The organism is Terriglobus albidus (genome assembly GCF_008000815.1).
GTDB classification, from domain to species: Bacteria; Acidobacteriota; Terriglobia; order Terriglobales; family Acidobacteriaceae; genus Terriglobus; species Terriglobus albidus_A.
On the sequence record NZ_CP042806.1, the window covers coordinates 4494001 to 4608783 of the forward strand.

107 protein-coding genes, 1 tRNA gene and 1 riboswitch (1 of these 109 only partly in view) are annotated in these 114783 nt (G+C 58.7%); of the genes, 55 read left to right on the top strand and 53 right to left on the bottom strand.

The window, feature by feature from the left end:
- The 6 genes from truB to FTW19_RS17880 all read right to left on the bottom strand — a co-directional run.
- A protein-coding gene (gene truB, locus FTW19_RS17855; RefSeq protein ID WP_147648910.1) for a tRNA pseudouridine(55) synthase TruB crosses the window boundary here: on the bottom strand, positions 1-37 show its 5' portion. It extends 839 nt beyond the left edge of the window; only the first 37 of its 876 coding nucleotides appear in the window; its start codon is at positions 35-37; its stop codon lies off the left edge, out of view.
- A gap of 4 nt (positions 38-41) precedes the next feature.
- Positions 42-632, bottom strand: a complete 591-nt coding sequence (gene folE, locus FTW19_RS17860; RefSeq protein ID WP_147648912.1) for a GTP cyclohydrolase I FolE — start codon at positions 630-632, stop codon at positions 42-44.
- Between the two features lie 9 nt (positions 633-641).
- The gene (locus FTW19_RS17865) at positions 642-1046 is read right to left on the bottom strand and encodes a 6-carboxytetrahydropterin synthase (RefSeq protein WP_147648914.1); all 405 of its coding nucleotides are present in this window, start codon (positions 1044-1046) and stop codon (positions 642-644) included.
- Positions 1043-1453 carry a 6-pyruvoyl trahydropterin synthase family protein gene (locus FTW19_RS17870; protein WP_147648916.1) on the bottom strand — a complete coding sequence of 137 codons (411 nt, stop codon included), beginning with the start codon at positions 1451-1453 and terminating at the stop codon, positions 1043-1045. Before FTW19_RS17870 ends, FTW19_RS17865 begins: the two co-directional genes overlap by 4 nt.
- Before the next feature lie 43 nt (positions 1454-1496).
- The gene (locus tag FTW19_RS17875) at positions 1497-2804 is read right to left on the bottom strand and encodes an enolase C-terminal domain-like protein (RefSeq protein ID WP_147648918.1); all 1308 of its coding nucleotides are present in this window, start codon (positions 2802-2804) and stop codon (positions 1497-1499) included.
- A 324-nt stretch (positions 2805-3128) separates the two neighbouring features.
- Entirely contained in the window at positions 3129-4163 is a 1035-nt protein-coding gene (locus FTW19_RS17880) for a glycosyltransferase (RefSeq protein ID WP_147648930.1), read from the bottom strand.
- 420 nt (positions 4164-4583) lie between these two features.
- On the opposite strand from FTW19_RS17880, the gene FTW19_RS17885 reads away from it, so the two are divergent.
- The 4 genes from FTW19_RS17885 to FTW19_RS17900 all read left to right on the top strand — a co-directional run bounded on the left by FTW19_RS17885 (position 4584) and on the right by FTW19_RS17900 (position 7466).
- Positions 4584-5066, top strand: coding sequence for a TlpA family protein disulfide reductase (locus FTW19_RS17885; protein ID WP_147648932.1), 483 nt, complete (start codon positions 4584-4586; stop codon positions 5064-5066).
- Between the two features lie 67 nt (positions 5067-5133).
- Entirely contained in the window at positions 5134-5418 is a 285-nt protein-coding gene (locus FTW19_RS17890; protein ID WP_147648934.1) for a hypothetical protein, read from the top strand.
- A gap of 192 nt (positions 5419-5610) precedes the next feature.
- A tRNA-Arg gene (locus tag FTW19_RS17895) sits at positions 5611-5687 on the top strand.
- Between the two features lie 72 nt (positions 5688-5759).
- Positions 5760-7466: an alpha-amylase family protein gene (locus FTW19_RS17900; RefSeq protein WP_147648936.1), complete on the top strand. Its 1707-nt coding sequence runs from the start codon at positions 5760-5762 to the stop codon at positions 7464-7466.
- On the opposite strand, the gene FTW19_RS17905 is transcribed toward FTW19_RS17900, so the two are convergent.
- The 5 genes from FTW19_RS17905 to FTW19_RS17925 all read right to left on the bottom strand — a co-directional run bounded on the left by FTW19_RS17905 (position 7447) and on the right by FTW19_RS17925 (position 13500).
- A complete protein-coding gene (locus FTW19_RS17905; RefSeq protein ID WP_147648938.1) occupies positions 7447-9567 on the bottom strand; it encodes an amylo-alpha-1,6-glucosidase in 2121 nt (706 codons plus the stop codon). The two genes, FTW19_RS17900 and FTW19_RS17905, sit on opposite strands and share 20 nt — an antisense overlap.
- Positions 9568-9634: 67 nt before the next feature.
- Entirely contained in the window at positions 9635-11557 is a 1923-nt protein-coding gene (gene feoB / locus FTW19_RS17910; protein WP_147648940.1) for a ferrous iron transporter B, read from the bottom strand.
- Positions 11554-11790 (bottom strand): FeoA family protein, encoded by a 237-nt coding sequence (locus FTW19_RS17915; protein ID WP_147648942.1) that lies wholly within the window; start codon positions 11788-11790, stop codon positions 11554-11556. The genes feoB and FTW19_RS17915 overlap by 4 nt, the downstream gene beginning before the upstream one ends.
- A 92-nt stretch (positions 11791-11882) precedes the next feature.
- The gene (locus FTW19_RS17920) at positions 11883-12740 is read right to left on the bottom strand and encodes an NAD(+)/NADH kinase (RefSeq protein ID WP_147648944.1); all 858 of its coding nucleotides are present in this window, start codon (positions 12738-12740) and stop codon (positions 11883-11885) included.
- Between the two features lies 1 nt (position 12741).
- Positions 12742-13500, bottom strand: coding sequence for a TlyA family RNA methyltransferase (locus FTW19_RS17925; RefSeq protein ID WP_281292305.1), 759 nt, complete (start codon positions 13498-13500; stop codon positions 12742-12744).
- A 183-nt stretch (positions 13501-13683) separates the two neighbouring features.
- Here FTW19_RS17925 and FTW19_RS17930 point away from each other — a divergent pair, with 183 nt between their 5' ends.
- Both FTW19_RS17930 and FTW19_RS17935 read left to right on the top strand, forming a co-directional pair.
- Positions 13684-14250, top strand: coding sequence for an RNA polymerase sigma factor (locus FTW19_RS17930; RefSeq protein ID WP_147648946.1), 567 nt, complete (start codon positions 13684-13686; stop codon positions 14248-14250).
- Positions 14247-15119 carry an anti-sigma factor gene (locus tag FTW19_RS17935; RefSeq protein WP_147650717.1) on the top strand — a complete coding sequence of 291 codons (873 nt, stop codon included), beginning with the start codon at positions 14247-14249 and terminating at the stop codon, positions 15117-15119. Before FTW19_RS17930 ends, FTW19_RS17935 begins: the two co-directional genes overlap by 4 nt.
- Positions 15120-15196: 77 nt before the next feature.
- Here the strand turns inward: FTW19_RS17935 and FTW19_RS17940 are convergent, their stop codons facing one another.
- Positions 15197-16519 carry a YncE family protein gene (locus tag FTW19_RS17940; RefSeq protein ID WP_246153375.1) on the bottom strand — a complete coding sequence of 441 codons (1323 nt, stop codon included), beginning with the start codon at positions 16517-16519 and terminating at the stop codon, positions 15197-15199.
- A 62-nt stretch (positions 16520-16581) separates the two neighbouring features.
- Here FTW19_RS17940 and FTW19_RS17945 point away from each other — a divergent pair, with 62 nt between their 5' ends.
- On the top strand, positions 16582-17487 hold the full coding sequence (locus tag FTW19_RS17945; RefSeq protein ID WP_147648948.1) for a DUF92 domain-containing protein: 906 nt from the start codon (positions 16582-16584) through the stop codon (positions 17485-17487).
- A gap of 22 nt (positions 17488-17509) precedes the next feature.
- Here the strand turns inward: FTW19_RS17945 and FTW19_RS17950 are convergent, their stop codons facing one another.
- Both FTW19_RS17950 and FTW19_RS17955 read right to left on the bottom strand, forming a co-directional pair.
- The gene (locus FTW19_RS17950) at positions 17510-18154 is read right to left on the bottom strand and encodes a YdcF family protein (protein ID WP_147648950.1); all 645 of its coding nucleotides are present in this window, start codon (positions 18152-18154) and stop codon (positions 17510-17512) included.
- Positions 18155-18305: 151 nt separating this feature from the next.
- Positions 18306-18932: an L-threonylcarbamoyladenylate synthase gene (locus FTW19_RS17955; RefSeq protein ID WP_432445177.1), complete on the bottom strand. Its 627-nt coding sequence runs from the start codon at positions 18930-18932 to the stop codon at positions 18306-18308.
- A 375-nt stretch (positions 18933-19307) separates the two neighbouring features.
- Here FTW19_RS17955 and FTW19_RS17960 point away from each other — a divergent pair, with 375 nt between their 5' ends.
- Positions 19308-19973 (top strand): hypothetical protein, encoded by a 666-nt coding sequence (locus tag FTW19_RS17960; RefSeq protein ID WP_147648954.1) that lies wholly within the window; start codon positions 19308-19310, stop codon positions 19971-19973.
- A 73-nt stretch (positions 19974-20046) separates the two neighbouring features.
- Here the strand turns inward: FTW19_RS17960 and FTW19_RS17965 are convergent, their stop codons facing one another.
- A complete protein-coding gene (locus FTW19_RS17965) occupies positions 20047-21630 on the bottom strand; it encodes a DHA2 family efflux MFS transporter permease subunit (RefSeq protein ID WP_246153376.1) in 1584 nt (527 codons plus the stop codon).
- A 107-nt stretch (positions 21631-21737) separates the two neighbouring features.
- Here FTW19_RS17965 and FTW19_RS17970 point away from each other — a divergent pair, with 107 nt between their 5' ends.
- A complete protein-coding gene (locus tag FTW19_RS17970) occupies positions 21738-22346 on the top strand; it encodes a TetR/AcrR family transcriptional regulator (protein WP_147648956.1) in 609 nt (202 codons plus the stop codon).
- A 176-nt stretch (positions 22347-22522) separates the two neighbouring features.
- Here FTW19_RS17970 and FTW19_RS17975 read toward each other — a convergent pair whose 3' ends face one another.
- Positions 22523-23887, bottom strand: a complete 1365-nt coding sequence (locus FTW19_RS17975; protein ID WP_147648958.1) for a glycosyltransferase family 39 protein — start codon at positions 23885-23887, stop codon at positions 22523-22525.
- Between the two features lie 227 nt (positions 23888-24114).
- On the opposite strand from FTW19_RS17975, the gene FTW19_RS17980 reads away from it, so the two are divergent.
- The gene (locus tag FTW19_RS17980; RefSeq protein WP_147648961.1) at positions 24115-24891 is read left to right on the top strand and encodes a TrmH family RNA methyltransferase; all 777 of its coding nucleotides are present in this window, start codon (positions 24115-24117) and stop codon (positions 24889-24891) included.
- A gap of 116 nt (positions 24892-25007) precedes the next feature.
- Complete coding sequence (locus tag FTW19_RS17985; RefSeq protein ID WP_147648963.1) at positions 25008-26345, top strand: replication-associated recombination protein A; 1338 nt, start codon at positions 25008-25010, stop codon at positions 26343-26345.
- Between the two features lie 30 nt (positions 26346-26375).
- Here FTW19_RS17985 and FTW19_RS17990 read toward each other — a convergent pair whose 3' ends face one another.
- Positions 26376-26849, bottom strand: coding sequence for an AI-2E family transporter (locus FTW19_RS17990; protein WP_147648965.1), 474 nt, complete (start codon positions 26847-26849; stop codon positions 26376-26378).
- Between the two features lie 105 nt (positions 26850-26954).
- Between FTW19_RS17990 and FTW19_RS17995 the strand changes: the two genes are divergently transcribed.
- From FTW19_RS17995 to FTW19_RS18005, 3 genes are all read left to right on the top strand, one after another.
- The gene (locus FTW19_RS17995) at positions 26955-28286 is read left to right on the top strand and encodes an alpha-amylase family glycosyl hydrolase (protein ID WP_147648966.1); all 1332 of its coding nucleotides are present in this window, start codon (positions 26955-26957) and stop codon (positions 28284-28286) included.
- Positions 28287-28347: 61 nt separating this feature from the next.
- Positions 28348-28572, top strand: a complete 225-nt coding sequence (locus FTW19_RS18000) for a hypothetical protein (protein WP_147648967.1) — start codon at positions 28348-28350, stop codon at positions 28570-28572.
- 55 nt (positions 28573-28627) lie between these two features.
- Positions 28628-29572 (top strand): MBL fold metallo-hydrolase, encoded by a 945-nt coding sequence (locus FTW19_RS18005; RefSeq protein WP_147648969.1) that lies wholly within the window; start codon positions 28628-28630, stop codon positions 29570-29572.
- Here the strand turns inward: FTW19_RS18005 and FTW19_RS18010 are convergent.
- Together FTW19_RS18010 and FTW19_RS18015 are read right to left on the bottom strand one after the other, a co-directional pair.
- Complete coding sequence (locus FTW19_RS18010) at positions 29554-29961, bottom strand: MarR family winged helix-turn-helix transcriptional regulator (protein WP_147648971.1); 408 nt, start codon at positions 29959-29961, stop codon at positions 29554-29556. The genes FTW19_RS18005 and FTW19_RS18010 overlap by 19 nt on opposite strands.
- Positions 29958-30326, bottom strand: a complete 369-nt coding sequence (locus FTW19_RS18015; protein WP_147648973.1) for a hypothetical protein — start codon at positions 30324-30326, stop codon at positions 29958-29960. Before FTW19_RS18015 ends, FTW19_RS18010 begins: the two co-directional genes overlap by 4 nt.
- 94 nt (positions 30327-30420) lie before the next feature.
- Between FTW19_RS18015 and purQ the strand changes: the two genes are divergently transcribed.
- Both purQ and FTW19_RS18025 read left to right on the top strand, forming a co-directional pair.
- Positions 30421-31116, top strand: a complete 696-nt coding sequence (gene purQ / locus FTW19_RS18020) for a phosphoribosylformylglycinamidine synthase subunit PurQ (RefSeq protein WP_147648975.1) — start codon at positions 30421-30423, stop codon at positions 31114-31116.
- An 18-nt stretch (positions 31117-31134) separates the two neighbouring features.
- On the top strand, positions 31135-31935 hold the full coding sequence (locus tag FTW19_RS18025) for a tyrosine-protein phosphatase (protein ID WP_147648976.1): 801 nt from the start codon (positions 31135-31137) through the stop codon (positions 31933-31935).
- A gap of 251 nt (positions 31936-32186) precedes the next feature.
- Here the strand turns inward: FTW19_RS18025 and FTW19_RS18030 are convergent, their stop codons facing one another.
- Positions 32187-32912 (bottom strand): SDR family NAD(P)-dependent oxidoreductase, encoded by a 726-nt coding sequence (locus FTW19_RS18030; protein ID WP_147648978.1) that lies wholly within the window; start codon positions 32910-32912, stop codon positions 32187-32189.
- A gap of 331 nt (positions 32913-33243) precedes the next feature.
- Positions 33244-33771, bottom strand: a complete 528-nt coding sequence (locus FTW19_RS18035) for a carboxypeptidase-like regulatory domain-containing protein (RefSeq protein ID WP_147648980.1) — start codon at positions 33769-33771, stop codon at positions 33244-33246.
- Between the two features lie 225 nt (positions 33772-33996).
- Here FTW19_RS18035 and FTW19_RS18040 point away from each other — a divergent pair, with 225 nt between their 5' ends.
- The 3 genes from FTW19_RS18040 to FTW19_RS18050 all read left to right on the top strand — a co-directional run bounded on the left by FTW19_RS18040 (position 33997) and on the right by FTW19_RS18050 (position 36653).
- On the top strand, positions 33997-34293 hold the full coding sequence (locus FTW19_RS18040) for a co-chaperone GroES (protein WP_147648982.1): 297 nt from the start codon (positions 33997-33999) through the stop codon (positions 34291-34293).
- A gap of 97 nt (positions 34294-34390) precedes the next feature.
- Positions 34391-36058 (top strand): chaperonin GroEL, encoded by a 1668-nt coding sequence (gene groL, locus FTW19_RS18045; protein ID WP_147648984.1) that lies wholly within the window; start codon positions 34391-34393, stop codon positions 36056-36058.
- A 163-nt stretch (positions 36059-36221) separates the two neighbouring features.
- Entirely contained in the window at positions 36222-36653 is a 432-nt protein-coding gene (locus FTW19_RS18050; RefSeq protein WP_147648986.1) for an REP-associated tyrosine transposase, read from the top strand.
- A 149-nt stretch (positions 36654-36802) separates the two neighbouring features.
- Here the strand turns inward: FTW19_RS18050 and FTW19_RS18055 are convergent, their stop codons facing one another.
- The 3 genes from FTW19_RS18055 to FTW19_RS18065 all read right to left on the bottom strand — a co-directional run bounded on the left by FTW19_RS18055 (position 36803) and on the right by FTW19_RS18065 (position 42248).
- Complete coding sequence (locus FTW19_RS18055) at positions 36803-37783, bottom strand: zinc-dependent alcohol dehydrogenase family protein (RefSeq protein ID WP_187143047.1); 981 nt, start codon at positions 37781-37783, stop codon at positions 36803-36805.
- A 177-nt stretch (positions 37784-37960) separates the two neighbouring features.
- Positions 37961-38872 carry a hypothetical protein gene (locus tag FTW19_RS18060; RefSeq protein WP_147648990.1) on the bottom strand — a complete coding sequence of 304 codons (912 nt, stop codon included), beginning with the start codon at positions 38870-38872 and terminating at the stop codon, positions 37961-37963.
- Positions 38873-38981: 109 nt separating this feature from the next.
- Entirely contained in the window at positions 38982-42248 is a 3267-nt protein-coding gene (locus tag FTW19_RS18065; RefSeq protein WP_147648991.1) for a TonB-dependent receptor, read from the bottom strand.
- Positions 42249-42808: 560 nt separating this feature from the next.
- Here FTW19_RS18065 and FTW19_RS18070 point away from each other — a divergent pair.
- Positions 42809-43378: an outer membrane beta-barrel protein gene (locus tag FTW19_RS18070; RefSeq protein WP_147648992.1), complete on the top strand. Its 570-nt coding sequence runs from the start codon at positions 42809-42811 to the stop codon at positions 43376-43378.
- A gap of 79 nt (positions 43379-43457) precedes the next feature.
- On the opposite strand, the gene FTW19_RS18075 is transcribed toward FTW19_RS18070, so the two are convergent.
- From FTW19_RS18075 to FTW19_RS18085, 3 genes are all read right to left on the bottom strand, one after another.
- Positions 43458-45896: a TonB-dependent receptor gene (locus FTW19_RS18075; RefSeq protein WP_147648993.1), complete on the bottom strand. Its 2439-nt coding sequence runs from the start codon at positions 45894-45896 to the stop codon at positions 43458-43460.
- A gap of 27 nt (positions 45897-45923) precedes the next feature.
- Positions 45924-46136, bottom strand: a riboswitch (cobalamin riboswitch).
- A gap of 111 nt (positions 46137-46247) precedes the next feature.
- A complete protein-coding gene (locus tag FTW19_RS18080; protein WP_187143048.1) occupies positions 46248-46994 on the bottom strand; it encodes a copper homeostasis protein CutC in 747 nt (248 codons plus the stop codon).
- Positions 46995-47083: 89 nt separating this feature from the next.
- The gene (locus tag FTW19_RS18085; RefSeq protein WP_147648995.1) at positions 47084-48181 is read right to left on the bottom strand and encodes an SIS domain-containing protein; all 1098 of its coding nucleotides are present in this window, start codon (positions 48179-48181) and stop codon (positions 47084-47086) included.
- Between the two features lie 133 nt (positions 48182-48314).
- Here FTW19_RS18085 and FTW19_RS18090 point away from each other — a divergent pair, with 133 nt between their 5' ends.
- Positions 48315-49100, top strand: a complete 786-nt coding sequence (locus tag FTW19_RS18090; protein WP_147648996.1) for a DeoR/GlpR family DNA-binding transcription regulator — start codon at positions 48315-48317, stop codon at positions 49098-49100.
- A 4-nt stretch (positions 49101-49104) separates the two neighbouring features.
- On the opposite strand, the gene FTW19_RS18095 is transcribed toward FTW19_RS18090, so the two are convergent.
- Together FTW19_RS18095 and rlmN are read right to left on the bottom strand one after the other, a co-directional pair.
- Positions 49105-50154 carry a glycosyltransferase family 9 protein gene (locus FTW19_RS18095; RefSeq protein WP_187143049.1) on the bottom strand — a complete coding sequence of 350 codons (1050 nt, stop codon included), beginning with the start codon at positions 50152-50154 and terminating at the stop codon, positions 49105-49107.
- A 22-nt stretch (positions 50155-50176) separates the two neighbouring features.
- A complete protein-coding gene (gene rlmN / locus FTW19_RS18100; RefSeq protein ID WP_147648998.1) occupies positions 50177-51364 on the bottom strand; it encodes a 23S rRNA (adenine(2503)-C(2))-methyltransferase RlmN in 1188 nt (395 codons plus the stop codon).
- 90 nt (positions 51365-51454) lie between these two features.
- Here rlmN and FTW19_RS18105 point away from each other — a divergent pair, with 90 nt between their 5' ends.
- Together FTW19_RS18105 and FTW19_RS18110 are read left to right on the top strand one after the other, a co-directional pair.
- Positions 51455-52795, top strand: coding sequence for a M16 family metallopeptidase (locus FTW19_RS18105; RefSeq protein ID WP_147648999.1), 1341 nt, complete (start codon positions 51455-51457; stop codon positions 52793-52795).
- Positions 52796-52815: 20 nt separating this feature from the next.
- On the top strand, positions 52816-53337 hold the full coding sequence (locus FTW19_RS18110) for a type IV pilin protein (RefSeq protein ID WP_147649000.1): 522 nt from the start codon (positions 52816-52818) through the stop codon (positions 53335-53337).
- Between the two features lie 173 nt (positions 53338-53510).
- Here FTW19_RS18110 and FTW19_RS18115 read toward each other — a convergent pair whose 3' ends face one another.
- From FTW19_RS18115 to FTW19_RS18125, 3 genes are read right to left on the bottom strand one after another with little or no spacing between them, the layout of a single operon-like run.
- Positions 53511-54008 carry an SRPBCC domain-containing protein gene (locus FTW19_RS18115; protein ID WP_147649001.1) on the bottom strand — a complete coding sequence of 166 codons (498 nt, stop codon included), beginning with the start codon at positions 54006-54008 and terminating at the stop codon, positions 53511-53513.
- Positions 54009-54500 carry an SRPBCC domain-containing protein gene (locus FTW19_RS18120; protein WP_187143050.1) on the bottom strand — a complete coding sequence of 164 codons (492 nt, stop codon included), beginning with the start codon at positions 54498-54500 and terminating at the stop codon, positions 54009-54011.
- A gap of 2 nt (positions 54501-54502) precedes the next feature.
- On the bottom strand, positions 54503-54856 hold the full coding sequence (locus FTW19_RS18125; protein WP_147649003.1) for an ArsR/SmtB family transcription factor: 354 nt from the start codon (positions 54854-54856) through the stop codon (positions 54503-54505).
- A gap of 76 nt (positions 54857-54932) precedes the next feature.
- Here FTW19_RS18125 and lolA point away from each other — a divergent pair, with 76 nt between their 5' ends.
- From lolA to FTW19_RS18145, 4 genes are all read left to right on the top strand, one after another.
- Positions 54933-55568: an outer membrane lipoprotein chaperone LolA gene (gene lolA / locus FTW19_RS18130; protein WP_147649004.1), complete on the top strand. Its 636-nt coding sequence runs from the start codon at positions 54933-54935 to the stop codon at positions 55566-55568.
- Positions 55569-55668: 100 nt separating this feature from the next.
- Complete coding sequence (locus FTW19_RS18135) at positions 55669-56526, top strand: EF-hand domain-containing protein (RefSeq protein ID WP_147649005.1); 858 nt, start codon at positions 55669-55671, stop codon at positions 56524-56526.
- A 60-nt stretch (positions 56527-56586) separates the two neighbouring features.
- On the top strand, positions 56587-58065 hold the full coding sequence (locus tag FTW19_RS18140) for a DUF2271 domain-containing protein (protein ID WP_147649006.1): 1479 nt from the start codon (positions 56587-56589) through the stop codon (positions 58063-58065).
- A gap of 136 nt (positions 58066-58201) precedes the next feature.
- Complete coding sequence (locus tag FTW19_RS18145) at positions 58202-58840, top strand: PepSY-associated TM helix domain-containing protein (RefSeq protein ID WP_246153377.1); 639 nt, start codon at positions 58202-58204, stop codon at positions 58838-58840.
- On the opposite strand, the gene FTW19_RS18150 is transcribed toward FTW19_RS18145, so the two are convergent.
- The 3 genes from FTW19_RS18150 to FTW19_RS18160 form a co-directional block, all read right to left on the bottom strand.
- The gene (locus FTW19_RS18150; protein WP_147649007.1) at positions 58724-59908 is read right to left on the bottom strand and encodes a hypothetical protein; all 1185 of its coding nucleotides are present in this window, start codon (positions 59906-59908) and stop codon (positions 58724-58726) included. The genes FTW19_RS18145 and FTW19_RS18150 overlap by 117 nt on opposite strands.
- Positions 59909-60038: 130 nt before the next feature.
- The gene (locus tag FTW19_RS18155) at positions 60039-61265 is read right to left on the bottom strand and encodes an FG-GAP repeat domain-containing protein (protein WP_147649008.1); all 1227 of its coding nucleotides are present in this window, start codon (positions 61263-61265) and stop codon (positions 60039-60041) included.
- A gap of 45 nt (positions 61266-61310) precedes the next feature.
- The gene (locus FTW19_RS18160; RefSeq protein WP_147649009.1) at positions 61311-63605 is read right to left on the bottom strand and encodes a GH92 family glycosyl hydrolase; all 2295 of its coding nucleotides are present in this window, start codon (positions 63603-63605) and stop codon (positions 61311-61313) included.
- Between the two features lie 148 nt (positions 63606-63753).
- On the opposite strand from FTW19_RS18160, the gene FTW19_RS18165 reads away from it, so the two are divergent.
- The 8 genes from FTW19_RS18165 (at position 63754) to FTW19_RS18200 (ending at position 72283) form a co-directional block, all read left to right on the top strand.
- The gene (locus FTW19_RS18165; RefSeq protein WP_147649010.1) at positions 63754-64770 is read left to right on the top strand and encodes a hypothetical protein; all 1017 of its coding nucleotides are present in this window, start codon (positions 63754-63756) and stop codon (positions 64768-64770) included.
- A gap of 14 nt (positions 64771-64784) precedes the next feature.
- The gene (gene ffh, locus FTW19_RS18170) at positions 64785-66167 is read left to right on the top strand and encodes a signal recognition particle protein (protein WP_147649011.1); all 1383 of its coding nucleotides are present in this window, start codon (positions 64785-64787) and stop codon (positions 66165-66167) included.
- A 460-nt stretch (positions 66168-66627) separates the two neighbouring features.
- A complete protein-coding gene (locus FTW19_RS18175) occupies positions 66628-67521 on the top strand; it encodes a universal stress protein (protein WP_187143051.1) in 894 nt (297 codons plus the stop codon).
- Between the two features lie 27 nt (positions 67522-67548).
- Positions 67549-68166: a hypothetical protein gene (locus FTW19_RS18180; RefSeq protein ID WP_147649013.1), complete on the top strand. Its 618-nt coding sequence runs from the start codon at positions 67549-67551 to the stop codon at positions 68164-68166.
- A gap of 175 nt (positions 68167-68341) precedes the next feature.
- Positions 68342-69271, top strand: a complete 930-nt coding sequence (locus FTW19_RS18185; RefSeq protein WP_147649014.1) for a dienelactone hydrolase family protein — start codon at positions 68342-68344, stop codon at positions 69269-69271.
- On the top strand, positions 69247-69960 hold the full coding sequence (locus FTW19_RS18190; RefSeq protein WP_246153378.1) for a peroxiredoxin family protein: 714 nt from the start codon (positions 69247-69249) through the stop codon (positions 69958-69960). The genes FTW19_RS18185 and FTW19_RS18190 overlap by 25 nt, the downstream gene beginning before the upstream one ends.
- A gap of 167 nt (positions 69961-70127) precedes the next feature.
- Complete coding sequence (pgi, locus tag FTW19_RS18195; RefSeq protein ID WP_147649015.1) at positions 70128-71738, top strand: glucose-6-phosphate isomerase; 1611 nt, start codon at positions 70128-70130, stop codon at positions 71736-71738.
- 77 nt (positions 71739-71815) lie between these two features.
- Complete coding sequence (locus FTW19_RS18200) at positions 71816-72283, top strand: GNAT family N-acetyltransferase (protein ID WP_147649016.1); 468 nt, start codon at positions 71816-71818, stop codon at positions 72281-72283.
- Between the two features lie 157 nt (positions 72284-72440).
- Here the strand turns inward: FTW19_RS18200 and pcaD are convergent, their stop codons facing one another.
- Positions 72441-73220, bottom strand: a complete 780-nt coding sequence (gene pcaD / locus FTW19_RS18205) for a 3-oxoadipate enol-lactonase (protein ID WP_147649017.1) — start codon at positions 73218-73220, stop codon at positions 72441-72443.
- Between the two features lie 75 nt (positions 73221-73295).
- Here pcaD and FTW19_RS18210 point away from each other — a divergent pair, with 75 nt between their 5' ends.
- On the top strand, positions 73296-74150 hold the full coding sequence (locus tag FTW19_RS18210; RefSeq protein ID WP_147649018.1) for an IclR family transcriptional regulator domain-containing protein: 855 nt from the start codon (positions 73296-73298) through the stop codon (positions 74148-74150).
- Positions 74151-74214: 64 nt separating this feature from the next.
- On the opposite strand, the gene FTW19_RS18215 is transcribed toward FTW19_RS18210, so the two are convergent.
- The 4 genes from FTW19_RS18215 to FTW19_RS18230 all read right to left on the bottom strand — a co-directional run bounded on the left by FTW19_RS18215 (position 74215) and on the right by FTW19_RS18230 (position 79793).
- The gene (locus tag FTW19_RS18215) at positions 74215-75501 is read right to left on the bottom strand and encodes an acetylxylan esterase (RefSeq protein ID WP_147649019.1); all 1287 of its coding nucleotides are present in this window, start codon (positions 75499-75501) and stop codon (positions 74215-74217) included.
- Between the two features lie 73 nt (positions 75502-75574).
- On the bottom strand, positions 75575-77041 hold the full coding sequence (locus FTW19_RS18220) for an NCS1 family nucleobase:cation symporter-1 (RefSeq protein WP_147649020.1): 1467 nt from the start codon (positions 77039-77041) through the stop codon (positions 75575-75577).
- Between the two features lie 48 nt (positions 77042-77089).
- Positions 77090-78490: an NAD-dependent dihydropyrimidine dehydrogenase subunit PreA gene (gene preA / locus FTW19_RS18225; protein WP_147649021.1), complete on the bottom strand. Its 1401-nt coding sequence runs from the start codon at positions 78488-78490 to the stop codon at positions 77090-77092.
- The gene (locus FTW19_RS18230) at positions 78483-79793 is read right to left on the bottom strand and encodes an FAD-dependent oxidoreductase (RefSeq protein ID WP_246153379.1); all 1311 of its coding nucleotides are present in this window, start codon (positions 79791-79793) and stop codon (positions 78483-78485) included. The genes preA and FTW19_RS18230 overlap by 8 nt, the downstream gene beginning before the upstream one ends.
- Before the next feature lie 312 nt (positions 79794-80105).
- Here FTW19_RS18230 and FTW19_RS18235 point away from each other — a divergent pair, with 312 nt between their 5' ends.
- The 4 genes from FTW19_RS18235 (at position 80106) to FTW19_RS18250 (ending at position 85874) form a co-directional block, all read left to right on the top strand.
- Positions 80106-80948 carry an acyl-CoA desaturase gene (locus FTW19_RS18235; protein ID WP_147650723.1) on the top strand — a complete coding sequence of 281 codons (843 nt, stop codon included), beginning with the start codon at positions 80106-80108 and terminating at the stop codon, positions 80946-80948.
- Positions 80949-81051: 103 nt separating this feature from the next.
- Entirely contained in the window at positions 81052-83388 is a 2337-nt protein-coding gene (gene lptG, locus FTW19_RS18240; RefSeq protein WP_147649022.1) for an LPS export ABC transporter permease LptG, read from the top strand.
- A 77-nt stretch (positions 83389-83465) separates the two neighbouring features.
- Positions 83466-84098, top strand: coding sequence for an FKBP-type peptidyl-prolyl cis-trans isomerase (locus FTW19_RS18245; RefSeq protein ID WP_222705476.1), 633 nt, complete (start codon positions 83466-83468; stop codon positions 84096-84098).
- 21 nt (positions 84099-84119) lie between these two features.
- Positions 84120-85874, top strand: a complete 1755-nt coding sequence (locus tag FTW19_RS18250) for an ABC transporter ATP-binding protein (protein WP_147649023.1) — start codon at positions 84120-84122, stop codon at positions 85872-85874.
- A 394-nt stretch (positions 85875-86268) separates the two neighbouring features.
- Here FTW19_RS18250 and fliS read toward each other — a convergent pair whose 3' ends face one another.
- The 3 genes from fliS to FTW19_RS18265 all read right to left on the bottom strand — a co-directional run bounded on the left by fliS (position 86269) and on the right by FTW19_RS18265 (position 89090).
- Entirely contained in the window at positions 86269-86745 is a 477-nt protein-coding gene (fliS, locus tag FTW19_RS18255) for a flagellar export chaperone FliS (protein WP_147649024.1), read from the bottom strand.
- Between the two features lie 4 nt (positions 86746-86749).
- Complete coding sequence (gene fliD, locus FTW19_RS18260; RefSeq protein WP_147649025.1) at positions 86750-88111, bottom strand: flagellar filament capping protein FliD; 1362 nt, start codon at positions 88109-88111, stop codon at positions 86750-86752.
- A 124-nt stretch (positions 88112-88235) separates the two neighbouring features.
- On the bottom strand, positions 88236-89090 hold the full coding sequence (locus FTW19_RS18265; protein ID WP_147649026.1) for a flagellin: 855 nt from the start codon (positions 89088-89090) through the stop codon (positions 88236-88238).
- 211 nt (positions 89091-89301) lie between these two features.
- On the opposite strand from FTW19_RS18265, the gene FTW19_RS18270 reads away from it, so the two are divergent.
- The 3 genes from FTW19_RS18270 to FTW19_RS18280 are packed head-to-tail and all read left to right on the top strand — an operon-like array spanning position 89302 to position 91215.
- The gene (locus FTW19_RS18270; RefSeq protein ID WP_147649027.1) at positions 89302-89553 is read left to right on the top strand and encodes a flagellar FlbD family protein; all 252 of its coding nucleotides are present in this window, start codon (positions 89302-89304) and stop codon (positions 89551-89553) included.
- 11 nt (positions 89554-89564) lie between these two features.
- Entirely contained in the window at positions 89565-90332 is a 768-nt protein-coding gene (locus tag FTW19_RS18275; protein WP_147649028.1) for a flagellar motor protein, read from the top strand.
- A gap of 4 nt (positions 90333-90336) precedes the next feature.
- Entirely contained in the window at positions 90337-91215 is an 879-nt protein-coding gene (locus FTW19_RS18280; RefSeq protein ID WP_147649029.1) for a flagellar motor protein MotB, read from the top strand.
- Positions 91216-91256: 41 nt separating this feature from the next.
- Here the strand turns inward: FTW19_RS18280 and FTW19_RS18285 are convergent, their stop codons facing one another.
- Complete coding sequence (locus FTW19_RS18285) at positions 91257-92483, bottom strand: glycosyltransferase (protein ID WP_147649030.1); 1227 nt, start codon at positions 92481-92483, stop codon at positions 91257-91259.
- Between the two features lie 111 nt (positions 92484-92594).
- On the opposite strand from FTW19_RS18285, the gene FTW19_RS18290 reads away from it, so the two are divergent.
- Positions 92595-93206: a non-canonical purine NTP pyrophosphatase gene (locus FTW19_RS18290; RefSeq protein ID WP_147649031.1), complete on the top strand. Its 612-nt coding sequence runs from the start codon at positions 92595-92597 to the stop codon at positions 93204-93206.
- A gap of 6 nt (positions 93207-93212) precedes the next feature.
- Here the strand turns inward: FTW19_RS18290 and FTW19_RS18295 are convergent, their stop codons facing one another.
- Positions 93213-94358: a hypothetical protein gene (locus tag FTW19_RS18295; protein ID WP_147649032.1), complete on the bottom strand. Its 1146-nt coding sequence runs from the start codon at positions 94356-94358 to the stop codon at positions 93213-93215.
- Positions 94359-94590: 232 nt separating this feature from the next.
- Here FTW19_RS18295 and FTW19_RS18300 point away from each other — a divergent pair, with 232 nt between their 5' ends.
- Genes FTW19_RS18300 through sdhB form a run of 3 tightly spaced genes read left to right on the top strand, consistent with a single transcriptional unit; the run spans position 94591 to position 97932 of the window.
- A complete protein-coding gene (locus FTW19_RS18300) occupies positions 94591-95355 on the top strand; it encodes a succinate dehydrogenase (protein WP_147649033.1) in 765 nt (254 codons plus the stop codon).
- Between the two features lie 25 nt (positions 95356-95380).
- Positions 95381-97162, top strand: a complete 1782-nt coding sequence (sdhA, locus tag FTW19_RS18305; protein WP_147649034.1) for a succinate dehydrogenase flavoprotein subunit — start codon at positions 95381-95383, stop codon at positions 97160-97162.
- An 11-nt stretch (positions 97163-97173) separates the two neighbouring features.
- A complete protein-coding gene (gene sdhB / locus FTW19_RS18310; RefSeq protein WP_147649035.1) occupies positions 97174-97932 on the top strand; it encodes a succinate dehydrogenase iron-sulfur subunit in 759 nt (252 codons plus the stop codon).
- Between the two features lie 63 nt (positions 97933-97995).
- Here the strand turns inward: sdhB and FTW19_RS18315 are convergent, their stop codons facing one another.
- Together FTW19_RS18315 and FTW19_RS18320 are read right to left on the bottom strand one after the other, a co-directional pair.
- On the bottom strand, positions 97996-98535 hold the full coding sequence (locus tag FTW19_RS18315) for a DinB family protein (RefSeq protein ID WP_147649036.1): 540 nt from the start codon (positions 98533-98535) through the stop codon (positions 97996-97998).
- 340 nt (positions 98536-98875) lie between these two features.
- Complete coding sequence (locus tag FTW19_RS18320) at positions 98876-99751, bottom strand: hypothetical protein (protein WP_147649037.1); 876 nt, start codon at positions 99749-99751, stop codon at positions 98876-98878.
- Between the two features lie 57 nt (positions 99752-99808).
- On the opposite strand from FTW19_RS18320, the gene FTW19_RS18325 reads away from it, so the two are divergent.
- A complete protein-coding gene (locus FTW19_RS18325) occupies positions 99809-101566 on the top strand; it encodes a DUF885 domain-containing protein (RefSeq protein WP_147649038.1) in 1758 nt (585 codons plus the stop codon).
- A 205-nt stretch (positions 101567-101771) separates the two neighbouring features.
- On the opposite strand, the gene FTW19_RS18330 is transcribed toward FTW19_RS18325, so the two are convergent.
- Positions 101772-101960: a hypothetical protein gene (locus FTW19_RS18330; protein WP_147649039.1), complete on the bottom strand. Its 189-nt coding sequence runs from the start codon at positions 101958-101960 to the stop codon at positions 101772-101774.
- 136 nt (positions 101961-102096) lie between these two features.
- Entirely contained in the window at positions 102097-102354 is a 258-nt protein-coding gene (locus tag FTW19_RS18335; protein WP_147649040.1) for a hypothetical protein, read from the bottom strand.
- Positions 102355-102653: 299 nt separating this feature from the next.
- Between FTW19_RS18335 and FTW19_RS18340 the strand changes: the two genes are divergently transcribed.
- From FTW19_RS18340 to FTW19_RS18355, 4 genes are all read left to right on the top strand, one after another.
- Complete coding sequence (locus tag FTW19_RS18340; RefSeq protein WP_348641825.1) at positions 102654-103901, top strand: dipeptidase; 1248 nt, start codon at positions 102654-102656, stop codon at positions 103899-103901.
- 539 nt (positions 103902-104440) lie between these two features.
- Positions 104441-104734, top strand: coding sequence for a hypothetical protein (locus FTW19_RS18345; RefSeq protein ID WP_147649041.1), 294 nt, complete (start codon positions 104441-104443; stop codon positions 104732-104734).
- Between the two features lie 69 nt (positions 104735-104803).
- Positions 104804-105529: a peptidylprolyl isomerase gene (locus tag FTW19_RS18350; RefSeq protein WP_147649042.1), complete on the top strand. Its 726-nt coding sequence runs from the start codon at positions 104804-104806 to the stop codon at positions 105527-105529.
- Between the two features lie 162 nt (positions 105530-105691).
- On the top strand, positions 105692-106216 hold the full coding sequence (locus tag FTW19_RS18355) for a peptidylprolyl isomerase (RefSeq protein WP_147649043.1): 525 nt from the start codon (positions 105692-105694) through the stop codon (positions 106214-106216).
- Positions 106217-106272: 56 nt separating this feature from the next.
- On the opposite strand, the gene mdh is transcribed toward FTW19_RS18355, so the two are convergent.
- The 4 genes from mdh to FTW19_RS18375 all read right to left on the bottom strand — a co-directional run bounded on the left by mdh (position 106273) and on the right by FTW19_RS18375 (position 111922).
- The gene (mdh, locus tag FTW19_RS18360) at positions 106273-107202 is read right to left on the bottom strand and encodes a malate dehydrogenase (protein WP_147649044.1); all 930 of its coding nucleotides are present in this window, start codon (positions 107200-107202) and stop codon (positions 106273-106275) included.
- A 76-nt stretch (positions 107203-107278) separates the two neighbouring features.
- Entirely contained in the window at positions 107279-108772 is a 1494-nt protein-coding gene (mqo, locus tag FTW19_RS18365) for a malate dehydrogenase (quinone) (RefSeq protein ID WP_147649045.1), read from the bottom strand.
- 78 nt (positions 108773-108850) lie between these two features.
- On the bottom strand, positions 108851-110269 hold the full coding sequence (locus FTW19_RS18370; RefSeq protein ID WP_147649046.1) for an NADP-dependent isocitrate dehydrogenase: 1419 nt from the start codon (positions 110267-110269) through the stop codon (positions 108851-108853).
- A 222-nt stretch (positions 110270-110491) separates the two neighbouring features.
- Positions 110492-111922: a glutamine synthetase family protein gene (locus FTW19_RS18375; protein WP_147649047.1), complete on the bottom strand. Its 1431-nt coding sequence runs from the start codon at positions 111920-111922 to the stop codon at positions 110492-110494.
- A 177-nt stretch (positions 111923-112099) separates the two neighbouring features.
- Here FTW19_RS18375 and FTW19_RS18380 point away from each other — a divergent pair, with 177 nt between their 5' ends.
- The 3 genes from FTW19_RS18380 to FTW19_RS18390 all read left to right on the top strand — a co-directional run bounded on the left by FTW19_RS18380 (position 112100) and on the right by FTW19_RS18390 (position 114772).
- Positions 112100-113011: a carbon-nitrogen hydrolase gene (locus tag FTW19_RS18380; protein ID WP_147649048.1), complete on the top strand. Its 912-nt coding sequence runs from the start codon at positions 112100-112102 to the stop codon at positions 113009-113011.
- A gap of 90 nt (positions 113012-113101) precedes the next feature.
- Positions 113102-114151, top strand: a complete 1050-nt coding sequence (locus FTW19_RS18385) for an agmatine deiminase family protein (RefSeq protein WP_147649049.1) — start codon at positions 113102-113104, stop codon at positions 114149-114151.
- Positions 114152-114166: 15 nt separating this feature from the next.
- Entirely contained in the window at positions 114167-114772 is a 606-nt protein-coding gene (locus FTW19_RS18390; RefSeq protein ID WP_246153380.1) for an HD domain-containing protein, read from the top strand.
- The last annotated feature ends 11 nt before the right edge of the window (positions 114773-114783 follow it).

Below are 114783 nucleotides of genomic sequence, written 5' to 3' on the forward strand. Positions count from 1 at the left end.
TCCCCGCGGGTTTATCCAGTACTAAAAGTCCGTTCACGTTTCTACAACTTACCTGAGCGAACCAGCGAGAGGAACTCGTTGCGCGTCTGCTGCTGCTCTTTGAATACACCCAACATGGCAGAGGTTACGGTAGCCGAATTCTGCTTCTCGACACCACGCATCATCATGCACAGATGCCGCGCTTCCATAATGACAGCCACGCCCTGCGGACGAATGGCATCGACAATGGCATCGGCGATCTGCCGCGTGAGACGCTCCTGCACCTGAAGACGGCGTGAGAAAACATCCACGAGACGAGGCATCTTGCTGAGACCGATAACCTTGCCGTCGGGAATATAGGCGATATGGGCCTTCCCGAAAAACGGCAGCAGGTGATGCTCGCATAGCGAATAGAACTCGATGTCCTTGACGATCACCATCTCGTCGTAGTCCACGTCGAAGAGCGCTCCGCGGAGAATCTCGGTGGGATCCTGCTTGTACCCCTTCGTCAGGAAGGCCATCGCCTTCTCCATGCGTTCCGGCGTCTTCAGCAGACCGTCGCGGGTGGGGTCTTCGTCATAGCGCAGCAGAAGCTCACGGTAGATCTCTTCCGTGGAGGCTTCGCTGAGCGGTCTGTCGGTCAATGTACTCATAGTGCTTCCCTACTCGCCCCTGTACTCAAAAGAGTTGTTCGGCGTTTCTTCAATACGGATCTTCTCTACCTTTGCCGCAGTGAAGCCCTTCAGAATCTCCCAGATGACAATGGCCAGATTCTCCGTAGAAGGGACCAGAGCGGCAAACTCCGGCAAGGTGTTCAGATTCTGATGATCGAACTTTGCGACGAGGCGCTGGTGGGCGAACTCATCGATTTCGACCAGGTTACAAACCATGCCCGTGGTCGGGTCGACCTTGCCACTGAGAACGATCTCGAGCCAATAATTATGCCCGTGGCCAAAGGGATTGTTGCATTTCCCGAAGACCTCGCGGTTACGCTCATCGCTGAAACCGTCTACGTGAAGACGGTGCGAGGCGCTGAAGCGATAGCGGCGACCGAGGTAGGCTTTCATGCTTCCCCCATATAGTCGGCGTACAAGTCTTCCATCTCGTAGACGCGGACCTTCACCAGATTGGCGCCGGCGATCTTCCCTTCCAGGCGCCGCCAGATCGCAATGGCGATGTTCTCGCTGGTAGGCTGCATTGTCCTGAACTCCGGGACTTCATGGTTCAGGTGACGATGGTCGTAGACACTGACGACCTCACGCTCGAGGATCTCCTTCAGTTCTTTCAGGTCCACGACAAAGCCGGTGACGGGATCGACCCTTCCCTGAACCGTCACCTCCAGCGTGTAGTTATGCCCGTGGCCGTTACGGTTGGCGCATTTGCCGAAGGCACGCTGATTCTCTTCCGGTGACCAGGAGTCGACCCAGTAGAAGTGGGACGCGGAGAACTCGGCTTTACGGGTTAACTGAACCATCTACCCAGTTTAGATGAGTGGAAAGCCCCGGAGGTACAGAAACCTACTCCCACTCCATGGTCTTCTGCGACTCAATCTTGGCAGGGTCGAGCTCGATGTTAAAGCCCGGTCCAGCGGGTAGAGCGATTCTGGCGTTATGCGGGAAGAGCGGATTTTTCTCGAAGTGATAGAAATGCGCCATCTTATTGACCAGGTACTCTCCCAGCGGGAACGTCATGGGAGGCTGGCTGGCGATGACATGAAGCGCGGCGTGGAGGCAGTGGCCATGCGGCAGAACGGGAACGTCGTGCAACGCCGCCAGGGTTCCGATCTTTACCAGTTCCGAGACTCCTCCGCACCACTCTGGGTCGGCCTGAACGACGTCGACGGCCTCCGCCTGCAGGTAACGCTCGACGTCCCAGCGGGTATAAAAGTGCTCCCCTGAGGCAACCGGGAAGTTGATCTTGCGGCGCACCTGGGCAAAGGTCTCAATCTTGTTCGGCATGGTGATCTCTTCCACCCAACGCGGTCGATACTGCTCCACCTGGCGAGCCCATTCGAGAGCGTAGGTCATGTCCCAGCCGCTATAGCAATCGAACATGATCTCGACGTCGTCGCCGACGGTCTCGCGCAAAACCTTCACCAGCTCGATATTCTTGCGCATGCCTTCCGCCCCAGCGCCGGGACCATAGGCCATGAACCACTTCATGTTGCGATAGCCCTCTTTCTTGAGAGCCGCGGCGCGGGTACGAACAGCTTCAGGCTCCAGCGAGAACCCCAGGCAGGAGGCGTAGTACTCCACCGAGCTGCGAGTGGGACCACCAAGCAGGCGGTAGACCGGAACGCCGAAGTAGCGGCCGCGAAGATCCCACAGGCAGATGTCGCAGGCGCTGATAGCCATCATGAAGATGGAAGCACGTGATTGCCGGTTGGAGCGATACATCTCATCCCACAGCAACTCCCCCGCTAACGGGTCTTTGCCGATAAGAAACTTGCGCAGATCGCGATGAACAATCACCGCCGCATCCTCTTCGATGGGACCATAGAGGCCTTCGAGACCCTGGTCGGTCTTGATGCGGATGTACATGGCAGAGGGCTTGGCAACGCGATCTTTGCCGGTAGGGTGGTCGGCGTAGACCGGCGGACGGAGGTCATCGTAGACATCGAGCGGACTCACCTGCTGCTGCCCGTTTACTCCCGCCGGTACGGAATAAGACCCGTGGACCTCGAAGATCTCGACATCGCTGATCTTGATAGGACCATTCGGTCTTTGCCAGTCGAAGAAAAGCCCATGAGCGCGGGGGACAACAGAGACAAAGACGCTGGCGGCGAGACCGCGGAGAACCTGACGGCGGGTAGCAAGAAACGTCATCGGATGGGCTTTCCTGAACATTTGAAGTGGCTGCGACACGAGACATGAGTCGCGCGGACCAATATAGTTCAGGTGTCGAAAATATGTCTACCGTTGAGGCGCGAAGGACCATGATGAGTTCGATACAGCTTTGGTTTTGTCATTTCGCAGCGACCGAAGGAAGCGGAGAAATCTGCTTTTCCTGACTCTCCATCCTCGATACGTGACGACCGGTTCCACTTCAGAGTAGAAGGGGGCAACAAAAGCGGATTTCTCCACTACGCTCCGAAATGACAAATCAAAGATGGTGCGACATCTAGAGGCAGGGGCTCTTATAACTATCCGCTAGGCCTTGTAGACTCTGCCCTTCCAAGAGACCTCATGCTTCAGCTTCACCTGCATCCAGCTTCGCCATAGCAGCCAGGCGAACATGGGCAGAGCGGCAATGCTGAGCACGCAGTCGAACCACGGAAACTCGCTCTTTCGGACGCGGGCGAGATAACGCCACAGCACACGAATCCACAGCAGGCCAAGAGCCGCCCACTGCCACCAGAGCAATAACAAGTGCTGCGGCAGAACGACCATCAACACCGGCAGACTGAGCAGCAGGCCAAAATCGATCAGCCGAAAACCAGCGAGCGCCAGCGGTTGCAGGAACAAGATGGCGAGGTTCTTCGTCCATCCCTCGATCATCGCCGGCAGGGTGCGATACATCTGGGTCTCCAGCGCATCGCCGCCGTAGCGGAAACGGAGGCGTCGCCGCGAGGCCTTGACCTTCCAGGCCAGCTCTACATCCTCCAGCACCTTGTCGCCGACCGCCTGATGTCCACCCACGGCAAAGTAAGTCTCCCGATCAATCAGAAGAAACTGCCCATTGGCGGCCGCGATCCGGCTGGAAGGGTCCGAAACCTTCTTCGGCGGATATGCGATGGCCAGCTCCGAAAAGATAAGAGGCATCAGCGCCCGCTGCCAGAAGCCGGTAACAATCTGCTTCGGCGAATAGGAGAGCAGCGCCGCCTCATACTTCTCTGCTTCGCGCATTGCCCGGCCCAGGCTGCCGGATGCGTGCCGGGTATCGGCATCGGTAAACAACAGCCACTTCCCCTTTGCCTGCTGTGCCGCGGCCCACAGAGCGTTGTTCTTACCGGTCATCCCCTTGCGGCCTGGTTTGGTCTCAAGCGGCGGAGCATTCATAACGGTCACATCGGCAACACTCTCGGCAATGCGGTGCGTCGCGTCTGTGGAGCCATCGTCGATGACAATCAACTCCCAGTGGCGGCCAAGCTCGAAGCCTGGCTCGCTTTGGGCCGTGAGCGAACGCAGGCAGGCCTCCAGGCAGGCTTCTTCGTTCCGCGCCGGCACCATCACGGTAAGTTCCATCGTCTCTCCCTTGGAGCATTTTCCCTGTTGCTAGGGTGTGTCATCAAACTCCTGTCGTCAGCGTTGCGAGCGCAAATTGGTCCAGACGAGGCGGAGGCCGAAGGCTGTGGCGGGTCCACAGTCGAGGACGACAACGAAGTATGGGCGAATTTGCGCCGCAACCCGAAGGGCCGGGGCAGATTTTCCCGATCTCTTCGTCACTCGTCGTTTCAGTAGGCCGGCTACAGTTCTCTCCTTACTCCTCGATCTCAGAAAAATCTGCTCCCGGCGCTGACGGCACGAGTTTGATGACACACCCTAGGTATCCCGGAAGAGAAGTGCAGCGGAGTTTTCATTGCGGAAAACGCCATAGATATGGAAGCCCGACACTACACCTGCAGGGAAAATGCTCCAGCACTCGTATTATAGGAAGCGACCGTTATGAAGCTTCTTGCCTCAGCCCTGCTCGCCTCCTCGCTCCTGCTCACCGCCTGTGAGCGCAACGTGAAGCCTGGGCAGATCGGCGGGGTAGCTCCCGATTTCACCGTTACTGATAGCGACCATTCCGCGAAGTTATCGAACTTCCGCGGCAAGGTGGTGGTGCTGAACTTCTGGGCGTCGTGGTGCGGCCCTTGCGTGGCAGAGATGCCGTCGTTGCAGGCGCTGCAGGAGCAGATGCCGAATATCCAGGTACTGGCTGTCTCCACCGATGGAGATGGAGACGCCTATAAACGCTTCCTGGATAAACACCGCATCCTGTTCCTGACGGTGCGCGACGCACAGCAAAAATCGAATGCTCTGTACGGCTCATATCGCTTTCCGGAGACCTACATCATCGACCGCAAGGGAGTGATCCGCCGCAAGATGATCGGACCGCAGGAGTGGACCAACCCCGAGATGATCGACTACCTGTCCAAGTTGTGACTTGGCAGGGCTGTAACGCCGCGCCGTTCCGCTTGAACCACGCGCCCCACACCTGTACCCTGAAGATATGACTACGGTCGACGCTCTTTACCGCTACAGCGTGCCTCCCACGGAGGCCGCGGTTCTGGCCCTGAACAACCTGCGTGAGGTCTACGGCATTCGCCGCTTGACTATCGACGAAGCCGCGAAAACAGTGCGCGTGGAGTATGACGCGACGCGCTTCGGCGAGCCGGTTGTCCGCCAGTTACTGCGCCGCGCCGGTCTGCAGATTGCAGAGCCGGAGACGCTGGTGCTTCCGGCGCCGCCACCTCCTCCTCCGGCACAGCCGGCGGCTGCTCCGGCAAAGGCGTAGAGCATTTTCACTGTAGGTGCAGTGCAGGGGTTCCAAATCTATGGGCGTTTTCCGCGATGAAAATGCCGCTGCACTCCTCTTCAGGGATACCCAGCAACAGTGGAAATGCTCTAATCCACACCGGGTCGCAGGTGACAACGATCTGTGTTATCTTAGAAAAGTTGCCGCTGGTTGCATAACAGCGTGCGGGATGCGCCCGTAGCTCAGCTGGATAGAGCGAATGACTACGAATCATTAGGTCGGAGGTTCGACTCCTTCCGGGCGCACCATCAAGATTCGAAAACGGACACCGATCGGTGTCCGTTTCGCTTTTGGACAAAGCCGGCATCTAACCAGAAGGCATGATTAACGACCTCTGGTACAAGAACGCTATTGTCTACTGCCTTTCGGTCGAGAGTTTTCTAGATGGCAATGGTGACGGCGTCGGCGACTTTCGCGGCCTGATTCAATGCCTGGATTACCTGCAGGGGCTGGGCGTCACCGCCATCTGGTTGATGCCCTTTCAGACCTCTCCACAAAAAGACGACGGCTACGACATCACGGACTACTACAGCGTCGACCCGCGTTACGGAACGCTGGGCGACTTTGTGGAGTTTGCCCATGGCTGCGCACAGCGTGGCATGCGAGTGATGATCGACCTGGTGGTCAACCATACCTCCGACCAGCATCCCTGGTTCAAAGCCGCGCGCAACAGCCCGGACTCTCCCTATCGCGACTGGTATGTCTGGTCGAAGAAGAAGCCGAGGAATGCGAATAGCGGCATGGTCTTTCCCGGCGTGCAACGAACAACGTGGACCTATGATGAAGCTGCCAAGGAGTTTTACTTTCATCGCTTCTATAAATTTCAACCAGACCTGAATACGTCAAACCCCGAGGTTCAGGCAGAGATCCTGAAGATCATGGGGTTTTGGATTCAACTTGGCGTCTCCGGCTTCCGCATGGATGCCGTTCCCTTTGTCATTGCCACCAAAGGCGCCGGCATCACTCGCACAGTGGAGCAGTACGACATGCTGCGCACGTTTGCCGCGTTTCTGAGCTGGCGCAAGGGAGACGCCATCATCCTCGCCGAAGCGAACGTGCTGCCTTCTTCCGACATGCACTACTTTGGCGAAGCCGGCGAGCGCCTATCGATGATGTTCAATTTCAATGTCAACCAGCACCTGTTCTATTCGCTGGCAACCGGCGACGTAGGCCCGCTGCAGACATCTCTGATGCAGACAAAGCCACGCCCCGCGACCGCGCAGTGGGCCACGTTTCTACGGAATCACGATGAGCTGGACCTTGGCCGCTTGACCGAAGCGCAGCGCCGCAAGGTATTTGAGCGGTTCGCCCCGGACAAAGAGATGCAGCTCTACGGCCGCGGTATCCGCAGGCGTTTGGCGCCGATGCTACATGGCGATCGAAGACGCCTGGAACAGGCCTACTCCCTGCTCTTCTCTATGCCTGGCACTCCGGTACTGCGTTACGGCGATGAGATCGGCATGGGAGACAACCTGGCTCTACCGGAGCGCTATAGCACCCGCACCTCCATGCAATGGACCAACGACCATCATGGCGGCTTTACGCGAGCCCCGCGATCGAAGATACATACCATTCGAAACGGCGCATACGGCTATCAGCATGTGAATGTCGCGGATCAGCGCCGCGATCCGAACTCGCTGATGGACTGGATGGAGCGCATGATCCGTGTGCGCAAGGAGACGCCTGAGATCGGTTGGGGCGACTTTCGGATCATCGACACTGGATACAACCAGGTTCTCGGCATCCGTTACGACTGGCGCGGCAATCACACGCTGGTGCTGCATAACTTCAGCGCCGATCCTGTTGAGCTCCGGCTAGCTCCACACACCATCGGCGATGGAGCGGAAACAGGCGCGCCCCTGATCAATATCCTGTCGAAAGAACACAGCTTCCTCGAAGAGGAGAAAGATGGACGCTACTCCATCCAACTGGAGCCGTATGGCTATCGCTGGTTCCGCGTGGGCGGCTTCGACGGACGCCTGCTGAAGATGGCCCAGCGCCCTCCCACTACTTCTTCGCAGCCGTGAGATCCAGCTCTTTCTGTGTCTCTTTATCCGAACGCATCTGGTGCAGCATGACCTCGCAACGCAGTACCTCGGCGACACTCCATGCCTGCGCCATGCAGCCGCGTGGTGTGAAGGGCTCTTCGGCATCGAAGATCTCGCTGATGGTACCTACGCCATCTTCATAGAGGTGCTGGTCGAAGCCATGCAGAAAGGCCTGCGCCTTCTCCGCCTGTTCGGGAAAGGTCTTCATCCACGCATTCACAAAGGGCCCGATCAGCCATCCCCATACCGTTCCCTGGTGATACGCGGCATCCCGAGCCCACAGGTCGCCGTCGTAACGAGGCTTATAGTCTTTTTCGCCGCGCGCCAGGCTACGCAGACCAACAGGCGTAAGCAACTCGCGCATGCAGCGCTCGACTACCGGCTTCCACCGCGCCTCATCGAGCACGGGATATTTCAGCGAGATCGCGATCAGTTGATTGGGCCGGATCTGCGCGTCATCGCCCCCCTCGAACGTATCCACCACATCGAAGAGACACCCCTTATCGCCATTCCAGAAGCGGCGGTTAAAACTTTCGCGGCACCGGTCCGCCAACTGCAGATAGCGGGCACGATCCGTACGGGTATCCTCGAGCGCCTCAAGCCACTCCACCAACAGGCGAAGCGCGTTGTACCAAAGCGCATTCAGCTCCACCGTCTTACCACGACGAGGAGTTACGACCCAATCGCCGACCTTTGCGTCCATCCATGTGAGCTGATACCCATCCTGCCCCTGGACCATCAAGCCGTCGTTCTGGTCGATATGGATGCCGAAGTCGGTCCCGCGCAGATGCCATTCGGCGACATCGACCATCTTCGGCAGAAGAAACTCAAGCGTCTCCCAGTCACTGGTTACCTGCACATAGCGATCGATGGCATGGAAGAACCATAACGTCGCATCAGCAGTGTGATACAAGCCGCTGGTTCTACCTTCGGGAAACATGTTCGGGATGAGGCCGTTATGGATGTAGTTGCCGAAGCTGCGGAGAATGTACTCGGCCTCACGATAGCGGCCGGTAGAGAGAGTGAGTCCCTCCAGCGAGATCATGGTGTCACGGCCCCAATCGGTAAACCAATGGTAGCCGGCAATCACGGTACGAATCTCATCGCCCACCGCGTGGGCGCGGATCTGGTCTGCGGTACGCCCCATCGGAGTAATAAGAAACTGGTCGGCGGCAAACACCAGCTCTGCAGCAAAGCCTTCCCGTGCTTCGGGAGGCGCAGCACGCAGCAGGCGGCGCTTGCGTTCGAGTTCGGTTGCGAATGACGCCCCCGCCGATAGCGCCCGTACCTTCTCCCAATCTTCTGTTGAAGCCGTGAGAGCGGCAGGCTTTTCGGATCGGAGGTCGGTGGCGAATTTTCCAGGAGACCAAAGAGAACCCTCCCAGTCATAACCGCGTGCCTGTTCGATGCGATAGCGAAGATTGTCGAGCCGCCTGGTCTTCATCTGGAAGCCGCACTCATCACAGTTCCAGGCCAGCTTAAGTACCGGAAGATCGTCACTGACGTACAGCTCGAAGCCATCCTCGACTCCGGTCCAGCGGTACTGTTCCTGTGGCGGCCCCGCCAGCGAGTCGTCGTGTGACCGCACATGCATGGCCGGCTGCACCTCCAACCGGCCTCCCTCCCCTTCCAGCAGTGTGTAGGTGATGTACGCCGTGTTCTGCAGATGGACCATGCAGGCGCGTTTTTCGATCACATTGCCGGCGCATCGAAAGACCCAGACGGGGAGTCCGTTTTCCAGCCGGAACTCCGACAGGTAGGGACTGATGGGATCGGGAGTGTCCCTGTGGACCAGGTCGTCACAGTCCAGCACGTACGATTGATCGCCGACGATCAGGCGCTCGCGCAGTTGATTCAGCATTATGGTGCGCCCATGTGGCGCGGGCAAAGCCGCAATCAGCCAGCCATGATAGCGGCGGGTATTCAGGCCACCCACAGTACCGGAAAGATAGCCACCAAGACCATTCGTGACAATCCACTCGGTAAAGAGGCCTCGACGGCTGCGGACACGTTCATCCAGGTGGGCTACGTCCAGTTCGACGTGACGGACAATCGGTGCAGGGCGAAAGATCGTCTTCATGCTCCCACTTGGATGCGGCGAAATGGCATTGCGCAGCCAGGGAGTGCCATCAAACTCCTGGGAGAGCTTAGCGAGCGATGAGATTCACAATCTGGTTGGTCACCAGCGCGGCCGTATAGGCGAAGACCGTCATATAGGTGAACTGAATGGCCGGCCAGCGCCAGCTATTGGTCTCGCGACGGACCATGATGATGGTGGAAGTGCACTGCAGCGCAAAGGCAAAGAAGACCACCAGCGCCAGCGCTCCGCCCAGCGTCATATCGCCACGTAGCGCCTGCTGCAGGCCCATCGCATGCGTCTCCGGATCGACGCCATAGAGCGTGCCCAGCGTACCGACAATTACCTCACGCGCAACGATGGAGCTGAGCAGACCGATACCGATCTTCCAGTTGAAGCCGAGCGGACGGATGACAGGCTCGATCCAGTGACCGACATGACCGATAACGGAATCCGTCAGCTCAGAGAACTGGCCGGAATGCACCGGCAAAACACTGAGCACCCACACAGCGAAGGTGACGCCCAGAATGATGGTTCCGGCCTTGCGCAGGAAGAGCTTGGCACGGTCATAGAGCCGGATGCCGAGACCCTGCAGCGTGGGCCAGCGGTACTGTGGCAGTTCCAGGATGAACGGAGCCGAAGATGCCTTCAGCAACGAGGACTTGAGTACACGCGCCGTAAACAACGCCGCCAGGAAGCCCAGCACATACAGGCTCAGCATGACCGTGGCCCGCAGACCAACGAAACTGCCCAGCAGCTTCCGATCGGGAACGAAGGCCGCGATGATGAGGGTATAGACCGGCAAGCGTGCAGAACAGGTCATGAACGGAGCAACCAGAATGGTGGCGAAGCGGTCGCGCTTGTTCTCAATGGTGCGGGTCGCCATGATGGCGGGAACGGCGCAGGCGTAGGCACTGAGTAACGGAATAAAGGCCTTACCGTTCAGACCGATGGAACGCATGACGCGATCTGCGATCAAGGCGGCACGAGCAAGATAGCCGGAGTCTTCCAGGATGCCGATGAACGCGAAGAGCAGAAGAATCTGGGGGAGGAAGACCAGCACCGACTGCACGCCGTTCCACAAACCGTCCCGCAGGAGAGCACGCATCCAGCCGTCAGGTAGGAGCGCCGCAACCTTTACGCCCAGGCCTGTCAGCAGGTTCCCAAGGCCATCACTCAGCGGTTGTCCCAAGCCAAAGACCACCTGAAAGACAGCAATGACGACCGCAAGAAAGATCAGCGGACCCCAGACTCGATGCAAAAGAACGTGGTCCAGACGACGCGTCCACTTGGGAGCATTGGGCTGCTGATATTGCGTACGGGAGCTGACCTGGGTAGCCCACTTCCTGTAGCTGTCAGCGCTCTGAATCACGGGCAGCTTCACAGCGCCGGGCCGGGTGACCTCGAAGTTGCCGTACTGGCTAAGGAAGTCCGCAACGCGATCCAGCCCGACACCCTTCGCAGCGGAGATCAGTGCGACGGGATGGCCGAGCTCACGAGCCATGGCAAGCACATCCACCTTGCCGCCACGCGACTCAAGCACGTCGGACATGTTCAAAATGACCAGGGTAGGCAGGCCGAGCGCAAGAATGGGAGCAGCCAGCATGAGCTGCCGGTTCATATGGGTGGAGTCGAGCACCAGCAGTACGGCATCGGGCGCGGCAACTCCAGGCATTTGGCCTTTCAGCACATCGACAGCGACGCGGGCATCTTCGGAAAAAGTGGCGAGCGAGTAGATGCCGGGAAGATCGATCAGGGTGAGGTCGCTGCGGCCGATAGCCTTCATCCTGCCGGAATGGTGTTCTACTGTGACGCCCGGATAGTTGCCAACCTTCTGCCGAAGTCCGGTCAGGCGGTTGAACAGCGTCGATTTTCCACAGTTCGGAGGCCCAATGAGAGCGATTGTCCGGATCTGGCCCTTGTGCGATGCAGACAGGGGCGGTGCCGTCAGAACGGCGGCATTCGATTCCGCAGGGGTACAGCAGGAGCTCATTGAACTTTCTCGATGGGGGTCATGAAGAGATGGCGGGCGGTCTCACGGCGTAATGCAACCTCAATGCCATCAACCCGATAGACGGTGGGATCACCTCCGGGAGCGCGCCGCAGGACGTGGACGCCAGCCCCGGGCAGAAAGCCCATATGCGCGAGGTGATCGCCTACCTCTTCCGGCAACTCGACCCGCTCCAAACGACCGTGCTGGCCCACCTTCATCTCACTGAGGCACATCTTTTTCCACCTAATTCAGTCTACATTAGTCCGAATTCAGATGGTCAGATGTTTTCATCGAAAGGAAAGATTCAGCAACTGAATGGGATACTCTAGCGGACGCCCCACTTCAGCTTCGTGCGCAGGACATCGAAGAGCCCCGTGTCGTACTGCTGAATCAGCCGGACGGCATGCTGCGAACGACGGCAGTGGAGTTCATCCCCAACCTCCAGAGCAACGGCCTCCTGACCGTCGACGGTGAGATATGTCTGGTCGGCGATGCCCTCTACCTTGATCTGAATCTCGGAGTCTCCATGCACCACGATCGGGCGGATGGTCAGAAGATGCGGACAGATCGCATTGACGATCATGGCATTGACGTCCGGCATGACGATGGGACCGTTGGCCGCAAGTGAGTAGGCCGTGGAACCGGTCGGAGTGGACACGATCATTCCGTCAGCCCGGAAGGTCGCCACCAGCTTCCCATTCAGCGTAATGGTGAAGTCTCCCATGCGGGCAATCGCGCCCTTGGATATCACTACATCGTTCAGCGCCTCAAACTCGTGGAAGGGCTTCCCCCCTCTCCACAGTTCGGCATGCATCATGCTGCGCTGGTCAATCTCGCAACAGTTCACACACCAGGCCTCAAGCGCCTTGTAGAGGTCCTGGATGGGAATCTCCGTCAGAAATCCCAGGGAGCCCAGGTTCACGCTCAGAATCGGAGTTGCTGTCTTGGCAAAGGCGCGCGCCGCGCTTAGCAGCGTTCCATCGCCGCCCAGCACAACCACCAGCTCGGGCTGAAGGGCAGCCAGATCGTCACGATGCATGCCGCTTCCGGCATGAGCGTAAATCGCAGACTGCTCGTCAAAGACAGGTTCATAGCCCCTTGACTTCAGCCAGGAGGCAAGCTCCGGCATGATGGTTTCCAACTCAGCTTTTTGCGGTTTCGAGATAAGGGCGACCCTGCGCATGCTAGCTCAGTGTACCTTCCGCCGTGCGGAAGACGACGTGTAGGAGGAACTCCCGATTCCCTTCTCCACCAAGAATGGGGGAATCGATCACTTCCATGTCGCCTCCTCCGAGCTCGGCGAGACATTGTCGCACCTTTTCGACAGCACTTCGCTGCGCTGCCTCATCGCGAACGATGCCACCTTTGCCGACAGCGTCCCTGCCGGCTTCAAACTGCGGTTTCACCAGAACCACAGCCTCTCCGTTCCAGCCGCCAGCCTCCGCAGCACGTAGTGCGCCAAGCACCGGCGGCAACACCAGCGTGGCCGAGATAAACGAGACATCCATCGCAAAGAAGCGGATTCCTGCCGGCAAATCGCCCGGCTGCAACAAGCGGGCATTCGTACGCTCGCGGAGATCAACGCGTGGGTCCTGGCGTAGCTTCTCGGCGATCTGTCCGGCTCCGGTATCGACACCAAAGACACGCGAGGCACCGTGCTGCAGCATGCAATCGGTAAACCCGCCGGTAGAGACACCGACATCCATGCAAAACAAATCGCTCAGATCGATCTTCCACTGCTGCAAGGCGTGTTCGAGCTTCAGACCACCACGGCTGACATAGCGCAGGTCATCGCCGAGAATGCGAATCGTGGAGTCGATGGCGACAGACGCACCCGGCTTATCAAGCTTCTGTTCATTCACGAGCACGCGGCCTGCCATGATCATGGCCTGCGCGCGTTCGCGGCTGGGAGCGAGAGCGCGCTCCATCAGCAGTTTGTCCAAACGAAGTTTTGCTATGGCTGCCACTTCTGGCAGGTTACACTCAAGCCAACCCCTGCGCGTAGTACAGGAATCTCTGTAGAATGAGCAGGATGTGCCATGCTTACACGGTGTCCTGGCCGTGCTTTCATGGCATGAAACCCTTGGTTAGACCCACGTAAATCTGCAAGAGCTGCTGAATCGTTCATGTATCGAGACCCTGAAGTGAAGAGCGAGTCCGGAATCCAGATGCGCGACGATGCATCCCTGCTCGCCCTTGTTCAGTCAGGGGACGAACAGGCGATGGCATCGCTCTATGACCGCTACTCCCGGGTTGTCTACTCGGTTGCATTGCGAGTTCTGCGGGATCCCGCCGCCGCCGAGGATGTGTTGCAGGACGTGTTCATGCAGGTATGGCGCAATCCGGACAGGTTTCAGCAGACACGAGGCACGCTCGGCGCGTGGCTGGCGGTCGTGGCGCGCAATCGTTCCATCGATGCGTTGCGCCGGCGCCGTCCGACCGATTCCGTCGAAGACGTCATTCTTTCCTCAGGTTTCAATCTGTCCGACGAGGCGGAACGCAACGCGCTGATTGAGAAGGCACGCACCGTGATCCAGAACCTGCCAGCCGAGCAGCGCAAGACGCTTGAAATGGCGTTCTTCGATGGCCTGACCCACATGGAGATCTCCGAGATGACCGGAGATCCCCTCGGCACCGTAAAAACCCGCATCCGCAGTGCGTTGATCTCGCTGCGCAGGAGCTTCCAGGCATGATCGAGCCCAAGCACATATCGGCCGATGACCTGGCGCTCTACGCCATGCAGTTCCTCACGCCTGAGGAAACAGCTCTCGTAGAAGCACACGTACGCCACTGTCCGGAATGCCGCCGTGAGCTGGCGACCATCCAGGGTGACCTTGCAGCCTTTGCCCATACGGCAGAGATGCAGACGCCTCCTGTCCTGGCGCGTCAGCGGCTAATGACGCAGGTCAACCGTGAAAAACGAGTCGTGCCCCAGCCTGAATCGTCGCTTCGGCCAGTAGGCACTCAAGACGGCTCTGTTCCCTTCGCCAGCTATGGAGCGTCTGGCTTCGACGAGTATGACGAAACCCCGCGCAAAGCAGGCATCGGCGCCATCATCTTTGGCTGGGCAGGATGGGCTGTAGCAGCCGGACTGGCCTTTGGCGGTTACCACCTCTATCGCCAGCGTGAAGAGCTGCAGCGCAGCCTGCGCATGAATGCGGCGCAGATGGCCAGTCTGTCAGAAGACGCAGCCAGGGCGCGCGAGATTCTGGACGCCCTCGCTGACAAGACGACGCAGCGCGTAACCCTCACCAGGGCGGAGACTGCTCCATCGCCAACCGGACGCGTAATCTATCGCGCCGACAGCGGTATGCTGCTCTTCCTCGCCAGCAACATCGCAACGGTAACGCCGGACAAGACCTATGAGTTGTGGATCATCCCGGCAGAGACAGACCGTTCGCCGATCCCTGCCGGTACCTTCCTGCCCGACGAGCGCGGCAACGCCGCGATCGTGCTGCCGGATGTGCCGAAGGGAGTGAATGCGAAGGCATTCGGTGTGACCGTTGAGAACCGCGGCGGCTCGCAGGTTCCGACACTGCCGATCATCATGGTTGGAATGTAATGAATGAATAATTGAATGATTGAAGACAAGACGAAGGGCGGCCTTAGGCCGCCCTTCGTCGTTGAGTGACTTAGGTCTTACTGCGCGTTGCGGCGAACCGAAACGCCGTTGCCCAGGATATCGATCGTCGTATAACGCGTATCGGTGCTGGTATCGATGACCGTGAGGAAGTGTGAATCGCTGGCGGTGGTGTACACCTTGCCCTTCGGCGTGCCGGTGATCGCTGTAATCCAGTTCGGATGACCGACCACCTTCACCTTCGCCGTCACAGTGTTCGTCGTCAGGTTGACGACGTAGACCAGACCGTTGCTCGCGTCAGATGCCGTGGGATCGTCGTTGCACATGACATAAGCGCGGGTTCCGTCCTGCAGCGCCGATACCTGGGTGCAGTTGGTGCCCAGCGGCACTGTCGCCACAACCGTGCCGAAGTCTGTCGCGTCCACCGGGTTGTTGGTGTCGCAGTTCGGGTTGCTGGTCGAGCTGTTGGCGTTGCAGAGCGGAATGTTGATCACGCTAAGCGAGCTGGTCGTCGAGCCCTGGTTGAGCACCAGAAGCTCGTTGATAGAGCTGGCGACATCGGCCCAGACGGGCGCGGTACCAACGGTGATGGTGGGATGCGCAACGTCAGCGGTATTGGCCTGCGAGTTGATCACCGAAACCGTATTGCTGCCCTTGTTCATCACAAAGACACGCTTCGCATCGGAGGTCATCACACCATAGACGGGCTGACTGCCGACGTTAATGGAGCTGGAGATCGTGTTGGTTGAGGTATCAATCGCAGCCACCGAACCGGTGGTGCCTGAGCCCTGGCTGATCGCGTAGTAGCGTGTGCCGGTAGTAAGGCCCACAACGTACTGCGGATTGGCCGCAACGTCATACTCCTGGCGCAGCGAAGCCGGTGAACCGCCGATGATCTGGCCGACAGCGGAACGTCCAAGCTCGCTGACGAATGCTCCCGAGGAGGTCGCAAACAGCGAGTTCGCGTTCGCGTTGGAGAACAACGTCGTGGAGTACACGATGTTCGTCTTCAACGAAGGCGAGACGTCAAAGTTATTCATCACCGTACCGCTGGAGCTGGTATGCAGCGAATATCCCGTACCGCCGTTGCTCGCCGGAGCCAGATCGAAATACGTCGGCTTCGGAGCAATATTCGCAATCGCCAGCACCGTGTCGCCCGAGAAATCGACAACGGTGATCAGACCGGGCTGCCCGCTTCCGGGATCCGAGACCACAGCCAGCAGCTTCTGCGGCTGCGACGCCGGACCAACGGGGTTGATGGAGCTCACGACGGCGCGATACGTATTGCCGCAACCGTTCAACGGAACCAGCGCTGCCGCCGCCGCCAACACTGCACCGGCCTTCGCCAGCACTTTCTTTCCGTACCGCACTTCTGAAGCCAAACCATCTCCCAAACACAGACCGAGGTCCGATATGCTCAAAGCCGATTGTAAATCACAGGTGCATGAGCCAGACCACACTCTCCATCCCCGGAAAAACCATCCCGGCATCCCGTGACCGGCTGCAGTCGCAGTTACTGACGGCCGCCTGCGCCTGCTCCCTGCTGCTGACCTGCTATTCCATCTTTGTCTTCAGTCTTGGACGGGCGGGATTCGCCTTTGTTGCAGGCCCCCTTTCGATTGCCGTGGCCTTCGCGATGGTGGTGTTTGCCCTGCGCTCGGCAACGCTGGGCGGCTGCCTGCTGGGAGCGCTGATCTGTTTCGACCTGATCGCCTGGACCCGTGACTACAACAGCAACCTGCTGCACTCGGCTTTGACTCCATTACTGGCGCTCTTCCTTCTGACCTGGGCGGCGACACGGATCCGGCGTGCGGAGAAAGAGCGTGCGGGTCTGGCCGAGCCGAAGCATGGAAGAACGGCGTCGCAAGTCGCCGCCAACCTGGCTGTCGCGGCTCTGATCGTCACCTGGCTTGGCGCATGGCTGTTTGGCAAATTTTTCAAACTTCCCTACCCCTTCAGCTACTTCGCATCGCTGGCAGCATGTCTGGCAGCCTTGGCCGAAGCGACTGCTGACACCATCTCTTCCGAGATCGGACAGGTCTTCGGCGGAGAACCGTGGCTTGGATTCCGGCGCGTCCCGCCGGGAACAGACGGCGCCATCTCGATGGTGGGCACACTCGCGGGCGTTGCTGGAGCGGCAATTGTGACTGGCATCGGCTGGTGGGCTCTTCTGCTGACGCCGAAGGTAGCGGCCGTTGCGTTCTTCGCGGCGGTGCTTGGCCTCTTCTTCGACACGCTCCTTGGAGCGACCGTGGAACGGGCCGGCTGGCTAGGCAATGATCTGGTGAATTTCCTCTCAACGCTAGTTGCAGCGATCGCCGCAGCGGCAGGGATTGGATTGCTGCGGTAAAAATCCGGAGCTGGACCTGGGGCTACAGGTCCTCTGCCCCGATCCACCAGCGATGGACAAAGCTGGCGGGAATGTGGAGCCGGACCGCGGTGTAGCTGACAATCTCATGCACGATCCGCATCCGGTAGTCCCAGGGGCTGATGCGTCCATAGACAGAGCGAGGCGAGGTCCAGACATTCAAACCGGCCTGACGGCATAGTTCTCGGATGCGAAAGAGATGCGATCCGTCACTGACCACCACCACATGCTGCCAGTTTTGAGTGCGTGCCATCTCTGCCAGCACCTCCACCTGTTGTTCTGTGTCGATGGAGCGGGTCTCCGGAATGATCTGTTCGTAAGGAACACCCTGGGCCAGCAGATAATCCCGGCCGACTCCGCCCTCGGTCCGGCCGGAATCCTTCTCCGTGCCCCCGCCGAGTGTCACGATGACGGGCGCGATCTGTCTGCGATAGAGTGCCACGGCCTTATCCAACCGGGCGTGCAATACAGGGGAGGGCCGGCCACCATACTCGGCCGCTCCAAACACGGCAATCGCATCTGACGGTTGCGCCTGATCCTCCTGCGCGACCTGCACAATCTGGTGGTAAACCCAAACGCACCAAGAGAGGGCCGCCAATAGAACCAGGAGCAGCAACCATCGCCAGAAGTGCCGTTTTCGCTCAGGCATGTGCTTCCATCATACGAAGCATGGCAAGTATCAGAGCATTTCTCCTGTTGCTGGGTATCCTGAAAGGGGCGTGCAGCGGCGTTTTCATTGCGGAAAACGCCCATAGAGGTGGAAACCCTACACTACACCTACAGGAGAAATGTTCTAACGATCAGGCCCGTTGCAGTGCAAGCGCAATCTCGTGAGTCGGGATCGCGCCTTCACGCAGAATCATCCAGGATGAACCGCCGCCGCTAAGATCGACAATGGTCGTCGGCTGGGTCCGGGATGTGGGTCCACCGTCAACAATCAGCGGAATCTGATCGCCGATCTGCTCCTGTACACCATTGGCATGCGTACACTCCGGCAGTCCCGACATGTTTGCCGCCGTTGCCGTAATCGGCAGTCCAAGCTTGGCAACCACTGCCCGCGGAATCGCTGCCTCCGGCACGCGTAGCGCAACGTTGCCCGTCTGGGCGGTAACCCGCAGAGGCAATTTGCCGCCGGCCTTCACGATGATGGTCAAGGGGCCGGGCCAGAACTTCTCTGTCAAACGATCGAAGGCAGTATCGAGATCACGTGCCAACTCATACGACTGCGAAACCTCGGAGAGCAGCAGGCTCAGCGGTTTGTACTTCGCGCGTTTTTTTATCTCGTAGATACGCTCAACGGCGCGAAGGTTAACGGGATCCACGGCAAGCCCGTAAAAGGTATCGGTTGGCATACCGATCACATCGCCCTGATTCAGGCGTTCGGCAACATACGCCACCAGCTCCGGTTCCGGCTCATCCGGATGCATACGAACAACGTCAGCGCTCAATACGGTCCCTCTGAAACTCATTCAGAGTACAACAAGCACCGTTTTTGGTTGCCTATGAGGCGCTGAAACGTTGCCACTTAGATGCTGGGCTCGGATGCAAGGTTCTTGTCCTGTTACCTCCGTAACCCACATTTCCTTTCCTGTAATCCTTCTTTTCAAAGAATTGCAACTATTGCCTTGGGGCTGTGTCTGGTTCTGTCAGGTCGGCTATCCCCGCTCCAATGTGTTCCAAGCACATTGGTTCAGGCTCGACCAGAAGGAGCCGGTATACGGTCTGGATACCATCTTTCCCGGCGCGTCGCCTGGCCTTCCCTGATTCGGCATTTCAATCTCAGCCGTTGGAGGAATAAAAAAATGAAAAAGTCATATCGGACGCATTCTCTTGCTCTCTCCCTCATGTTTTTCTTCAGTGTTGCCGCTTTTGCGCAACGCGGTCACCCCATTGGCTCGGGCGTAGGTCTCGGTGGCGGTGCGGGTGCTGGTGTAGGCTCAGGCGCTGCTCTCGGCGGTGGTGCGGCTACTGGTGTAGGTACAGGCACTGGTCTCGGTGGCGGTAGTCTTGGCGCCGGTACCGGTGCAGGGCTAGGCGCCAACGCTGGTACCGGTCGCACGAATGTTGGCGTAAACGGAGCAACTTCCGCGAACGTCAACGCCTCCAGGCAATCACCCGCCGCGGTACTGAGCGATACACACCTCAACTCATCGCTCACCTCTTCCCTTGGCAAGAGCGGTGTCTCGATCCCCGGCGGCAATCTTCAGACCGCCTGCTCAGGCTTCAAAGAGCTCGGCAATTGCGTTGCAGCAATGCATGTTGCGCAGAATCTCAACGTCCCCTTTTCCAGTCTGCAGTCGCAGATGACCGGTTCAAAAGCCGTTAGCCTGGGCAAGGCCATCCAGAACACCGCAGCAGCGGGTACAGATGCGAAGGCGGAAGCGAAGAAAGCCACAAAGCAAGCCAACGCTGACATCCATGCCAGCGAGTCTGCGTCATCGACAACCACGGCTGACTCCCACATGTAAGTCGCAAACTCCTCCGAAAATACGAAGAGACTCCCTGCATGGGAGTCTCTTCGTATTTAAGAACTTCATCCTCTCAATGGCCTGCCGGCGCCTTGCCACCCGCCCTGAAGTGCTTTGCCAGAAGCACTAACGGCGCAGCGAGAAGAGTGATCCAGCCCATCAGACGAAAGCAGTCCATGAAGCCGAGCATGCGGGTATGCGCCTCAAACTGAGCATAGAGCTGCGCATATGCTCCGCGCGTGGCGTCGGCCACGCTGTAGCCGTGGATCTGGAGATAGCTTGAAACCTGCCTCACATTCTGCTGCAGCGCATCGCTGGATGAAGAGAAGTACGCTGACAAGCGATCTTCGTGAAAATTCTGCCGCCGCTCGCTCATCGTGGTAACAAAGGACACGCCGAAGCTCCCACCCCAGTTGCGGAAGAGATTCGTCAGGCTCGACGCCTTATTGTTCTGATCAGGCCTGAGCTGCGAGTACGCCAGCACCGTGAGCGGAACAAAGAGGAAGGCATATCCAAGTCCCTGATAGGCGCGGGCAAAGGCGTAATGGAAGTAGTCAGACTGCAGCGTCAGACGGCTGTAATAAAACATTGAGGCGGCGACAACAGTTAGGCTGGCGCCGATCATCATACGCGGGTGCACAATCCCTCGCTGCACGAGTTGCGCGGCGACAGGAGCGAGGAAGGTAATCACCAGAGCTCCCGGGCCCAGCACCAGGCCGGCGTCGAGCGCACGATATCCATACAGGCTCTGCAGGATCTGCGGGATCATCGTTGTCGTTGCGAAGAGGCCTACGCCGAAGATGAAATAAAAGGCGCAGGCAATCGCGAAGTTCCGGTTTGCAAGCATATGGAACTCCACGATGGGATCTGGTGTGCGCAGCTCCCACCAGATGGCAGTCCCCCAGCAAACCACAGCGATTGCAAACAGCCAACTGATCGTTGTGCTGCCAAACCAGTCGTCGATCTGGCCGCGGTCGAGCACCAGCTCAAGCGCAGCCGAGCCGATGCCGATCAGAGCAATACCAACGCCATCGACCTTGCCGCCGCCCTGCGCCTTCAACTTGCGGCGCTCCTCCTCAAAGGCTGGGGGATCGTGCACAAAACGCTCTGTCAGAAACAGGCTCAACGCGCCGATAGGGATGTTGATGAAGAAGACCCAGCGCCAGTTGAAGTTGTCGGTAATCCAGCCGCCGAGAACAGGACCGATTGCCGGCGCTGTGACGATGGCGACGGTATAAAGCGCAAAAGCACTGGCGCGCTTCGCAGGCGGGAAGGTGTCGACCAGAATCGCCTGCTCTACCGGAGCGAGCCCCCCGCCTGCAATTCCCTGCAGCACACGCGCGATCAGAATCACGTTCAGGCTGGGCGCGATACCGCAGAAGAAGCTGGTGACGGTAAAGAGCACCACGCAGAGCATGTAATAGGTCTTGCGGCCGAAGACGCGGCTCAGCCAGGCCGACATCGGCAAAACGACAGCGTTGGCTACCAGGTAGGTCGTCAAAATCCAGGTCACCTCATCAAAGCTGCGACCTAGCCCCCCGGCGATATGCGGCAGAGCCACATTGGCAATGGAGGTATCCAGAAGCTCCATGAAGGTAGCGATGGTTACGGTCAGCGCCACCACCCACGGGTTCACCTGCCTTCGGTTCTCTGCCACGACTGTACCCTTTCATGCGACCGATCGGTCTCTTTTTACATCTAAAAACATGAGACCGGACGGTCTCAAGTAGAGATAAGATGGAGCCGGGCAGGAGAACGATTCAAATGAAAAAAGGCCAGCAGACGCGCGAACGCATCATTGCCCAGGCGGCCCCCGTATTCAATGCATATGGCTACGAGGGGGCAACCATGTCACAGCTCATGGAAGCCACCGGCCTGGAAAAAGGCGGCATTTATCGCCACTTCAGCAGTAAGGAAGAGCTCGCAAAGGAGTCGTTCAAGTTCGCCTGGAATACGGTGCTGGAGGTCCGCCTTCGAGGGCTGGATGAAGTGCCGACCGCCCTCGGCAAACTGCGGCACATCATCGATAACTTCGTTGAGATCCGGTCTCCGGTTTCAGGAGGGTGCCCCCTGCTGAATACAGCCATGGACTGTGACGACGGCAACCCCGCGCTGCGTGAGCTGGCGAAGAAGACACTGCAAAATTGGCAGCAGCGCCTGATGAAGATTGTGGACGATGGCATACACACCGGGGAGATCGTGGGCACCGCTTCACCGAAGATCACCGCAAACATCATCATCTCTACCCTTGAGGGCGCGGTGATGATTACCCGGCTGGAACACACTCTGGATGCGCTGCACGATGCGCGTACTGCCCTGTCGGCCCATCTGGAGACTCTTGCGGCAAAGCCCCGGAGGCACGCAAGAACCTAGAGCATTTTTCCTGTAGGTGGAGTGCAGGGCTTGTGCATCTATAGGCGTTTTCCTCAATGAAAACACTGCTTCACACTTCTCCCGGGATACCCGGCAACAGGACAGATGCTCTAAGGACTACGGGTGGCAGGAAGAACATTCTCCTGCCACCCGCTCTGCCCTCAATGAGGGGCGATTCAGTTGGCGGGTTGAAGCTCCGCTTCCACAGCAAATGCATCCTCATCTTCGTCCACATAGCTTTCCTGTGGCTGCATTCCTACCAGGCCTACGATGACGAGAGCCAGGATCTGCGGCTCGATCGGCTGACGATAGTCCATCGAAGCATGCGTCAGATAGTACGGGATAGGAAACAGTACTACGAGTGCGAGGTACGGCATGACCGAGCGCCAGTCCTGCCGCAGCCAACGGCGGATACCGCGTAGCATTAGCAGGGTAAGACCGGTGCAGAAGAACAAATTCGGGATGTCGAAGGGCTCACGCTTCAGATAATCACGATCGAAGCTCCAGAAGCTGGTCCAGTAACGCAGAGTCCTGCGCAGCGTGACAGCCGCGAAGTGGCGAGGATGCTGACGGACAAAACGTACGGAAAGATCGTGCTTTTCGGCCAGGTACGCCGTCTCTCCCATCTCGACCCACTTCTTCATCTCGTAGTCATTGCTTGCCGGATGCGCTGCAGGAGGGTTCGTCACCGAAGTGTCTCCATGGTTGCCTGCATAGAACTCGAGCCAGAAACCATCGCGCAAAGGTACGGCCGTATGCAGGACACGCTGGTTGCGGATCGACCATGGCAGGACAACGACGATTGTTGCCAGCACCGCAACCGCCATACGGCGAATCCACGGTCCCCCCTCGCGGCGTACACGCCAGCCGGCAAGCAGAAGCAGGAACGGAAGCGAAGTCAGGACCGAGGGATTTGAAAGCAGCGTAACGCCGAAGAGCGCACCGAAGGCAGCCCAGCCGATCGACCGGTGAGCACTGTGCAGCACCTGTGCTGCCCAGAAGCAGCAGGCAAAAAGCAGCGAAGTCAGAGCGTAGTCCCAGACCTGGGATGCGGAAAAGTAGATGGCGAAGGGGTAGAGCGCCCAACCCCATGCTGCCCAGCGCGCCGCTCGCTGACCGGCCACATTACGAACACTGAAATAGACCGGAATGCAGGTCAGCGCCGAGAAGAGACTGTTGATCGCCAGCAATACATAGGCAGCCTGCAGCGTATAGAGCCCGAACACGCGAAAGACCCCGGACATCAGGTACGGATAGATGGGTGGGACCAGTGCCGTGGGTCCGGTCAACGGCAGGAAAGGCGCGCTGAAGCCATGGCCGAAGAAGAGACTGCGGGCCACCCATCCCATTTCGGCGCCGAAATCGCCGTGATCGAACGTTGGTTTGGCAATATCACCGGCGGCGAATACAGCAACGATCAGCCGAATCGCCAGAGCAAAGAAGACTACCGCGGGTAGGAGCCGGACTGGAGAATCGAAACTTTCCCGAAGACGGGAGAACCACGAAGAAGGCTTCGTGCGCGTCGCGAAAACTGTCGTCATGCCACCTCACCGGAGGTGCAAGACGCGGGGGATGTCGCCGTGCCAAAGCCGGCGAGTTTGTTTTCTTGCATGTAGCTCCTTCATGAGCCTCTTGGACGTGTTCTTTTTGCTTTTGAACTACGAACGCACTAAAAAAATCTCTCGTATGAGGAGCGCAATCGATCGAATGTCGCGTCTAAAGTTGCCCTAGTCTCTCATCCCAAAGGCCTTAAAATGTTAAAAATCTGATGCCTTTCCTGATCACCAGCCGAACGAATCCCCGTTTAAAGCAGCTTCGAGCTGCGCTGGATGGACTGACCCGGCTCTCCGAAGGCTACATCGGCATTGAAGGCGAGCATCTACTGGAAGAGGCCCTTCGCAGTGGCCTCGAAGTAAAGTCCGTCTTTTTGCGCGAGGACCGGGTCCTTCCGGCATCCCTTATTCTGCCTCCAACCTTGGAAGTCATCTCCGTCGCAAAGGATGCCTTTGTTTCGGCGACGGAGTCTCCACAGGGGGTTGCCGCATTGGTTATCCCTCCCCGGCACTCCCCCGAGGCGCTGCTGCGTGGTAAGCCGCTGATCGTCGTTACCGAGGCCCTTCAGGATCCAGGCAACCTGGGCACCCTGATCCGTACGGCGGAGGCCTTCGGAGCGACCGGCCTGGTGACGCTTTCAGGGACTGTATCGCCCTGGAACCAGAAAGCGCTGCGTGCCTCCGCCGGGTCGGCGCTGCGGCTGCCGATCGTTGCCGGGGATACGGCAACCATCGATCTGCTGCGCCGTAACGGAGTCCGGATTCTTGCAGCCGTCCCGGCAGATGGCATTCCCGCAACCAAGGCCGGCCTGGTGGAACCGTGTGCCATCCTTCTGGGAAATGAAGGCGCGGGGCTCTCGGCCTCGATGCTCGGCCTCGCCGATGAACGCATTACTATTCCCACGCCAGGACCGACAGAAAGCCTGAACGCCGCGGTAGCCGGCAGCATCCTTCTCTATGAAGCAGCGCGGCAACGCGCAGGTGAGCAGTAGAGCATTTTCCCTGTTGCTGGGTGTCTCGGAAGAAGAGTACAGCGGCGTTTTCATTGCGGAAAACGCCCATAGATGCGGAAGCCCTACACTACACCTACAGGGAAAATACTCTAACGATGGGACTCTTCGATGTATCGCCGATGGTGCAGGACACCGGCACGTCACGTGCTCCGCTGGCCGAACGTATGCGCCCTCGCACACTGGATGAATTCACCGGGCAGGAACACCTGCTTGGTCCCGGCAAGCCGTTGCGCACCCAGATCGAACAGGACGATGCCGCCTCCATCATTCTGTGGGGGCCGCCGGGAGTCGGTAAGACGACGCTGGCGAAGATCATCGCGCGCGTGACCCAGGCCACCTTTATCGAGTTTTCGGCGGTACTCTCCGGCATCAAAGAGATCAAGCAGGTGATGGCAGACGCGGAGAAAGCCGCCCAGATGGGTTCGCGCACGATCCTGTTCGTCGATGAGATTCACCGCTTTAACAAGGCACAACAGGACGCCTTTCTGCCCTACGTCGAGCGCGGCTCCATTCGCCTGATCGGAGCGACGACCGAGAACCCCTCCTTTGAAATTAACGCCGCACTGCTCTCCCGTTGCCGTGTCTACACCCTGCAGCAGCTCACGCAGCCGCAAATTATCAGCCTGCTGCAACGTGCGCTGCACGATGAGGAACGGGGTCTCGGCAAGTTGGGCCTGGCAGCAGACGAAGCTGCAATGGCCACCATCGCCAGCTACTCCAGCGGAGACGCCCGCTATGCTCTGAATGCGCTGGAGGTCGCCGCAAAGCTGGCGGTCTCGCGTAAACAGAACGCGCTGACAGAATCGCTGGTCACCGATGCTCTGCAGCAGCGTGTGCTGCTCTATGACAAGAGCGGCGAACAGCACTACGACCTGATCTCGGCACTGCATAAGTCGGTGCGGAACTCCGACGCCGATGCCTCTCTGTACTGGCTTGGCCGGATGCTCGTCGCCGGCGAAGACCCCATGTATGTGGCGCGCAGAGTGGTCCGTATGGCCGTAGAGGATATCGGCCTGGCAGCGCCGGAGGCGCTCAATCTCTGCCTTTCAGCGCGCGATGCCATGCACTTCCTCGGTTCTCCGGAAGGAGAGCTCGCACTCGCCCAGGCCGTCACCTACCTGGCCCTGGCGCCGAAGTCGAATGCCGTTTACACCGCCTGGGGCGCGATCCAACAGGATATCCAGCGCACGGCTGCCGAGCCTGTGCCGCTGCACCTTCGCAATGCTCCCACCTCGCTGCTGAAGTCACTCGATTACGGGAAGGACTATCAGTACGCCCATGACGTCGAAGGCAAGGTGGCTGATATGGATTGCCTGCCTCCTTCTCTCGCGAACCGCCGCTACTACCAGCCCACGCAGGACGGCCGCGAAAAGCTGCTGGCGCAGCGTATGGAAGAGATCCGGCGCATCCGCGACTCGAAGCGTCGGCGCTAGCGACGAGAGCGTACATATCTACGAATCGTTCTAGCCGCCCTGACTTGCCTTCGGCTTGCGAAACGCATAGATGATGGCTAGTAGCGGCGGAGCCAGCAAGACTCCCCAAAAGGGGATGATGATGCCCAGCACAATCGGCCCGAAGAACGCCGCCCACCAGGGGACGCGTGCGGTCCGCTTCAGCAGATAGGGTTGAATCAGCAGGCCATCGATAGCGGCAATCGCCCCGTAGAGGCCCAGCAGCCAGCAGTAGCTGTACCAATCCTTGTCGGTGAACAGAAGCGCCAGGGCAGGACCGCAGACGCTGAGCACCGGCCCAAAGTTGGGAATGAACTGCAACAGACCGCCGAGCATGCCCCACAGCGGAGCCAGTGGGACGCCTATCAGGGTAAGTCCGAGCCACCATAACGCGCCTACGATCAGTGCATCGAGCGTCGTGGCCCGCCACCATGCGACCAGCGCACCACCGGCGGTCTTCAGTGCATCCCTCTCAAAGCCTGCCAAAGCACTCCTCCGGTGAAATCCGCATCCAACACCTTGGATGCGCCATCAAGCACACAAGAACACTACAGCACAGCACATGCACCATCCGCCCCTGGAGAACTCGATATGGCTGTAATGATGCAAGCTTTCTACTGGGACGCGCCAATCCACGAAAGCAAGATCGGTGAATGGTGGAACCACCTCAGAGAACTTACACCGCAGCTTACTGCCTCGGGCATCAATGCCCTTTGGCTTCCTCCCATCTCAAAAGCAGCGGATATCAGATCGAACGGTTATGACCCGTATGACTACTTCGACCTTGGAGACTTTGACCAGAAGGGCGGAACCAAGACGCTGTATGGCAATCGTGCCGAGTTGGAGGCACTCATCAAAACACTCCATGACCACCAGATCGGCGCCTATGCGGATATGGTGATCAATCACAACTCCGGCGCCGATGCCGAAGAAGTGAATCCGTTGGACGGGCAAAAACGCTGGACAAAGTTCACGCCTAAGTCGGGCAAGTTCCCTCGTGACTGGAACTGCTTTCATCCTTCGCGTTATGAACAGGTGATGATGGAGGGCGAAAACTTCGCCGGCTTCCCTCACCTGTGCCATCGCAATCCGCGTGTCTACGAAGCGATGTATGAGTACGCCCGCTTGCTCATCGAAGAGCTCAAGTTCGACGGCTTCCGCTTCGACTTCGTTAAAGGCTATGAACCATGGATGATCGGCCTGCTGGCGAAGTATCGTTATGAACGCGAAGGCACGGACTTCGTGCCGTTTGTCGTAGGCGAGCACTGGTCCTCGAAAGAAGAGATCGGTGGGTGGCTGGAACGAGTGAACCGCCACACAGACTCGCAGATCGCGGCGTTAGACTTTCCTCTGCGCTACAAGCTGAAAGATCTGTGCGACACACTGCAATATGACCTCAGGAATTTAACCGATGATGGCGCCGTCGTGACCAAGCGCCCGTTCAACGCCGTTACGTTCGTCGACAATCACGATATGGGCGACGATGAGATCATCAACGACAAGATGCTTGCCTATTCGTTCATTCTGGTGAACGAAGGCTACCCCTGTATCTTCTGGTACGACTACTTCAACCATGACCTCGCAAGGCCGCGGACGCCGAACGGGATCGATGCTTTGATCGACGTGCATCATCGGTATGCCGGCGGAGAAGCCTCCATCCTGCATGCGGACCCGGACTTGTACATCATGCAACGTGGCGGATTCGACCAGCAGCCGGGATTGGTCTATGTGCTGAACAATCTCGGAGACAAATGGTCAGGAACGTTGGTCAAAACACAGTGGCCGAACCAGAAGTTTCGTCCTCTCGCGTGGGACGGCCACGACATCGCCCATCCGGACGAGCGCCGCACGAATGAGGAGGGCCAGGCGGAGTTTCCCGCGCCTCCACGGGGATACTGTGTCTACGTTCCGGTAGAGGATTAAGACCACAAAATAACGGGTCAACCTTTCCACCGGCCATACGTCCATTAGCATGGATGTCGTTATGCCCTGGCCGAAAAAAATTTGTGCCCTCTGTGAGGAAGAATTCGAGCTGAAGCCTGACAAGCCCGGCTTCGCGAACCACTGCCCAACCTGTACCGCATTCGAGATGGAAGAAGCCGCCGCCAACCAGTCCTCGAAGGACGCCGATCAAGTCCGGTATGAGGCCGAAATGAACGAAGCCCGGCGCGCCTCCATCAAGAATCTGCTCTACCGCAAAGATAGCTAGCCAACAGCAAGGGCTATCATGGCAGGCATCTCTTGATTCCAGGAGTGTGCCACCCGTGAAGCCCTTTTCCCTTTCCCCGCGCATTGTCACCGTTCGCATCCTCTTGTGCATCGTCGCCGGTTCCATGGCGGCAGCCCAACCGGCCGCTCCCAGACCGCCGATGATCCCCTCCGGCGAGACGCGGAAGCTGACTTCTCACACCTACGCGATTGAAGACAAGGACACGACTCCGGGTGTGCCGAACATCGGCTTCGTGGTTGGTTCCCGCGGCATCCTGGTCATCGACACGGGAATGGGGCCGCGCAACGGCCAGACCGTAGTGGCCGAGGCGCAGAAGCTGGCTCCCGGACACCAGCTCTATCTCGTCACCACGCATGTACATCCCGAACACGATCTCGGCGCCGAAGCCTTCCCGCCGCAGACGAAGGTGATTCGATCGGCCGACCAGGAGAAGGACATTGCCCAGTACGGCCTGAGCATGGCCAACACCTTCATCGCTCGCAGTACCATCAATGCCGAGCTGCTTACCGGGGCAAATTTCCGCACCGCCGACATTCATTTCGACAAATCGTACGACCTCGACCTGGGCGGTATTACTGTCCGTATTCTGGCGATGGGGCCAAACCATACCCGTGGCGACACCGCAATCTGGGTACCGGCTGAACGGGTCCTGTTTTCCGGCGATGTTGCCATGAAGGGACTGCCGTCATTTGCCAGTCCCGATTCCAGCGTCAAGCAGTGGCTGGCCAGCCTGCAGACCTTTGCCGCCTTGAAACCGGCCATCGTTGTTCCCAGCCATGGGCCAATTGGAGACACCGGCTACATCACCGGCTATCAGTCATTGCTGACCACCGTGCGTGACCGCACCGCGGCGCTCAAACGGCAAGGGAAGTCTCTGGAAGAGGTGACATCCATTCTGACCGCCGAACTCAAGCCGAAGTATGCCGATACCAATCGCCTGGCCGGAGCTATCCGGACAGCCTATGCTGAAGCCTCGTAGCTGACCGCACGCATCGCGGCAAACAGAGCCTGCCATCCGTCGTCCCCCAGAGCCTTACGGAGACGTTTCTGCGCTCGCTGCCAATGCGGCATCGTGTCGGCTAGAAGCCGGCGGCCAATGGGGGTGACGCGCAACCCGCCGCGTCCACCCTCTACCCAGCCGCGTTTCTTCATCACAGCGATATCGCGCGAGACGGTGGTTTTATCCATGCACAGAGCATGGGCAAGACCGGCCTGCGTACAAAGCGGCATATGCTCCATCATTTGCAGCAGACCGAACTGTGCCGGCTCCATGTGTCCCACCATCTCCTCGGCATACAGGCGCGTCAAGATTCTCGCCAGGCGACGGGCAGACATGCAGGCACACGGAAGCTCTGGAAGAGCTGTCATTGCTTCGGCCCCAGAAGGCGCTTGAGCGGCTGCAGCGGAGCCAACGGCGTGAACTGGAGATCGACAAGACCGGCCTTATCCAGGGGCAGCGCGCCCATGATGCCCTTGGCATCTTCCACACTGGTGGCGTTCAGCAGAAAAACGACACCGGTGCCATCGGCACGCGAATACCACTGCAGGATCTTGCCGTCGAGATAAGCCTGGACGGTATCAGTAACCTCCTGCTGCATGACGGGGGCCACCTTCGACCGCATCTCCGGCTTGACGGTGAGGCTCACCAGAACGCAGGTGGGTTTCATAGGTGTCTGGGAATGCACGCTTCCCCAACCGGCAAGAAGCACGACGACGAGAAGAAATTTGCGCATGATGGCTCCTGAGACTATAAGTTGTATATACAACTTATAGTCGCTCTTCCTCCTCTTCGCCAAAGAAATTCTCCGAAACAGCTACAATCAAGCCATGAAGTTCGGCGTCCTCGTCTTCCCCGGATCCAACTGCGACCACGATACCTACAATGTGCTGGATGCCGTCGCGCATCAGCCGGTGACCTTCCTGTGGCATGAGTCGACCGATCTGCAGGGCTGCGATGCCATCCTTGTGCCGGGAGGCTTCGCTTATGGCGACTATCTCCGCACCGGAGCCATCGCCCACTTCGCCCCGGTGATGGGCGCTGTGAAGAAGTTTGCGGCGAACGGTGGCCTGGTGATGGGCATCTGCAACGGCTTCCAGATTCTGACCGAGAGTGGTCTGCTGCCAGGCGCGCTGATGCGCAATGCCGGCTTGAAGTACATCTGTAAACAGGTACACCTGCGGACAGAGACGACAGACTCGCCGTTTACCGCTTCCCTCTCCCCGGGGGAGGTGCTGCAGATGCCGGTCGGCCACATGGAAGGCAATTACTTCTGCGATGAGGCCACGCTGGCTCAGCTTGAAAAGCAGAATCGCGTCGCCTTCCGTTACGCCACTCCCGAAGGCCAGGTCACACCTGAGGCAAATCCCAATGGCTCCCTGAAGAACATTGCCGGTATCCTTTCTGAGGGACGCAATGTGCTCGGTCTGATGCCGCATCCGGATCGCTCCAGCGAGGTTATGCTCGGCTCTGCCGATGGCTTGAAACTGTTCCAGAACATGGTGTCGGCGCTTGCCGCCAGATGATAGGCTGAGCACTTCAGAATGATCGATCTTCATCATCATCTTCTCTATGGTCTCGACGATGGTGCGCGAACGCTGGAAGATTCGCTCAACATGACCCGCATGGCCATCGAAGACGGCATTACTCACATTGTGTGTACGCCGCATGCCAATCACCGGTATCGTTTCGATCCGGAGATCAACAACGCGCGTCTGAACGATATCAAGCAAGAGTTGAATCGCTCCGGCGATGGCGACAAGATCACCTTCGGGCTCGGCTGCGACTTCCACATGACGTACGACAACATCGAAGACGCCAAGGTGAATCCCGCCAAATACAGCATCAACGGCAACGGATACCTTCTGGTGGAGCTTCCCGATGAAGGCATTCCCGTCGGTCTGACCGAAACCTTCTACCAGCTCCAGCTCGCCGGCCTGACGCCGATCCTTACGCACCCGGAGCGCAATGCCACGCTACAGCGCAACCCGGACCGGATGAAGAACTGGATCCGCGGAGGCCTTCTGATCCAGGTCACGGCAGGTTCCGTCATCGGCCGCTTCGGCCGCCTGGCACAAGCCCTGGCCTCACGCATGCTGGCGGATAACTGGGTTCATGTGATCGCGACGGACGCACACAACGTCTCCAGCCGCCCGCCGAAGATGCGTCAGGCAACTGATGCCATCGAAGAGATGTACGGCGCTGAAACAGCCCGCCGTCTCTGCGTCGAGAACCCAAGGCGCATCTTCTACGGAAAGCAACTCGGAGAGCAGCCGGAACCGATCGGCATCTATGGCGACCTGCAGCCGAAGAAGTCCTGGTTCGATAAACTGCTCCGCCGCTAGAACGCGGGCGACACTTTTGTTTGTCATTTCGGAGCGGAGCGGAGAAATCTGCTTTTCTACCGATGTTTCTTACCCAGGCGGAAACTGGAAAGCAGATCCCTGCGGGATGAGAAATCAAAAAGCGGTCGCGCGAAGCGCGATACCCCACGCTAAGCCCGATAAAGCTGCGAAGAATGGGGCAACGAGGGTATCGGCTAGACCGAATTTTCGATCCAACCAGCAACCAGGAACCAGCACCTAGAAACTCTCTTTTACAGCGACAGTCCGCCGTCGACGCTGATCAGCTGCCCGGTAATGAAGTGCGGTCCGGTTGCAAAGAAAAGCACCGCTGCGGCCACCTCTTCGGCGCTCCCATTGCGCTTCATCGGTGTACGTTCGGCGAAGTGCTGATATTCGGCCTCCACGTCGCCGAAGACAATCATCCCAGGTGCGACACAGTTCACACTGATCTCCGGAGCCCATGCCTTGGCCATCGTCTGACTCAGCATGTGCAGGGCCGCCTTGGAGGTGCAGTAATGCCCGTGCGTTGCCCAGGGATGCAGACCTCCCAGGGAGCCGATGTTCACGATGCGTCCGTGACTGGCTTTCAGATAGGGAAATGCCGCCTGCGCCACCAGGAATGGTCCACGCGTATTAGTCTCTGCCATGGCATCCCATTGCTCGACTGTGAGGTGCTCAAGGGCCGCCGTCTCAAAACGGCCGGCGTTGTTCACCAGCAGATCCAACCCGCCCATCGTCTCCGCCGCCCGGTTCACTGCCTCCCGCACGCTTTGCGGCTGGCGCAGATCGCAGGAAACAGCATTGGCCGCCACACCCAGCGCCCTGATCTCTGAGATCACACGCTCGGCATCGGCCGAAGATTCCCGGTAGGTAATGGCCACATCCGCACCTGATCGTGCCAGTTCCAGCGCGATCGCGCGGCCAATCCTCCTGGCGCCGCCGGTGACCAGCGCTCGCTTCCCTGAAAGCAGACCCATGCCGGAATTAGAGCATTTCTCCAAATTCTGTAGCTTTGGAAAAATCTGCGAATGCCGTTTTCTTCGCGGAAAACGTCGCAAACAGCCAAAACTTCACCCCAGCGAAGCAGGTTCGCTGGGGCCCCCGATACTCCGCTCTACACCATAGGAGAAATGCTCTGGATGTGGAGCCTCAGGAGGTTATTCCCGTTCAAGCCGGAGCGTGCAGCGGCGTTTTCATTGAGGAAACGCCCATAGATGCACAAGCCCGACACTACACCTACAGGAAAAATGCTCTATCGCAATAATGCGAACGGGCCGCCCACAGGCGGCCCACTCGGCAACATCATGATTACTTCGGCGACGAGGTATTGTTCGTCTTGTTGGTGTCCGAGGTATTGTTCGTTTTACTATCCTTCGGCCGATTCGCTTCCTGTACGCCGGCCTTACGCTGCGACTCCTTGTCGCCATTGTCCTGATACGCAGAGACCTGCTCGCGTGGGCGAATGACGCGTACCTCGATCGCCTTATTCGCCTCTGCAATCTCGTATTGCTTGGCATAGCTGGCAAACCCGGTTGCGAGCACTTGCAGCACTACGGTCGCTCCTCGCGGAATGACATCGATCGTTGCCTTACCGTCGGGTCCGGTCTTCACTTCATAGCTTCCGTTCGGTTGACCATCTTCCATAGGACGGAAGATCACGGCGGCATTCTGAATCGGTTTGCCGTTGAAGTCCTTTACCACCAGAACTTCAATACGCGAGGTCTCCGGCGGCGCTTTGTACTTACGCCCATGTCGATCTTCACGGTTGTCCTGGGCGCCACTCACGCCCGTAACCGCCATTACCGCCGCCAACGCTACAACACCTGCACACCGCATCCTGGAGCCCCTCAAAAAGCTGACGTTATTGTACTTCTGCCACCACAGGACGGGGGAGGATATCGTTCGATAGCGTCCCGCAAAAGCGCTTAAGTAATATGAGCGCGTTTCACTCATATTTAATCTCCACAGCTTGACTTCGTTTTCCCGTTTGCATATCGTTAGCAATCGGAAGGCGTGAGTGCTAATTCCGCCGGACCAACCATTCCAAGGAGAAGTTCACACATGGCATCGACGAAGTTTACTCCGCTGCATGACCGCATTCTGGTCAAGCGCGTAGAAGAGGGCGAGACTCTGCGCGGCGGCATCATCATCCCCGATTCAGCGAAGGAAAAGCCCTCGCAGGGCGAGGTTATCGCAGTAGGCAAGGGCAAGTCGAACGACGAGGGCAAGGTTTTCCCGCTCGATGTGAAGGTGGGCGACAAGATCCTCTTCGGCAAGTACTCCGGCACCGAGATCAAGCTCGACGGAGAAGAGTTCCTGATCATGCGCGAGGAAGAAGTCCTCGGCATCGTCAAGTAAGCCTCACAACCGAGTCGTATCCCCTGCCCTAATCGTCGGGCATGGACGAATCCTATCTCGCCCGTTCTGCGGGCTAACGAACTAGAGGAAAAGAAATATGGCAAAGCAAATCCTGCACGGTGAAGACTCCCGCCAGGCCATTCTGCGCGGCGTGAACACGCTGGCCGACGCAGTGAAGGTCACCCTGGGCCCCAAGGGCCGCAACGTTGTTATCGAGAAGAAGTTCGGCTCCCCAACCATCACCAAGGACGGCGTGACGGTTGCCAAAGAGATCGAGCTCAAGGATCCGATCGAGAACGTCGGCGCCCAGCTCGTCAAGGAAGTCGCCTCGAAGACCTCGGACGTTGCCGGTGACGGCACCACCACCGCTACCGTTCTGGCGCAGGCCATCTATCGCGAGGGCGTGAAGACCGTTGCCGCCGGCGCGAACCCCACCGCTCTGAAGCGCGGCATCGACAAGGCTGTCGAGACCATCGTGGGCAAGCGCAAGGAAGACGGCTCGGTTGAGGGCGGCGCCCTGGCCAAGCTCTCGAAGCCGGTCTCCGGCGACATGATCGCTCAGGTGGGCACCATCTCGGCCAACGCCGACTCGCAGATCGGCTCCATCATCGCTGCCGCCATGCAGAAGGTTGGTAAGGATGGCGTGATCACCGTGGAAGAGTCCAAGACCATGGAGACGCAGCTCGACGTCGTCGAAGGCATGCAGTTCGACCGCGGTTACCTGTCGCCTTACTTCGTCACCGATGCGGAGCGCATGGAAGCCGTTCTCGAGAACCCCTACATCCTCATCTACGAGAAGAAGATCTCCACGATGAAGGACCTGCTGCCCCTGCTGGAGCAGATCGCCCGCACCGGCAAGCCGCTGGTCATCATCGCCGAGGACGTCGACGGTGAGGCCCTGGCGACCCTGGTCGTCAACAAGCTGCGTGGCACGCTGAACGTTGCCGCCGTCAAGGCGCCTGGCTTCGGTGACCGCCGCAAGGCCATGCTGGGCGACATCGCCATCCTGACCGGTGGCCGCGCCATCACCGAAGACCTCGGCATCAAGCTCGAGAGCGTGAAGCTCGAGGACCTGGGCACCGCCAAGCGCGTGACCATCGACAAGGACAACACCACCATCGTCGACGGCGCCGGTAAGGACACCGAGATCGAAGGCCGCGTGCGCGAGATTCGTGCGCAGGTTGAGAAGACCACCTCCGACTACGACCGTGAGAAGCTGCAGGAGCGCCTGGCCAAGCTGGTTGGCGGCGTTGCCGTCATCAAGGTCGGTGCTGCTACCGAGACCGAGATGAAGGAGAAGAAGGCCCGCGTTGAGGACGCCATGCACGCGACCCGCGCTGCCGTCGAAGAAGGCATCGTCCCGGGCGGCGGCGTCGCTCTGGTTCGCTGTGCCAAGGATGTCGACGCTCTGATCAAGACCCTCGAGGGCGATGAGAAGATCGGCGCCTCCATCATCCGTCGCGCTATCGAAGAGCCCCTGCGCCAGATCGTCGGCAACGCCGGCGAAGAGGGCGCAGTGGTTGTCGGCAAGATCCTGGAAGGCAAGGACAACCAGGGTTACAACGCAGCCACCGGCGTTTTCGAGGACCTGGTTGCCGCCGGCGTCATCGACCCGACCAAGGTAACCCGCACCGCGCTGCAGAACGCTGCTTCCATCAGCGGCCTGCTGCTGACCACCGAGGCTCTCATCTCCGAGATCCCCGAGAAGGCTGCTCCGGCTGCCGGTGGCCACAGCCACGGCGGCGGCATGGACGGCATGTACTAGGTTCCTGCGCGGACGGCGAATCGCGCTTCGCGCAAAGGCACAGAACGGCCCCGGTTTCCGGGGCCGTTCTGCTTTTAAATTTCAGATAACCACGGGTGCCCCACCCTCGCAACGCTAGGGTGGGTTCGATGGCATACAAGCGCGGTTAACCTACAATCTCCTCATGCCATTAGGACTTGCCCGTCATACAACTGAGGTTCATTTTGTGACCTTCAGTTGCGATGGCCGGCGTCCATACCTGGAATCTGCCGAAACAAAGAATCTCTTCCTGGAATCACTTCGATCTGTCAGCCAACGATATGGGATTGAAATCATCGGCTACGTCGTCATGCCCGAGCATGTCCACCTGCTGATTGCTATTCCCAAAGAAGAAGTAGCTCTCGGGACCTTCATTCAAGCCCTTAAAGTCTCAGTCGCAAAGCGTTGTGCGCAAAAACCATTCTGGCTTCCCCGATATTACGACTTCAACGTTCTCACTACGGCGAAGATTCGAGAAAAGCTCGACTACATGCATAACAATCCCGTCGTTCGAGGGCTCGTTCCTTTTCCCGAAATGTGGCTGTGGTCGAGTTACAACGTTCCTCTCGTCGTTTAGAGTCTCGTACCATCGAACCCACCCTAGCGTTGCGAGGGTGGGGCACCCGAAATAAGCACAACCATGTGCCACTCAAAAACTGCGTTTAGTAGTCAATCGAATTTCTTCCACTTATTTCGGCCGCATATCTATAGGTCAAACAAAGACTTCTAGATCACATCAATCACAATCTTCCCGTTCGCCTTACCGCTCTCAACAAGTTCATGCGCTTCGAGCGCGGTCTCGAAAGTAAAACGACGCTCGTCGACCATGGGACGCAGCTTACCCTGCTCCACCATGCGAGTGACTTCGCGCAGGATCCATCCGTGATGACCGCGGCGCTCGCGGGTAAGCAGGGGCAACAGAACGAAGACGCCTGAGTAGCTGGCTCCACGACGCGAGAGAGCCTTCAGGTCATGCGCCCCCCATCCATAGCAACTGGCAACGCGGCCGTAGTTGCGGATGGCTGCCATGCAGTCGTCAAGAGGTTTGCCGCCGACCGTGTCATAGCCGACGTCGAATCCCACCCCCCCGGTGTGGCGCTGCACATACTGCTCCACCGGCTCATTGCGATCGATAGGCGTTGCGCCATAGCTCCGAACGATCTCTGCCTTAGCCGCCGAAACTGTTGCGTAGACCTTCGCTCCAGCAGAGACCGCCATCTGCACAACGATGTGACCGACGCCGCCTGCACCGCCGGTGACGAGGACACGGTCCCCAGCCTGCACTTGCGCACGGTCTGCGAGACCTTCATATGCGGTAAGCGAGACCAGAGGCAGAGTGGCTGCCTCCCGCATGCTCAGGCTCTTCGGCTTCGGGGCAAGCAGATCGGCATCGACGGCCATGTACTCCGCCAACGATCCCTGGATGCCACCTGCTCCTCCAGCAAGACCATACACCTCGTCGCCAACTTCGAACTCAGAGACACCGATACCTACAGCCTCCACCACACCGGCCATATCTGTGCCCAGGATGCATGGCGCGGTCATCCCGCCGTGCGGAGCCTTGCCGGTACGGATCTTGCTGTCGATGGGATTTACGCCGCTGGCATGAACACGTACCAGAACGTCATGGTCACCAATCTGAGGTTGAGGGACTTCGGCAATCCGGAACGCTCCGGTTTCAAAGCTGTCGACAACAAGGGCCTTCATGGTCATATCTGCGGTCAAAAGGAGAACTCCAGTCTCCTTAGACTACTGTGTCCGGAAGAATGGACCATCTTTTGATGGCAATAACCATTTATGCCTCGCTGAGCATCCCGGAAGGAGCGTGCCGCGGCGTTTTCATTGCGGAAAACGCCTACAACTGCACCCACGGAGAAAATTGCTCTATCGCGGCGAAGCCTCCACCATCATTGGCCCACTTACCTTCGCCCCCTCGGCGGAAATATGGAAGCGTTGCAAACCTTTTCCTCCACCTTCGAACTCCACGCGGTAGGTGTCGTAAAGTGCATCGTTAAACCGCTTGAGGAACGGGCTGAAGCTGGGAGGATCTCCTGTCCCGAGATAGTAGGCAGTTCCGCCAGTGGAAGCCGCGACATCCGTGAGGTAGTTCTGGCCGCTGAAAGACGCCTGCATGCCGCGCATTGCCGCACCGGTGAAGTAGATGGAATAAACTGCGACACCCGCACGTTGCGCATCGCTCTTGGCTGCATCCACATACGGACTGCTCTGGTTCAGCGGGCTCGTGCTGCCGTTATAGGGATCGACGCCGCTTGTGATCATCAGAACGATATGCGCCTTGCCGTCGGGTTGCCACTTCTTTACGAAGTCCGAGAGACAGAAGTAGGGACTGGCGCTAGCTCCAGGCAGCGCCTGTGTCAGGCGAATCGCTTTGGCAGCCATATCGTGTTCGGTAGTAAATCCCTGTTCAGTAACGACACGGCCGTTCTGCATGTAGCCGACGGTCACTGCGACATCCTGGGGCTGGGCTTGAATAAAGCTCTGGATATCACCCAGCATGCGGCCGAAGCTGCTCTGCAGACCATCATCGATCAGGATTGCCAGCTCCACACCTGTTCCCTGCCCATGCCCTGAGCCGCCAAGAACAGGATTCCATGCGGTGACACGGCGATCGTCATCACCAAACTTCACTTTGACCTGAGAGATATCGATACGCGGAGCTTCCGGCCCGCGCTTATCTTCAATGCGCACCAGGGCCGAGGTCGAGACCGGTCCTTCCACCTGTGCGACCGCGGTAGCGGTCAATACTCCCATCAGCGCGAATCGTAACCAACGCATGGCGAACCTCCTGCGGGTTATAAGACGCGTGAGATGGAGAAAAAGGTACAAAACGTACGAAGGGCCGGAGGATTCTCCGGCCCTTCGCAACTTACTGATGATTGCAGTGTTAGAAGACGATCTTCGCAGCAAACTGCATGTTGAACGGCTCACCCGAACCAAGTCCAGGAGCTCCGAGGGCATCGCCCACCGTGGTGGTCGACTTACCGAAGTTGGAAGACGTTGGATTGGAGACGCTGGGCTTAGCGAGGTTCAGACGGTTGAAGATATTGAACATCTCTGCACGAAGCTGCAGACGGACGTTTTCATGCAGCGTCGTGTTCTTCACGACCGAAGCGTCCACCGTACCAAAGCCCGGTCCACGAACGGTACCGCGGGTAGTCGGGCTGAAGGTGCCAAGAGCAGGCAGGGTAAAGGCTGAAGCCGAGAGCCACTGAACCGTCTTGTTGGCGGTAGCAGACGTCGCAGCCGTAACCGTGCGGTTGGTGTTGTAGGGATCGCCAACCAACGTTGCACGATCCTGGTTCTCACCAGTGCCGCTCCGATTGCTTCCAGCCTTCGGCGTGAGAGCGCTACCCGAGAAGAAGGTCATGAAGGAGTTCACTTCCCATCCCGAGCTCAGCGCCTTCAGACGGCTCGAGAACTCCGGAATCGAGTAGACGACATAGCCGTTGAAGGTGTGCTTGATGTCAAAATCGGCGGTGCCATACTCCGCCGGCAGATTCAGCGAATTCTGCGGAGCGAAGTTACGGGTACCGGACACGTTGTCGAGTGCATGGCCATAAGTATAGGAGGCCTGCGCGGTCAGATTATGGAAGTTGCTGGTGCGAACAGATGCCTGCAGCGAACTGTAGTTGGAACCACCCGATGACTCGAACTGGTTGATCGCCGTAAACAGCGGGAACTTGCTAAAGTACGGACGAGAAGACTGCTGGAAGGATGTGCAGGTGACCGGGTTGCTTGTGCAGACCGACGCACTCGGAGTGGCTGAAGGCTGAGCCTGGTTGATGTCACGCACGTTGAAAAGGTGACGACCGACGGAACCGACATACCCGACCTGAGCCACGGTATTACGGCTCAGCTGATACTCCAGGTTGAGGTTGTAGTTCTGCAGATATGCGTTCTTGAAGTCCTTCGAGACTGTTGCAACACCGAATGCTGAGGTCGCTGCAGAAGGCAGGGGATCAACACCCGTTGCAATCGTGAAGGCCGTCGTCTTCGAAGCAGTGAAGACCGGGCTGGCGCCAATATTGTTGGCCTGAACACCGACCGCCGCGTTGTTGCCCGGGCGGTTGTCAAAGAAGCCGTTCAGGTTAGGCAGGTCAAAGAACAGACCATACGTACCACGCACGACGAGCTTGTTGGATACCTTGGAGCTGAACCCAAAGCGAGGAGCGACATTGGTGTAGCGGCGGGGATAGAGGGTATCAATATCCTGTCCCACAATCGAGAAGCCGGACGCCGCATTCGGGTTGAAGTTGGAGAACGTACCGTTGGTCGAGTAGACCGGACCGGAGTAATCCCAACGTACGCCATAGTTCAGTGTCAGAGCTGGAGAGACCTGATACTGATCCTGGGCGAAGATATCCCACTGATTGACGAAAACATCACGCTGCAAAACGCCGCGAACGATGCTGCCATTGGCCGCATAGCCAGCCAGAAAGTCTGCAAGTGCACGGGTGTTGGCATCGCCCTCGGTGGTGTACGGAGTGCAGCTGCCGCAGGCGGTCGAGGTTGCCTGGGTCGCAGACGACGTACCGTCAAAAGCATACGAACCGCGAACGCTGCGCTGGTAGAGCAGGTTCATGTAGTTGCGACGGAATTCACCTCCGAAGCGGAACTGATGCTTACCCCAGACCAGCGTCGCCGTATCGGTGACGTGACCAGTGTAATCCTGACGGCCCAGCGGGGGCGTAGGACCAACGTTGTCAAATCCAGTGATTTTGATGTTAGGAGCACCGTACAACGACGGATTCGTTACACCGGTGTTGAAACCGAGAGCTGGGATGTTCTGGTTGTGAACGTTGTCGTTGAAGGTCTGTCCGAAGTAGTTGACGCCGATCAGAGCCTGGTTCGAGAGGTGGTCGGTCAGCATCCAGTTGTGCGTAACCGCGTAATTATGAACGTGAGTCGGAGCTACTTGGTAATACTCCCAGATCGGAGGATCGGAGAGACCGAGCTGGCGGCCGGTACCGATGAAGGCACGAACCGAGAGGGTCTGCTTTGAGTTGATGTTCCAGTCGATCTTGCCGACGCTATTGTCGCTATAACCGCTCTGAGGACGCGGGTCAACGTAGTTACCGACGGTCGCCGCACCCGGCTTGTTTCCACGAGGCCAGAGAGTCTGCAGCACGTTCACGAACGTCGGGTTGACCGGCACGTTGTGCTTGTTCAGCAGCGCGGTAGCCTGATTCACCCACTGATCGGTCGGCTCGGTCGCTGCACCGCTGGCGCCGATGATGTACTTCTGACGCTCATAGTTAACAAAGAAGAACAGCTTGTCTCTCTTGATGGGGCCGCCGAGCGATCCGCCGAACTGATTGTTGCGGATCTTGGGCTTACGGACTGCATCGCCAAGCATCTGGCTCTTGGCCGCGAAGTACTCGTTGCGCAGGTAATAGTAGGCGCTTCCGTGGAAGAGGTTTGTACCGCTCTTCACAACCATGTTGACCGCACCGCCACCATTGCGTCCTACTTCTGCATTGCCCTGGGACTGAACGGAGAACTGGTCGATGGCCTCGATGGGAAGCGTTACGCCGGCTACACCGGAGACACCGCCCTGGTTCGAACCCTGTGAATTGTGAAAGATATCGTTGTTGTCGACGCCATCAATCTGCCAGTTGTTCTGGTTGGTGCGCGCACCATTGATGGAACCGGCGCCGTTGACTCCGGGGGTGATCTTGATCAACTGAGTGAAGTCGCGGCCGTTCAATGGAATGTTGGCCACTGCCCGCGAGTTCACAACAGACGTGTTGGTCGAGGAGACCGTATCGATAGCAACGTCAGCCGCGTTTACCTCAACCACCAGATTATTGGTGGCGACCGAAAGCTTGGGAGAGAGTGCGTACACTTCGCCCGGGCGAGTTTCTACGTCGGTGATCTTCGTCTCCGAAAACCCCGGCGCGCTGATCGTGATGCTGTACTTGCCGAGTGGCAGGTCCTGGAAGGAGTAGGTTCCGTCTCCGGTCGACTCCGTCCCACGCGTAAGGCCGGTGTCCTGGCCGAGCAGGGTGATTTTGGCGTGCGGAACAACCGCACCGGTGCTGTCCAGGACTGTTCCGGCGATACCACCGCGGAAGGTCTGTGCTGACAGAGACACCGTCAACAACACAAAGAGAGATGCAACAATGCTTCGGAAGAAGCGGGTGATGCGCATGACTGGCTCCTGAAGTAGTGAAACAACTACGTTTGGGGTCTGTTGATGCGTTAACTGACTTTCGCTACGTTTTTCGAGTGTGAAAGAGGAAACAGGGTCCCTAATAACAACAGCACGCCGTCATGCCGGCCTGAGAGGCCAGACAAGCGCCGGGATATTCCCGGAATGCGATGGTCGCGGCTGACATGTGGAAAGTGGTCTCCGTCTTATGCTGGTGTGTGTCTTCAGCATACCTGTATTACGGTTCGATGAACAAATTGTTCCCCTATAAAAAATAGCCGCTGTACGCTTCAACCCTTGCGTCGCGTCTAATGCAGCGCAAGAGAACTCCCTATTTTTTCAATACTTTATTCTTGCACTCCGAAGAAAAATCTCTTCCAATAGAGACAGCAGGTCCCCCTCTGATTCAGCCCACCCTGCTATCCGACCGTTGAGCTCCAAGCAGCCCCCCAGACTTGTTAGGGCATCGTATGCAGTAGTGAATTTTCAACTGCTATCGAATCTCTAATCTGCTGTCCTTGTCCGTTGGACCAAATTTGGTTTTTTTTCGGAGTCCTTCAATGCACGTTCGAACGAAATTGGCTGTAGCGGTACTAACCGCTCTCTCGATTTTTGCTATTTCCTCCCCACACAGCAGTGCACAAGCCATCCCCGCCGGCAGAAAACGCGGTGGCGACCTCGATGCATTTTTCACCTATGGGCGCGCACGCACAGACTTCGGCCCCGTCAGGAATAACGTCTACACGGTCGGCGGAGACTACATGTTCCGGTATTTCGGACTGTTTCAGCCGGGCGTCAATATCCGGTACAGGGCTTCGACCGGTGCTACGGTCAATGAACCTTTCTTTGGCGCCGGAGTGGATGTGCGCCTGCCCGTTGTCCTTCACCTGCGTCCCTATGCCGTTGCCGATATGGGCCTCGGCAGCGTGAAGCAAAAACCCTCTGGGATCAACGACTCAGGAACTTCTTACATCATTGGCGGCGGTTTTGATGTTCCCGTCGTCAACAGGTTTGCCGCTCGCGCGGAATTCAATTATCAGCACATCTTGCTCTCGGGCGGCGGCAGAAGCCAAGATCTGACTTTCACCCCGTACTCTATCAACGTCGGTGTCGTGTACCGCATCCGCTAAGCTTCTACCTCCCCCAAACATAAAGCCCTTCCGAACGGAAGGGCTTTTTACTGCTCGTTTTTGCTGATCAAGCGCAGTCTTACTCTCGCACCAGCCGCAACTTGATGCCGGCGCGGAAGGTAAACGGAAGCCCCGGATAACCAATCGGTCCCGTACGCTGCTGGCTGGTCAGATTGTCCAGTTGCGTGAAGATCGACATGCTTGGCTTCCACTGATACGCGAGATTCGCGTCCAGCCGCTGATAGGCGTAGTCGAGATTCTTATTCGGCAACAACAGAGTATTTCCGCTGTTGATGTCGGAGAACGAAAGAAAGGTTGAATCATCGCTGCGGCCAACCAGAGCACCTTTCAGCGCCGCGGACCACTTGCTCGCTGTCCACTGCACAGCGAAAAAGCCCGAGTGTGTGGGGCGCCGGAAGGGACGCTGCCCCACCAGCGGAGAGGTGCTTCCAATCGCGATTCCCGGGAAGTTCGGATTCGTGGTCGCCAGTCCGCCGGAGACCGCATCCCCCGAAAGCGAACGCTGCACGTTGGCGTCGAGATACGTATACCCTCCGCGTGCAAACCAGTGCTTCGTCAGCCGCCATTCGCTCTCGGCTTCGAGTCCCTGTGCACGGTAGGCCAGCGAGTTCAGGTCAGCACCGAAGATGGAATACGCAATACCCGATGGGATACCGAAGATATTGATCAGCGTCCCCGCGTCTACATACTCGATCTGCCGATCGAACTGCGTATGGAAGTATCCGAGCTTCACGATGCCGCGCTGGCTCAACAGGCGCTGCTCCAGACCTCCCTCATAACTCCGCGAACGCAACGCATTCATCGGAGTGACGTGATAGGTGTTGATCGCCGCCGCATTCCCGGAGCTGAGCAACAACGAATAGAGCGAAGAGAACTGCTCGGTCAGCGTTGGTTCCTGCACACCTTTGGAGAAGTTGAAACGCAGCTTAGTGCCGTGCGCGAATCCGTTTCCAGGAGCGATTGGGTACCACGCGATGCCCAGCTTCGGCACGCCTTCCAGGCCGAAGAGCGCGTTCTTCTCAATCTCTCCACCGAGGGAGTAGAAGACACGGCTGGCAAAGTCACCCTGCATCTGCAGGGTATAGCCATAGTTGCCACGATCCCCCTTATTGAACGTGCCATAGGCTGAATTCTTGTAGATGCCGCGCTCGTCCTCATAGCGGAAAGCGCCCAGGACCGCCAGATGCTGCGAGAAGCGATAGTCGGTCTGATAGTAGAGCTGGTCGCGGTTACTCACCTGGTCAGAACGCGTGGGATAGGCAAGGCCGAAATCCATCGCCGCCTGGCCGCTTACCGAAAATCCATTCGCTCCGGTGATCGTCACCGGACGACCGTAGTAGGTCGTAAAGCCGAAGCTCGTAATCGGAGTGCCGACCGGAGAGAACTGGAACAACTGTTCCCGCTTGCGCGTGACACCATAGCGCACCAGGTTGTGCCATGCGCTGGTTGCCTGAAAATCCAGAGCTGCACCGGAGATCAGAATCTGGTCAGCCTGCTTGGCGTTATCGGAGATGCCGTAGAAATCATGCGCATTCGGCACACCCACCGCGGCATCGGTATTGCGCAGGGTAAAGCGCAAAGAGGTCTTCGCATTGAGCGCAAAGCCGAGGTTCGCCGCAGAGGTCGCATTGTGATAGCGGTTCCCGGGAAGAGCATTCGAAGAATCTACGCGCGAAAAACCGAGCAGGTAATCGAGCTTACGTGCGGAGCCGCTCAGATCTCCCTCATTCCGCCAGGTATGAAAGTTTCCGGCGTCTCCGGTGTATCGCAGGACAGGATGAATCGTCGTTCCCTGCTGCGTAACCAGACGCACGGCGCTCGCCGTCGCACCGGACCCAACCGTTACGCTGTCCGGACCACGATGGACTTCGATAGTATCCAGTGCAAAACTCGCCAGGTTGCCGTAATCGAAACGGCCTCCCATATCTTCAGCCGGGATACCGTCGATGGTGACACGGTTGCCATCCGACTGGCCGCCTCGCACGAACTGTGAGGTCTGGCCGCCCATCTGTCCGCTCTGAACGATCTGCACTCCGGGCATCAGACGAAGCTCTTCACTGACGCCATAGCGAGGCCACAGAGCATCCGGCTGAATCAGGCTCACCGAAGAACTGGTCTGGGAAAGCGTTGTCGGCAGACCAGTGGCGGTCACCGTGATCTCATCCTTGCGCTCATCGAGACGCAGCGTGACATCCTGCTGTACGAGGTCCAGCCGTCCGCCGTAAAAGCTGCGTGATGGTGTCGTCGCAAAACCCTGGCTGGAGGTCAGCAGCAGAAAGCGCCCGCCCTCAGAGCTGCGCAGCTCATATTCGCCTTCAGGTCCGCTCACACCGGTGGCGACGACACTATTGCCAAGCAGAAGCTGCAGCCGTGCACCACTCACGCCGGCGCCCAATTGATTGGTTACGCGCCCGCGAACAACGACGGCATGTGCCGCGGAAGCAGATAACAGTATGGCTAGAATGGCCGCTCGCAGACGGCCTGCAGGAATACTCATAAGACTCCTCCGTTCCCCCTCGGAACGTTGGCTGGTCACAGTGAAACCGGTCTCCTGACTTTACGCATTCCAGCAGAAAGATTGGGCGTTCCCTTCCCGTCCCTGAAGAACAGTGAGAAATGGCCGGCTGCTGATCGCCCCTCCTGAAGTGATGCTCCAAGGAGTGACGTGCGCTTACAGTTGCGGGGCAGTGGCGGAATCTCACCGCGCTTCCCGAACATTTCACCGCGTCGATTCTCTTAAAACGCAGGGTCAGGGCATGTCTCGCAATTCCCTGATGTCAGGAATTTGTGGAAACATGTGTACCCCACGAAGATCACTCGGCACAGTTGCTCGCGTGTATTGCAGATTCTACACGGCAGGCTGCCGCTCAATTGTCAGTAAATGTTTGACGCGCGCCACATCGTCCCGCGAAGTAATCCGCACCAGCTCACGTTCTTCGTCTCCCATGGCCAGCCTGCTGCCGGCTATGGCCTCGCCGCGGAAGGATCCATGCAGCCAGTCGACACCGGTCGCATCCCAAAGCTGCCTGGCGTTGCGTACTGTCACGCCGGCGCCACCCATAATCCGAATACGCCCTGTGGCTTGCCGCACCAGCGAAGAGACCATCTGCTGGCCATGCTCCAGGGAGTCGTCTCCGCCCGAGGTCAACACCTCGTCCACACCACACTGGATCAGATCTTCAAGAGCTTCTTCCAGATCTGCCGCAACATCGAAGGCTCGGTGAAAGACCACCTTCATCGGCCGGGCCCGCTCCACCAGCTCTAGCGTGCGCTTTACGTCGATTGTATGGTTCTTCATCAGGACGCCGAAGACGACACCATGAGCACCGACCTCTTTGCAGCCTTCAATGTCCATCCGCATCACTGTCAGCTCTTCCTCGGTATAGAGGAAGTCGCCGGCGCGCGGACGGATCATCACATGCACCGGCACTTCACTTACCTGCAGCGCGGCGCCGATAAAGCCGATACTGGGAGTGAGTCCGCCGTCGGCGAGAGCCGAACACAGCTCAATCCGATCGGCGCCTCCTTCAAGAGCGGCGTTCAGCGACGTTGTGGAGTCCACGGCAACTTCAAGCCGTACAGGACGAGACTGCATCAGCGGACCATCTCCCATATGTACTTCTGAGCGACCAGAAGAGCACAGCCGTACTTATACCTGCAAGCACAAACCATGCCTGCAGGAACCTACTCAACTACCACTGACTTCACGAGGTTGCGCGGCTTATCCACGTCAATTCCGCGTCCAATGGCCATGAAATAGGCGAAGAGTTGTAGCGGCACAACCTCAAGGATCGGCAGAAGATGCTCGGGCGCTGCCGGCACCTCCACAATGGCGTCAGCCAACGCCGCCGCCTGGACGTCTCCCTCATTGGCGATCGCCAGAATCGGAGCTCCCTGCGCACGCATATCCTGCATCAACTGCATCACCTTCTCGTAACGCAGCACGCTCTCGGCGTCGTTGTGGTCGACGGTCGCCAGCATCACCAGCGGAGTCTTGCTGCCTACCAGGGCATTGGGTCCGTGCTTCAGCTCTCCGCTGGGATAGCCCTCGGCATGGATGTAGCTGCTCTCTTTCAGCTTCAGAGCGCCTTCACGGGCAATCGCATAGTGAACACCGCGGCCAAGGAAGAGAAACGTCTCCGCTGCCTGCAGACGGCCCGCCGCTACGGCAACCACCTGTTGCCAGCGCGGAAGCCATGCACGCATCTGAATAATGATCTGCGGCACAACCTTCTCCAGCCCGATAGCCGGCAAACCCCGCTGCGCAGCCGCCTGCTCCGCCAATACTGCCAGCAGCAGAAGCTGCGTGGTAAAGCTCTTAGTCGCCGGAATCGCCTTCTCTACGCCCGCCTGCGTGGTCAGCGCGACATCGGCCTCGCGCGCCATGGACGAGGTGGCGACATTGGTAATCGCAAGCGTCTTCTGCCCCATCTCCTTGGCCTTGCGCAAAGCCGCCAGCGTATCAGCAGTCTCTCCCGACTGCGAGACGACGATCACGGCTGCCTGCTTGAGACGTGCCTCGCTGCGATAGACATATTCGCTGGCATACTCCACATCCACGTGGATACCGGCACGGTCTTCCAGAATCAGCTCGGCCACCAGACCGGCATGACGGCTGGAACCGCTTGCGGCAATCACGATCTCCTGCACGCCCTCAAGCCACTGCTGCACGGGAGCAAGCACGCTCGCTCCATAGGCCGCCAGCGTACGATCCAGCGCATCAGGCTGCTCGAAGATTTCCTTCAGCATCCAGTGCGGAAAGCCATTCAGTCCCTCTTGCATTGCATCACCTCAAAAGTGATTATATCGCCACAATATGCTCAATCATGTGCGAAATTAAGGTTTATTCGCGCCCAAACGATCAAATACTCTGGCTATTTGGAGGAGATCTGGGTATAAGCTGTTCGAGACCATTATGTCTACGAAGACCGAAGAGCGCGCCGAGCGAATCATGAAATTATTGCTGCGCAACGGGGATATCTCCGTTGAGGAGCTTGTTGCGACCGTCGGCACCTCCGCCCCATCGATCCGCCGCGACCTCACTCGCCTGGAAAAACGCGGCCTGATCCGCCGTACCCATGGCGGCGCGACTTTGGTGGAACCGCTCCTGTATGAGCCCTTTCGGTATGACATCAGCTTTCAATCGCGCGAGGGACGCTTCGCCGAAGAAAAACGGCGCATTGGCCTGGCGGCGGCCGACCTGATCCAGGAGAACGAGACCATTGGTTTGAACGCCGGCACAACCACGACGCAGATCGGCCGGGCACTCCGTCATCGCCGCAATATCTCGGTCGTCACCAATGCCATCAACATCGGGATGGAGCTGTGCAATCAGCCCGGAATCAAGACATCGCTGACCGGCGGCCTGCTGGCATGGGCATGGGCCTTCTCTCTCTCTGGCCAGGCGACGCTTGATTTTCTCAACACGGTTTATATGGACAAGGTGTTTCTGGGAGTGACCGGCGTAGACCTCGAACGCGGCGCCACTACCCGTGAACAGGAAGAGGCTCTTGTCTTCCGCGCCATGGCTCGGCAGGCCAAGCAGGTGATTGTCGTCGCTGACTCGTCGAAGTTCGGCAATGTTTCGCCAGCCTTCGTCTCTCCGCTCGAGGATATCGACATTCTGATCACCGATACCGGACTATCCGAATCGGTGGCTGCGGCATACGCTGCGAAAGATATCCGCGTACTACGCGTTTGATGGCTTAAAGCTGCACAAGCAACTGCCTGTCCGTCTGTTGCAATAAGGTCGTCAGCACATTGGCAACCGTCGCAGGCGTGACTACATTCATGCAATAGAGTTCCGGCTGCGAACATCCCCTTTGACCACACGGCTGACAGTCAAACTTCCGTTCATAGATGGGGGTAATGACATCATCTTCGGGACCAATCACACTTACCGGATCTGTTTTGCCGAAGATAGCGGCCGTCGGCACCTGTAGCACCTTTGCAACATGTACGATCCCGCTGTCCATACACAGCATGACGCGAGCCCTAGCGATCGTCATGAGCGCATTTTTCAGGCTCCCGCTCAGAAATTCGACCTGCCAGTCCTCCGGCATCTTGTCACGAAACTCCACGATCTCATGAGGAAGCCCCAGCATGCCGATGCGCCTGTCGCGAGGCAACAGTTTCACCATCTCCACATAGTGGTCCACTGACCACATACGGCTCCAGGTACTTGCTCCCGGATGGATTAGAAGATCGTAAAGGTAAGGCTCGTTACGGAGCCCCATGATCTCAGGTAGGAATTGCGGCAGTTCTCGCGTCTCTCCCATGCCGGCCGGACGCCACATCCGAAAGGCGCCCCATTCCCGCTCCCCCAACGGCAGTTTGCGATCGACGGGTACGGCCACATCGAAAAGCCAGTGATGCGGCTCGCTATCCGCCCCCCCGATGGAAGTTCCCCGCCAGAACAGATCTCGTACAAGCCGTAGCCCGATTGGAATCTTGCGGCTCGCGGCCGCGATCGGCGCGTGTGGAGAGATCCATACTCCCTTCGGCCGCAATCTGGACATTTCTTTCAGGAAGGAAAAGAGTCTGCCGCCCGCTGGCACGTCGTGTAACGAGAGCAAATCATTGTTCGGTCCAAGATCGAGAAGGGAAATAAAATCCTTCAGCGCGGCCCTTGGGAAGATAAGCAGATGAACGCGATACCCAAGGTCGAGTTGCTTTCGAATGACCGCCACAGCCGAAAGCAGGTCGCCCATGGCCTTAAAGACACCATAAACAACGGCTTCTCTGTGATCCGCCATGGGGGTACGCATAAGTGTCAAATTACAACGTCACCAGCCGTTCATCGTCCATGGTGCGCTTCAGCTGCCCGCAGGCCGCGTAGATATCCCGCCCTCGAGGGCGACGGATATAAGCCGGCAGTCCCCCATCGCGTAAGGTCTCCTGAAAGGCAGCAACACGCTCATCGTCGGGCTGCTCGAAGGGCATATAGGGACCCGGATTCCAGACGATCAGATTCACCTTGGCGCGCAGTCCGCGGAGCAACTGCACGACTTCACGCGCATTCTCCACGCTGTCGTTCACGCCGCCCAGGAGAACATATTCAAAGGTCAGCCGCTCCCGCGGCCGCAGCGGAATCTGCCGGATGACATTCAGCAGCACGCCGATCGGCCACTTCTTATTGATCGGCATCACGGCGGTGCGCACCTTGTCATTGGAGCCATTCAGGCTGATTGCCAGCTTCGGCCGGACTGGTTCCTGCATATAGCGGTCAATGCCATGCAAAATACCGGAGGTCGACACCGTCATGCGCGACTCGGGAATTCCCATCGGACCGACCATAAGCCGGACCGAATCCATAAAGTTGTCGAAGTTATGGAACGGCTCCCCCTGTCCCATGAAGACGAGATTGATGCGGTCTTTGCCGACCTGCATTCCCTGACGGTTCAGCACTACAGCCACCTGCCCGGCGATCTCACCGGCGGTCAGGTTACGGCGCAATCCCAGCTTTCCGGTCAGACAGAACTGGCAATTGACCGCGCAACCCACCTGGCTTGAGATACAGATGGTGCCACGCTTGTACTCATCCACCGGGGGAGCGGTAGCTTCTTCCTCATCTGCGGCCGGCGTTCCATCTCCCTGCTCGCCACCATCGCCTCCAGGCATCCAGACGGTCTCCACCGTCTCGCCGTCGCCCAGTTTGACCAGGTAGCGCTCCGTGCCATCGACAGACTTCGCCACCAGGGCGACCTGTGGCAGGCCGACGCTCCAACCGTCCGCCTTCAACTTCTCGCGTACCGCCACCGGGAGCGTGGAGATATCGTCAATCGACTCCACACGTTGCCGGTAGAGAGCATCATGAAGTTGCTTGGCGCGGAAGAGGGGTTGACGCAGACCATCGACCAGCGCCGTCAACTGCTTCAGCGTCATGCCGAAGAGCGCGCGCTGCAGCGGCGCTTTTCCCGGAGCGGTAAGCTGTTCATTCTGCGTGGTCTGTGTGCTACCGGCCATCTGGTGCGTTTCCCCTGCTCTCACTCTAACGCCTTCCGGCCCGTCTTATGAAACAATAGCCGTTTCCGCCCGCTTTCGAAGGCGTTTGCCATGAAGGAGCAACATTTGTCCCTGGACATCACCCTGGCCGAAAACTCAACGACCGCGACCTCCGGCCATCCGGCCCGCAACATCCGTAAAACCCGCCTTCCCAATGGCCTCCTGGTCCTGACCGAACGCATGCCGCATCTCCGCTCCGTCTCCATGGGTGTCTGGGTGGGTACAGGTTCGCGCGATGAGGCGCCGGAGCTGAACGGGATCTCTCACTTTGTCGAGCACATGGTCTTCAAAGGCACCACATCGCGCAGCGCGCAGCAGATCGCCCGCGAGGTCGATGCCATCGGCGGCAACCTGGACGCCTTCACCGGGAAAGAGACCGTCTGCTTCAACATCAAGGTGCTGGACAGCAATATCGCTGCTGCCATGGACGTGCTCGCCGACCTCGTCCTGCATCCGACCTTCACACCGGACGATATCGTCCGTGAACAGTCCGTCATCCTGGAGGAGATCAAGATGGATGAGGACAACCCGGACTACCTGGTCCATGAGCTCTTCACCCAGAACTTCTGGAAGGACGATGCCTTGGGACGCCCCATCCTCGGAACCAAGAAGACGGTCTCCTCATTCCGCCAGCAGACTGTCTTCGACTTCTACGCAGGGCACTTTACCGCGGCCAATATGGTCTTCTCAGCTGCCGGTAACCTGGATCACCATACCTTTGTAGCCTTGGTCGAGCAGCACTTCTCAGGACTCTCGGCAACCTCCAGCGCCCTGCCTGGACGCGCTTGCCCGCGGGCGCAGCACCACCTGACCCTGCGCAATAAGAAATCGCTCGAACAGGTACAGATCTGCCTCGGAACGGCCGCGCCCGCCGTCGCCTCGCAACTGCGTTATCCCGTCTATCTGCTCAACACGATTCTCGGCGGAGGTATGAGCTCCCGCCTCTTCCAGACCATCCGGGAAGACCGAGGCCTGGCCTACAGTATTTATTCCGAGATGAACCCCTTCCGCGATACCGGCTCTCTTTGCGTCTATGCCGGCACGGCTCCCGAGAAGGCGAAGGAGGCCATTCTGCTCACCGTCTCCGAACTAAGCCGTCTGAAGCAGGAGCTGGTCACCGAGGACGAACTGGAACGCGCTAAAAATCAGTTGAAGGGCAACATCGTGCTCGGCCTGGAGTCGTCTTCCAGCCGCATGGCCAACCTGGCGCGCCAGCAGATGTACTTCGACCGCTTCTTTACCGTGGACGAGATTATCGATCAAGTGGAGGCTGTTACCCGCGAGGACTTGCAGGTGCTGGCTCAGGAACTCTTTCATCCAGACTCCCTCGCCCTGACATTGCTTGGCAACCTCGACGGCATCGACATCCAACGCAGCGATCTCGCCTGCTAAACTCCATTCGCAGAGGAATCATGAACACCAAGTCTCTTTCCCAACGTTATGAGCGCTCCAAGGAACGTGGTTTCTCCCTGGTTGAGCTCCTGATCGTGATGTCCGTCATCCTGATCCTGATGACCTTGGCCATTCCGCAGCTCACCAAGATCCGCCGTAAGGCCAATGAAACCTCAGCCATTCAGTCGGTGCGCGCCATTGCGCAGGCACAGCAGATGTACTCCTCAAACTATCCGGCTAATGGATTTGCCTGCTCCCTTACCGCCCTTGGCGGCGAGGACTCTTCTGGTGCGGCGAGCCCAACCTCAGCGCATCTGCTGCCGCCCGATCTGGCCAGCGGCGTGAAGGCGGGCTATACCTTCGCCATCACCAACTGCACCAAGGTCACCGTCAACAACACAGATCAGTACACCTCGTACGAGATCACCGCTGTTCCGCAGCAGGTTGGCAAGACCGGCGACCGCGGCTTCTGCTCCGACGAGTCGCAGCAGGTGAAGTACGACGCTGCCGGCGGCACCGCCTGCACCGCTCCTGTCCAGTAACGACAGTTTTATAGAACAAAAAAAGCCCGCCATCCGGCGGGCTTTTCTGCGTTGATGGCTTAGAGCATTTTTCCTGCTGCTGGGTATCCCGGGAGGAGCGTGCAGCGGCGTTTTCATTGAGGAAAACGTCTATAGATGCACAATCCCTGCACTACACCTACAGGAAAAATACTCTAGCGAGATTTCAGCACCTCATCCATCCGGGCATAGCTGGTCTCCATGCCGTCGGTCATCCCTCCCTGTAGGCTGCCGTCACGAATCTCCCGAGTCGGATACACGATCTCGGCGCGCATCAGGGTCTCGTCACCCTGAGCTTCAAGAATGTAGGTGAGCTTCTCTTCCGGCCCGATAAAGCCAAGGTCGAAGCGCTGGTTTGCTGAGAATCCCTTAGGCGCATCGATCGCCATGAAGACGCCGCTTAGCTGCAGTTCCTTGCCATCGCTGCTCTTCCAGTAGAAGCGGATTCTGCCGCCGACTCGCAGGTCGACCTCGCAGGCCGGCATGGTCCAGCCTTCAGGACCAAGCAGCCACCGTTGAAGCAGTTCCGGCTTCGTGAGCGTGTCAAAGACCATGGCGCGTGACGCGGCGAAGGTACGGGTTACGACGATCCCCGTCTCTCCCAGAACGTCGACTGTGGACTTCCCTTTGGTGATTGCCTTGGTGATTGTCATCTACTTGCCCTCCATCTCGTTGAGGAGCGCCTCAAGACGCTCGTAACCCATCTCCATGCCGCTGGCCATCGGGCTCTGCATCACCCGCTCCAGAATCTCCTCAGACTCATAGGTGATCGTCAGCTTCATTACGGTCTGTGCGCCCTGCTCCAGGAACCCGGTCTCGATAATCCCCTGTTTCCCATCCCAGGCATCGTCGAACGCCTGGGTGACTCGCATGCGACGCGGAAGATCCAACTCAAGGTATTCACCGCCGAGCCCCATCCGCATGTTGCTCTCCGCGTGAGACCACTCCCAGCGGTACCGTCCACCGACACGAAGATCCATCTCGCAGATCGGCATCTCCCACCCCGGAGGCCCAAGAAGCCAGCGGCGGACGTACTCAGGTTGCGTATTCGCTTTGACCACCAAATCCCGTGGAGCGTTGAAGGAGCGTGTGATGACCAGTTGTTTCGCTCCGAGCCGTTCCTGTGTGAGCTTTCCGAATTGCATTCCTATTTCTCCTTCCTTCTCTTTGCTTCTTCCGCTTTCATCTCTTCCAGAAGGCCATCCAGACGCTGGAAGCTTGGCTCCCAGAAACGCCGGAAACCTTCCAGCCATGCATTTGCCTCCGCCATGGGGCCTCCTTCAATGCGGCTCAGACGCCGTTGCGCATCACGGCCACGCGAGATGAGCCCGGCCTGCTCCAGCACCTTCAGGTGCCGCGAGATGGCGGGCTGACTCATGGCGAAGGGCTCGCAGAGCTCGTTGACCGATGCCTCGCCCTGCGCAAGCCGGGCGAGGATCGCGCGGCGTGTGGGGTCGGCAAGCGCCTGAAACGTGATGTCGAGACGATCGATCGATTCCATTGCCTCTTCCATAGCAATTTATTTATATAACGTAATTGTTATATGTCAAGCGAAAATTTCGCGCATCATAGAAATCATGGTTCGTCGCTTCGCAGGTCTTGTTCTTCTCTTTGCCGTTCCGGCCTTCTCTCAGACGCTGCATGACGTGGCGAAACGCGTCAATGACCACTACAACCGACTCGGCTCGCTGGAGGCGAAGTATACCGAGCGATATACCGGTATGGGGATGAACCGGACCGAAAGCGGCACCCTGCTTCTGAGGAAACCGGGCAAGATGCGCTGGAGCTACGCCGCTCCTGAGGGTAAGCTCTTCGTCCTGGATGGAAAGAATGCCTACTTCTACACCCCCGGTGACGCCCAGGCGCAGAAGATCCCGGCCAAGCAACTGGACGATATGCGCAGCCCGCTGCGGTTTCTGCTGGGCCACACGAATCTCGAAAAAGAGCTCGACCACCTCAGCATGACCACCTCCGGCGATCGTGCCATCTTCACAGGAGTGCCGAAGGGCATGGAGGACCGTGTAAAGGCGTTCACCGTCACGGTTATCGCCGAGACTGGCGCCATCGTCGGTCTGAAGATCGAGGAGCTGGATGGCTCCATCACCGAGTTCAGCTTCAGTTCGCTGAAAGAGAACGTCCCGACTAGGGATGCCGACTTCATCTTCACACCCCCTGCTGGGGTTGAGGTCGTCTCCGGACTTCCTCCCGTCTAAAACGAAACAAGTCAGGGCAAATGCCGCCTCTTGAACTACGACCTAATTTGTCCTATAAAAATAGGACTGAATATGTCCTAAATAGAAGGCGGTTTCTCGTATGCGTCGTGCTCTGCCCCTCTCTCTTTTTGCCCTTCCTCTCACTGTCCTGGCCCAGGGTCCTGGAGGACCGGGTGGCCCCGGCGGGCCTCCGCCGCGCATTGTGCTACAGGCATTGGATACCGATCACGACGGCCAGCTCTCTACTGCAGAGATCGCAGCAGCTTCTGCCGGCCTGCTCTCGCTCGATGTAAATCACGACGGCCAGTTGACCTCGCTGGAGTATCTGCCGAACCAGGCTGATCCCAAAGCAAACAACGCCGACGAGATGGCTCAGCGCTTGATGGTTTTCGATAAGAATGGCGACGGTGTTCTGACCAAGGACGAGGTTCCGGAGCGTATAGCAGGCATCTTCGCGCGCGCAGACAAAAACGGCGATGGAAAAATCACCGCCGATGAGCTGAAATCTACCGCCGCAAAGACAGCCGGACCCAATGGGCGCGTGGAGCGCGGAGCCAATATCACCCGCATGGACCCGATCCTGTCGGCGCTCGATGCCGACCATGACGGCGTCATCTCCGCAGCCGAGATCGCCGCCGCGCCAACCGTGCTAAAAGCTCTCGACAAAGATGGCGACGGAACCCTTTCCGCAGCCGAGATTCGTATGCGCCAGCAGACACCCGCCGATCGCGCCGCGCACTTCTTCGAAGAGTGGGATACGAACAAGGACGGCAAGGTCACCATCGAAGAGGCCCCGGAGCGCATGGGACCACAGTTCAGCCAGATCGACACCAACCATGACGGCGGTATCGATCTGCAGGAAGCAACCACCTACTTCGCCAATATGCCGCAGCAACAGCGCGGACCCCGGCCCGAAGGCGCACCCGAGGGACAGCGACCTGATACCCCTCGGAACTAACTTGGGCGCCAACCGCGTACGGAAGTCAAACTGGTTCGTATAACGAAGAAAGAGGTCTGCATGTCCTTTTACAAGAACACGGCGCTATTGCTCTGCCTTACCGCTTCTGCCCTGGCACAGAAGCCGGCTACCCACGTCTTTCACTACGACAACATCCTTGGCACATCGATGGAGCTGAAGCTGCATACGGCCTCCGCCGGTGATACTAACCGCGCAGAAAAAGCTGTCCTGAGCGAGATCGAGCGCGAGAACAAAATTCTCTCCGCCTGGCAGTCGAACTCCGAATTCTCACGCTGGATGAAGACCCACAACACTCCGGTAAAGGTCTCTCCAGAGCTGCTGGAAGTGCTTGCTCTCTTCGATGAGTATCGTCAGCAGACCGGCGGAGCTCTTGACCCCAGCGCAGAGACCGCGACACGCCTCTGGAAGCTGGCCGCCGTGGAGAATCGAGTCCCGACGCCGGCGGAACTCAGCAGAGCAGTCGAGAAGATGCAGCAGCAGCACTGGATCCTGGACAAGGCCCACGGTACTGCAACCCACCTGGATGATGCTCCCGTTGCGCTGAACTCGTTCGCGAAGAGCTACATCGCCGGCCATGCGGCCGAAAAGGCCCTGACCGCGGGGGCCAATGGCGTTCTGCTCAACATCGGCGGTGATATCGTCGTTCGCGGAGACCTGACAGAACGTGTCGCCATCACCGATCCCAAGGCCGCTGCAGACAACGACGAACCCATCGACATGGTCCGTGTAGCCAACCGCACCATTGCCACTTCCGGTGACTACCGCCGTGGATTCGACATTGGCGGACAGCACTACTCGCACCTGATTGATCCGCGCACTGGCGAGACGGCAGAGAACGTCATCTCGTCGACCGTCATCGCGAAGGACCCGGCAATGGCGGGCGCACTGGCGACCGCATTCAGCGTGATGCAGCCCGAAGAGTCGAAGAAACTCGCCGCGAAGCTCTCTGGCGTCGATTACATGCTGGTGCTGCGCGACGGCTCAACGATCACATCTGCCGGTTGGCAGAACCGCGAGGTTCCTCGCCTGGTCACCACCGGGTTTGCACCTGCCACAAAGACCGCCGGTCTGGATGTGATGATCAACTTCGAGATCGCGCGCATCGACAGCCCACGATACCGTCGTCCCTACGTCGCGGTATGGGTGGAAGACCAGGATCACTTCCCTGTCCGCACTCTGGCTCTCTGGTTCGCCAAGCCGCGCTGGCTGCATGAGCTGAAGCAGTGGTACCGCGACGACCAGATGCGCAATATGGCCGAAGGTACGGACCTGACCGCCACACTGAGCTCCGCCACCCGCGTCCCCGGAGCCTATACGCTGCGCTGGGATGGAAAAGACAACAGTGGCAAGCAGGTGAAGCCGGGCAAGCACACCATCCTGATCGAAGCAGCTCGCGAGCACGGTGGCTACGATCTGCTGCGGCAGGAGATCAACCTCGACGGGAAGACCCCGGCCAAGTTCTCGCTCAAGGGCAAGGCCGAAGTTGGCACGGCAACGGTCGACTACGGAAAGCATTGAGCTGAAGACGGGGAAGGCTGATCTGGAGCGTTTTCCCTGTTTGCTCGGTATCCCGGAAGGGGCGTGCAGCGGGATTTTCATTACGGAAAACGCCCTATGATGAGGCTCTGGACTAGACCCACAGGGAAAATGCTCTATGGCAACAATGGTCACACCACCCAAGCGGCCAATCACGATGGCAGTGCGTCTACGAAGGCGCACTGCCATCATCTCGCGCTGGTTGCATATCTATCTTTCGATGGTCTCGTTCGCCATCGTTCTCTTCTTCTCGATCACCGGCATCACACTCAACCATGCTGAGGCGCTGGGAGGAAAAGAGAAGACCACGGTCACTCAGGGTGAGCTTCCGCACGAATGGCTGCGTCCCGCGAATGAGGCCGAGCCCGACAAACTAAGGATTGCCGAAGAACTCCGCTCACGCCATAAGTTGCATGGAGCCGTCTCCGACTTTCGCGTTGATGACAACCAGCTCGAGGTCTCCTTCAAGGGACCTGGGTACGCGGCGGATATCTTCATCGATCGCGACACCAACAAGTACGACCTGACGGAGACCCGTAACGGGTTCATCGCCGTCATCAACGATCTGCACAAGGGACGTGACACAGGCGCAGCCTGGTCGATGTTCATCGACATCTGCGCCGCGCTGCTGACGCTGGTTTCATTGACCGGTCTGGTGCTTCTGCTCTTCGTGTATAAGCGCAGAGTCTCCGGCATGATTGTCGCCGCCGCCGGAGCTTTGATTGCCTATCTGGTCTACCTGCGCTTCGTCCCCTGACGGTTCAGGCGTCGCAGCCTGGGCCGTATAAACACTGGTCACGATAAAGCCCTCCGTCAGCGGTTGTTCGCCGCGAAGGAGGGCGCGTACCCAGGCAAGAAAGCTTCGCCGCCGAGAGGCAAGTTCAGTCGCCCAGCGCACCTCTTCCTCACTTGCTTCGCTGACCAGCACCGATCCCAGAACAACATCCTCATGCTGATCGCCGCCGAGGCGTTTCACCACTCCCGTCGCCCACGCAGCCGCCTCCTGATCACGCGGCTCATAGTAGCCGCGATGGATTCCCTCAGCAATACAGCGAGCGAAGGTCTGCTCCGCTGCATCGAAGCCATTGTTGAGCGTCTGCGGGTCGATGAGCTTGCCCCCTTGAAAGGCACGATCCGGCACTTTCACCAGGTCTGAGGCCATGGTGTAGTCAGTGCGCATGCACTGCCCGACGGTGGGCAGATAGAAGTCCAGCCGCAAGATCCAGCGAAGCAGACGCAACGGCTCGGCTTCAAGCGCCACGCAATGAATCGTTGTACGATCCCAGTGGCCGTCCGCCATCAGAACGGCCTCTCTGTCCTCCGGAGGCATGCGATCCCACAGATCGTGCTTCCGCAGCAGGTCGATGTGGAGACGGCGGGAGAGCACCTCCATTCCCTCCGGGATGGTCTTCTCCTTGAGGAAGCCCTCGCTTCCGGCGCGATCGACCATGACGGCGAGCAACAGCATCTGCTCCGCAAAGTGCTTACGAATACCCTGTATCTCTTCGGCCGAAGGCAACGGCTTTTCCTTCGAAGGTGCAATGCTCGGCGGCGTGTCGTCCTGCTTGTTACGGCGATTCAACCACCAGATCACAGGAAGGATGAAAGGAACGATCAGAATCGCGCCCATACCTACAAGCCAGGCCGTATAAAGGACGCAGAACGCCGGTACGATGAGCAGCACCAGAAACTGCCGCAACCGTTTGCGCGCGCGGCGATCCTTACGGGCACGCTTCAGGTCGGCATAGGCCTGCACCCAACTGTGTTTGCCCAGAACGACCTGCCAATAGCTCCGTTTAAAGAGCAGGGCGAAGAGCGAGTACATCGCTCTATGGTAGCGGCTAGAGCATTTTCCCTGTAGGTGTCGTGTAGGGCTTCTGTATCTATGGGCGTTTTCCGCAATGAAAACGCCGCTGCACGACCCTTACGGGATATCCAGTAAAAGAGAAAATGCTCTACTTCGCGGACTTTGTCAGGTTCTCCGCCAGGAAGAGGCCGGATTTTCCAGCACTGATGATGTCCAGGTCACCGTCACCATCAATATCAACGACCACTGTCTGGACACCCGCGCCCATGCGTCCGCCGTAGTCGACGATGTGACGAATCCATTCCACCCCGCCGTTCCTTGCGTTCGCTTGCATCCCGGGCAGCTTACGCCACTCGTACCAGTAGATACCGACAGGATCGCGCTCGCCGGGGTCGTTGCCGTTGTGCGCAAAGTAGCGTTTTCCTGCGACGAAATCAATCTGCCCATCGCCGTTGAGGTCCACGGGAACAACCTCATGCGCCTGTGACCAGGAAGCGTCAATGATGTGCTGCGTCCAGGTTCCATCCGCATTCTGTTCGTACCAGGCGAAGCCATAGTCATGGGCCATACCGGCAACGATGTCCTTGCGGCCATCACCGTTGACATCGATCAGGTGAAGCTGACTCATGGAGATTCGCCCGTTGTTGACGGGGACCACCGACGCATCCTGGCGCATCCCTGCGGGAAGAATCGGCTTCGCGCCCCAGTCATTGGCATGGAAGGTCCACTCCGCTGAACTATTGATGTCCGCAGACGCTTCCAGCCATCCACGCGGTGTGAGGATATCGGTGCGGCCATCGCCGTTCAGATCGCCTGCGCCGATCCCATGACCGTAGCTCTGGTGCGAGACCGTGTGCTTCACCCACTTGTGGTCTTTGAGTTCGAACCACGCGGCCGGAACATTCTCCCGATCGAATTCAGGCAGAAGTTCTTCCGCCTTGCCATCGTTGTTCAGATCGACAAGGAAAGCAAACTCAGTAGGGCCGCTGTTGTCGATCTCCGTCACCTTCCATGCACCGCCTGCCTTGCCCGGATTCTTCAGCCAGACGATGTTGTGCGCGAAGTAGCTGCACTGGATCACGTCGGGCCAACCATCGCCGTCCACATCCATGACCTGGTCGCTGAAGTTGTCGATGTAGCCGCTGGAGTAGTCGATCTGGCGCAGCGGATGCTTTACCCAGCGCGGTCCCTCGTACCAACTCTCGCCGGCGACGATGTCGAGCTTGCCGTCCTTGTTCAGGTCCGCCACGGCGACAGTCTCGCCATACCCGGGGTCGATCATCGTTGTACGAAAGGCAATATCCGCAGGTCGGCTGGCAGCATGAGCTACGGCCACCATGGCCGCCATACCAAGGACGCACAACAGCTTTTTCATCGCGATGGAATCTCCCTGAGTTTCAGCGGAGGAATTATTCCATTCCTAGTACGCAGCCGTCGACATCGAGTAAGGACGAGCCGAAGGCGTACGGCCAAACTCCTTGTTGGGCGTGCTCTGCATCGTGAAGTGAAACTCGCCGCCGGCAAGCAGCTCGTCATGACGCAGGAAGACCCGGGTCAGTGGCTGACGATTCAATGAAACGCTACCAACGTAGTCACCGCTTCCCTCCTTCACAATGCGCAGCGTCTTTCCGTTTGGCAAGTGCAGGGTAGTTTCATCAACGAACGGGCGGCCCAAGACATATTCATTGCTTCCCGGAGCCACCGGATAGAAGCCCATCGACGTAAACAAGAGCCACGCTGACATCTGCCCAAGATCGTCGTTTCCGACAAGGCCATCGGGAGCGGGACGATACTGCGACTCGATAATCTGCTTCAGCCGCTCCTGCGTCCGCCACGGCGCGCCAGCGTAGGCGTAGAGATACGCCAGATGATGGCTGGGCTCGTTGCCGTGGATGTACTGTCCAATCATGCCTGCGATGTCTTCAACGTCGGCATATTGTTTGGGATCGACCTTGGCGTCGAACATGGCATCGAGCTTCTGGATCAGCTTGTCCTCTCCGCCAAGCAACTGGATCAAGCCGGCCTCGTCCTGCGGCTGATACCAGGAGTACTGCCAGGCATTGCCCTCGGTGAAGCCGCTGCCATTGCCCGCCTTGGCCGGATCGAAGGGCTCGCGAAAACTGCCGTCTGCAAGACGGGGACGGACAAAGCCGCTCTTTGCATCGAAGACATTGCGCCAGTAGGCTGCACGCTTGGTGAACTCCTGCTCGATTTCCTTCTTCCCCATGGCATGGGCCATCTGTGCGATGGTCCAGTCATCAAAGGCATACTCCATGGTCTCCGATGCAGACTCGTCATCGTGATCGACAGGCACATAGCCGCGATCGATGTACTCGCCCACTCCCTCATACTGGCGATAACGAGCGCTGGCGACCATGGCGTTCAGCGCCGCCTCGGCGTCATACCCTCGAATGCCCTTTCTGTACGCATCGGCAAGGATCGGCACGGCGTGGTAGCCGATCATGCACCATGTCTCCAGCCCGGCAAACTGCCAGACAGGCAGAATCCCATACGGGCTCTGCTGCTGCGAGGCGATGAGAGAGTGGACAACGTTATTCGTACGCTCTTCCGGCTGCAGCAGCGTCATCAGTGGCTGCTCGGCACGATAGGTATCCCACAACGAAAAGGTAGAGACAAACTCCCAGTTCTTCGCCTGGTGCACCTCTTCATCCGGACCGCGGTAGCGGCCATCCACATCCATCGCAGTGCTGGGAGCCATCAGCGCGTGATAGAGCGCGGTGTAGAGATTCTTCTTCATCGCCTCCGTTCCGGAGAATTCCACACGGCCCAGCTCCTTCTCCCAGGCTGCACGAGCCTGTGCGCGGACACCATCGAAGTCGAAACCCTTGACTTCGGCATTCAGGTTGGCGATCGCTCCCTCTTCGCTGACCGTCGAAAGCGCCACCTCTACTACCAGAGGGCGGGCAAGCTGTCCGAAATCGAAGGCAGCGACCAGGCCGCGGCCTTCCTTGAATGGAACGTCCGTCGCATCGCGGCGCACCCCGGAGAAGCCGAGATACTCCTGCGGCACCGGCTCCACATTGCGGAAGAGATGCCCGGTCACCGGCGCCGAGAACCGCATCGCGAAGTACAACTGGCGCGCCGGAGCCCAGCCACGCGTCTCACGCATCCCTGTCACCAAGCCACCTTCGCGAAGGCGAACCCGCGACCACATCACCTTTCCCGCATAGCTGTAGATCGACGAACGCAGATCGACGACCAGGTGCGCCGGCTTGTCCGATGGAAACGTGTAACGATGCACACCGACACGGGTTGTCGCGGTCAGCTCCGCGCGCACCTGCGGGGTATCGAGCGTCACGGCATAGTAGCCAGGCTCGGCCGTCTCGCTCTTGTGCTGGAAGGTCGAGCGGTAATCAGCGGGCTCGAGCTTCACCTCGCCTGCCTCTGGAGTAATCAGCACATCGCCAAGGTCGGAGTGGCCTGCACCCGAGAAGTGCGTATGGCTGAAGCCGAGGATCGAGCTGTCTTCATAGCGATACCCCGCAGCCCACTTGTAGCTCTGCTTGAAGGGCTTGATCTCGGTATCGGGGCTGAGCTGCACCATGCCGAAGGGCACAACTGCTCCGGGAAAGGTATGTCCGTCGGGGCCGGTGCCGATCATCGGATCAACCGAGCGAAAAGCTGCAGATTGGGCTCCCGCAATTCCACCAAGGCATACCGCCAGCAAAGCCGAACGAACCAGAAGACTCTTCATCTCGCCATCGTAGAGTGTTTTCCCTGTTGCTGGGTATCCCGAATGGGCGTGCATCGGCGTCTTCGTCGCGGAAACGCCCTATGATGGAAGCTCTGGACTGCACCCACAAGAAAACGCTCTAACCGTTCGCCGCGCTACCATGGGCACGATGAAGTCACTGATGCTCGCCCTGGCTGCTCCCCTTCTCGCCGTGCACATAGCTTCCGGACAGTGCCCCACCGACGCCGCGCCGGATGCTCCGCGCGTCACGATCACCAACGGCAAATTGACCGCCGTGGTGCATCTGCCGGATCCGCAGCGGGGCTACTATCGCTCAAACCGTTTCGACTGGAGCGGAAGCATCGCCTGCGCCACATTGAATGGCCATACCTTCTGGGGACAGTGGTTCTCTCACTACGATCCGCTAGGCAACGACGCAATTACCGGTCCGGCGGAAGAGTTCCGCTCCCCCGATGGGGCCGAGCCCGGTTATAACGAAGCCGCGCCCGGAGGTCTCTTCGTCAAACTCGGCGTCGGTGTGCTGCGCCGGCTCGACGAAAAGCCCTACAGCTTCGGCGGAAAGTATCCCATCGTCGACTCCGGCACCTGGACGTCGACCTCCAACCGCAACTCGGTCACCTCTACCCAGGTGGTGCATTCCACTATCGGCTTCGACTACCGCTACACCAAGACGGTGGAGATTGACCGGAAGGCTAACATCATCCGCCTCCACCATAGGCTGACAAACCTGGGCAAGCGCCCCATTGACTCCGCACTCTACAATCACGTCTTCCTTCAACTGGACGGGAAAGGTCCCGGTCCTGGCACCAGTGTCACGCTAGCCTTTGCGCCAACCGTGGAGACGCCGTTCCCTGACTCAGTCTCCGTCGAAGACAGGACCATCCGCTTCCTTGGTCCTCCACCGAACGGAAGAGCCGTTGGCTCCTACCTGACTGGCTACACCCCAGGCACCCCCAACGCTATCGAGGTCATCGACACTACTACCGGTTTCCGCGTCCGGCAAAAGACCGATGCGCCCATCGTGAAGTTCTATTTCTGGGGGCATAGCCGGGCCACCTGTCCGGAGGCCTATATCGCCATCCACGTAGCTCCCGGCAAAACCCAGCGCTGGACGACCGAATTCGCACTGGAGGCGCCGGCAGCGGCATCTCCCGCTCCGCGATAAACTGAAAAGCGACTATGTTTGAGAATCTCCAGGAAAAACTGCAGCGCGCGTTTAAGAACCTTCGCGGTCAGGGGACCGTCAGCGAAGAGAACATCAGCGAGGCGCTGCGCGAGATCCGCCTTGCCCTGCTCGAGTCTGACGTCAACCTGAACGTCACCAAAGACCTGATCGAGCACATCCGCGAAAAGGCGCTCGGCCAGCAGGTAGCGACGGCCCTGTCGCCGACAGAGCAGGTTATCAAGATCATCCACGGCGAGCTGGTCGAACTGCTGGGCCGCGACACCGCCCGCTTCAAGTTCGCCTCGCAGCCGCCTTCGGTCATCCTGATGGCCGGCCTGCAGGGTTCCGGTAAAACCACCACCACCGGCAAGCTGGCCCAGTGGCTGAAAAAGGGCGGCCACCGCCCCATGCTGGTCTCGGTCGACGTCTATCGTCCCGCCGCCCGCGAACAGCTCGCCGTTGTCGCCAAGTCCATCGGCACCCAGCTCTATACCGGTAATGTCGGCGCCGACGAAGCCGGAACGCCCCTGGTGCTGCGCCTGGCTAAAGAAGCCAAGCGCGACGCCGCCAACTTTGGCTGCGACATCCTACTGGTCGATACCGCCGGACGCCTGGGCATCGATGAAGAGCTGATGGGCGAGATGTCAGAGCTGAAGAAGCTCCTCAATCCCTCTGAGATCCTCTTCGTCGCCGACGCCATGACCGGCCAGGACGCCGTGAACTCGGCCAAGGCCTTCCACGACCGCCTCGGCATCACCGGCGTGGTGCTCACGAAGATGGACGGTGACGCCCGCGGAGGCGCGGCCCTGTCGATCCGCCAGGTCACCGGAGCTCCGGTCAAGTTCATCGGTACGGGTGAAAAGCCCGACGCCTTCGAGCCCTTCCACCCCGACCGTATTGTCAGCCGCATCATGGGCATGGGTGATATTGCCACCCTGCTGGAGCGCGCCGAAGAGAAGCTCGACCGCGGCAAGGCTGAGGCCTTCGCCAAGAAAGCGCTCGCCGGCGACGGATTTTCGCTGGAAGACTTCCGCGATCAGTTGCGGCAGATCAAAAAGCTCGGCTCCATGCAGTCCATCCTGAAGATGCTGCCGTCGGTCGGTCCGTTCCAGGGCCTGCAGCAGGCCGCCGGCCAGGTGGACGAGAGCCAGTTCACCCGCGTGGAGGCGATCATCAACTCCATGACGGCGAAGGAGCGGCTCAACCACGAGATCATCTCCGGCAGCCGCCGCAAGCGCATCGCTGCAGGCAGCGGCACCAGCGTGCAGGAGGTCAACAACCTGCTGCGCCAGTATGCGCAGATGCGGAAGATGTTCAAAGGCATGGGCGCCGGCGGCGGTAAGATGCAGCGCCGCCTGATGAGCCAGATGGGCAGCATGGGACGCTTCGGGCGCTAGAGCATTTTTCCCGTAGGTGTATTGCAGGGCTTGTGCATTGGCGTTTTCCGCAATGAAAACGCCAATGCGCGCTCCTCCCGGGATACCCAGTAACAGGAAAAAGGCTCTAGAGAAACTCAACTTGGGCCATACACAGGGTGCCCCATCCATTGCGAAGCAATGGATGGGTGCGGGAAAGAATAGAGCAACAAAGGGCTTGCGTCGGCCACTCGATTGGCCGACGCAAGCCTTTTGAGCATCAAAACAAATAATGGACGCCCATGATTCTTCGGGGCGACAATGGTGCCGTCTCGTCGACCAGGTGTGGATGAAAGCCGATGAGACCTGGCCGGAGGCACGCAGTAGCGCTGACCTCGGGATTGACTCGTTCGGCAGCCGGTGTGATCGCCATCACCGACTTCGGTTCCCGAACACGCGCACTCTTACTTTGCTGCCAGCGGCCGCGAAAGGAGTGTGTTTCATGGCGCTCAGTTTCCATTCCGCCCCCGCTGAGATTCACCTTCAGACGACTCGGTTGCAGTTCCGCCACATCCTCGTTGCAACCGATTTTTCCTCCTACTCCGATGCGGCTCTGTTCGCAGCCTGTCATCTGGCTCGTACCTACCAGGCTGAGTTGGTGCTCTTCCATAACATCATCCCTCCTGTCATTACGCCCGATGCCACGCTCACTACGATTGAAGCCTCCTCGGCCTGCTGTGCTCATGCTGAAAAGCGTATGGCAGCGCAGATCTCAGCACATTTGCAATTGTGTAACGTGCCTCACCGCATCGCCATTCGCGAAGGCTATCTGAACGAAGAGTTGGCCAAGGTGGTAAAGGAGGAGGCGATCGATCTTCTGGTGGTCGGCTCTCACGGTGCACGCGGATTTGAGAAGGTCCTGCTTGGTTCCGTGGCGGAGTCGATGCTGCGCCGGTCCCCCGTACCGGTCATGGTTATCGGTCCGGAAGCCAAGGTCGCCGAGACGCCAACCTGCATCCTACTCGCCACTGACCTTGAACCAGCAGCGCTCCATGCCGCGCAATATGCGACCTCCCTCGCCGAGGAGTTTCAGGCAAAGCTAACACTGTTGCATGTCCTTCCCCAGGCCGGCTGGCCTACAAGCGAAGAACGCGAGGCGATTGAACATCGGCTCCAGCAACTGGTGCCGGCCGATGCAACGGCGTTCTGCCAGGCTGGATATCGTGTACGGCACGGTGAACCATCCAGGGAGATCGTCGCTCAGGCCCAGCAGTGCGAGGCCAACCTCATCGTTACAGGCCGTCATAACAAGGGGCCGCTCTCAAGCCGAGCTCTTTGGACGACGCTCACACGCTTGATCCAGGAAGCTCCGTGTCCTGTATTGACCGTTCGCTAAGCATCACCCCGGGAAGGAGGGGTCGCCATGCATCGCTACGAAACATATTGGATTATCACGTTGTTCCGCGGGGTTCTGGCGATCCTGTTCGGCTGTGCCATTCTGCTCATCCCGCAGATGTCGTCCTCTGTCTTATTGTTGCCGTTTGCCATGGTGCTGTCAGTGCTGTTTCTGGCAGGCTATGGCGCGGCAGACAGTGCCTTGGTGTTCTTTGAAAGCTTTGCGCTCCCCAAGCGCCCCGGCCAGATCGCAAGCCGGTTGCAGGGCTCCGCTGGCATCACCATCTCGTTGCTGCTGGCAACTATCGCCTTTGAACATGCCCGTCTGCATTGGTTTTTCTATCTGGTAGCGGCACAAGCCGGAGCGGCTGCCGTGTCAGACCTCGTCACAGCTCGGCATGTGTGGCGGCACCATCGCACGATTCTGGTCTATGCCTCGGCACTCGTCTCCGGCGCCGCATCGCTTTACTTTCTGATCAGCGCCATCATGGAAGCCCCCCTGGCAACGGATACCTCAATGCGCATGCTTTACGGCTATCTGCTTGGCTTCGGCACCGTCAACGTTGGTCTGGCGTGCATGCTGCTGCAGGAAAGGCCGCATCCACACCATGCGCCGCCGGCATCCACATTGAGGCACATTCATTAGGTTAGAAAGAATTACATTCGTCCAATTGCCGATGGATTCCCGCGCTCTCTAGAGCATTTTTCCTGTAGGTGTAGGGCAGGGCTTGTGCATCTATGGGCGTTTTCCGCAATGAAAACGCCGCTACACGCTTCTCCGGGATACCCAGCAACAGGAAAAATGCTCTACACTGCTGCGCATGCGCCGACTCCTGCTTGCCTGCTCGTTGCTGTTGCCCGTCTCTACTGCAACCCTTCACGCCCAGGACTGGGCCAAAGCCCGCCTCGACAAGTCTCCACGTCACCGTGAGTACATCTCCCTGAAGACCTCCGGTGGGCCAGTGCAGGCCTTCGTTGTCTATCCGGAGATCAAGGACAAAGCTCCCGTCGTCGTTCTGATTCACGAGATCTTCGGGTTGAGCGACTGGATGAAAACCATGGCCGACGACCTTGCCGCCAGCGGCTACATCGTTGTCGCTCCGGACCTGCTTACCGGTAAAGGTCCGAACGGCGGCAATACTGATTCGTTCGCCACCCGCGATGAGGTCACCAAAGCCGTCTCCACACTCTCACCCGACGCCGTCACCGAAGGCCTGAATGCCGCGGTCGCGTATGCAAAGACCATTCCTGCCGGCAACGGCAAGATCGCCGTCGGCGGCTTTTGCTGGGGAGGTGGACAGACCTTCCGCTTTGCGACCAATAATCACGACATCTCTGCCGCATATGTCTTCTACGGACCACCACCCGCTGCAGACGACATGAAGAAGATCACCGTGCCGGTATATGGCTTCTACGCCGGCAACGACGCGCGCATCGATGCCACCATTCCCTCGACCATCGAAGGAATGAAAGCCGCGGGCAAGACCTACGAACCGGTCACATACGACGGCGCAGGTCATGGATTCATGCGCGCCGGCGTTGACCCGACCGATACCAACCCGAATAACAAGAAGGCGCGTGAAGACGGATATACGCGCCTGACGACATTGCTGAAGTCGCTCTCCGGTACAAAGAAATCTCCTGTGGAAAGCGCACCCAACCGTTCGATGGTCGCCAAAGCAGCGAAGGGTAGCAAGCCTAAAAAGGCTGCCGCAGCCACCATGGAATGCCACGACATGTCTACCATGTAAGAGTGGACGAACAGAGTATCCCTGCACTGCAGACGCAACTGGACGAGATCACCGCGAACACGCGGCGGCTCGTCCAGGCTGAGCGTTTGGAAATCAATGAAAACGCCGTCGCCGAGTTATTCGCGACCGGCATTGAAGATCGCATTCTTCCCGTAGGCTCCAGGGCGCCTGAGTTTTCTCTTCCCGACGCTATCAGCGGCAAGCCCATCCGTTCCGCGGACCTTTTTGCTCTGGGGCCGCTGGTCATCAACTTCTTCCGCGGACGCTGGTGCCCCTACTGCATCACCGAGCTGGAGACCTGGCGCGAGTTATACCCGTTGCTACGGGAGCGCGGAGCATTGTTCGTGGCAATCTCTCCGCAGACCGTCCGCCAGTCTGACTTTGCCGTACAGCAGCATGCCTTGCGCTTCCCGCTGCTGCGGGATGAGGGCTCAGAGCTTGCCGAAAAGTTCGGCATCGCCTATACGCCGTCGCCGGCGATGCAGCAGTACTACCGGTCGATTCTCGTCAATATTCCTTTCATCAACACCGGCCAGAACGCCCTGAAGCCCGCAACGGACGCGGCGTGGCGTCTGCCCCTGCCGGCCACCTTCGTCGTCGGCCAGGACGGCACGATTCGCTTCGCCGAGGCGCATGCGGACTTCCGCGTGCGTCCAGAGCCTGCGGATGTCCTGGCGGCGCTTTCGTAAAAATCCGTATCGCAATCTTTCCGTCGGGCACCAAACGGCCCCTGCCGGTCATCTATCGGAAAGGGCCCCGGGCTCGGCGATAATGGAACGGATGGGCCGCGAGACACGTCGGCTGCGGCCAAAACACTCAACTGCTACAAGACATAGAACGGAGCAGATATTTCGTTATGAGCACTTCGACCGCATGGAGCGCGCTTGCGCAGCACTACAAGGCTATTGAAAAGACCCACCTGCGCGAGCTGTTTGCCACTGATCCCGGCCGCGCCGAGCGCTATGCCCTTGAGGCTGCCGGAGTCTTCGTCGATTTCTCCAAGAACCGCATCACCGACGAGACCCTGAAGCTGTTGCTCTCACTGGCTAACGAAGCCGGCTTGAAGGACAAGATCGCCGCCATGTTCTCCGGCGAAAAGATCAACATCACCGAAAACCGTTCCGTATTGCACATCGCTCTGCGCGCTCCCAAGGGCACCCAGATCTTCTCCGACGGCAAGGATGTTGTTCCCGAGGTTCACGAGGTTCTGGACAAGATGTCCGGCTTCGCCGATCGCGTCCGTTCCGGTGAATGGAAGGGCTTTACCGGCAAAGCAATCAAGACAGTCGTCAACGTCGGCATTGGTGGATCGGACCTCGGCCCGGTGATGGCCTACGAGGCGCTGCGTCACTACTCCAAGCGCGATCTGCAGTTCCGCTTCGTCTCCAACGTCGATGGAACCGACATCGCTGAAGCAACCCATGACCTGGATCAAGAGACAACGCTCTTCCTGATCGCATCGAAGACCTTCACCACGCTGGAGACCATGACCAACGCGCACACCGCGCGCGAGTGGCTGCTTAAGGGACTGAAGGATGAGAAGGCTGTTGCCAATCACTTCGTAGCCATCTCCACCAATGCCAAGGAAGTGGCAAAGTTCGGTATCGATACAGCCAACATGTTCGGCTTCTGGGACTGGGTCGGCGGACGCTACTCCATGGACTCGGCCATCGGTCTGTCGACAATGATCGCCATCGGTCCTGACAACTTCCGCCAGATGCTCGCCGGCTTCCACGAGATGGACGAGCACTTCCGTTCCACCCCCTTCGAGAAGAATCTGCCCGTCATCCTCGGCCTGCTGAGCGTTTGGTACACCGATTTCTTCGGCGCGCAGACCTATGCTGTGCTGCCTTATGACCAGTATCTGAAGCGCTTCCCTGCTTACCTGCAGCAGCTCACCATGGAGTCGAACGGTAAGCACGTTACTCTGCAGGGCGAGCATGTCGCGCACGACACCGGCGCCATCTACTGGGGCGAGCCCGGCACCAATGGCCAGCATAGCTTCTACCAGTTGATCCACCAGGGCACACGCCTGATCCCTGCTGACTTCATCGGCTTCATGCGCTCACTGAACGCCGTTGGCAACCATCACGATCTCCTGATGGCGAATGTCTTCGCGCAGACCGAGGCTCTGGCCTTCGGTAAGACCGCGGAACAGGTCAAGGCCGAAGGTACGGCCGACTGGCTGGTACCGCACCGCGTCTTCGAGGGCAACCGTCCGTCGAACACCATCCTCGCGGAGGAGCTGACGCCGAAGGTGCTGGGAACGCTGGTGGCTCTATACGAGCACATCGTCTTCACCCAGGGCGTGATCTGGAATATCGATTCCTTCGACCAGTGGGGCGTAGAGCTCGGCAAGGTGCTCGCCATGCGTATCGTTCCTGAACTCGAGGGCGCAGGCGAACTGAAACACGACACCTCCACCAACGCCCTGATCGAGCGCTACCGTAAGGCGCGCCGCAAGTAAACAAATCTCGCAACCGTAGGGCCTGCTCTTCATCAGGAAGAGCAGGCCTTTTACCTTTCCAGAAAGACTTTGTTCACATGGAACCTATCGAGATCCGCATTGCTGACTTTGACGATCCTAAGACACGCGACCTGCTCGCGCTTCATCTGGCCGGCATGCGCGCTTCTTCACCGCCGGAGAGCGTGTACGCACTCGACCTCTCGGGCCTGAAGAAACCGGAGATCACAACCTGGACCGCATGGCATGGAGACCGTCTCGCGGGTGTTGGAGCGCTGCACATGCTCGGTGCGGACTCGGCCGAGATCAAGTCCATGCGGACTCATCCCGACTTCCTGAAACAGGGTGTCGGCAGAGCCATCCTCACCCACATCGTGGAGACGGCGAAGCAGCGCAGGATCAAGCGCCTGAGCCTTGAGACAGGCAGCGGCCCGGCCTTTGAGGCCGCAGTGCAGCTCTACCGGAACTTTGGCTTTCAGTTTGGCGAGCCATTTGGAGACTATGTGCCCACAGGCTTCAGCCAGTTTCTGCATCTGGAGATCATTTAGGACCGTAGCTGTCATAGCCCTCGTTGTACACCGTTCTTGTGAGAGGCATGAGCGTAGGGACGTAGAGAAGCAGATTTCTCCGCTTACGCTGCGAAATGACAAACAAAAGTCGCAGCTACACTCGATCCATCTTTCAATGATTGAATCCTTCAATTATTCAATTACTTAAAAACTCCATCACAGCCGCATTCCATAGACCCGACCGATTGATGCACGAGAGATGGCCCGAAGGCAGCTCAAGGTACCGCGCCGAAGGGATCTGCTCGACGAGAAACTTCTGGTCCGCAGGGGGCGTCGTTGGATCTTCATTGCCTGCGATGCAGAGCACAGGCAGCTTGATCTGGTTCACACTCTCACGAAGATCCGTCGTTGCCAGCACTTCGCAACCGGCGGCATAACCGGCGATGCTGCTGCTGCGAACTGAGTTCTCCAGTTCCGGGACCACCTCGGGATGCTCCGCGCGGAAGTCCGCCGTTAGCCAGCGCTCTGCGCTTCCCGGCAGAAACTGTTCCACACCTGCGAGCCGGGTATCTTCCGCCCTCTTCTGCCAAAACTCGGCCGTTCCAATCTTCGCAGCGGTATTGGATAAGACCAGTTTCTCAATGCGGTCGGCTGCATTCACGCCCAACCACTGGCCAACCATGCCGCCGATGGAAATACCGCAAAAATGAGCCTTTGCAATGCGGAGATGATCCATCAGGGCGAGAACATCGTTCCCCATACCCGCAAGCGTATTCGGTGGCTTCTGGGAGCCTGAACGGCCAAAACCCCGCTGCTCATAGACCACGGTCCGAAAACTGCGGCTGAAGTATTCCGCCTGTGCGCCCCACAGATATGTACCCTGACCAAGAGAGTGACTAAAGACGATTGCAGGCGCGCCTTCAGGGCCGGCGGCCTCGTAGTAGATCGTTTCTCCGCTGCCCAGTTGAACCAGCACCGTCTCAGTTCTCCTTGATTCCGTGACGTCGTTCGTTTATCGTCACTATAGTGCGTCTATCGCACGGGATGTTGTATGCCGAATCAGACTGACTCTGCCGCCGTTATCGCTGAAGCTCCCGCCCCTGCTCCCACTGCCCGGCAGACGCCGGCTTCTTCCCTGGATCAATTTGCTGGTGATCCTAATTTTATGACGTCGCTGGCCCGCGGCCTCGTCGTCATTCAGGCATTCACGCAACAGACACCGCAGATGACCATCTCGCAGCTCTCGGCGAAGACCGGCCTGTCGCGCGCTGCGGTGCGCCGCTGCCTGTACACGCTGACGAAGCTCGGCTTCGCCGGCGCCGAGGATGGTCAGCGCTACTCGTTGCGGCCACGGCTGCTGACGCTGTCGCACACCTACACCTCGTCCAGTTCCCTCTCCTCTGCCGCGCAGCCCATCCTGGAGCGCATGACCCAGCAGTTCCGCGAGTCGTTCTCGGTGGCCACGCTGGACGGTGATGAGATCGTTTACGTAGCCCGCTCCCAGGTCTCCCGCGTCATGGCGGTCGACCTGCATATCGGTTCGCGCCTGCCGGCCTTCTGCACCTCCATGGGCCGTGTCCTGCTAGCGTACCTGCCGCCGGAGCAGCTCGAACAGTTCCTCGCGCGTATCACCTACTACCCGTACACCAACCGCACCATCACCACCCCTGACCGCCTGCGCCTGGCCATCCGCAATATCCGCCGCAACGGCTTCGCCATCTGCGACCAGGAGTATGAGATCGGCCTGCGCTCGATCGCTGTACCTGTCTTCGCGCCTTCGGGCAGGGTCGTGGCTACCCTCAACCTCTCCAGCCATGCGCCTCGCATGCCGCTGCCGGACCTGCAGCAGCGCTATCTGCCGCACCTGCGTGCAGCCGCCAACGAACTCAGCATGTTCCTGCGGTAAAGACTCAGGCACTAAAAGGAAAGGGCACGGCAATCGCCGTGCCCTTTCCTTTTCTTCATGTCCTTCACTCTACAATCTTGAAGTGTTGCTTTAGGAATTCAACGTAAACCTTCCAATCATCTGGAACCATGCCATGACCGCCGTCGTGCATGTAGTAGGCGAGGTCATGGAAGATCGCCTGGTTCGGCGCCGGCCACTGCGTCGTTCCCAAAGGTTGTTTGCCCAGCAAGGTATAGACCGGACCTGCCGCCACCTCTGCCTCAAACTCTCCCTTCGGATCGGACCAGGTGTCCGTGCTTCCGGTTTGCAGCAGCAGAGGCCGTGGAGCGACTAGGGCGACCAGCATGTGTGCATCCACCGGCAGCTTGGTCACATCGGACGCGTACTTCTGGTAGTTGATTGCAAACTGATACGGGTAGCGCCTTGGGCTGACCAGGTCCTCAATCCTCTCTCCGTAGTCGCGACGGCTGAGAGCGGCTCCACCCTCACCACTGCAACTGGCGATCACGGCGGCGAATCGCTGATCATGAGCTCCCGCCCACATCGTGGTCTTGCCCAAACGCGAGACACCGTGGACCGCAACCTGCTTGGCATCGACCGCCTTGTCGGTCTCCAGGTAGTCCATTACCCGGCTCATGCCCCAGGCCCACGCACTGATCGATCCCCACTCATCGGCCGCAGGTTCGATCTGGCCGGGCTTCAGGTAACGGGCGCGAATTCCCTGCTGCAAGCCGCCGAGATAGTCCGGGTCCAGATCGCCGTAATAGAACGTGGAAACACCGATACCGGCATCCAGAAATGTCTCGACATCGATCTTTCCGAACTTGCGGCCCTGGTCGGCGGGAATCCTGGTCTTCGTCTTGGCGTCCCAGATCGTCCCAACCTTGATGCCAGAGTCGTCGATCATGTTCGAGGGAGCTGTAAAGCTTATGGAGAGCAGCATCGGCGACGGCCCTTTAGCCTTAGCCGGGAGATACTCCACAAGTTGGATCTGGGGCGCCGCGGGATCCTTATCGACGTGGATCATCACCTGACGGCGGATCGCCTTCCCGTTAAACGCAGTTCCTTCCTTTTCAAAGACCTCGAAGCTTTCATCCTTAGGCCGGCCGGGAGCGCGGCCGTATTGTTGCGTCTCAAAAAGTGACACAATTTCAGGACGCCGTTTGCTGATCCAGGTCTTTGCGTCCTTTACCGGCTTGCCGTCAGCGGTCTTCAGCAGCTCAGGCAAGGTGTAGGGCTTCACCTTGGATTCGTCGGTATTTGTCAGATTGTTGGGATTAACACCCTGTGCAGAGGCAACCGCCACCGCCGCCAGAAGCATGGCGCTACCAATAGATTTCGTTCGGGTCATGGATTTTCTCCGGGCACCCAAGCTAAAAAAGCTGAAACTCCGCTGTCAAATGAAAATTCAGCAGCGTTTATTTTCAGGCGCCCTCGCCCTCCAGGACGCCCGCGCCAGGGAGCCTGTGCTCCACGAGCAATGGAGTACTTCCCTTCGCCGTCGTCACCCCCATCATCAACAGGCAATAAAGCAGGCCCGAGACGATGAAGCCGACAAACCAGGCGTAGTCGTACAGCCAGCGGAGCGGAGGAACTACGATGCCTACCAGGGCCACAACAATACCGGTTATCAGAGCGATGATGGCACGGATGTTGAAGCCGTCGGAGTACTCGTAGGGGCCGCCCCGGAGATACAGCCCGTCCGGATCGAGCTCCCGGCCACGCACCACGAAGTAGTCGGCAATCATGATGCCGGCGATGGGCCCCAACAGGCCGGAGTAACCCACCAGCCAGCCGTTGATATACCGTGCCGGATCGGCAGCAAGCTTCCAAGGCATACACAGAATGCCAAGCACCCCGGTAATCAGTCCCCCGGTGCGGAAGCTGATCCAGCGGGGGTTGAGATTGGAGAAGTCATTCGAAGGCGAGACCACGTTCGCGGCAACATTCGTATTCAGCGTGGCCAGCAGCAGCGCCACCAGTCCGATGCAGGCGACGACCGGCTGGTTGAAGCGCCCGAGCAGTACGACCGGGTCCCATAGAGCCACGCCGAAGACGAGCGACGAAGCCGAGGTCACCGCAATACCGATGAAGGAATAGAGCGTCATGGCTGGGGGCAAGCCGATCGCCTGACCAACCATCTGGGCTCGCTGCGATTTGGCGTAGCGGGTAAAGTCCGGAATGTTAAGCGCCACCGTTGCCCAGAAGCCGACAATCGCCGTCAGCGACGGCACGAAGATCTTCCAGAAGTCGACCTTTGCCGCCCCCGCATGGAAGGTCGATGCATTGGCGAGCGTCGCCGAGAGGCCACCGGCCTTTCCCGTCATCCAGAAGAGCAGCAGCAGACCGACGATGAGCATGAAGGGCGCGGAGACAACCTGCAGCCAGCGGATGACCTCAATGCCGCGCCAGATCACCGCCATGTTGATGGCCCAGAAGGCAAAGAAACAGATCCAGACAGCGGAGGGCGCCGACGCGATGGCGGGAGCGATGACACGCAGCATGGAGTAGATCGCCTGTCCGCCGATCCAGCACTGGATACCGAACCATCCGCACGCCACCAGAGCTCGCAGCACGGCCGGAATATTCGCTCCACGCACGCCGAACGAAGCGCGGACGTAGACCGGAAATGGAATCCCGTATTTAGCTCCTGCATGGGCGTTCAGGATCATGGGGACAAGGACGATGAGGTTGCCGAGAAAGATCGTCCCGAGCGCCTGTTTCCAGCTCATGCCGTTGGCGATGAGACCGCTGGCGAGCATGTAGGTGGGAATACAGACCGACATCGCCACCCAGAGTGAAACGTAGTTGTAGACACCCCAGGAGCGCTCAGTAAACGGGATTGGCGCCAGGTCTTCGTTGTACAGACTGTTGGCCTGCTGCTGCGGCATGATCACCTGTTTTCCTCGGGCCCTTGTTCCCTACGTATGGGCCCTGTCTCAGCATTGTTCAACGATCCCCAGCTTCGCGGTCCGCTCTTCCCATGTCTCTGGAGCAAGACCTCCTGGGACTTCCTTCATGGTGATGCAATCTTCAACCGGACAAACTAGTGAACACAGGTTACATCCGACACACTCGGTCTCGTCCACACGGGGAATCCTGGCAAGCGGCGCCTTATAGTGCCCGTGCGAGACCGCCGGCGGATCCATCTTCGGGATGCGGGTCACTGCGATTGAGCTCATGGTGGCATGGACGGCTTCCATGGGCTTGCGATGCACTTCAACGTGCCCATCCACCGGCCCGGTCACCCGGTCCGTGTGGATGCACTGGTGCGCTCCGTCCCAACAGGCGATGTGGCAGAGGTCGCACCCAATACACAGTGACTCATCGATCTGCGCAACGATCTTATAGTTGAGGTTCAGGTGTTTCCACTCGGTCACCCGTGGCAGGCTTAGGCCACGGAAGTCGTCGAGCGAGGCAAAGCCCTTCTCATCCATCCACTGCGACAGGCCGTCGATCATGTCTTCGACAATGCGGTAGCCGTAGTGCATCACCGCGGTGCAGACCTGCACCGTACCCGCTCCCACCAGCAGGAACTCCGCCGCATCGCGCCAGGTGCCGATTCCTCCAATGGCGCTCATCGGCAGCACTGAAGCCGGGTCGGCCATCACCGACTGCACCATGTTCAGCGCAATGGGTTTTACCGCCGGACCGCAGTAGCCTCCATGCGAGCTCTTACCGTCCACGTTCGGCCGTGGTGTGAAGGTATCCAGATCAATGCCGGTGATGGAGTTGATGGTGTTAATCGCAGAGAGCGCATCGGCCCCGCCCTGTTTTGCTGCGCGCGCTACCACGCGGATATCGGTGATGTTCGGCGTCAGCTTCACCAGCACCGGCGTACGCGCGACCTCCTTCACCCACTCGGTGATCATCTGCGCGTATTCCGGAACCTGCCCGACCGCCGATCCCATGCCGCGTTCGCTCATCCCATGGGGACATCCAAAGTTCAGTTCCAGGCCATCAGAGCCGGCATCTTCGGCTCGCTTCACCATTTCGTGCCAGACATCGCGGCGCGACTCCACCATCAGCGAAGCGATGACGACGTGTTTTGGATACCGGCGCTTCACCTCGGCGATCTCCGCCAGGTTGATCTCAATGGGCCGGTCGCTGATGAGCTCGATATTGTTCAGGCCCATCATGCGCTGCCCTGCCCAGTCGACAGAGCTGTAACGCGAGCTGACATTGGTGATCGGCTCACCGATCGTCTTCCAGACTGCTCCTCCCCAACCGGCGTCAAAGGCACGCATAACCTGTTCGCCACAGTTGGTTGGCGGAGCACTCGCCAGCCAGAAAGGATTGATGCACTCGATACCGGCAAAGGTCGTCTTCAGGCTAGCCATGAGCCACCTCCATTACTCCCAGAGCTGCCGTGATGCCACGTGCGGCTCTCTTGCCATCGGCGACCGCATCCACCACTTCGCGTCCGCCGTTTACGCAGTCGCCGCCGGCGAAGTACTTCGCATGGCTGGTGGCGCCGGTGGCGCGGTCCACCACAACACGTCCTTTGGCGAACTGGATTCCTTTCACCGAAGACAGCCATTCCGCGAGCGGAGACTGGCCGATCGCCGGCACTACGACTTCGGCGGCAAGCTCGGTTCGCATTTCGCCGACGACGAGTTCTCCAGCCTCATTGATCGCTGTCGCGGCGCAAAGCAGCGTGCCTGCCTCCAGTGCAATGGGCTGCCTCCACCACAGGAACTTCACGCCCTCTTGCAGAGCGTGTTCATATTCGAAGCCGAAAGCGGACATCTCCTCCGGCCCGCGTCGATAGACGATGTGAACCTCGTCAGCGCCAAGCCGTTTGGAAGCCACGGCCGCGTCAATCGCGGTATTGCCGCAGCCGATGACAGCCACGGTGCGGCCGATAGAAAGGATCTCTCCGGTCTTGTATCCGGCGATGAGGTCCAGGGCATCCATCACACCGGCCTCTCCACCGGGAATGCGAAGCCGGTGCATCTCTCCAAGCCCGACACCGAGAAAGATCGCGTCGAACTCCTGTTCCAGGGCTTCAAAATCTTCGAGCCCGATCTCACGTTGCAGGATCTCCACGCCCATGGATTGAATCGCCTCTACCTCGCGCAGCGATTCGCTGACCCGCTGTTTGTACTCCGCGACGCCATAGGTATTCAGACCTCCGGCGAGATCGCGCTTATCGAAGACCGTTACTTGAACGCCGGCCTGACGAAGCTCGGCGGCACAGGCCAGGCTCGCAGGGCCACCGCCGATGCAGGCGACTCGCAGTGGCAACTCAGGCCGCTCGCGAACAGGAATCTGAAGGCCGCGTCCATAAAAGTTGTCCATGGCATAGCGCTGCAGCCGGCCGATCATAATCGGCTTCTCAGCGCGGTGATGCATAACGCAGGAGCCTTCACAAAGCACCTCGACCGGACACACGCGAGCACAGCTTCCGGCCAGCACATTGGCTTCAAGAATGCTGCGGGCTGAGCCGGCGATATTGCCGGTGGCGATCTTCTTGATGAAGCGCGGAACGTCGATGTGTGTGGGGCAGGCAGCGGTACAAGGCGCGTCAAAGCAGTTCAGGCAGCGGTTGGCTTCCACCATTGCTGCCTGTGGCGTCAATGCAGGCTTCAGCTCCGGAAAACGAGCTGTAATACCGGCGTGCGGAGTGAATGCGGTGCCCAAAATCGTGGCCCTCCGTTCAAACAAACTGATCGTAGAGATTGCAAGCTACCCCTTCCCACAAGGTAAGTCAATAGAATCAGGGGTTTCCCTATTTGTTCCCGTGACAGGAAAGAAATGACCGGAATCACAGCACTTCTGTGCTAACGCTGATACTGTTAAAGAAGGTTGTCTCCATTAAAGGAACAGATTTTGGCAAATACAGTACTCCCACCCACCACGGAAGCAGAGACGATTAACAGCACGTCTACCGCACCGCATCCCTTCCTGGTAAGTCCCCCCCTGTTGAAGACTCGGCCCAACACCGACGTCTTGATGGGCCGCGCTGCCCAGGGTGGAAAGATCAATTGGATCACGTCCATCTTCATGGGCGCGTTCCATGTGGGAGCGATTGCCGCGCTCTTCTGTTTCTCGTGGAAGAACCTGGCTGCGTTTGTGGTGCTGTACTTCCTCGCCATCAACGTCGGCATCGGTATGTGCTATCACCGCCTGCTGACACACCGCGGATACAAGGTTCCCAAGTGGCTGGAGTACTGCCTGACCATCTGCGGCACACTCGCCCTTGAAGGCGGACCGATCTTCTGGGTAGCGACACACCGCGTCCACCACCAGCTCAGCGACCACGAAGGCGACCCGCACACACCGCATGACGGCACCTGGTGGGCTCATGCCGGCTGGATCATCTCCGGCCGCACCCTGCATACGCACACCGCGATGCTGGCTCGCTACGCTCCTGACCTGACCAAGGACCGTTTCCAGGTCTTCATGTCGAAGTACCACTGGCTCTCGATCGCCACCGCAGCCGCCATCTGCTACGCCATTGGCGGCTGGTCGATGGTGCTTTGGGGCATCTTCCTCCGCACCGTGCTGGGCCTGCACTCGACCTGGCTGGTGAACTCGGCGACGCACCTGTGGGGATCGCGCCGCTTCGAGACGCGTGACGACTCCCGCAATAACTGGTGGGTTGCCCTGCTGACCGGCGGTGAAGGCTGGCACAACAACCATCACGCGCACCCGGTAAGCGCCCGTCACGGCCTGCGCTGGTATGAGTTCGATATCAACTACTACGGCATCTGGGTGCTGGAAAAGCTTGGCCTTGCCAAGAAGGTCCTGATCGCACAGTGGGACCCGCAGGATCCCCGGCCGGCAGGCAGCTAGCCCATAGCAAGTACGATCTATCTCACTGAGGCCCGCATGATGCGGGCCTCAGTTTTTTGCCGGGAAAGCGCGACCATCTGGCGTTCCTCGATACACTTAAGCCGTGCGCATCCTGACCCGCTACATTTTGCGTGAGTTGCTCTCACACGCCCTTCTCGGCGGCGCACTTTTCACCTTCGTGCTTTTCATGCGCGACCTGGAAAAGATTCTTGAGCTGGTCGTGCGCGGTTCGGCGCCGCTGACGGACGTCTTCCGCATCTTTCTCTACACCGTCCCCAATACGCTGACGCTCACGCTGCCCATGTCTGTCCTGGTCGGCGTGCTGCTCGGCCTGTCGCGGCTCGCAGCTGACTCCGAAGTCACAGCGATGCGGGCCAGCGGCGTCGGCGTACTGGACTTCACCCGCATCGTCTCTATCGTCGCGGTCGGAGCCTTTTTGCTTGGACTCGCGAACTCGCTCTATCTCGCACCGCGGGCGGCCTCCGCGCTCATTCAGATTGAGAACCAGCTGAAGCAGTCGCAGGTCAGTTTCGAGGTACAGCCTCGCGTCTTCTATGAAGACTTCAAGGACTACGTCCTCTATGTGCAGGATGTCGTGCCCGGCGTCGGTGCGGCACAGTGGAAAAACGTCTTTCTTGCTGACCTGGCACATCCTGCCTCACCCCTCATCACCACTGCAACCGAAGCGGTCGTGGTCAACGGCGGAAACCAGACCCTCCGCATGAGCATGCATGCGGGCGGTCAACATCAGATCGCCGCCAACGATCCGAACCAGTACAACATCTCGACCTTTACGGACAGCGACCTGCCGATCAGCGCTGGAGGGTCTGACGACACGCACATTACCCGGCGTAATACTCCCTTGCTGGCGATGCCGCTGCAGGAGTTGATGCGCGCCGATGCGCCGGACCGGATCCTGCGGCGTATCGAACTGCAGAAGCGCTTCTCCTATCCCTTCGCCTGTTTTGTGCTGGTTCTGGTGGGTGTGCCCCTTGGCCTGTCGTCGCGCCGTGGCGGTAAGTCGACGGGCTTTGTGCTGACCATCCTTCTCGTCTTCATCTACTACCTGCTCTCTTCCATCGGGGAAGCGGTTGCGCGACAAGGCAAGCTGCCAGTCATAGTAGGGATATGGGCAGCCAATCTCGTCTTTGCGCTCGCAGGCATTCTTCTGCTGTGGAGACTTTCGGTGGAGACGATTCCCCTGGGCCGGCTCGCCGGCATGGGACAGTGGATTGCCGCCCGTCTCAAACGGGGTAAGACGCACGAGTCACAAGCCGTGGAGGCTGAGGTCCTCTCTGTAGACCGCAGCGCACGTAAGACCATCTGGGGCTTCCCTCTGCTGCTGGACGACTACGTGATGCGGCAGTTTGTCACCAACTTTGCCCTGGTGCTCACATCGTTCATAGCGCTTTCCCTGATCTTCAGCTTCTTTGAGCTGGTGGGAGATATCATCCGCAACCGTACGCCGCTTGTTACCGTAGGCGACTACCTGCTGAACCTGATTCCCTACATGCTCTACAACCTTGCTCCGCTGTGTGCCCTCATCGCCGTTCTGGTCACCTTCGGCGCATTGAATCGCACCAGTGAGATCACGGCGATGAAGGCCATCGGCATCTCGCTCTACCGCATTGCGGCGCCGGTCCTCGTGCTCGCAGCAGTGTTGGCTGCACTGCTGTTTACCTTCGACGAGTTCTACCTTCCCTCAGCGAACAAACGTCAGGAGGCCTTGCGTTCGGTCATCAAGGCACGGCCGGCACAAACCTTTTCACGTCCTGACCGGAAATGGATCACCGGTCAGACGAACGGCGGCGAGGATCCTGTCCGAATCTTCTACTACCAGTTCTTCAACCCGGACATGAACTCATTCGCGAACCTGACCGTCTTCGAGTTCCACCCCGGAACCTTCGCACTGCAGCGCCGCATCTTCGCTACCAGCGCACACTGGGATCAGAGCGCCCATCAATGGATCTTTGAGAATGGGTGGCAGCGCACCTTCGACAAAGAGTCTGTCGCTACCTATCAGCCGTTCGCCGTCTCGCTCTTCCCCGAGATCCACGAACAACCCAACTACTTCAAGAAGGAATTTGTCGCGGCTCAGGAGATGTCATTCGCGGATTTGACGCGATACATCAACGACCTGAAACAGTCTGGTTTTGACACCATGCGGTTGCGGGTGCAGTTGAACCACAAGATCGCCTACCCTCTGGTGACCCTGGTGATGGCGATACTGGCAATTCCGTTTGCGCTCTCCATGGGCCGCAAGGGATCACTGGCCGGCATCGCCGCTGCTATCGGCCTGGCTGTCGCCTACTGGGTGGTCGCCGGACTCTTTGAGGCGATGGGCAACGTGAATACTCTGCCGCCGATGCTGGCCGCCTGGTCGCCGGATATCCTGTTCGCCTTCGCCGGGGCTTACCTCCTGCTCCGGACCCCGACCTAAATTCGGATAAAGACCCTAGGATGTGCCATATCCGATACATTTAACTGGACACGCGACCCAAGGAGCTTATCCCCACCGTGAAAATTGCCGTTTTCGGCCTCGCCCTCACCACTTCCGCCGTTCTGGCACAGAGCGGAGCTACCACCCCAAAGCAGGCGACCTCTCCTGCAACCCACCGCCCGGCGACCACACCCGCCCGTAGACCCGCAGGCACGGCCACGAAGGCTCCCGCCGCTGCACCCGCCGCCGACCCGGCCTTCAATCCCAAGGGGGCGCCGGAGGTCACGGGAACGCCCAAGACCCTTTACGCACTAACCTACATCGACACCAAAATCGGTGACGGTCCGCTGGCGGAAGATGAGAAGTTCTACACCGTGCATTACACCGGCTGGCTCCCGGACGGCACCAAGTTCGACTCGTCGGTAGACCGCGGGCAGCCCTTTGTCTTTCCCTACGGCGCCCGGCGGGTCATTATGGGCTGGGACACCGGCTTCGAGGGCATGCACGTCGGCGGAAAACGCCGCATCCTTGTCCCCTGGCAGCTCGCCTATGGAGCCGCCGGCCGCGGCCCGATCCCCCCCAAAAGCCCCCTGGTGTTCGACATCGAACTGATCGCCCAGTCGGCTACCCCACCGGAGCCGCCTGCGCAGCCCGCACAACCTGCACCTTCTACCCCGCCTCCCGCATCTACTTCGCAGCAGCCCAAGTAAGCGGGAGAGTGTCTAAAACCGATGTTTGAACGTCTGTCACCACTGTTCCCTTACCTGAAGCGCTATCGCCGGCAGCTGGCGACGGGTGCGGTGGTGACCGTTCTCTATAACGCCAGCAAAATTACCCTGCCGAAGATCATCGGCTCGGCCGTAGATGACATGCGCCTGGGAGTGACCCGGGACAAGATCTTCCATCATGGCCTGTTGCTCTTTGGAGTTGCGGCTCTGAGCGCTGTATTTCTCTACCTGATGCGGCAGATCGTCATCGGCGCGAGCCGCGAGATCGAGTTCGACCTGCGCAACGATCTCTTTGAAAACCTGCTGCGACAGCCGCCCAGCTTCTATCATCAGCACCGCACCGGCGACATCATGGCGCGCACCACCAATGATCTCAACGCCGTGCGCCAGCTTCTGGGCCCAGCTATTATGTACAGCGCCAATACCGTGGTCTTTACCGCGGCCGCGCTTCCCTACATGTTGAAGATCAGCCCGTGGGTCACGTTGTGCGCCTTCGTTCCTCTGCCCGTTGCGTCCGTGGTGGTGCAGTACTTCGGAAGCCGGATTCACACACGATTCGAACGCATCCAGGCCATGTTCTCTGAGATCTCCGCTAAGGCCCAGGAGAACTTCTCCGGCGCCCGCTTTATCCGCGCCTTTGCGCAGGAAGAGGCGGAGATCGCCTCATGGGAGACGGCCAATCAGGAGTACATCCGCCGCAGCCTGCTTCTGGTCCGGTTGATGGCCATGCTGTGGCCCACCCTTGAGTTTGTTCTCGGCTTCGCCATGGTCATCACGCTGCTCGTGGGCGGCCATGAAGTAGTAAAAGGACACGTCTCCGCCGGAAACTTCACCGCCTTTGCCATCATCATCGTGCAGCTTACCTGGCCGATGATCGCGCTCGGCTGGGTCGTCAACCTCTTCCAGCGCGGAACCGCCTCGGTTGTACGCATCGACGAGCTGCTTAAGTGGGTTCCAACGATCGATGACTCCGCTGTGGATTCGGCGATCGCAGCCGATCTGAAACTGCGCGGCGATATTGAGTTCCGAAACCTCAGCTTTGCCTACGGCTCCAATGCCGCGGTGCTGCACGATATCAACCTGACGATACCTGCGGGCTCTTCGCTCGCGATCGTCGGTCCGACCGGCTCGGGCAAGTCGACCCTGGTGCATCTGATTCCGCGCCTTCTGGATGTGAAGGGAGACCAGGTACTGATCGATGGTGTTCCCATCCGGCACTACCCTCTGGACGTACTACGCTCCAATATCGGTTTCGTCCCCCAGGAGACCTTCCTTTTTTCGGAGAGCATCCGGGAAAACATCGCTTTCGGTGTCCAGGACGCCACGGACGAACAGATCGTGCATGCCGCCACCACAGCCCACATCGCAAAAGAGATCCAGGAGTTTCCCAACGGATTCGACACCGTCGTGGGTGAGCGTGGCATCACCCTTTCGGGCGGCCAGAAGCAGCGTACGGCTATTGCGCGTGCTTTGATTCGGGAACCACGCATCTTGATTCTGGATGATGCGCTTGCATCCGTTGACACTTACACCGAAGAGCGCATCCTGAGCGGCCTGAAGCAGGAGATGCAGGACCGCACGACCATCTTCATCTCGCACCGCGTCTCAACTGCCGCAAACGCCGACCAGATTGCGGTTCTCATCGATGGACGCATTGCCGAGCTCGGCACCCACGAAGAGTTACTAATGAAAGGCGGGTATTACACCAGCCTATTTGAGAAGCAGCAGCTCGAAGAAGAGATTGCCGTAACCGCGTAATTCAAGCTGGTGGGAGCAGCGGTCTGACGCCCAAGGCCTTATAAGCACGTAAACCGTGGGCTTCTTGCCCATTCTTTATTGGGCAAGAAAGATGTGTTGAGCGCTGAAGGCGCGACCTATACCAGCCTGGGGCCTAGCCCTGGGCTGGTATAGAACGCGCTTTTCCACCCCAATGAACAAGTTCATTGGGGACCCCGGCCTTCAGCGCTTGATTCTCCGTCGGTGCCGATCTGTGGTCGGCACGAGGAAGATCGGGCGCACCGTGACCGAGGGCTGACGCCGGCGGGGAAGCCCTCGGCTCTCACCGACTTTCGCTACCAGCAAAGAAGAAGGCATCGAGCTCTGCTCGATGCCTTCTTCTTTGCAAAACTTCTATCGGTTTGAATCGTCTAGCTTAGGCGCTCCACCGCGCGCTTGCATGTACACCGCTCTCGGACATCTGAGCCTGTGCTACTACAGCCGGAACCATCTGCCCCTCGCGTGTACGCAGGTCGCGCGGAAGCACTGCCTGCGCCTCAGGATCGCGTGCTGCGATCGCCCATGCATCACGCACATCGCGCACGCACTGGATCACCTCTTCAAACGTCTCCTTCGAGTTGTAGTAGGAGGCTTCCAGTGTGAGCTGGAACATAGCGGCGTAGAAATCGGCGAGAGACGTAGTCGTCTTGACGCACACATCCGTGCGCAGCGTGCTCTGCAGATAGATGAAGATATCGGTTACCCGCTTCACAGCCATACGGCGGCCATAAACATCGTCCTCTTCTACACACTGGACGGCGCGATAAAGATAGCGAAGCACACCATCGTACAGTGCCACGACGAGATCGATGCCGGTAGCTCCGGCGAGAGACTGCTGCTGATATCCGTTCATGGGGTTATCCCTTCGTGTTGTAGCCGGTAAGAGCCGAATAGATCTTATCGATCTGATCGATCTGAGCCGGAATCGACTGCAGGATCTGGTTCGCTGCCGTCAACTGGCTTGTCAGCCTAGTTTTAAAATCGGCAATTCGATCGTCTTCATTAGAGATGCTGTCGTTAAGAGCCTTCTCTTTTGAAGTATTTTCCTGCTGGGCTAGATAGACCACACCTTTTGTTGAGGTCGATCCTAGTCCGTCCACAACGGATTTGAAATTTTGTCCAAAGCTATCAGAGTTCTGAAGGAATCCCACTACATCATCGAAGTTGTTGTTAAGAGTGGACTCCAACGCCGTCGCATCAAAACTGAGAGTTCCATCCTTCGCGACCGTGATGCCGAGCTGATCGATGCTCTTAACCGATCCAGTGTTTGTACCGCCAAACAGAGCGCCTGATAGCGACTGCTGCAACATTGAAAGTGTTGATGTTCCGGACAGAGGCGGAGCTGTGCTGCCTGAGACTACCTTCGATTGCACGGCAAGTTCCTTCGCTACAGTGTTGTAAGCACTGACGAAGGCATTGAAGGCGGTCTCGATAGAGCTGTTGTCATTGGCAATCACTACCTGAACCGTCGATGACGGATCTGCCGAGACAAGCTGGAAGGAAACGCCGGGAATCGCTCCGGAGACGGTATTCGAGCTACTGGTGACCGCAACGCCGTCCACGGTAAGCTGTGCATCGCTTCCCGTCTGTCCCTGATTCATGGTGAGCGAGTTTCCATTGTTGTCGCTCAAGCTACCCGTGATAGTCAGCTGTCCTGCGGCGCCGCTGGTCTGGCTGACGAACGAAAGTCGCGATCCGCTTGAATCTGTAATTACGGAAGCACGTACACCGATGCCGGCGAGATTGATCGCCTTCGCATAATCAGCAAGCGATGAGCCCGAGGCCACATCGACCGTCTGTGCTGTTCCGCTTCCCACCTGAAAGGTGAGAGATCCGGTGATCGATGTCGCGGAGCTGGAAAGCTGGCTCGTGTACATGGAAGAGGTCTTGGCCAGCGATGACACCACAACGCTGTGGCTGCCGGCAGTGGCCGTGCTGGAGGCCGAAGACAGAGAAAGAATGTTGTTATCGGAACTGGAGCCCTGCTTCTGGGCCATAACGCCGGCAAAATCAGTCAGGCTGGTTAATGCGCTATACATCGTCGACAGATCAGTGCCGACCTGCGACAGCACGGTGTCCTGGCTCTGCAGCGCAGTGAGCTGATCTTTCCACGCCGTCTCGACTCCCTGGCGAATGGAGACGATCGATGTGACTGTAGCGGCGACATCGAAGCCCTGGCCGCTGGTGGCTGAACCGAATGCTAAGCCGACTGTACCCATAATGTGTGTTCTGCCTCTGGGAACGGCACGTCAGTGGCCAAACCCAATCTGAGGCGAATTAAGTTCCTGCAAGAAAATCGGCGGACGAGTCGTAACGACCCGCCCGCCTTGCTGAGGAAGTTGATTATTGCAGGAGCTTCAGAACCTGCTGCTGCGTCTGGTTGGCCTGGGCCAGGGCGCTGATACCGGTCTGGCTCAGCACCTGGAACTTGGCCAGGTCGCTGGTTGCGGTGGCGTAGTCCGTGGAGCGGACGCTGGACTCGGCCGCGGTCAGGTTTTCGGACTGAGAAGTCGCAACCGAGGAAGCGGCGTTGAGCTGGTTGATGTTGGCGCCGATCTGGCCGCGCTGATAAGCAACGCCCGCGATGGCGGTGGTCAGGTTGGTAAGAACGGTCTGCGCGGAGGAGGCCGTCAGGGTAGCGACAGAGCTAGCGGTGAAGTCTACGCTGGCGCCGGTTGCATCGAGACCGACCTTGGCGGTGCTGAGGGCGCCGGTCGTATCGCTGAACACCGTCGCACCCGAGCTGGTGCCGTCAGAGACGAAGATCGTGGTCGCGGCGCTGGAGAATACGGCGTTGCCGTTGAAGTTCGTCGCGGAACCGATGTTGCCGATTTCCGACAGGATGTTCTGGTACTCCTGGTTTGCAGCGCTAACCTGCGAGCTGTTCAGGGTGCCGTTGGCAGCCTGGGTGGCCAGGGTCACAGCGCGGTTCAGAAGGTTGGTGACCTGGGAGAGAGCGCCGTCAGCGGTCTGCAGCAGACCGATACCGTCGCTGGCATTACGAGCCGACTGGTTCAGAGCGGCAACGTTGGCGTGGAGGCCATCGGCCAGGGCCAGGCCGGCGGCGTCATCGGCGCCGGAGTTGATGCGCGAACCGGAAGAGAGCTGCGTCAGGGTGTTCTGCAGGTTCTTCTGGGTCGACGCGAGGTTGTTCTGTGCGTAGAGAGCAGAGATGTTGTTAAGGACACTCAGGGACATTGGTATTCACTCCTTTAATACGTCAAGAAAGAATTGCGCTTTGCCTGCCTGGTGTCCGCTCTTGCGATTGGCACCTCGCGGAAGGCTCCGCGTTCACCTACCTCATCGGTCTGTCCAGAGAGAACATTAGCCAGAAATGTAAAAGTACACAAAAGTAATGTGTTTTCCCTCTACGGCCGATAACAAACAGGAATGACGGAGTTAGATCCCCATGATTGAGCTCACACGCCTGAACGGTCACGCCCTCTATATAAATGCGGACCTTATTAAGTACATTGAAGCGGCCCCGGACACGATGATCACCCTGGTGACCAACGAAAAGACGGTCGTCCGCGAAAGCTGCCAGCAGGTTCTCGAACTGGCCCATCAATATAAGGTCAACCTGCTCCGCGCCACCTGGCCGACCGCCGCGGACGCTCTGACAGCAAAGTTCGCCCACAACATTGAAGAGACCTCTCGCTAAAAGGAATAGATATGGACATCGCAAGCGTTGCAGGTATTGTTCTTGCCCTACTCGGCATTCTGGGCGGCATGATGATCGAAGGCGGCCAGCTCGCCCAGATCACGCAGCCGACCGCTGCCATGATCGTCGTCGGCGGCACCGCCGGCGCCGTTATGCTTCAATTTCCTCTTGCCATCTTCCTTGCAGCCCTTAAAAAGGTCGCCTCGGTCTTTCTGCATAAGGGGGCGGACAGCCAGGGGCTGGTCAAACAACTGGTAGATTTTGCCAATAAAGCCCGCAAAGAAGGCATCGTCTCCCTGGACACAGAACTGGCCAAGGTGACCGACCCCTTCCTTAAACAGGCGATGATGCTTGCCGTCGACGGCACGGAGCCGACCGAACTCCGCAAGATCATGCAACTCGAACTCGACAACAAGAGCGAGATCGAGGAAAAGATCCCCCAGGTCTTCGAGTCCGCCGGCGGTTTCGCCCCCACCGTCGGCATCATTGGTGCCGTACTCGGCCTGATCCAGGTTATGCAGCACCTCGACAACATTGACGAGGTGGGCCGTGGTATCGCCGTAGCCTTCGTTGCAACCATCTATGGCGTGGCACTGGCCAACCTTATCTGTCTCCCTGCCGCCGGCAAGCTGAAGATCCGCCACCGCGAAGAGACCATGATCAAGGAGATGATGCTCGAGGGCGTCGTCAGCATTCTGGAGGGTATGAACCCCCGCATGATGGAAACCAAGCTTCGCACCTTCCTGATGGAAGAGGGCCACGCGGAACAAAAGGCATAGCGCCATGGGTAAAAAGAAACACGCCGAACACGTCAACCACGAACGCTGGCTCGTCTCTTACGCAGACTTCATCACTCTGCTGTTCGCCTTCTTCGTCGTGCTCTTCGCCTCATCGCAGAGCGACAAGAAGAAAGAAAAGCAGATGGCCGCAGCGATTAAGGCAGCCTTCTCCGATACGCGTATCTTCGATATGCACTCGGCGACGCCTGCCCTGACCGATGGGGGCGCCAGTGTCGACACCAAACCGATTGAGATGCCGCTTCCCACTGCACCCGAGTTCGGAAGTGGCAACGGCAATGGAAACGGCGACGGACAGGACGTTGCAGCGCAAGTCCGCAAGGCGATCGAACGGGCCGCTGCCAAGCAGATTTCGGCGGGCGCCATCTCGATTCACCAGGCAGCTGACGGTTTGACCATCTCGCTGCAGGAGGGCGGCTTCTTCCCTTCCGGCTCTGCCGAACTCCGGATGGACTCGCAGGGGATGCTGGACCACATTATCGCGGCCCTTCCGACCAACATGAAGATCCGCGTGGAAGGACATAGCGACAATCGCCCCATCCATACGGCCCAGTTTGCCTCCAACTGGGAGCTCTCCTCGGCACGCGCCTCCGCCATTGCCCGTGAGATGCTGACCCGCGCCAAGTTCGATCCGGCAATGGTTTCGGCCGCAGGATATGCGGAGTACCACCCTGTAGCCTCCAACGAGACCGAAGCCGGCCGCGCACAGAACCGCCGCGTCGACATTGTGGTGCTGCAGCTTACCTCGGCCCCGCCTCCGCCCCCGATGGCCCCAGCTCCTCGTAGAGTTCACAATGAAGCGTCGACAGCATCGACCAGCAAACCTGACATCGTAAGAGATGAGTCACCACGCTCCACGCCCTAACCGGTTCCGGGAACTGACTGGAACTGGTTAGGTCTCATGAGCTACTCGTTATGCGGGTCAAGGTAGTTTGCGATGGAACGATGCAGATCGGACGCGCCCTCCATCTCAAGGCGTTTCTTCGCAAGATCGGCAGCGAAGGTGATTTCATTTGCTGTAACCGCACCGGCAATCACGATGTCCAGCAGCTCCGCATGGTCAGGCTCCATCCTATGAGCTTTACGGAGAGCGTCCATCCCTTCATCCATCTGGCCAAGGTAAATCTGGCACACTCCATATTTGGCGAGAATCAACGCTGACGCGCCTCCCAGGCTGCGAGCTGCGTTGTAGGCTTCGGACGCAGCCTGATACTGCTGCTGATGCAGATGAGCATCCCCTAGCGATTCGTAGAGGACAATGCTGGATGAGTGGCGCTCGACAGCATGGGAGAACAACTGAACAGCTTCGGCATAACGCCACATACGGAGCAAACAAACGCCACCGAGGATGATGGCCTCAGTATTGGATTCATCTAACTGTATCGCGCGAATCAGGAGGTCCAGCGCTGCCTGAGGATTCTTCGAGTATTCCAGCGCTCCCCATCCGAGTTCGTACGCGGTTCTGCTGTCCTCTGGAAATGCTTCTAAATGCCGTTTGCCGATCTCGAGATAGAGCTCATTTTTGGCATCTCGAACAGCCTCATCATCTTCAGCATGACCGAAGTGGTGGATGACGAACGGAGCCTGTCCAATCGAAAGCCCCAGTTCTTTGACGCGATAAACAACAGTTTCATGGACCGGCCGTTCGAACCAGATACCGGCATGCCGCCGGAACAGCCGTGTATTGATCGATGTAACGTACGCGGGAAACCCTTCTGCTTCCGGAAGCACCTGAGGATTCGCCATCGCTCCATCGGTGCCGCTTCGGCTATTTGCTTGCCGGACATAATTCCATCGCACGACATCAAAGGCAAACCTATCTGTCTCCGAGACCAGTCTTTTCAGAGCGAGCGCCCCTTTCGGATCCAGCATCTCGTCGGCGTCAAGCACCAGAATCCAGTCGCAAGTCGCCTGTTGCAGGACCAGGTTACGAGCCTCCGCAAAATCACTGTTCCACGGGATCGTTATCCACTCTGCGCCAAATGCCCGGGCGATTTCGGCCGTGTCGTCCGTGGATCCGGTGTCTCCGATGACGATGTGATCCACGACACCACGAACACTCTGCAAACATCTCGCCAGACTGCTTCCACCATTTTTCACAATCATCGAGAGTTCGATCGTGGACGTGCGCATACCTGGAGCCCCTTTCAGAGCGATTATTACTCAAGGGGCGTATCCGTCCCCTGCACCGATGTCCGGCTTCGCTTAGCATCAACCGGGGGAGTGCCCCATTCCGGAAAAAGCATGACCATCTATCTCGCAACTACCAATGCCGGAAAACTGCGCGACTTCGCGGCAATCGCCATCCAGCACGACGCGACCGTCGAAACTTTACCGGGGCTGGCCTCCATCCCCGAAGCGCCGGAGAATGAGCCGACCTTCGAAGGCAATGCGGTCTCCAAGGCGCTGTATTATTCCAGCCGCGCTCCGGGCTTGCTGGTGCTGGCTGACGACTCCGGACTTGAGGTCCAGTGCCTGAATGCTGCCCCTGGAGTACGTTCGGCACGCTATGCCGAGGACCAGCACTTCCCTCCCACGCCAGGGTCCACCAAAGATGAACGCAATAACGCCGCGCTGTTGCACGCCCTGGACGGCATTCCTGAAAACTGCCGTCAGGGACGTTACCGCTGCGTGCTTGCCCTGGCGCGCGATGGAGAGCTGTTACAGACAGCAGAGGGCTCCGTCGACGGCGTCATCCTGCAGGCGCCGCGTGGGGAGAACGGCTTCGGCTATGACCCGCTGTTCTTTCTACCGGAACTGGACCAGACGATGGCGGAGGTCTCCATCGAACAAAAACAAAGGCTCAGCCATCGCGGCCGAGCCTTTGAGTCGCTGTTGCGGCAACTCGATACTTAGCCTGCCTTACTCTGCCAGCTTGAACTCCGGCTCCGCCTCGCTCCAGGCCATGCGCAGGCCGTGCCAGAAGGGCGCTGAGCCCATCATGCGCACCGCAGTCAGGCTGGCTCCGATGTACCAGGGAGCCCGTCCCTTCTGCCACATCGCCGAGATCGGCTGCATGACGCCGTTCGCGTCGGGGTGGAAGACCCGTTCATCCCACTTGCGGGAACCTTCGGGGAACTCCGGATAGTTGCGGATGGCGGCCAGGGTCGACTCCAGCACCCGGTGCTTCCAGGGCTCAGCATACTGCGGCATAAAGTGAACGTGGCTCACGCGCTCCACTCGAATCTCTTGCACGAACTCCGCAAAGCTGGTCGCGCGCGTCAGGTTGACGTTCGCATTTGGCTCCGTGCCGTGGCGGTCACCACCGCTGATCAGGAGCATGCCCCAGCGCCCCGCCAGAGCGATCACATCCCGGTTCTCGTGCCAGTTGCGCAGACCGTTCAGCTCCAAGGCGTGGACCAAGCCACCGCAGTCACGAAGGAAGCGCTCAACCTCGATGATGTGACGCTCAGGTCCGATGTCGTACAGGTCCCACAGGGGGTGATTGAAGACGATCAGGACCTGCTTGATCTCGTGCAGCTCCGCCAGAATCGAGCGCAGCTCCTGCTCGTTCGGGGTAGCGGTCAGCGCCTCCATGCGAGCCATCCACTGCTGGCAGGTCGCCGCCGGCAGGTTATGGATTCCCAGGTGGAAGGTCGTCGTTCCAAAGGGTGCGCTCCACTCTACGCTGATCGGGAGGTCCTCGGCGGCATTGGTGGCACGCAGCAGCAACGGAGCGTTGATATCGTCGTGATCGCTGATGGAGACCATACCCGAGAGTTGCAGTCCGTTTTCGATCTGCCCGCGCTCCAGATCCAGCGACTGCATCGGCGTCAGGGGCGGCGTCCAGTAGGCGCGGTCGAAGTCCAGCTTCAGCCCATATTGGCCGGCACATTTTTCTTCCCGCGACCGGACAAACCGCTCCAGCCAGGGAATCTTGTTGCCCATGGCGGCGATAAAGTTCAGCGTCTCCTTGGACTGGTTCGTATGGCTGTGCAACGAGACACCGCTCCGGAACACCCGGGTATTCACACGTTCTTTCCAGCTACAGGTAATGACGCTTGACATAGATCAGGCCCTCCGCCCCTAAGGTCGCTCGGAATACGTCAACAGGCGTTCAGCGGCAAAAGAACAGTCGATGAAAAGTGCACCAAAATTGGTACAACACAAAAATCGCACATTTTTCCGATAATCGCACGGGAGAGACCGCTTTTCCTTGACCCCGGTTTTCCAGGGGCGGAATAATACGGTTGCCGCAGCTTCAGGCTGACATTCGTATTAAGAGGAGCGACCTCTCATTATGGCGACAACCGCCTCAGCATCGCCCGCCACCCCGCAGTTGAAGGGCGTTCAGCCCCTCCGCGCGGGCGAAGGCAACTCCTTTCTCTGGCGCCGTCTGCACTCGCTGACCGGCATTGTCCCGATCGGAGCCTTCCTCGTCGAGCACATCATTTCGAACTTCGAGGTCGTCAACGGTCCGTTGGCTTACGCGCAGCAGGTCAAGTTTCTGAATGGCCTGCCTCTTGTCCGGGTGCTGGAGTGGGGCCTGATCTTCATTCCCCTGCTTTACCACGCACTCTATGGTGTGTTTATCGCCGTTCGCGGACGCTCCAATGTGAATGTCTATCCGTGGGCTGGGAATTGGATGTACCTCTCTCAGCGCGTCACCGGCTTGATTGCGTTCGCGTACATCGTCTATCACGTTCTGACCCAGCGGTTTATGGGTGTGAGCCTTCCGGAGCATCCCGGCCTTGCCTACGCCAAGGTGCAGTTCGAGCTGCTGTCGCACTGGTATGCGATTCCGGTCTATGTGATTGCGATGATCGCCACCTGCTGGCACTTCGCCTACGGCATCTGGCTCTTTGCCGCCAAATGGGGCATCACGCCGGGCAATGTTGCCCGCAAGCGCTTCGGCTGGGTCTGCACGATCGGCGGAGCCGCGCTCTGCATTATGGGTCTGGTCAGCATCTTTACCGTTGCCTACGGCCGCCCGTATTCGCCCGAGGATGTGATGCCGGCGCAGTACGACAACGTCGTCGCACCTACGGTTCCACCGCAGCAGTAACTCTAAGAAGGACACACACAAGACTATGGCTGCAGCTACACCCAGGATTATTGTCGTTGGCGGCGGACTTGCCGGTCTCTCCGCCGTCATCAAGATCGCCGAAGCCGGCGGTAAGGTCGACCTGTTCTCTATCGTTCCGGTGAAGCGTTCGCACTCCGTGTGCGCGCAGGGCGGCATCAACTCCGCCAAGAACCTGAAGGGCGAAGGCGACACACCGTTGAAGCACTTCGACGACACCATCTACGGCGGCGACTTCCTCGCCAACCAGACGCCCGTCAAGGCGATGTGCGAACAGGGACCGGCCATCATCGATCTTCTGGATCGCATGGGCGTACCGTTCAATCGCACTCCCGAGGGCCTGCTGGACTTCCGCCGTTTCGGTGGAACGCTCTATCACCGCACCGCCTTCGCCGGCGCTACCACTGGGCAGCAGCTTCTTTACGCCCTGGACGAGCAGGTCCGCCGCTACGAGTCAGAAGGTAAGGTCCAGAAGTACGAGGGCTGGGAGTTTCTGTCTGCCATTCTCGACACCAAGGGCGCCTGCCGCGGTATCGTGGCCATGAACCTTCGCACCATGGAGCTGAAGACCTTCCCCGCCGACGCCATCATTATCTGCACTGGCGGTAATGGCGCCATCTTCGGCAAGTCCACCAACTCGGTAGTCTGCACCGGTTCCGCCCAGGCTGCTCTCTATCAGCAGGGCGCCTACTACGCGAACGGTGAGTTCATCCAGGTGCATCCGACCGCTATCCCCGGCGAAGACAAGCTGCGCCTGATGTCAGAGTCTGCCCGTGGCGAAGGTGGCCGCGTATGGGTTCCGAAGGACCGGAACGACAAGCGCCAGCCGAACTCCATTCCTGAAACCGAGCGCTGGTACTTCCTCGAAGAGTGGTATCCGAAGTACGGCAACCTCGTCCCGCGTGACGTTGCGACGCGCGCCATCCACAAGGTGGTGTACGAGCACGGCATGGGCCTCGATGGTCAGCCGATGGTCTACCTTGACGTCTCGCACCTGGCGCCTGAGCGCCAGCACAAGCTCGAAGGCATTCTCGAGATCTACGAGAAGTTTGTTGGTGACGATCCGCGCAAGGTCCCGATGAAGATCTTCCCCGGCATGCACTACACCATGGGCGGCCTGTGGGTGGACTTCAACCAGATGACCAACGTCCCCGGCGTCTTCGCCGCGGGTGAAGCCGACTACTCCATCCACGGCGCGAACCGTCTGGGCGCGAATTCGCTGCTCTCGTGCATCTACGGCGGCTTCGTTGCCGGACCGAAGGCAATGGAATACGCCAAGGGCCTTGCCCCGCAGCAGGGTGACGGCGGTCATGCCGCTGAGCTGATCCGCCAGCAGCAGTACAACAACATTCTGCTGAACAACCAGGGCACGGAGAATCCCTTCCAGATCTGGCGCGAGCTGGGCGACACGATGACCCGCCACGCCACGATCATCCGCTACAACGCGGGTCTTCGCGAGGCGGATCAGAAGATCGTCGAACTGATCGAGCGCTACAAGAAGATCAACCTCTCGGACAAGAGCCAGTGGGCCAATACCAGCTTTGCCTTCGCCCGCCAGCTCTACAACATGCTGCAGCTTGCTCGCGTCATTGTTCAGGGCGCCGAGCTGCGCGACGAGAGCCGTGGAGCACATTACAAGCCGGACTTCCCGGACCGCAACGACGAGAAGTTCCTGAAGACGACGAAGGCGGTCTACGACGACAACAGCGACGCGCCGAAGTTCGAGTGGGAAGACGTTGATATCAGCCACATCAAGCCGCGGCCTCGCCGCTACGACGCCACCGCGTAAGGGAGAACAGAATGCCGACCACGATTGAAGTCGAAATCAAGCGTCAGAATGGTCCGGACGGCTCAGGCGCCGTCGAGAATTTCTCGATCCCCTATCGCCCGAATATGAACATCACCTCTCTTCTGGGCGAGATCGCGCTGAATCCCGTCACCAAAGAGGGCAAGGCGACCACACCGATCACCTACGACTCGAACTGCCTGGAAGAGATCTGCGGCTCTTGCGCCATGCTGATCAATGGCAAGGCCCGCATGGCATGCTCGGCCCTGGTGGACAAGCTGCTGGAAGAGGGCAAGGGAAAGATCACGCTCGCTCCGCTGTCGAAGTTTCCAGTGGTGCGCGATTTGGCGGTCGACCGTGCTGTCCTCTTCGAGAACCTGAAGAAGGTCAAGGCGTGGGTGCCAATCGACGGTACGTACGATCTGGGAGCTGGCCCCAAGCAGGCTCCGCAGATCCAGGAGCAGCGCTATCCACTCTCGAACTGCATCTCCTGCACCATCTGCATGGAGGTCTGCCCGCAGTTCAATGATGTGACCAACTTCGTCGGCGCGGCCACGATTGGTCAGGCAAAGCTCTTCAACATGGATCCCTCAGGTTCCGTACTGAAGGAAGAGCGTCTGCGTGCGCTCTCCGGCGACGGCGGCGTGCAGGAGTGCGGCTTTGCCCAGAATTGCGTCCAGGCCTGCCCCAAGGGGCTTCCGCTCACCGAGGCCATCAGCGATATCGGCCGCGATGTCTTCGTGCAGAAGGTGAAGGACTTCTTCCGCGCGTAGCCGACAAACCACGAAAGGGCTGCCAGGCTTATGCCGGCAGCCCTTTCATTTTGGAGAAGATGTTTACTTCACGCCGTTCGCCGGATTCCAGGTTCCGTGCAGCTTGCGGACAAAGAGCATCTGGCCGACGTGATAGGCGTTGTGCGTGCTGATGTGCGCGATGTCGGTGGCGTGTTTCTGCAGGTCCGCCTCGGAACAGCTCAAAACATAAGCCTCAAGATCCGTAAGAACCTTATCGAGGTCTTTCTGTGTCTGCGCCCAGTTGGCGGCGTTGAAAGCGTTGAAGGTCTCGTCGTTGTTGCCGTTGAACTTGGGTACGGGCTTGCCGGTCATCTTTGCAAGCTGCTCCCCGTTCCAGAAGATGAGGTGATTGGCGAGCTGTCCAACGGAGTGGTTACCGGAGCCATCGGTCCAGGCGGCCTGCTCCGGAGTGAGTCCGGCGACGGCGTCGTTGGCCGGGACAAACCATTCTTTACTGTTATGCGTGGATTTGAGCTGCGCCAACAAAACCGAGCGCAGAGTGGGCGGAGCCTCCGGTTTCTTCGTCTGTGCCAAAGCTAAGGCCGGGGCCGCAAGAAGAGCGAGGACAATCAGTCGTTTCATAGACACGTCCAAGGGGGTTTTGAGGTACAAGGAATTCTACGCACTCCGGAGTTATCCGGTTCCTTCAAACATGCTCGTTGTCTTGTACCCCATATACACTGGCACGCATGAATCGTTGGCTGAACTGGTCGGTTGGGTTGATCTACATTTCGATCGCTAGTTTTGTCGCATTTGGACTATTGGGCGGGAGTATGCATGGGGACGGCGGCTGGCCGGCCATGATCTTCCTCTGCACCGGATACTTGTCGGCCCTCGCCACACCTGTCTGTTTCGTTGCTTTTCTAACAACAGCTATTCGGAACAAGAGGCGCGGTAAATCCTTCTGGTACGCCTAAACACCCTAGCTCTTCCGCAGCTGCACCAAGCGTCCAGTCATCGCCGAAATATCGCTCAGAGCGGCATCGCTGACTTCGGTTGCACGTTGCCTTCTTGCCCCGCGGATCTCGGGCTCTTTTCCTTTGATCTGATACTTCGTCTGCCGTGCGTTTGCCGTTGTATTGACCCATCTCTGAGCCTCGGACTGTACCGCAGCACTCTGTCCTCCCTGAGCCGCCTGGGCGATCACAGCATCGGTCTGAGGCATCTGTGCGAAGAACATCGCTGTCAGCAGCGCGGTCTTGGTTTCATCCTTCTTTGCCTTGTTGAACTCCGTCACCAGAGCATCCGCCCATTTGTCTTCGGGGAGAGGAAGCAGCAGGAAGACGAGCGCCATTGGGCGCTTGAGCGTCATATTCTGCTGGGTGAATGTGACCGTGAACTTTGGGTCGTCCAGAAGGTGCAACGCTGCCTGGGTGACATCGGCGCCGTCGACCGCCAGGCGGTGCACCATGTTGAAGTACGCCAGCGGGGTGACATCAGCCAGATCGGCACTGGGTAGCGAGTCGGCAACAAGCTGCTCATCGTCAGGAGAGTGGCTCATGCTCAGCAGCAGGGCGGCGCCGTCGTACCGGAAGAAACGCGGTGTCGCGGAGTTCTTCAACTCCACACGCAACATGGGCAACATCGCCGCAGGGTCGGCCTTCACGTCCTTCCAGAAGGAGTCCATCTCGGAGGCCTTCTCCTTCTGCTGTGACGGGGTTACCAGGTGCGGGGAAAAGTTGTAGACATTGGTGACGCGGGTATGAAAATCCCGCTGGGTGGCGTCTGTCACCTGCCCCAGGGCCGGTCCGGCGATGAGACAGGCGAGCATCCATCCCATAAAAACACGTGCTCGCATTAACTTCCTCCTCACAATTAGATGCGGTACCCTAACCCTTCATCACTGAGAAACAGAATGAAAATTACAGCCGCCGCGCTTCTGACCCTCCTCGCCCTCCCCCTTTCGGCACAGGATACGCAGCCAGCCTGGGTAAAGACCTCCGACGCCTACACCCAGCTCCTGCTCGATCTGGATAAGAAATATTCGCCGGAGGAGGCTTCCGCGCAGGGCCTCTCCCAGTTCGATGCCGAGATCTCTATCCCGACACGCGCCAATGAAGACGCCAAACGCAGGGATGCGGAGGCCGTCGTGGCCAAACTAGCCGCGGCGGAAAAGACGGAGAAAGAGGAGTTGGTCCGCCAGGACCTGGAGATCCTGATTGACAGCTCCGAGCGCGATTTCAAGCACGAGGACTACTCTCGCACGCACTCCGTACCGTTCATCAACGCCGCCGGGTATGTCTATGGCGGCATTGAGGCTCTGCTGGACGACCAGGTGGCCGCTGACCGGCGTAAGGCGGCTGTCGTCCGTCTGGCGAAGTACACCGGCCAGATGAAAGGCTTTCAGCCCATTACCGCAATCCTGCGCCAGCGTACGGAAGAGCAGATCGCCAAGCCGGACATGATCTATCCGGCAAAGCTGCGGATGGAGACGGAGCTCTCCCGCAATAAGGCCCGGATCGACGGAATCGCTGAACTCTTCAAGAAGTACAAACTTACCGGCTGGGAGGCAAATTACGCGCTGCTGCAGAAGCAGATCGCGGATTACGACGCCTGGCTCAGGACAACCGTCCTTCCCAAGGCGCGGACCGACTTCCGCCTGCAGCCGGAAGAGTATGCTCTGAACTTCGCCGATTATGGCATCGACATCTCGCCGGCGAAGATCTCCCGGATGGCACATGCGGCGTTCCTGGACTACCAGGCCCAGATGCAACAGGTCGCAACCCGGATCGCAACGGAACAGCACCTTCCGAACTCCGACTATCGGGCTGTGATTCAGCAACTGAAGCAGAAGCAGCTCTCGAACGACGAGATTCTGCCGTTTTACGAAAAGCGCCTGCATGCGATCGAAGAGATCATCCGCACGCAGCACCTGGTCACCCTGCCGGACCGGCCGGCGATCATCCGCCTGGGCACGCCGGCCGAGTCTGTACAGCAGCCGGCGCCGCACATGGTGCCTCCTCCGTTTCTGAACAACACCGGCCAGCGCGGGGTCTTCGTCCTGCCGCTCAATATGCCCGCCGCCAACGGCAATACCGCGCAAAAAGTAGATGATTACACCTACGATGCCGCGACCTGGACTTTGATCGCACACGAGGCACGCCCCGGCCACGAGCTCCAGTTCGACTCCATGGTCGAGCACGGCGTCTCGAAGGCGCGCGCGCTGTTTGCTTTCAATTCGACAAATGCCGAAGGCTGGGGACTTTACGCCGAATACATCACGTTGCCCTACATGCCGCTTGAGGGTCAGTTGATCAGCCTGCAGTTCCGCCTGCTGCGTGCTGCCCGCGCCTTCCTGGACCCTGAGCTGCAGGCCGGCAAGATCACACCGCAGGAAGCGATGCGCGTCCTGACCGAAGATGTCGGGATGTCAGTCCCGTTCGCAAATCAGGAGGTGGAACGCTACACCTTCCGCATGCCGGGCCAGGCCAACAGCTACTTCTACGGCTATACACGGCTGCTGGAGCTGCGGAAGTCAACCGAAGCTGCGCTGGGGCCGAAGTTCAATGCGCAGCGCTTTCACGACTTCATCCTGGCGCAGGGGCTGCTGCCTCCAGGGCTGATGAAGAAGGCAGTCGAAGACCACTTCATTCCCGACGAACAGAAGCGATAGAGCATTTCCCCTATAGGTATAGTGTAGGCATTCCGCATCTATTGGCGTTTTCCGCAATGAAAACGCCGCTGTACGCTACTTCCGGGATACCGAGTAACAGGAAAAATGCTCTAGCCGTTTTACGAACGATGAAGAAAGCCCCGCTCATAGCGGGGCTTTCTCTCTTCTATTCGGGTTCACGCTCGTGGCGCTACTTCGTGAAGATTTACTTGGTAAAGACCTTACTTCCGGGGACCTTCCCCTCGTTCTGTTTCATACGCTGCTGACCGCGGCGAGCCGATTCCATGGCCTTCTGGTTCACCCCGTTCAGGTTCTCGGTGTCACCTTCACGATGCACGAGCGCTTCGTGCGACGGACGGCCGGGATCTTTGGTGGAGTTCACGCCGGTTCCCATAGTGAATCACCTCTCTGGGCATACTCTGACGTCGGTGTCCTAGCGAACGTTGCCCGCAAACAAAAGAAAGCCCCGCTGGACGCGGAGCTTTCCCTCTTCTATTCGGGTTCGCGCTCTTGGCGCTACTTCGTGAAGATTACTTGCTGAAGATCCTGGTGCCGGGGATCCTCCCCTGGTTCTTCTTCATGCGTTGCTCACCACGGCAAGCCGCTTCCATTGCCTGCTTCTTTATGTGCTCATGCTCGCGTAAATGCTCTATATCCACGTGTTCTTTATCCACATGTTGTCTATCCACATGCTCTGTATCCACGTGTTCCGTATCCCCTTCGCGATGCACCAGCGCCTCGGGAGACGGGCGTGCCGGATCATTGATCGATTTTGCGCCCATATCCATGGTGAATCACCTCCACTATGTTTGACGTAGGTCCAGGGTGGAGGTCTCTAGAGCATTTTCCCTGTTGCTGGGTATCCCGGGAGGAGCGTGCAGCGGCGTTTTCATTGAGGAAAACGCCCATAGATACACAAGCCCTGCAATATACCTACAGGGAAATGCTCTAGCCGCTGCATTCCCGGAAACCTATGCCTTCCCCTTTCAACACCCACCCCTGGTTTTGGCGGCAGAATCCGGTATCACTTTGCATTCCGGACTCTTAGGGAGAACCGCTACCATAGAGCAGCACCGGTCCACTGCCCATGAGATTCTCTCTCCCCATCGCCATCGCTGCTGGAAGCCTGTTCCTTGCATCAACCGTTTATAGCCAGCAGACCGCAACTCGAAAGAAGGCTATGCAATCAGACCCCACCAAAGTTCATGCCGAAGCTCTTGTCATTGACACCCACGCCGACACACCGCAGCGCTTTGTCGACGAACACTGGGACTTCTTTGAGCCGCTGAACGGCGGCATGGTGAACTACGAGTCCGCCAAAAAGGGCAACCTCGATGCCGAGTTCTTTTCCATCTGGGTTGATCCGTCGCAGTATCCGGCCAACCGCTCGGCAGTACGCACTTTTTCCTTGATCGACGGCGTTCTGGAACAGGTACGCAAACACCCGGATAAGATGGCTCTGTGCCGTACTCCCGACGAGATTCTCGCCGCACATAAGGCCGGCAAGTTCGTCGCCTGCATGGGGATCGAGGGCGGCCACTCCATTGAGAACAACCTCGGCCTGCTGCGTGACTACTACCGCCTCGGGGTTCGTTACATGACCCTTACCTGGTCCAATACCAATGACTGGGCAGACTCCTCGGGCGATATCGACGACCCCACCGTAAAACACCACAACGGGCTGACCGACTTCGGCAAACAGGTAGTCGCGGAGATGAACCGCCTTGGCATGATGGTCGACATCTCGCATGTTGCCGACAAGACTTTCTGGGATGTGGTTGAGGTCACCAAAGCTCCGCTGCTGGCCTCTCACTCCTCAGCTCGAGCTCTGACTCAAGCCGGCCGCAACCTTACCGACTACCAGCTTCGCGCCGTCGCGAAGACGAACGGGGTGGTGATGGTAAACCTGTTCCCCGCCTTCATCGACGAGAAGTGGAGACAAGCGTGGAACGACTGTAAGGCCGATCGCCAGAAGGAACAGGACGCACTCGAAGCCGAATACCACGCCAAAGGCCTTCCAGTTCCCTATACGGCATCCGACGCAATCGATCGCAAATATGCAGCAAAGGTAGGACGCGCACCGTTTGATTCGCTGATCGATCACTTTGACCACGTCATCAAGGTGGCCGGCATCGACCATGTAGGCATCGGCACTGACTTCGACGGCATTCCGCAGCCTCCTGGAGGCATCGATTCCGCGGCCGACCTCCCGAAGATCACAGCAGCACTGATGGCCCGAGGATACACCGCGGATGACATGAAGAAACTACTTGGCGGCAACCTGATTCGCGTCTTCCGCGAGGTTCAGGCGAAGGCTGATCCTTCGTTTCAGTAACGTTACTTCTATCTCTTGAGTAAGTTTTCGATTAAATCCCTCTAAGATCGAGATAGTTCGGGAATAGTTGCCAAGTAATCAGGCTATATTCCCGAACTAAAAAATAATCGAAAAATTTCTCCCTATACTCTTTACAAAAGTCTCAACCGAGGAGCATCGTATCCGGCGGTCTAAATGGCCACGGGTAAGTTGTCATGAAAGTTTTTCCTCGTTGTTCGTTGATTTTTGGGTTCCTTGTTCTGCTGTCCGCCTGTCTCACGGCTTACGCGCAACACTACTCGCAGCCCGCGCTCATCCTCAAACCAGATCGGATAGGAAATTTCCGACCGGAATTTGCAAACGCAGTCGCAACCGAGATACAAATTCGACTGCAGGAAGTAAATCCCAGCCAACCTTCCCCCATCTTCTATCTCTCGCAAACTCCACCTCTGGCAGTCGATTTCCCTGAGATACTCTTCCTGCGATTCACAGGCTCATGCGATGTGCTTCCCCAAATGCCTGCGCCGCATGCTCCCCGGGCGCTAGGTTCCGTCCCTTTTGTGAAGGGCGAGCCAATCAACTACATCCTGATTGATTGCGAAGAGATCGCTCTGACCATCAATGACGCGATTGCGCCGATGAAACCGGAACAACGGATCGACGCCATGGCGAGAGCGATTTCGCGTGTCTTCCAGCATGAATATCTGCACATCCACCGCCGCACCTCACATCACGACGAGACAGGCGTCTTCGCTTCGGCGCTGTCGCGGCGTTTTCTGGTCGCCCCTGACCCTCCCGCTCCACCATCTGCCACACCGACGACCGCCGTCATCGAGACCGTCGGAGCTCTCTGACCCCAGGGCGTGTCATCAAACACGCCCCAGGGGACGAAAGTACGCCTCACCTAGTACCCTTGTAGGGTGATGGTTCGTGCTTTCGTCCTTAGTGTTTCGCTCGCTGCCACCGCGTTTGCCCAGCAGCAGACGCCGACCCCGCCCAAGCCCGCCGACGATCTGCCGGACACGCCGAGCACTACCGCTCAGATCGCGCGTGACGCCATACCGAACGGTCCCACGGCTGTCATCGATACCTCTATGGGCCGGCTGACCTGCCGTTTCTTCCAGAAGGAAGCCCCTGTCACCGTCGCCAATTTCATCGGTCTGGCTGAAGGCACCAAAGACTGGCTCGACCCGGTCAGCCAGAAGCGCATGCACAACACGCGTTTCTACGACGGCACCACCTTCCATCGCGTAATTCCACGTTTCATGATCCAGGGCGGCGACCGCGCCGGCAACGGCACCGGCGACCCGGGCTACTTCTTCGCCGATGAGTTCACGCCCACCCTCACCTTCAACCAGCCGGGACGTCTGGCCATGGCCAACTCCGGTCCCAGCACCAATGGGAGCCAGTTCTTTATCACCGAAGCTCCTGTCATGGAACTGAATGGAAAGCACACCATCTTCGGCCAGTGCGATGAACACTCGGTCGCTACGGTGCAGGCCATTGCCCGGGTTCCTACTAATCCCAACGACAAACCGCTGACACCGGTGACCATCAACAAGGTCACCATCGTTCCCGAAGGACAGCCCCTGCCGCCAGATCCCATGGCGCCGCCTGCTGCCGCTCCATCCACACCGCAGACGAATTAGCTGCCCTCGGTTCCTGTATCCTGACTAGAGCATTTTTCCTGTTGCTGGGTATCCCGGGAGGAGCGTGCAACGGCGTTTTTCATTGCGGAAAACGCCCATAGATGCACAAGCCCCGCACTACATCTACAGGAAAAATGCTCTACCGCAAGGAGAGAATTACTCATGTCGACTCGCACCCCCGGCACGTATGCCGTTTTCAATACCTCTGAGGGAACCTTTGTCTGCAGTCTTTTCGAGAAGGACGCTCCGCAGACCGTCGCCAACTTCATCGGCCTGGCCGAAGGCACCAAAGACTGGAACTCCCCCTCGAAGAAGGGCGCCAAGCTGTATGACGGCACCGTCTTCCATCGCGTGATCCCCGACTTCATGATCCAGGGCGGCGATCCTGAGGGCTCCGGTATGGGCGGCCCCGGCTACCGCTTTGCAGATGAGACCAAGGGCAGCCCGCACGGCTTCCAGGAGAAGGGCAAACTGGCGATGGCCAATGCCGGCCCGAACACCAACGGCAGCCAGTTCTTCGTCACTGTTGCTCCTACCTCCTGGCTGACCGGCCGTCACACCATCTTCGGTGAGGTTGTCGAGGGCTACGACGTCGTGGAGAAGATCAGCAAGGTCTCCACAGCCGCCATGGATCGCCCCAAAAAGGACGTCACGATCGACTCCGTGGTCATCGAGCGCGTCGCCTAACCGCTGAACAGACACACGAAGGCCCGCCGGCAACGGCGGGCCTTCTTATTTGTCTGCTAGGCCATGCCGATCACGTCACACAACTCTTTCACGGCATCCGCACTACGGTTCAGCGCAGCCTGCTCCTCGGGTGCGAGCTTGATCTCGATAATCTGCTCCACGCCCTTTTCGCCGAGTTTGACCGGGACACCAACGTACAGGCCATTGATGCCGTATTCGCCCTGCAGATAGACCGCACAGGGCAGGATCTTCTTTTTGTCTTTCAGGATGGCTTCCACCATCTCTACCGCTGCGGCGGAGGGGGCGTAGTACGCCGAACCCGTCTTGAGATGCTTCACGATCTCTGCGCCGCCATCGCGCGTCCGCTGCACCAAGGCCTCCAGACGGTCCGGAGCGATGAGTTCCGTGATCGGGATGCCGGCGACAGTTGAGTAACGCGGCAGCGGCACCATGGTGTCGCCGTGGCCACCCAGGACGAAGGCTGTTACGTTCTCAACGGAGACATGCAGCTCTTCCGCAATGAAGGTCCGGAAGCGGGCCGAGTCCAGAACACCCGCCATGCCAATCACGCGCTCCCGGGGGAAGCCGCTCTGTTTGAAGGCTGTCTGAGCCATGGCGTCGAGCGGGTTGGAGACGACGACCAGGATACAGTTGGGCGAGCCGGCAACGACCTTTGCCACGACGTCGCTCATGATCTTGAAGTTAGTCTGCAGCAGGTCATCACGGCTCATGCCCGGCTTACGGGGAATGCCTGCGGTAATCACCACGACATCGGAGTTTGCTGTCTCCGCATAGTCGTTTGTACCGATGATGGAGCAGTCGCGTTTCTCGATCGGCATGGCCTCCAGAAGGTCCAGCGCCTTGCCCTGTGGAATGCCTTCGGTCACATCGAGCAGCACCACATCACCGAGTTCTTTTCCTACGATCCAGTTTGCAGCCGTTGCGCCTACGTTCCCTGCACCAACAATCGTGATTTTTTTCCGCACGCAGAAACCCCTCCGGTCCTCTCGGCCAACACCCTACCATTCTCAAGCCTTGAAGTCCAAGAGGGGCTGCAGTTCGTTATCCAATCCGGAGCGCGGTGCGCGCCTGCGCCGTGATCTGGTCCAGCAATGCCGGCTCCTGATCGAGCTTCTTGCCGAAGGACGGAATCAGTTCCGCGAGCCTTGTCTTTGCAAGCTCCGGCTTGATCACCGTAATTCCCTTCTGCAGCATACCCAGCATGATGCTGACCGCGGTCGAGGCGCCTGGCGATGCTCCCAGCAGTGCCGCAATCGAGCCCTCATTGTCGCGAATGACCTCGGTTCCGAACTCGAGCACTCCGCCCTTCTCCGCATGCGACTTGATGATCTGCACACGCTGTCCCGCAATCGCCAACTCCCAGTCTTCCAGGCGGGCATTGGGGACGAACTTGCGCAGGCTCTTCAGGCGGTCCTGCGGAGACTGCATGACCTCTTTCACCAGGTACTTGGTGAGGTCGACGTTATCGAGCCCCGCCTTGATCATCGGATAGAGGTTGCCAGGACGTACTGACTTGATCATGTCCAGATACGATCCGTGCTTTAGGAACTTGGTCGTAAAGCCGGCATACGGCCCGAAGAGTAGCTCTTTCTTGCCGCCGGTCATGCGCATGTCAAGGTGAGGCACCGACATGGGCGGAGCTCCAACCGATGCCTTGCCGTAGACCTTCGCGGAGTGCTGCTCAATCACCTCAGGATTCACGCAGCGGAGCCACTGTCCGCTGACCGGAAAGCCGCCGTAACCGCTGCCTTCGTCGATACCGGCCTCCTGCAGGAGAGGCAGCGCGCCGCCACCGGCGCCGATGAAAACAAAGCGTGCGCAGACAGTGGCCGCGCGGCCGGTCTGCAGATTCTTCACGTGCACATGCCAGCGGCAGTCCTTGCCTCTGCCGATACTGGTGACGCGATGGCGAAGAAAGAGACGCGACTGCTTGCCCTTCAGCAGATAGGCAAAGAGCTTGCGGGTGAGCGCTCCGAAATCGACATCCGTGCCATGATCCACGCGCGTGGCGGCCATGGAACGGCTCATATCGCGGCCGTCCATCATCAGAGGAATCCACTCGGCGATTTTGGCTTTGTCCTCGGTGTACTCCATCTCGCGGAAGAGCAGGTTTTTGCTTAGCGCTTCATACCGCTTGCGCAGGAAGCTGACGCTCTTGTCCGTCGTAACGAAGCTCAGGTGAGGCACCTTGGTAATGAACTCATGCGGGCAGGTGATCTTGCCCTGTTCCACCAGATACGTCCAAAATTGCAGTGACTCCTGGAACTGCTGATTGATCTGGATGGCCTTGGAGATGCTTACTGAACCGTCGGACTTCTGCGGCGTGTAGTTCAGCTCGCAGAATGCGGAGTGGCCGGTGCCGGCGTTGTTCCAGGCATCGCTGCTCTCGGCCGCCACACGATCCAGACTCTCGAAACAGACTATCGACAACGATGGATCAACCTGGCGCAGCAGCGTTCCCAGCGTCGCCGACATCACACCGGCGCCAATCAACACGACGTCTACCCGCTCCCGCGGAGCAATTTCAATCGACATTTCTATCCCTGTAAGACAAAGACGCGCCCTGCTTACTGCAAGGCGCGCCGGTTTAGAGCCAACGGAGAACTTCCCAGCTTACTTGCTGGCGACCTTGTCCATGTTCTCGATCATGCGGGTAGCGAACTCACTGGTCTTCACCTTGGTCGCACCCTCCATCTGACGCTCGAAGTCGTAGGTCACGTACTTCTGCTTGATGGTCTCTTCCATGGAGTTCTCGATCAGACGAGCAGCTTCCGTCCAACCCAGGAAGTCGAACATCATCACGCCGGAGAGCATCACGCTGCCGGGATTGATGACGTCCTTGTCCGCATACTTCGGAGCTGTGCCGTGGGTCGCCTCGAAGACAGCGTAGCCATCGCCAATGTTGGCGCCCGGAGCGATGCCCAGACCACCGACCTGCGCCGCAGCAGCGTCGGAGATGTAGTCGCCGTTCAGGTTCGTCGTCGCGAGGACTTGATAGTCGCTGGGACGGATGATGATCTGCTGGAAGATCGAGTCGGCGATACGGTCGTTCACCATGATTTTCGACTTCCATTTGCCGCCGCCGTGCGATGCGCCGATCTCGGCGAGCACCTGCTTGACCTCAGCAATAACGCTGTCGCCAAACTCCTTCGGAGCAAACTCGATGCCCGGCTCAACCAGGGCAGCATTCTCCTCGGGTGTGAGGTTTGGGTTGGCATCCAGGTTGCCCAGGATCCAGCTCTCACGCTCGGTGACGGTCAGGTCACGGAACTCCTGCGTGGCGACCTCATAGCCCCACTCACGGAAAGCGCCCTCAGTGAACTTCTGGATGTTGCCCTTGTGCACCAGTGTGACCGTCTTCAGACCATTCTTGATGGCGTAGTTGATGGCCGAACGTACCAGGCGCTTGGAACCTGTGATCGAGATGGGCTTCACACCGACGCCTGAATCCAGGCGAATCTTCTTCTTACCGCCCTTCAGCATCTCGTCGTTTACGAAACTGACGAACTTCTGAGCTTCGGGTGTTCCCTCACGGAACTCGATGCCGGCGTAGATGTCCTCGGTGTTCTCACGGAAGATCACGATGTTGCACTTCTCAGGGTGCTTCACCGGGCTGGGTACGCCGGTGTAGTACTTCACCGGACGAACGCAGCTATACAGATCCATCAACTGACGCAGCGCAACGTTCAGGGAGCGGATACCGCCGCCTACCGGAGTCGTCAGCGGTCCCTTGATGGACACGCGGTAATCAACGGTTGCCTTCACGGTGTCATCGGGCAGCCAGTTGCTGGTCTGGCGATAGCTCTTCTCACCGGCCAGAACCTCGTACCACTTCACCTGACGCTTGCCGCCGTAAGCCTTCTCTACAGCAGCATCAAATACGCGCTGTGAGGCCTTCCAGATATCGCGGCCGGTACCGTCACCCTCGATAAACGGAATGATGGGCTTGTCGGGCACGATGTATTTGCCATCGACGTACTGAATCGCCTCGCCGTCCTTGGGGACCGCAATACCGTTGTAGCTCTCTTGCATGATCAGGATTCTCCGGTGAAATTTGTGCACTTTCAAGGTATCACCCGGCGAGAGCGCCATGCAAAATTCGCACAAATGATTCGATTATCGCGCAAGAGATTTAAGCTGAATGACATCGGTAGAGAAGCAGATTTCTTTGCTCCTCCATTGCTACAAAATGACAAACAAAAGAGAATGCCCCGGCCGCAGCCGGGGCATTCGTGCTCTCGCGTTGAGCCGTTCTTAGAACTGGCCCCACAGAAGCTGGTTGTACACGTCATGGTGGAACTGCACTTCACTGCTCTTCACGATGGTGCCCAGCAGACGTGGGCAACGATCGGCCGAGGCCTGTTTCAGGTCCGCATAACGGGCCTTCACATCCTCACCCAGCAGGGTGCTGGTCCACTCCGCGTTGCGGAAGTTGTCGAGCGCCGTGTAGATGTTGTCCGGCAGGTAACGCTCAGCCTGACGAAGGTTCTTGATCTTGGAGATGTCGCCCTCGAGGCCGGTCTTGAAGCAGGAGAGCAGCACGGCATAGGGGTTGGCGTCCGGTCCAACCGAACGAACCTCGACGCGGGCCGACTTCTCGTTGCCGATCGGGATACGTACCATCGATCCGCGGTCGGTCGCTGAAGCCTTGATCTGGTTCGGAGCTTCGAAATGCGGATCAAGACGGCGATAGGAGTTCACGCTGGCATTCAGCAGCAGGCAGATGTCGTTGCCGTGGGTAAGGATGCGGTCAACGAACTTCCACGCAAAGGCCGAGACCTTCTCCTGTCCCTTCGGATCCCAGAAGAGGTTCTTGCCGCCCTTGGTGATGGAGATGTTGGTGTGCATGCCGCTGCCGTTGACGCCGGTCACTGGCTTGGGCAGGAAGCTGGCCGTCATACCCATCTGGGTGGCGACCTGACGGCAGATCAGCTTGTAGAGCTGGATCTGATCGGCCGCGGCGACGACCTCACCGTAGGTGTAGTTGATCTCGAACTGTGAAGGAGCAACCTCGGGGTGATCCTTTTCATTCTCGAAGCCCATCGCACGCTGAACCTCAGCGGTGGTGTCGATGAACTCGCGCAGCGGATCGCCAGGCAGAGAGTGGTAGTAGCCGCCCTGGTTGACATATTCGAACTTGCCGGTCTGGTGGAAGGCGCGCTCTGCGTCCACGCCCTCGAAGAGGAAGCCCTCAATCTCGTTGGCGGCATTCAGGGTGTAGCCGTTCTTCTGGAACTGCTCCTTTGCGAAGGCCTTCAGCACGCCGCGCAGGTCAGCGGAGTAGGTGCCGCCGTTCTTGTCGATCACTTCGCCGAAGACGATGACCTTGCCGGGCCCGAAGATGTCGGCCGGGGTCCAGTAGAAGGCGCTCCAGTCAATGCCAAGGCGGAGATCGGACTCACGCTGCGCGGTAAAGCCGCGGATCGACGAACCGTCGAAGGTCAGGTTGTCGTAGCTCTTGACCAGGAACTTCTTGTCATAATCCAGCGTGTGCAGGCGGCCTTCCAGGTCGCTGAAGACCACGGTGACAGCCTTGATGCGCTTTTCATCGGTCAGATACTTCAGACGCTCTTCCTGAATGACATCGGCCGCGACGCGCTTCTTGCGCTGCTCTTTGGCTGCGAGGTTCAGGTCTTCGAGCTCTGCGTAGCTGAGCTCCAGAAAATCACGGTATTCGCCGGACATACGACTCCTTCTAGTCTCCTGCGCCAACGGCACACGGGCCGCCGCAGGTAAAGCGTGGATTGTGTTGGGAGACCCCTGCAGGCCGGGCGCGACTGCCCCGTCCTCGCTTCAAAGCTATCAGAAATCAAGACTCGATTTATAGTCCTTTCGCTCGAATCTGAGAAACTGGAGGGAGCTATGAAGTCGACCCGTACCGCACTGATCCAGATGTCCTGCGTCGCCTCCACCGATGCCAACCTCGAGAAGGCAGCCTCGCTCGTTGTTGAAGCCGCCAGAGAAGGCGCCAAGCTGATCTGCCTGCCGGAGCTTTTCCGCGCCCAGTACTTCTGTCAGCGTGAAGACCACGCCCTGTTTTCCATCGCCGAATCGATCCCCGGCCCATCGACGGAGCGCCTGTCGGCCATCGTCCGCGAACACAAGGTCACCGTCGTGGCCTCGCTCTTCGAGCGCCGCGCTCCCGGCTTGTATCACAACACTGCCGCCATCCTGGACCCGGCCTCCACGGCCGAACACAACATTCAGGGCATCTACCGCAAGATGCATATCCCGGATGATCCGCTCTACTACGAGAAGTTCTACTTCACCCCGGGAGACCTGGGCTTCAAGGCTATGAAGACCTCCGCCGCGCATATCGGCACGCTGATCTGCTGGGACCAGTGGTACCCGGAGGGCGCCCGCATCACCGCGCTACAGGGAGCGAACATCCTCTTCTACCCCACCGCCATCGGGTGGCACCCAAGCGAGAAGGAAGAGTTCGGTACGGCACAGTACGAAGCCTGGCAGACCATCCAGCGCGCGCATGCCATCGCCAACGGCGTCTTCGTCTGCTCGGTAAACCGCGTCGGCCACGAACAAGGCGACGTCAACGACATCAAGGGACCCGAAGGCGCAGGCCTGGAATTCTGGGGCGGCAGCTTTATCGCCGATCCCTTCGGCCGCATCCTGAAGCAGGCCGCACACGATGAGGAGGACATCCTGATCGCCGATCTCGATCCGCAACTGGTCGAGGTGACGCGCCAGCACTGGCCCTTCCTCCGCGACCGCCGCATCGACGCCTACGGCAACATCACCAGCCGGTTTATCGACTAAGATCATGACCGCACGTTTATGTTCATGACGTGCCGCTAGTACAGAGCGGTTTAGAACTGGCAACTGGTAACTGAGAACTGGCAACTTTTGATGACAACTCTACGCGAAAAGAATTTCCGCATGCCCGCCGAGTGGGCGGCACACACCTCGACCTGGATTGCCTGGCCGCATAATGCCGAGGACTGGCCGGACAAGTTCCTGCCAATTCCCTGGGTCTATGCCGAGATCGTCCGTCACCTCTCGCGGGTGGAGGATGTCAACATCCTGGTCAACGATGCCGCCGCCGAGAAGCGTGCGCGCAACATCCTGCGCCGTGCCGGAGCGAACCTCGCCCGGCTGCACTTCCATCTCTGGAAGACCGACCGTGTCTGGCTGCGTGATTCCGGTCCGATCTTCGTCAAAAACCCACAGGGCGAGCTCGCTATCACCAACTGGAAGTTCAACGCCTGGGCCAAGTATCCGAACTGGCACAACGATGACCGCATCCCAGGGCAGGTCGCCGAGTTGTACGATGTGCCGGCCTTCGAGCCCCACGTTGGAACGCATCGGCTGGTGCTTGAGGGTGGGTCCATTGACACCAACGGCGAAGGCATTCTGCTCACCACGGAGGAGTGCCTGCTCTCTGAGGTACAGCAGCGCAACCCTGGCGTCTCTCGCGAGCAACTGGAGCAGGCCTTCCAGGAGTACCTGGGCATCGAGCACGTGGTGTGGCTCAACCGCGGCTGCGCCGGTGACGACACCCACGGCCACGTCGACGATATCTCCCGATTTGTCAGAACGAACACGATCGTCACCGCCGTGGAACACAACACTCACGACGAGAATCATCTTTCGCTGGCCGAGAACCTTGACCGCCTGCGCAGTGCACGCAACCTGAAGGGCGAGCCCTTCCAGATCATCGAGCTGCCCATGCCGTCGCCAGTTCTCTTCGAAGGCCAGCGCCTGCCAGCCAGCTACGCGAACTTCTACATCGCGAACAACCTGGTACTGGTGCCCACCTTCAACGACAAGAACGACCGCATTGCGCTCAATACACTCGCAGAGTGCTTCCCTGACCGCGAGATCGTAGGCATTCACTGCGGCGACTTCATCTGGGGCCTGGGTGCGCTGCACTGCATGACCCAGCAGGAACCTGCCTAACCAACCGCCGGAGACATGATGCCCAACTTTCGCTCCAAGCTGACCGACTATCTTCACGTCAACGCGCAGCCGCAGCACAAGTATGGACATCAGCCGCGGCTCTATGCCCTGACACGCCAGATTGGCGAAGGTCTGGACTACGACGACGATGTCGTCTTCGCCGCATGCTTCCTGCACGATCTCGGAGTCTTCGTCGGTCATCGTCCGGAAGACCCCGAGCTTCTGAAGAAGTGGGATCACGTCGCATATACCAGCGAGAAGTCGCCCGCGATCCTTCGTGAAACCGGCTTTCCCGAAGAAAAGATTCCTGCGGTTCTCGAAGTGATCCGCACCCATCAACCGCACGATGAACCGCAGACGATGGAAGCGACGATTGCCCGCGATGCTGACATCCTGGAGCAGCTTGGAGCCATCGGCATCACCCGCACGCTGGCCAAGCTGGGATCGGACACACGCTTCATTACCTTCACCAACGCTCGCGATTCACTACAGAAGACGCTCGATACCCTCCCCGGAAAGCTGCGCCTTCCACGTGCGAAAGAACTCGCAGAGCCGCGCATCCGTACACTCACGAAGTTCCTGATGCATTTGAACGATGAAGCCGGCGAGAATCTTTACTAGAGGCTTTCATC

Excerpts from the sequence above, each read along its gene's own strand:
- FTW19_RS17955 (WP_432445177.1), bottom strand. The coding sequence starts at position 18,932 with ATGCATCCGGATGAGCCGGAACCGGAGCTGGTGGCGTATGTTGCCGAA.
- FTW19_RS18370 (WP_147649046.1), bottom strand. The coding sequence starts at position 110,269 with ATGCAAGAGAGCTACAACGGTATTGCGGTCCCCAAGGACGGCGAGGCG.
- FTW19_RS18145 (WP_246153377.1), top strand. The coding sequence starts at position 58,202 with ATGGCAACAATGGTCACACCACCCAAGCGGCCAATCACGATGGCAGTG.
- FTW19_RS18040 (WP_147648982.1), top strand. The coding sequence starts at position 33,997 with ATGGCATCGACGAAGTTTACTCCGCTGCATGACCGCATTCTGGTCAAG.
- FTW19_RS18285 (WP_147649030.1), bottom strand. The coding sequence starts at position 92,483 with ATGCGCACGTCCACGATCGAACTCTCGATGATTGTGAAAAATGGTGGA.
- FTW19_RS18340 (WP_348641825.1), top strand. The coding sequence starts at position 102,654 with ATGAGATTCTCTCTCCCCATCGCCATCGCTGCTGGAAGCCTGTTCCTT.
- FTW19_RS17900 (WP_147648936.1), top strand. The coding sequence starts at position 5,760 with ATGATTAACGACCTCTGGTACAAGAACGCTATTGTCTACTGCCTTTCG.
- preA (WP_147649021.1), bottom strand. The coding sequence starts at position 78,490 with ATGGCTAGCCTGAAGACGACCTTTGCCGGTATCGAGTGCATCAATCCT.
- FTW19_RS18210 (WP_147649018.1), top strand. The coding sequence starts at position 73,296 with ATGCCGAATCAGACTGACTCTGCCGCCGTTATCGCTGAAGCTCCCGCC.
- FTW19_RS18085 (WP_147648995.1), bottom strand. The coding sequence starts at position 48,181 with ATGCAAGAGGGACTGAATGGCTTTCCGCACTGGATGCTGAAGGAAATC.
- FTW19_RS18290 (WP_147649031.1), top strand. The coding sequence starts at position 92,595 with ATGACCATCTATCTCGCAACTACCAATGCCGGAAAACTGCGCGACTTC.
- FTW19_RS17915 (WP_147648942.1), bottom strand. The coding sequence starts at position 11,790 with ATGTGCCTCAGTGAGATGAAGGTGGGCCAGCACGGTCGTTTGGAGCGG.
- FTW19_RS17865 (WP_147648914.1), bottom strand. The coding sequence starts at position 1,046 with ATGAAAGCCTACCTCGGTCGCCGCTATCGCTTCAGCGCCTCGCACCGT.
- FTW19_RS18355 (WP_147649043.1), top strand. The coding sequence starts at position 105,692 with ATGTCGACTCGCACCCCCGGCACGTATGCCGTTTTCAATACCTCTGAG.
- FTW19_RS17930 (WP_147648946.1), top strand. The coding sequence starts at position 13,684 with ATGTATCGAGACCCTGAAGTGAAGAGCGAGTCCGGAATCCAGATGCGC.
- FTW19_RS18235 (WP_147650723.1), top strand. The coding sequence starts at position 80,106 with ATGGGCCGCGCTGCCCAGGGTGGAAAGATCAATTGGATCACGTCCATC.
- FTW19_RS18390 (WP_246153380.1), top strand. The coding sequence starts at position 114,167 with ATGATGCCCAACTTTCGCTCCAAGCTGACCGACTATCTTCACGTCAAC.
- FTW19_RS18110 (WP_147649000.1), top strand. The coding sequence starts at position 52,816 with ATGAACACCAAGTCTCTTTCCCAACGTTATGAGCGCTCCAAGGAACGT.
- folE (WP_147648912.1), bottom strand. The coding sequence starts at position 632 with ATGAGTACATTGACCGACAGACCGCTCAGCGAAGCCTCCACGGAAGAG.
- FTW19_RS18185 (WP_147649014.1), top strand. The coding sequence starts at position 68,342 with ATGCGCCGACTCCTGCTTGCCTGCTCGTTGCTGTTGCCCGTCTCTACT.
- FTW19_RS18095 (WP_187143049.1), bottom strand. The coding sequence starts at position 50,154 with ATGGCGGATCACAGAGAAGCCGTTGTTTATGGTGTCTTTAAGGCCATG.
- FTW19_RS17980 (WP_147648961.1), top strand. The coding sequence starts at position 24,115 with ATGCCTTTCCTGATCACCAGCCGAACGAATCCCCGTTTAAAGCAGCTT.
- FTW19_RS18330 (WP_147649039.1), bottom strand. The coding sequence starts at position 101,960 with ATGGGAACCGGCGTGAACTCCACCAAAGATCCCGGCCGTCCGTCGCAC.
- FTW19_RS18075 (WP_147648993.1), bottom strand. The coding sequence starts at position 45,896 with ATGAGTATTCCTGCAGGCCGTCTGCGAGCGGCCATTCTAGCCATACTG.
- FTW19_RS18030 (WP_147648978.1), bottom strand. The coding sequence starts at position 32,912 with ATGGGTCTGCTTTCAGGGAAGCGAGCGCTGGTCACCGGCGGCGCCAGG.
- FTW19_RS18155 (WP_147649008.1), bottom strand. The coding sequence starts at position 61,265 with ATGAAAAAGCTGTTGTGCGTCCTTGGTATGGCGGCCATGGTGGCCGTA.
- FTW19_RS17920 (WP_147648944.1), bottom strand. The coding sequence starts at position 12,740 with ATGCGCAGGGTCGCCCTTATCTCGAAACCGCAAAAAGCTGAGTTGGAA.
- FTW19_RS18125 (WP_147649003.1), bottom strand. The coding sequence starts at position 54,856 with ATGGAATCGATCGATCGTCTCGACATCACGTTTCAGGCGCTTGCCGAC.
- FTW19_RS17905 (WP_147648938.1), bottom strand. The coding sequence starts at position 9,567 with ATGAAGACGATCTTTCGCCCTGCACCGATTGTCCGTCACGTCGAACTG.
- FTW19_RS18165 (WP_147649010.1), top strand. The coding sequence starts at position 63,754 with ATGAAGTCACTGATGCTCGCCCTGGCTGCTCCCCTTCTCGCCGTGCAC.
- FTW19_RS17870 (WP_147648916.1), bottom strand. The coding sequence starts at position 1,453 with ATGGTTCAGTTAACCCGTAAAGCCGAGTTCTCCGCGTCCCACTTCTAC.
- FTW19_RS18385 (WP_147649049.1), top strand. The coding sequence starts at position 113,102 with ATGACAACTCTACGCGAAAAGAATTTCCGCATGCCCGCCGAGTGGGCG.
- FTW19_RS18270 (WP_147649027.1), top strand. The coding sequence starts at position 89,302 with ATGATTGAGCTCACACGCCTGAACGGTCACGCCCTCTATATAAATGCG.
- FTW19_RS18135 (WP_147649005.1), top strand. The coding sequence starts at position 55,669 with ATGCGTCGTGCTCTGCCCCTCTCTCTTTTTGCCCTTCCTCTCACTGTC.
- FTW19_RS17885 (WP_147648932.1), top strand. The coding sequence starts at position 4,584 with ATGAAGCTTCTTGCCTCAGCCCTGCTCGCCTCCTCGCTCCTGCTCACC.
- FTW19_RS18190 (WP_246153378.1), top strand. The coding sequence starts at position 69,247 with ATGCCACGACATGTCTACCATGTAAGAGTGGACGAACAGAGTATCCCT.
- ffh (WP_147649011.1), top strand. The coding sequence starts at position 64,785 with ATGTTTGAGAATCTCCAGGAAAAACTGCAGCGCGCGTTTAAGAACCTT.
- FTW19_RS17985 (WP_147648963.1), top strand. The coding sequence starts at position 25,008 with ATGGGACTCTTCGATGTATCGCCGATGGTGCAGGACACCGGCACGTCA.
- FTW19_RS18200 (WP_147649016.1), top strand. The coding sequence starts at position 71,816 with ATGGAACCTATCGAGATCCGCATTGCTGACTTTGACGATCCTAAGACA.
- pgi (WP_147649015.1), top strand. The coding sequence starts at position 70,128 with ATGAGCACTTCGACCGCATGGAGCGCGCTTGCGCAGCACTACAAGGCT.
- FTW19_RS18325 (WP_147649038.1), top strand. The coding sequence starts at position 99,809 with ATGAAAATTACAGCCGCCGCGCTTCTGACCCTCCTCGCCCTCCCCCTT.
- FTW19_RS18070 (WP_147648992.1), top strand. The coding sequence starts at position 42,809 with ATGCACGTTCGAACGAAATTGGCTGTAGCGGTACTAACCGCTCTCTCG.
- FTW19_RS17890 (WP_147648934.1), top strand. The coding sequence starts at position 5,134 with ATGACTACGGTCGACGCTCTTTACCGCTACAGCGTGCCTCCCACGGAG.
- FTW19_RS18380 (WP_147649048.1), top strand. The coding sequence starts at position 112,100 with ATGAAGTCGACCCGTACCGCACTGATCCAGATGTCCTGCGTCGCCTCC.
- FTW19_RS18300 (WP_147649033.1), top strand. The coding sequence starts at position 94,591 with ATGGCGACAACCGCCTCAGCATCGCCCGCCACCCCGCAGTTGAAGGGC.
- FTW19_RS18115 (WP_147649001.1), bottom strand. The coding sequence starts at position 54,008 with ATGACAATCACCAAGGCAATCACCAAAGGGAAGTCCACAGTCGACGTT.
- FTW19_RS18160 (WP_147649009.1), bottom strand. The coding sequence starts at position 63,605 with ATGAAGAGTCTTCTGGTTCGTTCGGCTTTGCTGGCGGTATGCCTTGGT.
- FTW19_RS18080 (WP_187143048.1), bottom strand. The coding sequence starts at position 46,994 with ATGCAGTCTCGTCCTGTACGGCTTGAAGTTGCCGTGGACTCCACAACG.
- feoB (WP_147648940.1), bottom strand. The coding sequence starts at position 11,557 with ATGAGCTCCTGCTGTACCCCTGCGGAATCGAATGCCGCCGTTCTGACG.
- FTW19_RS17960 (WP_147648954.1), top strand. The coding sequence starts at position 19,308 with ATGAAAAAGTCATATCGGACGCATTCTCTTGCTCTCTCCCTCATGTTT.
- FTW19_RS18010 (WP_147648971.1), bottom strand. The coding sequence starts at position 29,961 with ATGACAGCTCTTCCAGAGCTTCCGTGTGCCTGCATGTCTGCCCGTCGC.
- FTW19_RS18065 (WP_147648991.1), bottom strand. The coding sequence starts at position 42,248 with ATGCGCATCACCCGCTTCTTCCGAAGCATTGTTGCATCTCTCTTTGTG.
- FTW19_RS18265 (WP_147649026.1), bottom strand. The coding sequence starts at position 89,090 with ATGTCCCTGAGTGTCCTTAACAACATCTCTGCTCTCTACGCACAGAAC.
- rlmN (WP_147648998.1), bottom strand. The coding sequence starts at position 51,364 with ATGGCCGGTAGCACACAGACCACGCAGAATGAACAGCTTACCGCTCCG.
- groL (WP_147648984.1), top strand. The coding sequence starts at position 34,391 with ATGGCAAAGCAAATCCTGCACGGTGAAGACTCCCGCCAGGCCATTCTG.
- FTW19_RS17875 (WP_147648918.1), bottom strand. The coding sequence starts at position 2,804 with ATGACGTTTCTTGCTACCCGCCGTCAGGTTCTCCGCGGTCTCGCCGCC.
- FTW19_RS18000 (WP_147648967.1), top strand. The coding sequence starts at position 28,348 with ATGCCCTGGCCGAAAAAAATTTGTGCCCTCTGTGAGGAAGAATTCGAG.
- FTW19_RS18295 (WP_147649032.1), bottom strand. The coding sequence starts at position 94,358 with ATGTCAAGCGTCATTACCTGTAGCTGGAAAGAACGTGTGAATACCCGG.
- FTW19_RS18105 (WP_147648999.1), top strand. The coding sequence starts at position 51,455 with ATGAAGGAGCAACATTTGTCCCTGGACATCACCCTGGCCGAAAACTCA.
- fliD (WP_147649025.1), bottom strand. The coding sequence starts at position 88,111 with ATGGGTACAGTCGGCTTAGCATTCGGTTCAGCCACCAGCGGCCAGGGC.
- FTW19_RS18320 (WP_147649037.1), bottom strand. The coding sequence starts at position 99,751 with ATGCGAGCACGTGTTTTTATGGGATGGATGCTCGCCTGTCTCATCGCC.
- sdhB (WP_147649035.1), top strand. The coding sequence starts at position 97,174 with ATGCCGACCACGATTGAAGTCGAAATCAAGCGTCAGAATGGTCCGGAC.
- mqo (WP_147649045.1), bottom strand. The coding sequence starts at position 108,772 with ATGTCGATTGAAATTGCTCCGCGGGAGCGGGTAGACGTCGTGTTGATT.
- FTW19_RS18315 (WP_147649036.1), bottom strand. The coding sequence starts at position 98,535 with ATGAAACGACTGATTGTCCTCGCTCTTCTTGCGGCCCCGGCCTTAGCT.
- FTW19_RS18250 (WP_147649023.1), top strand. The coding sequence starts at position 84,120 with ATGTTTGAACGTCTGTCACCACTGTTCCCTTACCTGAAGCGCTATCGC.
- FTW19_RS18375 (WP_147649047.1), bottom strand. The coding sequence starts at position 111,922 with ATGTCCGGCGAATACCGTGATTTTCTGGAGCTCAGCTACGCAGAGCTC.
- FTW19_RS18335 (WP_147649040.1), bottom strand. The coding sequence starts at position 102,354 with ATGGATATGGGCGCAAAATCGATCAATGATCCGGCACGCCCGTCTCCC.
- FTW19_RS18275 (WP_147649028.1), top strand. The coding sequence starts at position 89,565 with ATGGACATCGCAAGCGTTGCAGGTATTGTTCTTGCCCTACTCGGCATT.
- FTW19_RS17950 (WP_147648950.1), bottom strand. The coding sequence starts at position 18,154 with ATGCCTGAGCGAAAACGGCACTTCTGGCGATGGTTGCTGCTCCTGGTT.
- FTW19_RS18025 (WP_147648976.1), top strand. The coding sequence starts at position 31,135 with ATGATCGATCTTCATCATCATCTTCTCTATGGTCTCGACGATGGTGCG.
- FTW19_RS18220 (WP_147649020.1), bottom strand. The coding sequence starts at position 77,041 with ATGCCGCAGCAGCAGGCCAACAGTCTGTACAACGAAGACCTGGCGCCA.
- FTW19_RS18055 (WP_187143047.1), bottom strand. The coding sequence starts at position 37,783 with ATGAAGGCCCTTGTTGTCGACAGCTTTGAAACCGGAGCGTTCCGGATT.
- FTW19_RS18180 (WP_147649013.1), top strand. The coding sequence starts at position 67,549 with ATGCATCGCTACGAAACATATTGGATTATCACGTTGTTCCGCGGGGTT.
- FTW19_RS17945 (WP_147648948.1), top strand. The coding sequence starts at position 16,582 with ATGAGCCAGACCACACTCTCCATCCCCGGAAAAACCATCCCGGCATCC.
- FTW19_RS18350 (WP_147649042.1), top strand. The coding sequence starts at position 104,804 with ATGGTTCGTGCTTTCGTCCTTAGTGTTTCGCTCGCTGCCACCGCGTTT.
- FTW19_RS18215 (WP_147649019.1), bottom strand. The coding sequence starts at position 75,501 with ATGACCCGAACGAAATCTATTGGTAGCGCCATGCTTCTGGCGGCGGTG.
- FTW19_RS18280 (WP_147649029.1), top strand. The coding sequence starts at position 90,337 with ATGGGTAAAAAGAAACACGCCGAACACGTCAACCACGAACGCTGGCTC.
- sdhA (WP_147649034.1), top strand. The coding sequence starts at position 95,381 with ATGGCTGCAGCTACACCCAGGATTATTGTCGTTGGCGGCGGACTTGCC.
- FTW19_RS18050 (WP_147648986.1), top strand. The coding sequence starts at position 36,222 with ATGCCATTAGGACTTGCCCGTCATACAACTGAGGTTCATTTTGTGACC.
- FTW19_RS18035 (WP_147648980.1), bottom strand. The coding sequence starts at position 33,771 with ATGCGGTGTGCAGGTGTTGTAGCGTTGGCGGCGGTAATGGCGGTTACG.
- FTW19_RS17995 (WP_147648966.1), top strand. The coding sequence starts at position 26,955 with ATGGCTGTAATGATGCAAGCTTTCTACTGGGACGCGCCAATCCACGAA.
- FTW19_RS18175 (WP_187143051.1), top strand. The coding sequence starts at position 66,628 with ATGGCGCTCAGTTTCCATTCCGCCCCCGCTGAGATTCACCTTCAGACG.
- FTW19_RS18090 (WP_147648996.1), top strand. The coding sequence starts at position 48,315 with ATGTCTACGAAGACCGAAGAGCGCGCCGAGCGAATCATGAAATTATTG.
- FTW19_RS17970 (WP_147648956.1), top strand. The coding sequence starts at position 21,738 with ATGAAAAAAGGCCAGCAGACGCGCGAACGCATCATTGCCCAGGCGGCC.
- FTW19_RS18060 (WP_147648990.1), bottom strand. The coding sequence starts at position 38,872 with ATGCGTTGGTTACGATTCGCGCTGATGGGAGTATTGACCGCTACCGCG.
- FTW19_RS18120 (WP_187143050.1), bottom strand. The coding sequence starts at position 54,500 with ATGCAATTCGGAAAGCTCACACAGGAACGGCTCGGAGCGAAACAACTG.
- FTW19_RS17975 (WP_147648958.1), bottom strand. The coding sequence starts at position 23,887 with ATGACGACAGTTTTCGCGACGCGCACGAAGCCTTCTTCGTGGTTCTCC.
- fliS (WP_147649024.1), bottom strand. The coding sequence starts at position 86,745 with ATGAACGGATATCAGCAGCAGTCTCTCGCCGGAGCTACCGGCATCGAT.
- lolA (WP_147649004.1), top strand. The coding sequence starts at position 54,933 with ATGGTTCGTCGCTTCGCAGGTCTTGTTCTTCTCTTTGCCGTTCCGGCC.
- FTW19_RS18140 (WP_147649006.1), top strand. The coding sequence starts at position 56,587 with ATGTCCTTTTACAAGAACACGGCGCTATTGCTCTGCCTTACCGCTTCT.
- FTW19_RS18150 (WP_147649007.1), bottom strand. The coding sequence starts at position 59,908 with ATGTACTCGCTCTTCGCCCTGCTCTTTAAACGGAGCTATTGGCAGGTC.
- purQ (WP_147648975.1), top strand. The coding sequence starts at position 30,421 with ATGAAGTTCGGCGTCCTCGTCTTCCCCGGATCCAACTGCGACCACGAT.
- FTW19_RS17935 (WP_147650717.1), top strand. The coding sequence starts at position 14,247 with ATGATCGAGCCCAAGCACATATCGGCCGATGACCTGGCGCTCTACGCC.
- FTW19_RS18015 (WP_147648973.1), bottom strand. The coding sequence starts at position 30,326 with ATGCGCAAATTTCTTCTCGTCGTCGTGCTTCTTGCCGGTTGGGGAAGC.
- FTW19_RS17880 (WP_147648930.1), bottom strand. The coding sequence starts at position 4,163 with ATGGAACTTACCGTGATGGTGCCGGCGCGGAACGAAGAAGCCTGCCTG.